The sequence below is a fragment of the Bradyrhizobium sp. 930_D9_N1_4 genome, assembly GCF_052076015.1.
Taxonomy (GTDB): domain Bacteria; phylum Pseudomonadota; class Alphaproteobacteria; order Rhizobiales; family Xanthobacteraceae; genus Bradyrhizobium.
Window position 1 is genome coordinate 3,593,132 of the sequence record NZ_CP197236.1, and the last position, 108,434, is coordinate 3,701,565.

Genomic DNA, 108,434 nt, shown 5'->3' on the forward strand with positions numbered 1-108,434 from the left:
CGAAGCTGGCGCGGAAGCTCGAGGCGCGCTCGCGCGAGCTTGCGATGGACGCGCTGAAGACCGCCAACCGCGAGGCCAACCGCGCGCTCGCCAAGGACAGGGGCGGCGACGCCCGCTGGAATTTCGGCATCTACATCTACAGTGAAGCTGCCGACGAGGAGGGCGCGAAGGAGACCGGTAAGGACGGCGGCAAAGAGGGCGGTTCTTCATGAGCCGGCCGCCGTTGATCTCCCGCCGTCTGCTGCTGACAGGATTTTGGCTCGCCGGCACCGCGATGGCGCACGCGCAGGTCAAGCGCGGCACCGATCAGGGCATCGGCGGCACGGGAATCAGACGCGGCGACGACCACGGCATCGGCGGCACCGGCATCGTCGGCGTGATCCAGCGGTTCGGCAGCATCTACGTTAACGGTGAGCGCATCACTTACGCGAGCGACGTGCCCGTCCGGATCGACGGCGAGGCCGCGAGCCCCAAGGCAATGCGCATCGGCCAGCTCGCGCGCGTGGTCGCGACCCGGCAGGCCGACGGCACGCTGGTCACGCGCAACATCGCGATCGCGAGCGAGGTCGCGGGTCCGATCGAAGCCGTGAAGGGCAACGAGCTGACGGTGCTCGGCCAGAAGATCGTCGCAAGCGACAAGGAGAGCAAGCTTCGCGCGGGCACGCAGGTGGCCGTCTACGGCCTGCGCCGGACTGATGGCGTGATCGTCGCGAGCCTGGTCGAGCCGCGGCGCGAGGCGACCGCGCGCGTCACCGGTCTGGTCGAGCGCGGGCCCGATGGCCTGCGTATCGGCGGGCTGAAGCTGAGCGGTGTCGATCCGCTGCTGGTCGGCCAGCGCGTCCAGGTCGAGGGCAGCGCGGCCCTTGGCGCGATGCAGGCCGCACGCACGCGCATCGACGATTTCTCGGATCTGGTCGGCGCCAGCAGGCTGTCGATCGAAGCCTATGTGCAGCGCTCGGGCGCGAACCTTCAGCTCGGCTCCGGCTTCGTTGCCCATGACAGCTCGCGATTTGGCCCGGCGGCCGGCGAAGCGCGCATGGTGGTCAACGGCGTGTTCGATCGCTCGCGCGGCTTCCAGGTGGAGTCGGCCCAGGCCATCGGCCAGCGGCCCGGAACGCCTCCGGCCGGCGGCGGCAATAATCCCAACCGGTCGCCCGGCGGTTCGATCCTGCATCCAAATCGCGGCGCGACCACTCCCGGCAGTGGCCAGTCCGGTGCACCGGGTGGGCCCGCACCGGGATCGAGCCCGAGTGCCAACCCCGGCTCCGCGCCATCGGGATCCGGCGGCCCGTCAGGCCCCGGCGGACTTGGTTCGCCCGGCGGGCCGATGGGCCCCGGCGGCGGTGTGGGTGGTGGCGCCTTCGGAGGACCCGGAGGCGGGATGGGCGGCGGCCGGCGCTAAGGGATCCGAGACCCGGGTTGCGCCTGCCTGCCTTACTTGCCCTAGGGCATCTTGACGTTGGGCTCGCGATCCCAGACCCGCAACGTGGCGAGGCTGTCGACGAACGATTTTGCCTCCTTCGTGCTCCCCATGCGGATGCAGCCTTCATCGAGATCGTTGGCCGCAACGCCGGCCTTCTCGAACAACGGCAGCGCCGCATCGACATAGCCGATGAACTTGCAGTGTGCGAAGGCGTCGGCGACGAAGTCGCGCGCCGAAGATTCCCGCAGCAGATCCTCCATCGCATCAGCGGCCGGCAGAAGCGCGACCGCGTCGTACAGAACGGACGGCCCTCCGTCGATCATCTGATCGGCAGGGATCCAGCTGCCGTCGCTGGCCTCGACGCCCGTCACTTTCGGCGCGACGATCTCGTAGGTCGCTCCGGCCTTGTCGAGAGCGCTCTTGAGGGCCTTGAGGACGTTTGCATCCGAACCGTCGGTGACGAGGATACCAAGCTTTCGGCCCTCGAAGCGCTCAGGCCCGTTTTCGACGATGCTCAGGGCGGGGGACGGTTCGAGATCCTGACGGGTCGGCACGGCCGCATCCGCAGGTCTGGGCATCCTTTGCAGACCGAGCTTGTCAGCGACCTTGGTGGCCAGGGTCTCGTCGATATTGAGGAGATGCGAAACCATGCGCTCGCGGATCGCAGGTGTTTTCACCTTGCTGAGTTCGAAGGTCAGCGCGGCGGCGATGTGGGACTGCTCGCCTGCGGTCTGGCTGATGAAGAACTGGCGCGCCTGGCTGTAATGGTCCGCGAAGCTTTCGGCGCGCAGACGCCGCTTGGCGCCTTGCTCGACCTCGGGGAACGGTGTGAAGCCGCGCTGGGGCGATTCCCTCGGACCCTCGCCGAAGGAATTCGGCTGGTAGTTGACGCGTCCGACCGGATTGCGCATGGCCATGTGTCCGTCCTGCTGAAAGTGCGCGAACGGGCATTTGGGCGCATTGATCGGGATGTGGGCGAAGTTGGGGCTGCCCAGCCGCTTGAGCTGGGTGTCAAGGTAGGAGAAATTGCGTCCTTGCAGCAGGGGATCGTTGGAGAAGTCGATTCCCGGCGGAACGTTCTGGGTCATGAAGGCGACCTGTTCCGTTTCAGCAAAGAAGTTGTCGGGCATGCGATCGAGTACCAGCCGTCCGACTGGAACGGGTGGAAGAATTTCCTCGGGAATGATCTTGGTCGGATCGAGCACGTCGAAATCGAAGGCGTCTGCAAAATCCTGATCGAACAGCTGCAGCTGCAGCTCCCATTCCGGGAAGTTGCCGGTCTTGATTGCGGTCCAGAGATCGCGCCGGTGGAAGTCGGGGTCGGCGCCGTTGATCTTGACGGCTTCGTTCCACACCACCGATTGCAGCCCGAGTTTCGGCTTCCAGTGAAATTTGACGAAGGTGGGTTCCTGCTTCGCGTTCACGAGGCGGAAGGTGTGGACGCCGAACCCTTCCATGAAGCGAAACGAACGCGGAATGGCGCGGTCGGACATCACCCACATGATCATGTGCATGCTTTCCGGGGTGAGGCTGATGAAGTCCCAGAAATTGTCGTGCGCCGACTGCGCCTGCGGAAATGCACAGTCCGGCTCTTCCTTGACCGCGTGGACCAGGTCGGGAAACTTGATCGCGTCCTGAATGAAGAAGACCGGGATGTTGTTGCCGACGATGTCCCAATTGCCTTCCTGCGTATAGAGCTTCACGGCAAAACCACGAACATCCCGGGCGAGGTCGACCGAGCCCTTGCTGCCGGCCACGGTGGAAAAGCGCACGAAGGCTGGTGTCTTCTCGCCGGCGCGCTGAAACAAGTCGGCCCTGGTGTATTTCGCGAGCGATTTGTAGGTCTCGAAGAACCCGTGCGCCGCATAGCCGCGCGCATGCACGACACGCTCGGGGATGCGTTCATGGTCAAAGTGGAAGATCTTTTCCCGGAAATGAAAATCCTCGAGCAACGTCGGCCCGCGGGGGCCGACCTTCAGCGAGTTCTGGTCGTCGGACACCGGCCCGCCCTGCGCCGTGGTCAGGACGGCCGCTTTGCCGGTCGCAGTCTGATGGAGTTCGCCGCCTTCGCCCCGGACGAGCTTTTGATCATGGATAGTTGCCGTCCCGGCTGCTGCGGGGGTCGATTTCGTGGTCTTGGCCATAATGTGGAAACTCCCGGAGGCGTTGTGGCATCCGTCAATCCACCCGTGCCGGTTACGTTCCTACGATGCTTCGCGCGGGCTCAGGCCGAAGCTTCGTCCTTTTGAGATTTCAGATCGCGCGCGATGCTCTCCACCTGTGTATCGCGCCCCGCCTCGTCGGTCTCGGCCTCCTGCGGCAGCTCGATGTCGAATTTCGCCGCGATCGCTTCCAGCGCCCTCAGGATGCTGTCCGCCTCGCGTTCGGCGAGCAGATTGATCTGGAGGTCGAGGTGATTTCGCCTTTCGGACTGCAGGTCCATCGCGTTCTGGCGGATTAGCACGAACGAGGTCAGCAGCACAGCTTCGAGAGCGAGGAAGGCCGACAGGAGTGGAAATGGATACGGATCAAATGGAGACGGGCGGTACACGTTCCACACAGCCCAGAGCACGACGAGGATCAGTTGCGAGATCACGAAATACACCGTTCCGACGAACCATCCGACCTTGTGAGAGGCCTGGTGGACCGACGATAGTTGGCGCTCGTCCTCTTCCTCGAGCTTGACGATCGTCTCGATATTCCTGGAGACCGCTTGCCGCCTGTCGTGGTGGCTATGGTCCCCCTGGACGCTCATTCGGTGACGAGGTCGGCGGCGCGTTTGGCCTTCTTGCCGGTGTTTTTGACGGTCTCTTCTCCGACCTTTTCGGCTTCGGCGCGACGCTCGCACTTGGTGCGGATCTCGTCGAGCTCATCGTCTGTCAGATGCTCGATCCCGACGAATGAATTCTGCGCCGCGCTCACCCGGATCAGCTCGTCGAGTTTGACCTGGATGGCGGCGCTGTCGCGGTTTTGGGAATTCTGAATCAGGAAGACCATCAGGAACGTCACGATCGTGGTGCCGGTGTTGATCACCAGCTGCCATGTGTCGGAGTAGTGAAAGAGGGGCCCGGTGACCGCCCAAAGCAGGACGATGCCTGCTGCGATCATGAACGTCAGCGCGCGCCCAGCGGCTTGAGACGTCTTGTTGGCAATGTCGCTGAAGAGTTGGGCCGCACCGTTGCGATGATGGTCGGCAGTCGCCTTTTCGGGGCGAGCTTTCGTGTCGGTCTGTCGCATCGAAACACCGCGCCGGTTTCAGGGGCCCGATGTCCGAACGCAAGTGGAACTTGGAAGTTCCATCGTGGAAACGCCGGGGGCGCGGCCAGCGCGTGTGAACGACGTCAGCCGGCGCTGAGCCGCACGCCGGCGCGCAGGAATTTCTGCGGATCGACCGCTTCGCCATCGATGCGCGTTTCGTAGTGCAGGTGCGGACCGGTGGAGCGGCCGGTCGAGCCGACGAGACCGATGACCTGGCCGATCTTCACGATCTCTCCGACCTTGACGTTGATCTCGGAGAGATGGCCGTAGCGGGTCGACAGGCCGTTGCCGTGATCGACTTCGACCATGCGGCCGTAACCGCCGGACCAGCCGGCCGAGACCACCTTGCCGTAGGCCGTGACGCGCGCGGGATCGCCGGTCGCGGCACGGAAGTCGAGGCCGGTATGCATCGCGGGCCGGCCGAGGAAGGGGTCGCTGCGCACGCCGAAGCCGGAGGTGAACTCGACCTCGCCCACGACAGGCTTGCGATAGGGAACGAGCGCCAGCGTGCGATTGAGGCGATCCATCTCGGCACGCGTGGTGTTGATGCGGTTGAGCTGCTTTTCGAATGGCCCGGCATTGGCCGTCAGCTTGACGGGCACGAAGGGCCCGCCCATGGCCGAGCGCGGCACGGCGGCTTCGAGGTTGGCGAGATTGAGTCCGAGATCGCTGACGACGCCGCGCATCCGGCGCATGCGCGAATCCATGCCTTCTTCGACGGCGCTCAGCGCCGCGATCTGGCGGCGCTCGACCTGGTCGAGCGAGGTGGTGAGCCGGACCAGGACATTGTCGAAGCCCTGGTTCTTGGCGAACTGGTTGGCCGGTGGCGCCACCACGGCCGGCGCGCGCGACTCCAGTCGCGCCTCGCGATCCGGCGGCGCCACGAAGATCACGGTGTCGCTGATGGGCGAGGGTTTCGGCGTGCCCTGCGTCTGGTTCGAATCGCTTCGCTGCGGGGCAGAGCGCGGGATCGATCCGGTCACATCAGGCATGGCGCCGAGCGCGGTGGCCCGGGACTCCAGCGCGGTCTGGCGCTTCATGATCTGGTCGAGCTTCTGGTCGAACTGTTCCTGGTCGAGCAACTGCCGGCTCGTGGTGCGGTCGACCTTGGCGCGCAGCTCGGTGATGCGGTCTTCATAGGCGTATTGCATCTCGGCCTGGCGCGCGATCAGCCGGGTCAGGACGTCGTCGCGGAATGCGAAATAGGTGGCGGTCGCCGCCGACCAGAGCCCGAGCAGCACCACGGTGCCGACCACGATCCAGAACACGACGGGGCCCAGGCGAACCTGCTTGCCGTGATGGACGATGGTGTAGGCGTCATCGGCATCGGTCGCGGCGAGGGGAATCGCGGCTGCCACCGCGGCGGGACGGCGCTGAAAGGCCCGTCCGTGGTCGTGCGGGTGATGTTGGGGGTACTGCGAGTATTGGGCAGAACTTTTCGACATCGGCACTCCGGCGCCGGTCGGAACGGTTCCTTGCGGCTCAATTGCCGCAGCAATCTGGGCCGGTCATGGTTAATTTTCCGGAAACGGGAGCACTCGAATTTAACAGTCTGGTTAAAGACCTCTTGCCGCGTCCAGCACCTGATCGGCGTGACCGTCGACCCGGACATTGCGCCAGACCTTGGCCACCTTGCCATCTGCGCCGACCAGCACCGTCGTCCGAAGAATCCCGAGGAAGCTCTTGCCGTACATGGATTTTTCGCCCCAGGCTCCATACGCCTCCAGCATTCCGTGCGTCTCGTCCGAGATGAGGGGAATAGAGAGCTTGTGCTTGTCGCGGAACTTCTCCTGGGCCTTTAACGGATCGGCGGAAACGCCGAGGACGGCCGTACCGGCGTCAGCAAAGTCGCCGGCCAGCCGGGTGAAGTCGATCGCCTCCCGGGTGCAGCCCGGCGTGTCGGCGCGAGGGTAGAAGAACAGGACGAGCTTGCGGCCGGCATAGTCCGCCAGCGTGACCACGTCACCGCCATCGCGAGGCAGGCGGAAGGCGGGGGCTTTCTGACCCTCGGCGAGGGCGGATTTTGTCGCTGCGGGCTTGGTTGTGGCGGGCTTGGCCGTTGCGGGCTTGCCCTTCGCGGGCGCGGCGGCCGATTTGGAGGAATTTAACTGTTTCGATGCGGCCTTATGTGATCCTGCTTTTGCTATGGTCCCGGTTGATTTGCCAGCCTGTGTCCGCTGCGCTTTCGCGGACTTTGTTTGAGTCGTTGCCCGCTTGGTCGGGATCTGCTTTTTAGCCTTTGCAATGCCGGAGGGCGTTTTGGGCGATTTCTTTCGGGATTTCTTGGACATACGCCTTCCTTTCGACGCTTTCGGCGGGTCAACCGAAGCGGTATTGCAGCTCTCGCCCGGTGTCCCGGAATCGTGCCCTTGGCTGGGCAAGTCTGACGACGCCGGAGTATGGTTACAAGGAATTCCACGCACCACCCCACTGCTCGTTGAACGCGCTCCCGGGGCGAAATGACGAACAGCAGGAATATTCGAGGTATGGCGGCAGTGCCGGCGCAGGGAGCTTCGCCTCCCGCGGACGGCTGCGGTCCCGGCGGCGCTCAATCCTACGACGGGCGCCTGTATCGAGAGGCAATGGCAAGGAATACGTCGCCCCAGGATTACAATCGGGATTTCAATCGGCGCGGCGGCCAACCAGAGCCCCAGGAATGGGACGACGCCGACTGGGATCCGGATCAGGAAGCGGCGGCGGGCCATCGGGCACGCCGGCTGCTGGCGCGTTCCAATTCGGGCTTCAATCGCTTCGGTGACGGGTTCGGATCGCTGCGCCGCTGGCTCGGTGGCGGTCGCTGGCTGAAGCGGGTGGCCATCGTGGTCGCGGCGCTCGTCGTCATCTTCGTTGGCTGTTTCGGCGCGCTGTGGTGGCGCCTCGGCGCCGGGCCCATCAATCTCGACATCGCGACGCCGTGGCTCGCCGCCGCCATCGAGGACAATATCGGTCACGGCAATACGGTCGAGGTCGGCGGCACCCAGATCGAGCGGGCCGGGCGGATCCGTATCGCCGTGCGCATCCGCGACATCGTCGTGCGCGACCACGATCACGTCATTGTCGCCACCGCACCGAAGGCCGAGGTCAAGCTGTCGGGTGCGGGTCTCCTGATGGGGCGCTTGCGCGCGGAAAGCCTCAACCTCGTCGATGCCGAGCTTGCGATCCGGATCGCGCCCGACGGCACCGTCACCGTGTCGGCCGGCGACACCGCAAAGCCGCTTGCAACCGGCGTCGCGTCCAAGAAGGACGCGGGCCTGCCGCCGACATTCCCGCGCAACGGCGTTCCGCCGCCGCCGTTCGCGACAACGCCCGCAAGTCCGGACGCATCGCAAGTCAGCCCGCAGCCGACTGCGCAGAGCGGCATCCTTCAGGGCCTCGACTGGCTCGACAGTCTGAGCATGACCGGCCTCGACGGCCAGAACCTCAACGAGATCGGCCTGAAGAACGGCAATCTGATCGTCGACGATCAGCAGCGCGGCAGCAAATGGTCGTTCGAGAACATCACGCTCAGCCTGCGCCGGCCGAGCCGCGGCGGCGTCACGCTGAGCCTCGGCGAAGAAGGCGCGCGCCCGTGGATGCTGCGCGCCACGATCGGCCCTGCCGAAAACGGCGTGCGCTCGGTCGACATCAAGGCTGACAAGGTCTCAACCTCCAACATCCTGCTGGCGCTGCGGGTGAAGGATCTGACCTATACCGCCGACCTGCCGCTGACCGGCGAGCTCAAGGGCGAACTCGGACGCGACGGCGTGCCGACCTTCTTCCGCGGCAAGATCGCGGTCGGCGCAGGCAACATCATCGACACCGACACGCCCGATTATCCGATGGCGATCGATTCCGCCGAGATCAACGTCGAGTGGGACGCCAACCGGCGAGTGCTGGTCGCGCCGTTCAAGGTCCTGTCGGGCGCGAACCGTCTGACGCTGCTGGCCCATGTCGAGCCGCCCAACGGCACCATCAACGACTGGCAGCTCGGTTTCAGTGGCGGCTCGATCCTGCTCGGCGGCATCGACAACGAGCCGCCGCTGGTCTTCAACCGCATCGCGATCGGCTTCCGCTTCGACACCGATCACAAACGCATGCTGCTGACGCAGGCCGATATCAGCAATGGCGAGATCGGCGTCGCCGGCACCGGCGCCATCGACTATTCGGGCGAGCCGCGGCTGACGCTGGGCTTTGCGGGAACGCCGATGTCGGCTTCCGCGCTCAAGCGGATGTGGCCCACGCTCGTCGTTCCCGAGTTGCGCGAATGGGTGATCGAGCGGATCGAGCGCGGCACGCTTCAGCGCATCGAGATCGGCGTCAATTCGCCGACCAAGAACCTTCCGCGCAAGGGCCCGCCGATTCCCGATGACGGCCTCTCGGTCAACATCGTGGCGAGCGGTGTCGCGGTCCGCCCCGTGGACGGCATGCCGGTGGTGCACGATGCCGATCTGAAGGCGCGCGTGACCGGGCGTACCGCGACCGTGAATATTGCCCAGGGCATTGCCGATACGCCGGCGGGCCGCAAGGTCACGATCTCCGACTTCGTCTTCGAGGTGCCTGACATGGCGCCCAAGCCGTCGCCGTCGCGGACCAGATTCCGCGTCGAGGGTCCGGTGCCTGCGGCCGCCGAAATGTTGTCCAACGACCGGCTGAGCGATCTGTCGTCGACCGTCATCGACCCCAACACCAGCAAGGGCACGTTCACGGCCAACATCCAGCTCGGCCTGCCGGTCAAGGGCGAGCTGACCAAGGCCGACACCACTTACACCGTCACGGCCGACCTCACCGGCTTCGCCGCCGACAAGCTGGTGATGAACCAGAAGCTCGAGGCCAACAACCTCAAGATCGCCGCCAACAACCAGGGCTTTCAGGTCAAGGGCGACGTCAAGATCAACGGGCAGGCCGCTTCGCTCGACTATCGCAAGCCGGCTGAAGGCGACGCGGACGTGAGATTGCAGGCGACGCTGGATGATGCCAGCCGCGCGCGCCTCGGCTTCGACCTCGGTCCGGCCGTCAGCGGCTCGCTGCCGATCAAGCTGTCGGGCAAGATCGCCGGCGGTCCCGACCAGACGACAAAGCTCGGCGTCGAGGCCGACCTGACCTCGCTCAAGCTCGACAACATCCTGCCCGGCTGGGTCAAGCTGCCGGGCAAATCGGGCAAGGCCAGCTTCAAGGTGGTGCCGACCGCGCAATCGACGCGCCTCGAGGACATCGTCATCGAAGGCGGCGGCGCCTCGATCAAGGGCATGGTGGAGGTCGATCCGAACGGCGACCTCATGAACGCGAACTTCCCGACCTATTCGCCGTCCGACGGCGACAAGGCTTCGCTCCGGGTCGAGCGCGGCCAGGACGGCGTGGTCAAGGGCACGATGCGCGGCGACGTGTTTGACGGTCGCGGTTTCCTGAAGTCGGCGATCTCGGGCAATTCCAAGGACGACGCCAAGAACAAGATGAAGAACGTCGATTTCGACATCGATGTGAAGCTCGGCGCCGTCATGGGCTTCAACGGCGAGGCCATGCGCAGCATCGACGCCAAGATGTCGCGGCGCAGTGGTGCGGTCAAAGCGTTCACCCTGAACGGCAGGGTCGGCAAGGACACGCCTGTGGCTGCCGATTTGCGCGGCGGTCGCGCCCAGGGCAACCGCGAGGTGATCTACCTCCAGACCAACGATGCCGGCGCGCTGCTGCGCTTCACCGACACCTACACCAAGGCGGTCGGCGGCCAGTTGGTGGTGGCGATGGAGCCGCCGACGTCCGAGCCGAACACCTCGCGCGAGGGCCTCATCAACGTGCGCGATTTCACCGTGAAGGGCGAGGCGCAGCTCGAGCGCGTGGCCGCCGGTGCACCCAACGGGACCGGCAACGGTGTCTCCTTCAGTGCGCTGCGCGCCGAGTTCACGCGCCAGAACGGCGCGCTCACGATCCGCGACGGCGTCGTGAAGGGTCCGATGATCGGCGCCACCATCGAGGGCTCGATCGACTATCCCGGTAACCAGGTCTGCATGAGCGGCACCTTCGTGCCGATGTACGGGCTGAACAACATGTTCGGACAGATTCCGGTTCTCGGGCTGTTCCTGGGTGGCGGCGATAAAGAGGGACTGATCGGCGTGACCTACGAGGTCGTCGGCACGCCGGCAGCACCCGTGATGCGCGTCAATCCGGTCTCGGCCATGGTGCCGGGTGTGTTCCGCAAGATCTTCGAGTTCAACACCGGCAAGCAGAACACGCCGTTCGATGAATTCCCCTCACAGTCGAACGACGGCTCGACCGGATCGACGCGTCAGCTCTCGAGCGGTTGCAGCATCGCGCGGCGGTAGACTCTGGAAGCCCAGAACTCCGTCATGTCCGGGCATAGCCGTCCGAAGGACGGCGTCGCTTTCGCTCGCCTATGTCCCGGCCATCCACGCCTCATCACGCGGCACCAACGTGAATGCCCGGGACAGGCCCGGGCATGACGACGTTCGCGTGAAATGGGTTGTGCCGTTTACGCCGCGCGAACACCTGCCAGGAACGTCCCGACCTCGCCGGAGAGCTGCTCTGCCTGCTTGGAGAGGCTCGAGGCGGCCGCGAGCACCATGCCGGCGGCGTTGCCGGTCTCGTTCGCCGCGGTGCTGACACCGCTGATATTGGTGGTGACTTCCCTGGTGGCTTCCGCCGTCTGCGAGACGCTGCGGGCGATCTCGGCGGTGGCGGCGCCTTGTTCCTCGATGGCAGCGCCGATCGAGGTGGCGATGCGGCTGACCTCCTCGATGGTGGCGGTGATGCCGCCGATGGCGTCCACGGCTTCCTTGGTCGCGCCCTGGATCTGGGCGATCTTGTCGCCGATCTCGCGGGTGGCTTCCGCAGTCTGGCTCGCCAGCGACTTCACCTCGGAGGCGACGACGGCAAAGCCGCGGCCGGCTTCACCGGCGCGCGCGGCTTCGATGGTGGCATTGAGCGCGAGCAGATTGGTCTGTGCCGCAATGCTGGAGATCAGCTCGGCGACATGCTCGATCTGCTGGGCGCCGTCCGAGAGCGCGCGCACGATGGTGTCGGTGCGGCGGGCGCTGTCAACCGCACGTCCCGTGACCTCGGCGGACTGTGCGACCTGACGGCTGATCTCGGTGATGGAGGAGGAGAGTTCTTCGGCTGCGGCGGCGACGGTCTGAACGCGCTGGCTCGCCTCGGTCGCGGCCGAGCCGACCACGGTGGCGCGGCGGTTGGTGCCCTCGGCGGTAGAGGACATCGACTTGGCGGTGGTCTCCAGCTCGCCGGAACCCGAGGCCATCAACCCGACGAGCTGGCCGACGGACGCATCGAAGCGGTCGGCGAGCGAGATCAGGGCCTCGCGCTTTTCCTGCTCGTTGCGGGTCTTGGCGGCGACCTGCTCCGCCTCCAAATTGCGGGCCGTCAGAGCGGTTTGTCTCAGCACTTCGAGTGTCTCGGCCATGCGGCCGATCTCGTCGCCACGATCGGTTTCCTCGACCGGCTTGTCGATGGCGCCTTCGGAAATCTCCTGCATGCGGCTCTTCTGGCGGTCGAGCGCGCTCAGCACGTCGCGGGCGATCAGCCAGGACAGCGTCGCCATCAACAGCATCAGGCCGAGGCCGACCGCGGCGAGCTCGAGCGTCAGCGCACGCACGTCGGCGTCGATGTCGTCGACATAGAGGCCATAGCTGATGGTCGCGTTCCAGGGCGCGAATTGGCGCGTGAACACGGTCTTGCGAACCGGCTCGGTCTGGCCGGGGCGGGGATAGAGATAGGAGGTCACGCCGCCCTGGGCGTTCTGGGCGGCGGTGTTGATGATCGCGTCGGCGATCAAGACGCCGTTGGAGTCCTTCGCGCCGGTGATCTTGCCTTCGAGCTGCTGATTGGCGCCGTTCACGAGCAGCGAGGTGTCGGAATTGTAGACGACGGGATAGCCTTGGCCGCCGTTGAAGCTCAAGCGCCGGCCGCGCACGTGGAACTGGGCCTTGGCCTCGGCCTGTGTCAGCTTGCCGGCAGCGACGTCGTCCTGAACCGATTGGGCGAGGCTGTGGAGCATGTCGACCGCGGTCTTCATCTGCTGGACCCGGTCTTCCATCATCCGGCTCTTGCTGAGGAAGGCCGATACCGCGATGATGGCTGTGACTGTGAGAGCCGCGAGACAGACCATGCTGGCAAGCTTGGTGCGGATCTTCAGATGGCTCAGCAGCTTCATCGCAGCCTCTACGAAATGGTTGTTATTATCATCGTCCGTAACATGAACTTCTTACCAATCATGAACGCAGCCATGCGGCGGCCGGTCGCGCGCAGGACCGTTCGCAGCCTTGTGCGCAAGCGTGCAGGCAAAACGCCATGCATCGCCGCCCACCCGTATGTTTACGGAAGGCGATCGTTCTCAGACTTTGGTGGTGATCGATCCTGGCAGGACGGCCGATGAACCGATTCGTTCACCGCCTCATCATGTCCGTGCTGCTCGTCGCGGCCCTCGTTCTGATCTGGAACGTGCTGGGCTCGCGGTAGGCGGCACCGGCAAACTCGCCGGTGCCGTCGGTTATCTGTGCATCAATCGCGCGCAAGTGCCCCGCGAATGCGCCGCCGGTCGAACCGCTACTTTCTGCCCGTCGCCGCGTCGACGCTGATCGGTCCGCCGCCGGCGGCCGAGAGATAGAGGCAGGCGAAGCAGAACGCGATCGCAAGAGTGCCGCCATTGAGCAGCGGCAGGAGCACCGGCGTCTCGCCCTTGAGCATGTGGCCCATGAAGTAGGCGAAGGCCATTTCACCCGCGAGGATGAAAGCGGCAAGGCGGGTGAACAGGCCGATGATCAGGAGCCCGCCCAGCACCAGCTCGAGCGAGCCGGCCGCGCCGTAAAGCGACATCAGTTCGACTTTTGCGAACATCGGCACCGGCGGGAACTTGAACAGCTTGGCAACGCCGAACTGAAACAGCAGCAGCCCCGTGATGAAACGAAACAGGCTCAAGAGAACCGGTTGAAAGCGAGTGAGATAAGGAAAGTCCATTGGTTTTTGCCCTCCATCCAATGCGCGACTTGGACCGTATTCAGTTCCGCCTCGCAAGCCACCCCGGACCAATTTCGCGCTGACATTTTCGTCATGTAGGACAAAACACCGCAGATCGTCCCTCGCTCCGGTTGCGCCGGATTTTTTCGCGCGCGTCAGCTCATATGCCGTCCGTAATTTCCCGGTGACATCGAGGGGCGCAGGTTACGTTGAGGAGACCTACTCCCGCAAGGCGGGGACGATCAGGAATGGAATCATTCCGAGGATCACGCTCGCAAGTGCGAAGACGAGCAGGAGATTGTAGCCGTGCGTGACGTCGTGAATGACGCCGCCGCTCCATGAGCCGAACGCCGAGCCCAAGCCACTGCCAATCGAAATGGTGCCGAAGATCGTGCCGACGCGCTTGCCGCGAAAGATCTTCATCGCCGTCGCGGTGATCAGGGGCCCGCGCGAGCCCATCATGCTGCCGAAGCAGACGACGAAACCGGTGAGCAGGATGATGTTCGGATAGTACTGAAGCAGCCAGAGCAGGACGATGCCGATGATGGAAATCGCGTAGCTCAGGAGCACCGACGGACGGCGTCCGATCAGCCCGTCGAGCGCGGACACGCCCAGCATGCCGAACACCAGCACGACGCCTGAAAAACCCCAGGCGGTCGCGGCCTGCAGCGGCGGGAAGCCGGCGTCGATCAGATAGGCCACGATCTGGGCTGCGATCGCATACATGCCGACGGCGGTGAAGAAGAAGGTCGAGAACAGTGCCCAGAAGGCGTGGTGGCGCATCGCACTGACGAGCGTCCAGCCGTTGTCGATGAAGTCAGGGTCGGTTCTTTTAGTGATGTGGGGCGAGCCGGCGGAGAACATGCGCCACGGCAGCAGCATGAGGGGGACCAGCAGGCCGAGCGTGGCGAAGCCGTAGACCTGGTAGGTCTCGCGCCAGCCGAGATGATCGATCAGAAGCTGCGAGGCCGGCAGCAGCGCCAGCACGCCGCCGCCCATCGCCGAGTACACCACCGCCATTGCGGTCGGCAGTTTTGCGCCGAACCAGCGGCCGAGCAGGATCGAGTTCGGCACGTTGCCGATGAAGGCGACGCCGATGCCGACGCAGAGACCGATCGAGAGCTGGAATTGCCAGAGCGACTGCGCATGCGCGGCGATGAGGAAGGCCGAGCCGAGCAGGAACAGCCCGAGCGCATAGACGATGCGCGGTCCGGAATGGTCGAACAGGCGCCCCACTAAAGGCGCGGTCAGCCCGCTGATCAGCCAGGTCAGCGAATAGATCGAGACGACCTGCGCGCGGTCCCAGCCGAAGTTTTCCGAAATGGGCTTGAGGAAGACGGTGAAGCTTTCGCTCAGGCCGCGGCCAAGGACAGCAAGCGTGAAGCACAGAGCGAGCACGACGAGTGCGGTGCGCACCGCACCTTGCCGCGCGCCCGCTTGTTCCTTCGACGTTTCCGCTGTCGTTTCCTTGGGCGTGTTCTGATCCATTGCTCATCAGGGAGCGCGCTTCGGCACGCCCTGACAAGCATCAAAAGCTCATACGCCTATGCAGGCCGGATCAGGATGTGCTTCTTCTTGCCGAAGGACAGCTTGATCACGCCCTCCGGTGTCAGATTGGCCGCCGACAGTGCCATCTTCTCGTCGGTGACCGGCTCGTCGTTGACACGCAGGCCGCCGCCCTTGATCTGGCGCCGGGCCTCACCGTTGGAAGCAACGAGGCCCGCCTTGACGAAAGCGTTGAGCACGCCGAGGCCGGCATCCAGCTCGCCACGCGGAATTTCCACCGTCGGCAGGCTTTCGGCCAGCGCGCCTTCTTCAAAGGTGCGGCGCGCGGTCTCGGCCGCTTCGTTGGCGGCGTCGCGGCCGTGCAAGAGCGCGGTCGCCTCGGTGGCGAGCACCTTCTTGGCCTCGTTGATCTCGGAGCCGCCGAGCGCCTCGAGCTTCCGGATCTCGCTCATCGGCATCGTCGTGAACAGCTTCAGGAATTTGCCGACATCGGCGTCCTCGGTGTTGCGCCAGTACTGCCAAAAATCATAGGGCGAGAACTGGTCGGCGTTGAGCCACACCGCGCCCTGCGCGGTCTTGCCCATCTTGGCGCCCGACGCCGTGGTCAAGAGCGGCGTCGTCAGTGCGAACAGCTGGTGGGTGCCCATGCGGCGGCCGAGATCGACGCCCATGATGATGTTGCCCCACTGGTCCGAGCCGCCCATCTGCAATTTGCAGCCGGTGCGCTTGGCGAGCTCGACGAAATCGTAGGCCTGGCAGACCATGTAGTTGAACTCGATGAAGCTCATCTCCTGCTCGCGCTCGAGGCGCAGCCGCACGGAGTCCATGGTCAGCATGCGGTTGACCGAGAAATGCCGGCCGACGTCGCGCAGCATCTCGATCCAGTTCAGCTTGGTCAGCCACTCCGCATTGTCGAGCATGATGGCGTCGCTCTTGCCATCGCCGTAGTTCAGCACTTTCGCGAACACGCCGCGGATCGAGGCCTTGTTCGCCTCGATCTCGGCGACGGTGCGGATCGCGCGGGTCTCGTCCTTGCCGGAGGGATCGCCCACCATGGTGGTGCCGCCGCCCATCAGCGTGATCGGCTTGTTGCCGGACTGCTGGAGCCAATGCAGCATCATCATGGTCAGGTAGTTGCCGATGTGCAGCGAGCGGGCGGTGCAGTCGTAGCCGACATAGGCGGTCACTTCGCCCTTGGCGGCGAGGGCGTCCAGCCCCTCGAAATCGGAGCATTGGTGGATAAAACCACGTTCCTGCAGGGTGTTGAGGAAATCCGATTTAAATGCAGTCATCTGTCGGCGTGCCTGACAATTCTTGGTTTACCGTTTTGGGGGCAATTTAGCGGTCTTGTCTGGGAACTCGATTGCCGCCCGCCACTTTGGCCTGTGGCATTATAAGATGTGTCCCTCTGGCACAAGATCGGCATGCCGGAGCGGGTTTTTGAGGACGCTGATCCCATGATGTTGACGGCACTCGGTTTGATGAGCGGCACCTCGCTGGACGGGGTGGATATCGCGCTGATCGAAACCGACGGAAAGCAGGTGAGGGCGTTCGGGCCGTCCGGCTACCGGCCCTACAGCCCGGCCGAGCGCAATTTGCTGCGCCAGGCGCTGGGCGAGGCCGTGCATCTGCCGCAACGTGATGCCCGGCCGGGGATCCTGGCCGAGGCCGAGCGTGCGGTGACGCAGGCGCATGCCGAGGCGGTCGCCGCCTTCGTTGCCCAGAACCGGATGAAGCCGGAGGACATCGACATCGTCGGCTTCCACGGCCAGACCGTGCTGCACCGGCCCGAGCGGCGGCTGACGGTGCAGATCGGCGACGCGCCCGCGCTGGCCAAAGCGATCCATATCCCCGTGATGCATGATTTTCGCGCCGCCGACGTCGAGGCCGGCGGGCAGGGCGCGCCCTTCGTGCCGGTCTACCACCGGGCGCTCGCCAATTCGCTGGAGCGCGAAGGGCCGATCGTCGTGGTCAATATCGGCGGCGTCTCCAACATCACCTATATCGACGGCAACGACACGTTGATCGCCTGCGACACCGGGCCCGGCAACGCGCTGCTCGACGACTTCATGTACCGCACCATGAACCAGGCGTTCGATGCGGAAGGCAAGTTCGCAGCGCTCGGCAAGGCCGACGAGGGCTGGATCGCCCGAGGGCTGGACTTGCCGTTCTTCGCAAGTCCGCCGCCGAAATCGCTCGACCGCAACGACTTTGCCGCCTTGCGGCTCGGCGATGTCCCGCCGGCCGATGGCGCCGCGACGCTCACCGCCTTCACTGCGTCCGCGATCGCCCGCATCATTCCGCTGCTGCCGCGGCGGCCGCGGAGCTGGATCGTCTGCGGCGGCGGCGCCCGCAACCTCACCATGCTGCGGATGCTGCGTGAGCGGGTCGGGTCAGCCACCGTCGAAGCCGCGGAAACGCTCGGCTGGGCCTCCGACGCCATCGAGGCGCAGGCCTTCGGCTTCCTCGCCGCCCGCGGCCTCAAGGGGCTGCCGTTGTCCTATCCCGCCACCACGGGCGTGCCGATGCCGATGACGGGCGGAGTGATCGCAAGGCCGTGAGGGCGCCGCCAATTGATGCAGTTGCATTGATCTTGACGAGTGCATGCAAATGCATCTATCTTGGATGCAGTTGCATCGAACCGCCGGGATCATGGCCATGACCGCTTCACTGAAACTGATCAGCCACAAGCTTTGCCCCTACGTGCAGCGCGCGGTGATCGCGCTCAAGGAGAAGGGTGTACCGTTCGAGCGGGTCGATATCGATCTCGCCAACAAGCCCGACTGGTTTCTGAAGCTCTCGCCGCTCGGCAAGGTGCCGGTGCTGGTCGTGACGACCGACAAGGGCGAGGTCGCGTTGTTCGAGAGCAACGTGATCTGCGAGTACATCGAGGAAACGCAAGGCGGTGCAAGGCTGCATCCGGCGGATGCGCTGAAGCGTGCCGAGCACCGCGCCTGGATGGAGTTCGGCTCGGCTGTTCTCGGCGATCTCTGGGGCCTGGAAACCACGACGGATCCCACGACGTTCGAGAGCAAGCGTCAGGCGCTTGCGGCGAAGTTTGCGCGTGTCGAATCGGCGCTTGGCGCCGGGCCTTATTTCGCAGGCGAGGCGTTCAGCCTGGTCGATGCGGTGTTTGCACCGGTCTTCCGCTATTTCGACCTCTTCGATGAGCTGACCGATCACGGCATCTTCCGCGATGTGCCGAAGGTCCGCGCGTGGCGGGCAGGGCTTGCGCAGCGCCCGAGTGTGCGTACGGCGGTCGGCGAAGATTATCCGGAATTGCTGCGCGCCTTCCTGGTGCGGCACGACGCGCACCTGCTCAAGCTCGCGGCCTGAGCGCACGCCGATGTCGCAATCCATGGCTTGGCTGATGCTGGTGATCGCCGGCCTCCTCGATGTCGGCTGGGCGATCTCGATGAAATATGCGGAGGGCTACACACGCGCAGGCTGGAGCATCGTTTCGCTGGTGCTGCTGGCCGCGTTCGTCGTCCTGCTCGGGCGCGCCTTGAAGGTGCTGGAGGTCGGCGTCGCCTATTCGGTGTGGACCGGCATCGGCGCGGCCGGCACGTTCATCATGGGCGTGGTGCTGTTCGGCGAGACCTTGAGCGCGATGAAGCTTGCGGGCATCGCGCTCGTCTTGATGGGGATCGTGGCGCTCAAGCTGGCTTGAGCGCCGAACCCTTTAGCGCACGTTGGCGAGACGCATGTCGAGATACGCCGTGATGGTTTCCATCAGCGGCTCGAGCTTGGCGTCGAAGAAGTGGTTGGCGCCGGGGATGACCTGCTGGTCGATCACGATGCCCTTCTGGGTCTTCAGCTTCTCGACCAGCGTGTTGACGTCCTTGGGCGGCACCACCGCGTCCTTCTCGCCATGCACGATCAGGCCCGAAGACGGGCAGGGCGCCAGGAACGAGAAGTCGTAGAGATTGGCGGGCGGCGCGATCGAGATGAAGCCCTCGACCTCGGGACGGCGCATCAGCAGCTGCATGCCGATCCAGGCGCCGAAGGAGAAGCCGGCGACCCAGCAGGCGCGCGCTTCGGGATTGATGGTCTGCGCCCAGTCCAGCGCTGCCGCCGCATCCGACAATTCGCCGGTGCCGTGGTCGAACGAGCCCTGGCTGCGGCCGACGCCGCGGAAATTGAAGCGCAGCACCGAGAAGCCGCGATGGGCGAAGGCGTAGTAGCACTGGTAGATGATCTGATGATTCATCGTGCCGTGAAACTGCGGATGCGGATGCAGGACCATCGCGATCGGCGCGTTCTTCTGCTTGGCCGGGTGATAGCGGCCTTCGAGACGGCCGGCGGGGCCAGTGAAAATAACTTCAGGCATGGATGATCTCTTGGTTGATCCCTTGAAGACGGTCTTCAGCAATCAACCGATTGGGCGGACTTCATCGGCAGCGACGCCGATCAAGCCGCGAATGGAAGGGTGGAGCGGCGCCCTCGGATGATGCGCGAGCGGCGCGCGGTGACTTGACGGCCGCGTTCTAACATAGGCTGCGGGGCAAAAAGCAAGCATCTTCGACATCTGCCAATGCACTCAAGAGCTTAGCCGGTCATCCCGCCGTCACGCCAAGAGCGGCCGGGATCGAACGGAGCGAAGGCCACGCGCACCATTGTAGCGGCAACTGATTGGAATCACGATTGTTTATCGGCTGTCGGATGATCCGCGGAGGCGATTCACACGGGCGTAATGCGGCCTCCGAGCGAGGCGACCACGGACCGGTAGCGGCGGCTGCCTCCAAGTGTCTGCCCGTTGTCGAAGGTGAGCTCGAAATCCCCTGACGGCTTGAAGTCCACGCCGCTCACCCGGTCGAGATTGGCAAGCCTGGTCCGGTGCACGCGCACGATGGCGAAGCGGGCGAGCTCGCTTTCGGTCGCGGCAAGCGTGCCGCGGATCAGGTGTTGAGTGCCGTTGGCGAGGCTGTACTCGATGTAATTGCCGGCGGAGGCGACCCACAGGATGTCGCGCGGCGCGACGCGAATGCGGCTGGTGCCGTCGCGCAGCCAGATCAGATCGGGGGATGGTTGCTCTGGCGCAGCGGCCGGCGAGAACAGCGCTGCGCGTGCGGCGTTGCGCAATTCGCGACGGCTTTCGATCAGCCACAGCGTTGCCCCCAGCAGGATTGCCGTGATGGCATCCTTGCGAAACTCGTAGAGAACCGTTGCCAGCGAAAAATGGAAGTCGTAGGCGCTGCCGGCGAGCCAGAGCATGAACTTCCGCACCCCGACCATGCCGGCGATGTGGAGGGCCGAGAAGCCGAGCAGGGCGGCCGCGCCGATGCCGATCCGCAGCCCCAGGGCCGGCGTCCGGCGCATGCGCCGCACGGACCGCATCAGGATCGGCACCAACAGCAGGATGACGACGATGCTCGACAGTTCCCAGAACAGTCGCTTGCCGATGTCATAGCTGTCGCCGCGCCAGGCGGCGTCCTGTGCGCCGGAGAGCGCATTGACGATGCCGATGGCGAGCGCGATGGCTGCGATCGCAGCGAACATCGTCCAGTCGCCATTGATCCCGCCGGGCCAACCGCTCGTCCCGGACAATGACGCCTCGTCCCCTTGCGGCCGGTTCTGATCCCAAACCGTCTCGACGCGCTCCGTTTCGGGAGCATTCTGGCTGTTCGCCATGTTGATTTCAGCCATGGCCCGAAAACCGCTGATGTCGTGCCGTCAAGGAACAGAGAAGCATGTCAACACCGCAGCAAGCATCAAACCCGGACCGCCGCATCGATCTGGACTGGGTGCGGATTTTAGCCTTCGGGCTGCTGATCTTCTACCACGTCGGCATGCTCTACGTGTCCTGGGGATTTCACATCAAGAGCGAGCACCGGCTGACCTGGCTCGAGCCGGTGATGCTGGTGCTCAATCCCTGGCGGCTGTCGCTGCTGTTCCTGGTCTCGGGGGTCGCCAGCCGCTTCATGCTGGGCAAATACCGGCTTGCCGTCTTCGCCCGTGCGCGGTCGGCGCGGCTGCTGATCCCGCTGATCTTCGGCATGTTCGTGATCGTGCCGCCGCAGTCGTACCTCCAGATCGTCGAGAGCTTCGGCTATCCCCAGGGATTCGTCGACTACTACCTCCAGCACTACCTGACGTTCAGCGCGCAGTTCTGCCCGACCCCCTGCATCGTGCAGCCGACCTGGAACCATCTCTGGTTCGTGGTCTATCTCTGGGTCTACACCATGGCCCTGGCTGCCGTGCTGTCCCTGTGGCCGGCGGCGGACCGGATCGGCGGGAGGCTGGGGGCCGTGCTCGCCGGACCGTGGCTGCTGGTGCTGCCGTGCCTGCTGTTTGCGGCCTGGCGGTTGGCTCTCGCGCCGGTCTTCCCGTCCACACACGCGCTGTTCGGCGACTGGTACAACCATGCGGACTACGCGACCTCGTTCCTGATCGGCTTCCTGCTCGCGCGTGAAGGCGGCATCTGGCGCGATATCGAACGACAGCGGTGGCTGGCGCTGATGCTTGCAGCCGCTTGCTTCACAGCCTTCATCCTCATTTATGCCGGCGTGCTCCCGCGGTCGCCGATGCTGCGATGGCTCGCCGGTGCGGCCTATGGCGGCTACCAATGGACCGCGATGGTGGCGGTGCTGGGGTTTGCGCGACGCCATTTGAAGGCCGATGGCCCGGTGCGCCGCTATCTGACTGATGCGATCCTTCCCTATTACATCGTGCATCAGACCGCGATCATCGTGATCGCCCACGCGCTGCGGGGCAGCGGGCTGTCTGCCGGAAGCGAGGCGGGAATCGTGATCGCAGGCACCGCGTTGACCTGTGTGATCAGCTACGAGATCGCGCGGCGCATCCGCTGGCTGCGTCCGTTGTTCGGACTGCGGACCGAGCCCCGTTCACCGGCCGGGATTGCGCAACAACAGCCGGCCTGATGTGCAGCGGCGTCCGATTGGCGCGAGGGCAAAAGGTGCTAAGAGGGCGGCATGCCGCACCGCGTCTATCTCGACTGGAATGCGACCACACCGCTGCGCAATGAGGCGCGCACAGCGGTGCTCGCCGCTTACGATCTGATCGGCAATCCGTCCTCGGTCCATGCCGAGGGACGGGAGGCGCGACGGCTGGTCGAGGACGCCCGCGCCACGCTCGCCGCGGCCGTTGGCGCGCTGCCGCGGAACGTCGTCTTCACCTCGGCTGGAACCGAGGCCAATGCGCTGGCGCTGTCGCCTGGCCTGAAGGGCGCGTCCGGTGGCCCCGTCGAGCGGCTGCTGGTCTCGGCCATCGAGCATGCCTCGGTGCTGGCAGGTGGCAGGTTCCCGGCGGACAGGATCGATCGGATCCGGGTCACGCGTTCCGGCGTGGTCGATCTCGATCACCTCAAGGCGCTGCTCAGCGGCGGCCCGCCGGCCCTGGTCTCCATCATGGCCGCCAACAACGAGACGGGGGCGCTCCAGCCGGTCGCCGAGGCGGCGGGCATGGTTCATGAGGCCGGCGGCCTGCTGCACGTCGACGCGATCCAGGCGCTCGGCAAAATTGCGTTCAACATTAACGCGGTAGGCGCCGACCTTGCGACCTTTTCTGCCCACAAGATCGGTGGCCCCAAGGGCGTCGGCGCGCTGGTGGTGGCCGAGGGAATCGCGGGGCTGGAGCCGGTGCTGCGGGGCGGTGGGCAGGAGCTGAACCGTCGCGCCGGAACCGAGAATGTTGCGGGCATCGCCGGCTTCGGCGCGGCCGCGAAGGTCGCGCTTCAGACTCTGCGGGAGGATGCGGAGCGCATGGCAACCCTCAGGAATCACTTGGAAAATGGTATCCGAGCCATTGCGGGGGCGTCCGCCTTCGCCGCCGACGTCAAGCGGCTGCCAAACACCGTCCTGTTCACAGCGCCCGGCCTGAAGGCGGAGACCGCCGTGATCGGTTTCGACCTCGAAGGCATCGCCGTATCCTCCGGCTCGGCCTGTTCCTCCGGCAAGGTTCAGGCATCCCACGTGCTGTCGGCGATGGGGTATGATACCACCGTCGCTCAGGGAGCGGTGCGTCTCAGTCTGGGCTGGTCCACGGAACCGGATGACATCAACAGGGCGTTAGAGGCTTGGCGAAAGCTCGGTAATACCCTACTTAGAGCCTAAGCGACGAAACACGGCTTGAACGGTTCTAAGCCCGTGCTTTCCGCACAGAAACATCGTAATACTCGTCCGAGTTTGATCCACCGCGGTCCTTGAAACCGCGAGCGGAGGATAGAATGCCAGCCGTGCAAGAGACGGTCGAGCGCGTGAAGCGCATCGACGTCGATCAGTATCGTTATGGGTTTGAGACCCAGATCGAGTCCGACAAGGCCCCCAAGGGGCTGTCCGAAGACATCGTCAAGTTCATCTCCGAGAAGAAGAACGAACCCGCCTGGATGCTCCAGTGGCGGCTCGAGGCCTATCGGCGCTGGCTGACCATGACCGAGCCGACCTGGGCGCGCGTCGACTATCCCAAGATCGACTTCCAGGACCTCTACTATTACGCCGCGCCGAAGCCGAAGAAGACGGTTTCCTCGCTCGACGAGATCGATCCCGAGATCCTGAAGACCTACGAGAAGCTCGGCATTCCCTTGCGGGAAGTGGCGATGCTCGAAGGCGTGGAACCCAAGCCCGGCGAGACAGATCCAGCCCGGCGCAAGATCGCCGTCGATGCGGTTTTCGATTCGGTCTCGGTTGCGACCACGTTCAAAGAGGAGCTGAAGAAGGCCGGCGTGGTCTTCATGCCGATCTCGGAGGCCATCCGCGAGCATCCTGAGCTTGTGCAGAAATATCTCGGCACGGTGGTGCCGACCTCGGACAATTTCTACGCGACGCTGAACTCGGCCGTGTTCTCCGACGGTTCGTTCGTCTACGTGCCGCCGGGCGTGCGCTGCCCGATGGAGCTGTCGACCTATTTCCGCATCAACGAGCGCAACACCGGCCAGTTCGAGCGCACGCTTATCATCGCCGACAAGGGCTCCTACGTCTCCTATCTCGAAGGCTGCACCGCGCCGCAGCGCGACGAGAACCAGCTGCATGCCGCCGTGGTCGAGCTCGTCGCGCATGACGACGCCGAGATCAAATATTCGACGGTGCAGAACTGGTATCCGGGCAATTCGGAAGGCAAGGGCGGCATCTACAATTTCGTCACCAAGCGTGGCGACTGTCGCGGCGACCGTTCCAAGATCTCCTGGACCCAGGTCGAGACCGGTTCGGCGATCACCTGGAAGTACCCGAGCTGCATCCTGCGCGGCGACAATTCGAGCGGCGAGTTCTACTCGATCGCGATCTCGAACGGCTACCAGCAGGTCGATAGCGGCACCAAGATGATCCATCTCGGCAAGAACACGTCGAGCCGGATCATCTCCAAGGGCATCGCCGCCGGCAAATCGCAGAACACCTATCGCGGCCTCGTCACCGCGCATCGGAAAGCGACCGGCGCGCGCAACTTCACGGCCTGCGATTCCCTGTTGATCGGCGACAAATGCGGCGCGCACACCGTGCCGTACATCGAAGCCAAGAACTCGTCGGCGACGTTCGAGCACGAGGCCACGACCTCGAAGATCTCCGAGGACGTGCTGTTCTACTGCATCCAGCGCGGCCTTTCGCAGGAAGAAGCCGTCGGCCTCGTCGTCAACGGTTTTGTGAAAGACGTGTTGCAGCAGCTGCCGATGGAGTTCGCTGTGGAAGCACAGAAGCTGATCTCGATCTCGCTTGAAGGGTCGGTCGGCTAGCTCGGACCTCATCCTGAGGAGGCCGCGGAAGCGGCCTTCTCGAAGGATGGATCCGGAAAGATTGTTGGCCTCGATCCTTCGAGACGCGCCTGCGGCGCTCCCTGGGATGAGGGGATAGATGGAAAAAATACGATGACTGTTTTGCTTGAAGTGAAAGACCTGAAGGTTCGTGTCGAGGAGCGTGAGATCCTCCACGGGCTGACGCTGACCGTGAACGAGGGCGAGATCCACGCGATCATGGGGCCGAACGGCTCCGGCAAGTCGACGCTCTCGCACGTCATCGCCGGCAAGCCCGGCTACGAGGTGACCGACGGCCAGATCCTGTTCAAGGGCGAAGATTTGCTGGAGATGGCGCCCGAGGAGCGCGCCGCCAAGGGCGTGTTCCTGGCGTTCCAGTATCCGGTCGAGATCCCCGGCGTCACCACCATGAACTTCCTGCGCACCGCGCTGAACGCGCAGCGCAAGGCGCGCGGCGAGACCGAGCTGATGGTGCCGGACTTCCTGAAGAAGGTCCGCGAGGTCTCCAAGTCGCTGAACATCCCGCAGGACATGCTCAAGCGCGGCGTCAATGTCGGCTTCTCCGGCGGCGAGAAGAAGCGCAACGAGGTGCTGCAGATGGCGCTGTTCGAGCCGAGCCTGTGCATCCTCGACGAGATGGATTCCGGCCTCGACATCGACGCGCTGCGCATCGCGGCCGACGGCGTCAATGCGCTGCACTCGCCCAAGCGTGCGATGGTCGTCATCACCCACTATCAGCGGCTTCTGAACTACATCGTGCCCGACATCGTGCACGTGATGTCGAAGGGCCGTGTCGTGAAGAGCGGCGGCAAGGAACTGGCGCTGGAGCTGGAAGCGTCCGGCTACGCTCAGTTCGAGGACGCCGCGTAAGGAATTTTGCGATGAACGTTGCTGTGGCAAAGACCGGAAAGGGCCGCGCGGTGAGCGATCTCTTCACCAGCGCCGAAGGCCGCCTGCCGGGTTCGCCTTCCGTGATCGCGGTGCGCCGTGAGGCGTTCGAGACCTATGAGCGTCTCGGCCTGCCGCATCGCCGGATCGAGGAATGGAAATACACTGACCTCCGCGCGCTGGTCGGCGAAGTGCTGCCGCTGGCAGCCGCGCCCGACGCGGCCGCGTTGAAGCGCGCCGCCGACGCGGTGAAGGCGCATGCGATTGCAGGCGCCCGCAAGCTGGTGCTGGTCGACGGCGTGTTCGCGGCTGATCTGTCCGACGTCAAGGCGCTGGCTTCCGAAGCAAGCTTCAAAACGTCACGGGAGACGCTGGAGAAGGATGCCGGTCTGCTGAAGACCGCGACCACGGATGCCGTGATCGCGCTGAACGCGGCAATGGCGACTGACGGTGTCGTGCTTGATATCGCCGATGGCGCGCAGCTGTCCGCACCGATTCAGATCATTCACATCGCAACCGCGGCTTCCGCGTCGGCGTTCACCCGTTCGCAGGTCGCGATCGGGAAGGGCGCTCGTGCCACCATCATCGAAAGCTTCGTCGCAGCCGGCGCCAAGGCCTACCAAGTCAACGACGCCGTCATCATCTCGGTTGGCGACAACGCCGACGTCGCGCATATCCGCCTGATGGACGATGCACCTGACGCGGTGAACATCACGTCGCAGTTCGTCACCATCGGCGCCAATGTGAAGTTCAATGCCTTCAACATGACCACCGGCGGCGCGGTCAGCCGCCTGCAGGGCTTCATCACGCTGGCGGGCGAGGGCAGTGAGCTCTTGGCCAACGGCGTCAATTTGCTGCAGAAGACCGAGCATGGCGACACCACGCTGGTGGTCGACCACGCCGTGCCGAACTGCGTCAGTCGCGAAGTCTTCCGCGCCGTGATCGACGATCGCGCCCACTCGGTATTCCAAGGCCGCATCATCGTTCGTCCCGACGCGCAGAAGACCGACGGCAAGATGATGATCCGTGCGCTGCTGCTTTCGGATGAAGCCGAGGCTGACAGCAAGCCCGAGCTTGAGATCTTCGCCGACGACGTCTCCTGCGGCCACGGCGCCACCGCCGGCGCCCTCGACGAAAGCCTGCTGTTCTATCTGAAGGCGCGCGGCCTGCCGGAGAAGCAGGCCCAGGCGTTGCTGATCCAGGCCTTCGTGGGTGAAGCCATCGAGCAGATCACCGACGACGATCTGCGCGAACACGTGATCGGCATTGCCGAGCGCTGGCTGGAGCAGCGCCAATGAGCACGCATCCCGCAGTGAAGAACGGCGCCTATGACGTCGCGCGCGTGCGCCAGGACTTTCCGGCGCTTAGCCTTCAGGTCTACGGCAAGCCGCTGGTCTATCTCGACAACGCGGCGTCCGCGCAGAAGCCGAGCGCCGTGCTCGACCGGATGACGCAGGCCTATACGTCCGAATACGCCAACGTGCATCGCGGCCTGCATTACCTCGCCAATGCCGCGACCGAAGCCTATGAGGGCGGCCGCACCAAGGTGGCGCAGTTCATCAATGCTGCGCGGACCGAGGAAGTGATCTTCACCCGCAACGCGACGGAGGCGATCAACCTGGTTGCCTCGTCCTGGGGCGGGCCGAACGTCAAAGAGGGCGACGAGATCGTCATCTCGATCATGGAGCACCACTCCAACATCGTGCCATGGCATTTCCTCAGGGAGCGCCAGGGTGCCGTCATCAAGTGGGCGCCGGTCGACGACGAAGGCAATTTCCTGATCGACGAGTTCGAGAAGCTGCTGACACCCAAGACCAAGCTGGTCGCGATCACGCAGATGTCGAATGCGCTCGGCACCATCGTCCCGATCAAGGAGGTCGTGAAGATCGCGCACGCGCGCGGCATTCCGGTGCTGGTCGACGGCAGCCAGGGCGCGGTGCATATCCCGGTCGACGTTCAGGACCTCGGCTGCGACTTCTACGTCTTCACCGGCCATAAGGTGTATGGGCCGACCGGCATCGGCGTGCTCTGGGCCAAATACGACCACCTCGTCGCGATGCGCCCCTTCAACGGCGGTGGCGAGATGATCCGCGAGGTCTCGCGTGACGTCGTCACCTATGGCGATCCCCCGCACAAGTTCGAGGCGGGCACGCCCGCGATCGTCGAGGCTGTCGGCCTCGGTGCCGCCATCGACTACGTCAATTCGATCGGCAAAGAGCGCATCGCCGCCCACGAGGCCGATCTCGTCGCTTACGCCCAGGAGCGGCTGCGCGAGATCAACTCGCTGCGGCTGATCGGCACCGCCCGCGGCAAGGGTCCGGTGATCTCCTTCGAGCTCAAGGGCGCGCATGCCCATGACGTCGCCACCGTGATCGATCGGCAGGGCATCGCGGTGCGCGCCGGCACCCATTGCGTGATGCCGCTTTTAGAGCGGTTCAACGTGACGGCCACCTGCCGGGCCTCGTTCGGCATGTATAATACGCGGGAAGAAGTCGATCATCTGGTACAGGCGCTGCTCAAGGCGCGGGATATGTTCGCATGAGTGACACGGCCGAAATCAAAGCCAATCCGATGGAGACCCATTCGGCGTTGCCGCCGGAGGAGACCGAGCGTCTGACCACCGAGATCATCGCCGGCCTCAAGACCGTGTTCGATCCGGAAATCCCGGCCGACATCTATGAGCTCGGCTTGATCTACAAGGTCGAGATCAAAGACGACCGCTCGGTCGACGTCCAGATGACGTTGACGACGCCGAACTGCCCGGCCGCCGGCGAGCTGCCGACCATGGTCGAGAACGCGGTCGCCAGCGTCCCCGGCGTCGGCGTGGTCGACGTCAAGGTGATCTGGGAACCGGCCTGGACGCCTGAGCGCATGAGCGACGAGGCCCGCCTCGTCCTCAACATGTGGTGACGCGTAACGCTTGCTTTGAATCCCTGGCATTGAATTCGCCCCGCAACGGACCACATCACTGACATGACACAGATTTCGTCCGGTTCGACCCCAGCATCCACTTCGAAGCCCCGGCGGCCCCGCCCGCAGGTGATGCGGCTGACCGACGCCGCTGCCCAGCGCATCAGCGAGCTCACCCAGCGTGCAGACTCCGAGATCGTCGGCCTGCGCGTCGGCGTGAAGAACGGCGGCTGCGCCGGCCAGTCCTACACGGTCGAATACGCCCATGATATCCGCTCGACCGACGAGGTCGTCGAGGACAAGGGCGTCAAGATCCTGGTCGAACCCAAGGCCGTGCTGTTCCTGCTCGGCACCGAGATGGACTACAAGGCCGACAAGATGCAGGCCCAGTTCGTCTTCAACAACCCCAACCAGATCTCCGCCTGCGGCTGCGGTGAGTCGGTCGAGCTGCGCCCGGCCAAGATCGACGGGTAGCGCCCGGCTTTCACGAAGCCCACCGCTGTCGTCCTCGCGAACGCGGGGACCCATACCGCGTGATCGCTCTTTGGCATGCGGTGTCAGTACCACGCTGGCGCAACTACTAGTCTTCGCTAAACTTCTCCCTGTGGTTATGGGTCCCCGCGTTCGCGGGGACGACGCCGGGGAGAGAGTTGAGGCCATGGACCGCGAATTCCTGATCGACCTGTTCGCCGATTTCGGCCCCGTCGCCATCCGCAAGATGTTTTCCGGCCACGGCATCTCCGTCGATGGCGTCAACTTCGCGCTCGCCTTGCGGGCCGGCCTGTTTTTCCGCGCTGACGAGGTGACGATCCCGGATTTCGAGGCCGAGGGATCAAAGCCGTTTCAATATTCGACCCGCGCCAAGACCGTGCTGGTGAACTCCTACTGGGAGCTGCCGGCGCGCCTGTTCGACGATTCCGAGGAGCTTGCGCAATGGGCGAGGGCGGCGCTCGCGGCGGCTCAGCGTGCCAAGGTGAAGCGACCGAAGAAGAAGGTTGCGAAAAAGGCCGCGCCGAAGAAAGCCGCAGCGAAAAAGCGGTTGGCCAAGACAGCTACCAGGAGAAAGGCGCGGTAGGGTGGGCAAAGCGGAGCGTGCCCACGATCAGAGTGTTATCGCGAGCGATCGTGGGCACGGCGCTTGCGCGCCTTTGCCCACCCTACGGGATCTCAATCCGCGGCCTTGGTCAGGCCAACGCGCATATCCTTTGCCACAAAGACAGATGTGCCATCAGCGAGCACCCGACCATCGGCAATGCCGAGCACCAGCTGCCGCGGCGGACCATGCGCATGGCGACCTCGTAGCGCACGCGTCGCGTCTCAGGTGTAACGAAGCCCGTGGCCTCCACCTCGCCGACACCGATGGCGCGGCCTTTGCCCGGCGAGCCCGACCATCCCAGCCAATAGCCGACCATCTGCCACATCGCGTCCAGGCCCAGGCTTCCCGGCATCGTCGCGTCGCCTTGAAAATGGCAATCGAAGAACCAGTGGCCTGGTGTGATATCGAGTTCGCCCACGATGTGGCCCTTGCCGTACTCGCCGCCGTCGAGGCTGATCTCGCTGATCCGGTCCATCATCAGCATCGGCGGCGCCGGCAATTGCGCGTTGCCCGGGCCGAAATAGCCGCCTTCGCTCGATCTCAGCAACTCGTCCCTGGTGTAGGACGGTTGCGGCTTGTGAAAGTCATGAGGGTTGTTGGGCAGACGACAAATCCTCGATACGCGGGTGGCGAGGAAGATGTCGTTCGTCACGAGAGGAAGTCAAGCGCGCGGGGTTTGGCGCGCCGCCTTCGTCACGCGACCCGGCTGTGGCTCTCGATCGCGAATTCCGGATCAGCCTCGCAGATCACGCGGTTGCGGCCGTTGCGCTTGGCGGCGTAGAGGCAGGCGTCCGCACGCTCGATCAGCGCCTCGGTATCGTCGCCGGGCTTGAGCATGGAGACGCCGACGGAGATGGTGACGCGGCCGAGGATCTCGCCGGTGGACTTCTTCTTCAATTCCTTCGCCATCACCGCACGGCGAATGTGATCGGCCACCGTGAGGGCCTGGCGCAGCGCCGTGTTGGGCAGCAGGACGGCGAACTCCTCGCCGCCATAGCGCGCGGTGATGTCCTGGCCCTTGATGGTCTGCTTCATGGACAGGCCGACGAGCCGCAGCACCTGGTCGCCGGTGAGATGGCCGTAGGAATCGTTGAACGACTTGAAATGGTCGATGTCGAACAGCAGCAGCGACAGCGGCTCGCCCGAGGCGAGTGCGCTCTGCACCGCCATGCCGATCATGCGATCGAAATATTTGCGGTTGCCGAGGCCTGTGAGCGGGTCGGTCAGGCTCTCGGCGCGGATCGCCTCCAGGCTCTGCTGGAGATTGCTGATCTCGTTCTTCGACAATGTCAGCCGGTCTTCGAGCGCCTTGTTGGTGTCGCGCATCTCGCTGGTCGAACGCAACAGCGTCTCGACGATCGAGGTGATCTGGTCGCGGCTCTTGGCCGACGACAGTTTCTCGGTGGCGCCCGACAGGCTCGCATCGTAGGAGCCGGTCATGCCGAGCGCTTCGCTCAACACCTTCATCACGTCGTCGATCTCGCCGATCACGCGTGCGCCGACCTTGTCGATGCGATCGGTGGTCTTGATGTGGGAAAGATAGGTCTCGTAGATCTGCTCGAGATCGCCTTCGGTCAGCTTGCCGTGGCGCGCCAGTGTCTCGTTGATGATCTTGTTGAGCGGGGCGTTGTAGCCGGTCGCGTAGACGTACCAGATCTCGTAATTGCGGGGAATTGCGGTCTGACGAAGCGATCGGATCTGACCGAGCGCCACTTCGGCGAACGCCATCGTGCGTTCGTGTTCGTCGAGAACCTTGACCACGGAACATACCCCACGGCGGTCGATGCGCCGCCGACCACAGCAATTCTTAAATTATGTTCGTAGGCTAACGGACGTGTGTGAACGGCCAGTAAATATACGGTGGCCAATGCATCATAAAAAGTGTGGGGCGCCCCGGCTCAACCGGCCAGAGGCGCCTCGTCGCTTGACGTGCTTCAGGCGCCGGCGGGAGACGAACGCACGGGACGGAGCAGGAAGGCCGGCAGGTGCGAATGATCGCCCGGCTCGGTGTCGGCCTCGCGCTGGCGGCGCGGTTCGGGACGGCCGATCGACGGCACATGCGACGGATCGGCCTTCTGGCGCGCGCCGTGACGCGGCTCGGATGAGGACCTAACTTCACGCGGAGGCCTTGCTTCACGTGGAGGCCTTGCCTCGCGTGCGGGCTTCGCCTCGGGATCGGGCCGTGCTTCGGCTGAAGGCCTTGCCTCGGCCGAATGTCTTGTTTCAGAAGCGTGCCTTGCCTCGCCACGCGGTTCGCGCGGCTCGTGGCTGCGTTCACCACGGTCGCGGCCGCCGCGCTGCGGCTTGCCGCGTCCGCCACGGGAGCGCTCGCGTTCACGTCCACGCGGACGTTCGGATGAATCGCCGGATTCTGCGCTGACTTCGTAGTCGCCTTCGGCGCGCGGAATGCTCTGGCCGATCAGCTTCTCGATCGCCACCATCGACTTCTGGTCGAGCGGCGTGACGAGCGAGATCGCCATGCCGGACCGGCCGGCGCGGCCGGTGCGGCCGACGCGATGGACGTAATCGTCGGGATGATGGGGGACGTCGAAATTGAAGACGTGGCTCACTTCGGGAATGTCGAGGCCGCGGGCAGCGACGTCGGAGGCGACCAGCAGCGGCAGCTCACCCTTGCGGAACTGTTCGAGCGCGGCCATGCGGGCCGGCTGGTCCATGTCGCCATGAAGAGCGCCGACGCTGAAGCCGTGCTTCTGAAGCGACTTGTGAACGATCGCGACCTCGCGCTTGCGATTGCAGAAGATGATCGCGTTCTTGAGGTCCTTGGCCTCGCGCAGCAGGCGGCGAAGCAGCTCGCGCTTCTCATGCGCCTCGCGTCCCGCAGGCACTTGCGACTGCGTCACAGTCACGGCTGTGGTGGCGGGCTTGGAGACCTCGACCTTCTGCGGATTGTGCAGGAAGGCCTCGGTGATGCGCCGGATTTCCGGCGGCATGGTCGCGGTGAAGAACAGGGTCTGCCGCGTGAAGGGGACGAGCTTGCAGACACGCTCGATGTCGGGAATGAAGCCCATGTCCAGCATGCGGTCGGCTTCGTCGATGACGAGCAGTTCGACGCCGGTGAGCAGCAGGCCGCCGCGCTCGGTATGGTCGAGCAGACGGCCGGGGGTGGCGATCAGCACGTCGACGCCGCGCGTCAGCTTGGCGTCCTGGTCGCCGAACGAGACGCCGCCGATCAGCAGCGCGACGTTGAGCTTTTGCCCAGCGCCGTAGCGGTCGAAGTTTTCCTTCACCTGCGCCGCGAGTTCGCGGGTCGGCTCGAGGATCAGCGTGCGCGGCATGCGCGCGCGGGCGCGACCCTTTTCAAGGATCGTGAGCATCGGCAGCACGAAGGCCGCGGTCTTGCCGGTGCCGGTCTGGGCGATGCCGAGTACGTCCTTGCGTGCGAGGACGTGGGGGATCGCCTGTTCCTGGATGGGGGTCGGGGTGGTGTAACCGGTGGCCGCCACTGCGGCGAGGACTTTTTCGGACAGTCCGAGATCTGTAAAGGACATTGAGCCTCTGGTCGAAACCGCCGTTCGGAATCGAGGGTAATTAAGGCTGTCGCGTTCCACCCCGAAACGGCGCGCTTTCAAAGAAGCTGGGGGTGCTGACTCACGCGAACAAAGCGCAACGCTCAGGAATCGCTCTTCGATCTGAGCCGCGTCGCTCCGGAACATAGGGCGGAATCGGCCAAAGTCAATGGAGCGGGCGCGGGAAGACCCTAAAATACCTGAGGTTTTTGCCCAAATCACGGGCGGGGCTGGCTTTTCCGGCTCGGCCGTTGACCGACCCGCAACCGTCGGACGGGGCGCTAGCGTCCCTCGGGAGCCTGGGCCCGGAAATCGCCGGGGGCCATCCCATAGGCGGCGTTGAAGACCCGGTAGTAGGTCGCCAGGCTCTCGAAGCCGCACGAGGTCGCGATGTCGGCGATCAGCCGGTCCGGCGCCTCCCGCATCAGGCGGCGGCTCTGTTTCAGGCGCTCGTCCGTCACGGTCTGCGAAAAACTCTTCGCCGCGGTTTCGAACAGCATGTGCAGGTGACGCACGGAGACAGCCAGCAGGTCGGCCACCATGGTCGGCGCCAGATCAGGGTCTTGCAGGTGGCCTGCGATCAGCCGCCGCGCCCGCGAGAGGCGGGCGGTCCGCAGCGCGGCCTGCCCGAGGCGGCTGCCGGGCCGGACAATGCCGCGCTCGATCAGCGCCAGATGGGCGAGAGACTGGACCAGGGAGGTCGCATCGACGCTGCTGTCGTCAACCGCGGCCTCATTGAGGTCAGCGAAGCAGGCGCCGAGGAGCGGGACCAGGCTGGGATCGGCGAAGGTCCGGGGCGCTAGCTCGCGCACGCGCTTGTCCTGGGTGGAGAGGCCGTTCACGGGAATCTTCAGGATGCGCAGATGAAAGCCGCCGGCGCCGAGCGGCGCGGTGCGATAGGGCTGATCGGTGTGGCTGGTGGCGAAGCTGCCATTGGCGATCGCAAAATCATCTGCGCGCATGCCGCCGAACCAGCCGCCGGTGCCGAGCTGCTGGTAGACGCAAATGCTGTCGCCCGGCGCGTAGGCGATGTCGGACGTGCTGCGTTCGACCGTGTAGTGCGAGGCCTTCAGCTCGACCAGCCCGCCGCCGCCGAGCTGGCGCAGCGAGAACTCGCCGTAGAAGTCTGCGCGCCGTTCGCGCTCGAGCTCGGCGGTGACGCCGAACAGGCCCTTGGAGCGGACCTCGCGCCAAAAGTCGAAGCGGTCATGCGGTTCGACGTCGTCAGTACACCAATGATACACGGCAGCCCCCGCTTGCAGCGCAATTGCCCTAGAAAAAGCAGATTCCGAAGGAATCTGCCATAGGGCAGATGATGGAACCGGAAGCCGCTGGTGTTGAACCCTCGCTATGGCTGGACCGACTATCATCAACGGCGAAGGGTTCCCATGAACCCCTGTTCGAGGAAACCGGCGGAGCGCCGTTCGAAAGCGGGAATTTTGCGATGACGTGGCGGCTTTTCAGAGTTCTGGCAGCGCTTGGCCTTGCGGCCAGCCTGAGCGGATTGGCGCTTCCTGCCGAGGCCGCAAAGCGCGTCGCCCTCGTGGTCGGCAACAACGACTACCGAAATGTCCCGAAGCTGCTCAAGGCCGTCAATGACGCCCGCACCATGGGCGATACGCTGAAGCAACTCGGCTTCTCGGTCATGGTCGCCGAGAACCAGAGCCGGCAGCAATTCTCCGAGACGCTGCTTGCCTTCGACCGGGTGATCGAGCCCGGCGACACCGCGTTCTTCTTCTATGCCGGCCATGGTTTCGAGATCGCGGGCCAGAACTATTTGCTGCCCACGGACGTCCCCGCGGCGACGGAAGGGCAGGAAGAGCTGGTGCGCGATGCCTCCATTCTGGCCGACCGCATCGTCGAGCGCCTCCAGAACAAGAAGGCGCGGACCTCGATCCTGGTGTTCGACGCCTGCCGCAACAATCCGTTCGAACGTTCCGGCACGCGCGCGGTCGCCGGCGGCGGCGGGCTCGCACCGATGACGCAGCTGCCCGAAGGCGTGTTCTCGGTGTTCTCGGCAGGTCCGCGCCAGACCGCACTCGACCGTCTGTCCAACGACGATGCCAATCCGAATTCGGTGTTCACGCGCACCTTTGCCAAGGAGCTGCTCGAGCCCGGCGAGAACCTCGTGCAGGTGGCGCAGCGCACGCGCCGTCTCGTCAGCGAGATGGCCGGCACCATCAAGCACAGGCAGGTGCCGGTTTATTTCGACCAGATGGTCGACGACGTCTTCTTGAGCGGTGCCGCAAAAGGTGCCGCCGCCGTGGCTCGCCCGGCCGACCCCGCGCCGCAGCAGCTGGCGGCCCTGCCGCCAGTGTCGGTGCCGCGCGTGCCGAAGGAAGACACCACCAACGCGCCGATCGCGAGCTTCTCGCGTCACAATGGCGGCTGGAGCGTTGTGTTCTCCTTCGCCGATCCGACGCTCGGCATTTCCTGGCGCATGGCCGGCAATGCCGATTTCCGCGAGACAGGTTTCATCGACACGCTCGATCCGCGCACCCGCAAGCGGATGCCGAACCCGTCGATCGAATTGCCCGCGGACGCGCAGGCCGGCACCATCGAGGTCCGCTATGTCGACCAGTCCGGCGACATGCGGGGGCCGTTCCCGATCAGGTTCGATCCCGAGGCCGCGCTGATCCGCGACCAGCGCAAGATCCTCGACATGACCGCGACGAGCTGGCTGTCGTTCCGCGAGTTCAACGGGCTGCTGGTCTACTACACGCATCTCGTCTCGTATCGCTGCGCGATCCGCGAGGTGCGCATCGGCATCGATAGCGCCGTGCCAAATCAGGTGCTGAAGATGCCCGCTTGCGACCTGCGCGATCCCAGCGCCATCACCGCCGGCATGCCGCTCTACATGAAGCTCGCCCCGGCCACGCAATCCGTCTCGGTCGAGCTGACCTATCGCGACGGCAGCGTGTCGGAGATCAAGAGCTTTCGGACGGTGAACCGCAGCAACAATTGAGCGGTCTGCTGTTCGGCCGACGGAGAAGCGATAAGACCGGTTCCTGCGCGGAATCGCTAGCCGCGTCGCTTCCGAATGAAGCGCTTGAAGGAGTCGATGGCCTCGATCAAAGGTGCGGTCAGCGAGAAGAAAGTTGCCATGCCGATCGAGATGACGACGTGGCGCAGCACGAATTTCTCCTGCTGCTCGAGCGGATAGCCGTTCTGCTCGATCCGCACCGGCGCAAGCGTGCCGGAGTCTTGCTGGTCCGGCTTCCGCGGCTTGCGCGTCGGCAGCATGATCACGACGAAAAGCACGTTGATCAGCAGCCAGATGCCAAGCACTATGAGTACGGTGCGCAACGCCGATCATCCTGAATCAATCGAAATCGTCAGTAACGCTACTGGCCATTCGGCATTGCGGCAAACCAATTCAGGCTTGTTGCGTCGCACAGAGGACTAAAGTTGTAAGCGAGGAGTTGATGACGGATTCAGATACGCCGCAGTCCGCCGCGCGTCATTCCGTGAGAGCCCGGTGTTGCATCGTCGGCGGCGGACCGGCCGGCATGATGCTGGGCTATCTCCTGGGGCGCGCCGGCATCGACGTCGTCGTGCTGGAGAAGCATGCGGATTTCTTCCGCGACTTTCGCGGCGACACGGTGCATCCCTCGACGCTCCAGGTGATGGACGAGCTCGGCCTGATCGATGCCTTCCTGGAACTCCCGCATCAGCGCTTGCAGACGATGGACGGCCTGTTCGGCGGCACGCCGGTGCGGATTGCCGATCTCAGACGGCTGCACACCAAATACCCGTTCATCGCCTTCATGCCGCAATGGGATTTTCTGAATTTCCTGCGCGAGAAAGGCCGGCGCTTCCCGTCGCTCAAGGTGATGATGAATACCGAAGCCGTCGATCTGATCCACAGCGGCGAGACCGTCGCCGGCGTGCGAGCGAAGACGCCGGACGGAATCATCGACATTGAAGCCGATCTCACCATCGCCTGCGACGGCCGGCATTCGATCGTGCGCGAGCGCGCGGGGCTCAGCGTCGAGGAGATCGGTGCGCCGATGGACGTGCTGTGGTTTCGCGTCGGCCGCAAGGCGGACGAGACCGAGAATTTGTTCGCGCGCGTCGAGCCCGGCAAGATGATGATCACCTTCGACCGTGGTGACTATTGGCAGTGCGCCTATGTCATCGCCAAGGGACAATACGAGGCGGTGAAGGCGAGGGGATTGCAGGCGCTGCTCGACGACATCGTGCGCATGGCGCCGGTGCTTCGAAGCGGCATCGCCGATGTGAAGAGCATTGACGATTTCAAGCTGCTCACCGTCGCGATCAACCGCCTGACGCGCTGGACGCGGCCGGGTCTGCTTTGCATCGGTGATGCCGCGCATGCGATGTCGCCGATCGGCGGCGTCGGCGTCAATCTCGCCGTGCAGGACGCGGTCGCAACCGCGAACCTGCTCGCGGACAAGCTCCAGCGCGGCTGCCCCACCGAGGACGAGCTCGATGCCGTGCGCCGCTGGCGCGAATTCCCGGTGAAGATGACGCAACGCATGCAGGTGGTCGTCCAGAACAAGATTGTCAGCGGGGCCTTGCAGGGGGGCGACCGGCCGCTGAAAGTGCCGCTGGTCGTGCGCCTCATCACTGCGCTGCCATGGCTCCAGGGCATTCCGGCGCGCCTGCTGGCGCTCGGCGTGCGTCCCGAGCACGTCCAGTCGAAGGCCGCGCCGGGATCGTAGCGCAACGATCGGGTAGGGATAATGCCGCGTTAAATCGCGCGTCGCGCGTTGCGCGCGTGCAACAGCGCAAACGGATTCACGGGTCGTGTCCGGCCATTCGGGCGTCTTAACTTTGTTGATTCAAATTTGAGTAAGACCTGCGTGTGAGCGTGCACCCATCAAAGGACACGGGGTGTACCATGCGTAACAAATTGATTGCCGCCTTCGCCTGCACGACCGCTCTGGTTTCGACCGGCGCTGCTTCCGCCGCCGATCTCGGTGCGCGTTACACGAAGGCGCCGGCCTATGCCGAGCCGCTGTTCAACTGGACCGGCTTCTACGTCGGCGGCCACATCGGTGGCGCCTGGACCAACGAGCAGTTCGTCAACAGCGGCAACACGACGGCCTTCGGCGATCTCGGCATCGGTCAGGGCTATCGCCAGCGCGGCGCGGGCATCATGGGCGGCGCCCAGATCGGCTACAACTGGCAGGCCAACAACTACGTGTTCGGCATGGAAGGCACGATCTCCGGCCTCGACAACAAGGGCTCGTTCACGAACACCGCGTTCGGTGCGGGTGACGACGTGTTCTCCTGGCGCGCCAACGTGCTCGCGACCGTCGTCGGTCGCGCCGGCTTCGCCGTGCAGAACAATCTGTTCTACATCAAGGGCGGCTATGCCGGCGTGAACAACCGTCTCAGCGTCAGCGACACCGTCGCTCCGGCGACGGGCGCGGGCGGTCAGACCCACTGGGCCAACGGCTGGACCGTCGGCGCCGGCTGGGAATACGGCATCACCCGCAACTGGATCGTCGGCCTCGAATACAATTACGCGGCCTTCGGCAGCCAGACCTATCAGCTCGGCGGCACCTCCGGCAGCTACACCTTCGATGCCAAGCCGCGTGACATCCAGTGGGCCGTCGTCCGCGCGAGCTACAAGTTCGACGGACCGGTCATCGCCCGTTACTGAGTGCGTCAAAGAAACGACCAAGCAAGCGACAAGAAACGATCACGACCCAAACTCAAAAGCCCCGGCGCATGCCGGGGCTTTTTTCATGAGTGCAGAGGCGGCCTACGCCATCACCGAGAACCCGCCGTCGACGGGGATCGCGGTGCCCGTGACGAAGTTCGACGCGGGCGAGGCGAGGAACACGGCGATGCCGGCAAAATCGTCGATGTCGCCCCAGCGCCCGGCCGGCGTGCGCGCCAGCACGCGCTCGTGCAATCCCGAGACCTGCTTGCGCGCGCCGCGGGTGAGGTCGGTGTCGATCCAGCCCGGCAGGATGGCGTTGACCTGGATGTTGTCGGGCGCCCAGGCATTGGCGCAGGCGCGGGTGTACTGCACGATGCCGCCCTTGCTTGCCGCATAGGCCGTGGCGAAGCTGGCGCCGAAGATCGACATCATCGAGCCGATGTTGATGACCTTGCCGTTGCCGGACGCCTTCAGCGCCGGATAGGCGAGCTTCGAGCACAGGAAGGCGCTGGTGAGGTTGGTCTGGATCACCGTGTTCCACTCGTCGAGCTCGAGCTCGTGTGGCGGCTTGCGGATGCTCATCCCGGCATTGTTGATGAGGATGTCGATGCGGCCGAGATCCCCAACCACGCGCTCCACCATCGCGGCGATCGCCGCCTTGTCGGTGACGTCGGTGGTGACGGCAATCGCTTTGACGCCGCGCGCTTTGAGGTCGGCGACGGCCGCGGCCGACTTGGCTTCGTTGCGTCCGACCACGGCGATGTCGGCGCCGGCGTCCGCGAGGCCGTGGGCGAGGCCGAGCCCGATGCCGCCATTGCCTCCTGTGACGATCGCGACCTTGCCGCGGAGATCGAACCGGTTGGATGTCATGCTTTCACTTCCTGGTTTCTTCTATTGGTTGCTCTGCCAGATCAGCACCAGCCCGAAGCCGGCCATGGCTGCGCCATAGCCGGCCCATTGCAGCTCGTTGACCATGAAGCTCGATCGCGGCCAGGCGATGGTGCCCGTGCCCTGTCCGATCCAGAGCAGCCCGACCGCGAGGGCAAACAGGCCTGCTACAAGCAGAAATCTGCGCATGCATTCCTCCCCGTCGTTTTGCTTCTGTCACAACCCACGGCATGGCCGCGGGGCGCGAAAACTTGCCGCCAGACTAGCCGTAGCTTCGGTTCGGATACAACGGCTGCGGATGCAGGCCGGCGGGAGAACGCATGTCCTTGCGCAAGATCATCCTGGGGTGGGTGGGGATGATTCTGTCATCAGGCCGCCGCTCGCGAGGCGATCACGGCTGTCGATCGGGCGAGGATCGTAAACCCGCTTGAAACAGTTCTTCTGGCCAAAAAGCAGTACACAACGAAAAAGCCCCGGCGATGCCGGGGCTTTGACGTCTGAAGTTGAATTCAGATCAGATCAGTACTTCGCGACGACCGGGCCGGTCCAGTTGAAGCGGTAGACCAGCGAGGTCGAAACCGTCTGGTTCCAGCTGTTGGCGCGGATGCTGTTGCCGATCGGAAGATTGCCGGCGTCGGTCAGGATGTCCTGGGTCTTGGCGTTGTAGAAGGCCGAACGATACTCGGTCTTCATGAACCAGCCGGGCGACTGGATGCCGAAGATGTTCAGGTTGTTCTCGACGCCGCCGCCGACGAACCAGCCGTTGCGGTTGTAGCCACCGAGATGCACGCCAGCGGGAACGCCAGCCAGGGTCATGAAGTTCGTGCTGCCGAAGTGGGCGCCCGAGTAACCGCCGTTGACGTAGGAGAGAACGTTCGGAGCAACCAGCCAGCCGAGGCGCACACCAGCGGCCCAGGAGTCTTCCAGCTTCTGGTTGCCGGTGATGCCGAGGGTCGGATCCTGCACCGTGGAGCGGATGCTGCCGAACTGACCGTCAGCGAACACGCCGGCGACCCAGGTGCCGCTGAACTGCCAGTCGTAGCCGAGACCGACGGTGCCGAACCAACCCGAGCCACCCTGGCGCTGGTCGATCGTCAGCGGAACTGCGCCGACAGTGGTCTGCACGCGCTGGTCGGAGGCCGAGATGCCGCCGCCGGCGCCGCCGAAGAGGTAGAAGCCGGTCCAGCTGGCGACGGGAGCCGCCATCGGAGCCTTGACGTAGGGGCGGGCGCCCAGATCAGCCGCCGAGGCCGAACCGGTCATCGCGGCAACCGCGGTCAGTGCGAGCAAAATCTTCTTCATTTTAAAATCCCCAAGCTTTGGTCTGTCTGGCAGCGCGAGCGCACTGAAGTCCGAGTGATCTGATGCCCGGACTATAGACGCTTTCCGCTGAAATGCTGTTGCAGGGCAGGCACAGTCGCCGGGAAACGCCGGGCGATCGGGATTTTGGTCGCGAGAGCCGAAATCAGAAATAGTGTCTTATAATCAATGTGTTGCGTGAATTATCGAAGATCGAATTCAAGTAAGGTTTTGTTAGCAATCGGGCTTTGTCTGAAATGGAGGCAATCCTGCCTCGGCCTTGGCGCCGGTGAGTCGTTGGCCGAGTCGCCGTTCGATGCGCAGGGGCAAACAAAAAAAGCCCCGGACCTGAGCCGGGCTTTTGACGAAAGGCCGTTGGTCTCAGACGTCCAGCAGTTCCTCGTTGGCAAACTCGGCCTTGTCCGTGATGAAGGCGAAGCGTGCCTCGGCCTTGGTGCCCATCAGCCGCTCCACCGAATCCGCCGTGGTGTCGCGGTCGTCGGCGAGCAGCACGACTTTCAGCATGGTCCGCTTGGCCGGATCCATGGTGGTTTCCTTGAGCTGCGCCGGCATCATCTCGCCGAGGCCTTTGAAGCGGTTCACCTCGACCTTGGCGTTGGCGTTGAACTCGCTCTTGATCAGGGCCTCCTTATGCGCGTCGTCGCGGGCATAGATCGACTTCGTGCCGTGCGTCAGCTTGTAGAGTGGCGGCACCGCAAGGAAGAGGTGGCCTTGGTCGATCAATGGCCGCATCTGCCGATAGAAGAACGTGATCAGCAGCGAGGCGATGTGAGCGCCGTCGACGTCGGCGTCGGTCATGATGATGATGCGCTGGTAGCGCAGATCTTCTTCGCGATATTGCGCGAGCATGCCGCAGCCGATCGCCTGCACGAGATCAGCGAGCTGGGCGTTCGCCGTCAGCTTGTCCTTGCCGGCGGAGGCGACGTTGAGGATTTTTCCGCGCAACGGCAGCACCGCTTGGGTCTTGCGATCGCGTGCCTGCTTGGCGCTGCCGCCTGCCGAGTCGCCCTCGACGATGAACAGCTCGGAGCCTTCGGTGCCCGCATCGCTGCAGTCGGCGAGCTTGCCCGGCAGGCGCAGCTTCTTGCCGGCGGTTTTGCGCGAGGTTTCCTTTTCCTGGCGGCGGCGCAGCCGTTCCTCGGCGCGGTCGACCACGAAGTCGAGTAGCCGGTTGGCCATGTTCGGATTGCCCGACAGCCAATGGTCGAACGGATCCTTGATCGCCTGCTCGACGATGCGCTGCGCTTCGGCGGTGGCGAGACGGTCCTTGGTCTGACCCTGGAATTCAGGCTCGCGCACGAACACCGAGAGCATCACGGCCGCGCCCACCATCACGTCTTCCGAGGTAATGGACGAGGCGCGCTTGCCCTGGCCGACGCGCTCGGCGTGATCCTTCAGGCCACGCAGCAGCGCGCTGCGCAGGCCGGATTCATGCGTACCGCCGTCGGGCGTCGGCACGGTGTTGGTGTAGGAGGAGAGGAAGCCGTCGGCATCCGCGGTCCAGGCCACCGCCCATTCGCAGGCGCCGTGCGCGCCGTTGCGGCCCGACTTTCCGGAGAAGATGTCGGGATGAACCAGCGTGTCGGCGTGGATCGCGGCGGCGAGGTAATCCTTCAGGCCGCCCGGGAAGTGGAACGTCGCTTCCGCCGGCACGTCCTCGACGCCCTTGAGCAACTCGGGCGCGCAGTTCCAGCGAATCTCGACGCCGCCGAACAGATACGCCTTCGAGCGCGTCATCTTGAACAGGCGCTGCGGCTTGAACGCGGCCTTGGCGCCGAAGATGTCGGTGTCGGGCTTGAAGCGCACGCGGGTGCCGCGGCGGTTGTTGATCTTGCCGAGATCCTCGAGCTTGCCCTTGGGGTGCCCGCGCTCGAACGTCATGCGGTAGAGTTTCTGGCTGCGCGCGACCTCGACCTCGAGCAGCGAGGAGAGGGCGTTCACGACGGAGATGCCGACGCCGTGCAGGCCGCCGGAGGTCTCGTAGACCTTGCTGTCGAACTTGCCGCCCGAATGCAGCGTGCACATGATGACTTCGAGCGCCGATTTCTTCGGGAATTTCGGATGCGGATCGATCGGGATGCCGCGGCCGTTGTCGGTGACGGTCAGGAACCCGTCGGCGCTGAGTTCGACCCCAATGAAGGTTGCGTGGCCCGCCAGCGCCTCGTCCATCGAGTTGTCGATGACTTCGGCGAAGAGGTGATGCAGCGCCTTCTCGTCGGTGCCGCCGATATACATGCCGGGCCGGCGCCGGACCGGTTCCAGGCCTTCGAGCACCTCGATGTCGGCCGCGGTGTAATCGGCCTCGCCGCCGGTCCCGCGCGACGCCGTCTTGGCAGGCGCGCGCGACTTTTGCTCGTCGGCTGGGAACAGGTCTGTTTTGTTTTTCAACTGCTTGGACATATATCTTGATGTGCTTTGAGGGCCGCGGAAGCGGCGAATCGGTTGCGCCGACTATGCCACGGCTGACCTGTCGAGGTCACCGCGTGACGGCCGGGTGGGTGTGGGTGGGTGCTAATACCGGCGATTTTACGCCGCAGGCCCAGCAATTCCCGGCAATTTGACGCCGAAGCCCGGCTAGAGCCGGGTTTTGTGACTTGATGTCACACAAGTCCTTGGCTTACCAGTCATTTTATCTGACAGGACCGTGACGGGGCGGGAAGGCAATCTGGAATGGAGCAGTACGCGCACGCACTGGCCGACTTTGTGCGTGCTCACCAGGCCTGGGCGGCCCCGATCGTGTTCCTGCTCGCCTTCGGGGAGTCGCTGGCGTTCATCTCGCTGCTGATTCCGGCCTGGGGCGCGCTGGTTGCGATCGGCGCGCTGATTGGCGTCAGCGGCATCAGCTTCTATCCGGTCTGGATCGCCGGCGGCATTGGCGCAGCCCTCGGCGATTGGGTCTCCTACTGGTTCGGCTATCGCTACAAGGAGCGGGTCGCGCAGATGTGGCCGCTCTCGCGCTATCCGGAACTGCTGCCGAAGGGCGAAGCCTTCGTACGCAGCTGGGGCGTGCCCAGCATCTTCATCGGCCGCTTCTTCGGCCCCTTGCGGGCCTCGGTGCCGCTCGCCGCCGGCATCTTCGAGATGCCCTATTGGACCTTTCAGGCCGCCAATTTCGCCTCGGCACTGATCTGGTCGGCGGCGCTGCTGCTGTTCGGCGATGTCATCGCCAAGGTCATGGAATGGATCTGGCGGCTGATCTGACGCCAAAACCTTGACGAAAACCGCAACTGCCCTTATAGCCCCGCGCCATGATCAACGCCGCGACCATCCTGTTCGCCCGTCGCCGCCGCCGCAGCTCTGCGGTTTGGGCGGTTGATCGCGTTTGAGATCATCGTCTTTGCCGCTGGATCCGATCCGCGGCATTCTCTCTCCTGTCAGCGCGATCTGATCCGGCGGCCCCCAAGGAGGCCAGCAGGAGACCACGATGTACACGCCACCCTTTTTCAAGCAGGACCGCGCCGCGAGCCTGAAATTCGCCGACGAGCGCGGCTTCGGCACCATGTGCGCCTTTGACGGCCACAAGCCGGTTGCGTCGCCGCTGCCGTTTTACCTGACCTATGCGGCTGACGGCACGCCGCAGGCGGCCTTTCATGTCGCCCGTCACAATCCGCTGCTAAAGCTTGCGGGCGGAACGACGTCCTGGCTGCTCGCGGTCAACGGCCCCGATGCCTATGTATCGCCCGACTGGTACGTCTCGCCGGATCAGGTGCCGACCTGGCTCTACCAGTCGGTGCATCTGAGCGGACCGGTGCGGTTGCTGTCGGACGATGATCTGGCGGTGCAGATCGACACGCTCAGCGACAAGTTCGAGAGCTGGCTGATGCCCAAGCAGCCGTGGACCTCCGGCAAGATGACGGCGGGCCGGCTCGAGGCGTTGAAGAAGGGGATCGTGGGTCTGGTCATGACGGTTGAAGAGGTCGAAGGCAGCTTCAAGCTCAACCAGCACAAGTCCGACGCCGACTATACGGCGATCGCCAATGCGCTCGGCGCGCAACCCGCTGCCGACGCCAGGGAGATCGCGCAACTGATGCAGGACGTGAGGCCCGAAGCCTTCGCGGCCGAAACCAACGAGCTCGAAAGGAGCGTACCATGAGCCTCACGGAAACCACGAAAGCACCGGCCACCGGCGCCGCGAAGAAGCCCGCAACCGTCTTCGTCGATGGCGGCTCCGGTACCACCGGTCTCGGCATCCACGAGCGGCTGAAGCTCCAGAACGACGTCGTCGTGAAGACCATTGCCGACGACAAGCGCAAGGATCCCGCGGCCAAGAAGGCGCTGATGGAAGAGGTCGATCTCGTCATCCTCTGCCTGCCCGACGACGCTGCGAAGGAAACCGTCGCGCTGGTCGACAGCATGGGCGCTGCGGGGCCGAAGGTGCTGGACGCCTCGACCGCCTACCGGGTCGCGCCCGACTGGGCCTACGGCTTTGCGGAGATGGCACCGGACCAGACGGCCAAGATCAAGGCCGCGAAGAAGGTCTCGAACCCCGGCTGCTATCCGACCGGCGGCATCGCACTGCTGCGGCCGATCGTCGACGCCGGCCTTTTGCCCCCCGACTATCCGATCACCGTCAACGCGGTGAGCGGCTATTCCGGCGGCGGCAAGTCGATGATCGCGAGTTTCGAGGACGGCAGCGCGCCGTCGTTCGAACTCTACGGCCTCGGCTTCGAGCACAAGCATCTGCCGGAGCTGCAGCTCTATTCGAACCTGACGCGGCGGCCGATCTTCATTCCCTCGGTCGGCAATTACCGGCAGGGCATGCTGGTGTCGGTGCCGCTTCAGCTCGACACGCTGCCGGGCAAGCCCGGCGGTGCTGATCTGCAAGCCGCGCTCGCCAAGCGTTACGCCGGCTCGAAATACGTCTCGGTGATGCCGCTCCAGAACGAGACGACCAAGGGTGGCAAGCTCGAGCCGGAGGCGCTCAACGAGACCAACATGCTCGAGCTCTATGTCTTTGCCAGCGACAAGTATCATCAGGCAGTGCTGGTCGCGCGACTCGACAATCTCGGCAAGGGCGCCTCCGGCGCAGCGGTGCAGAACATGCGGCTGATGCTGGGCTTGGCCGATCAGTAGTCTCGTGTCCCGGACGCGGTGCAGCGCGTTGCGCTGCTCCGCAGAGCCGGGACACGAGACACCGCCTCCCGGAGAACAAGACCGCATGGACGAGACCACGCTGACATTCTACCGCCAGAACGCCGAGGCCTATGCCGGCTGGGCGAAGGCTCCCTCGACGCGGCTAAAGAGCTTTCTCGCCCTGCTGCCATCAGGTGGCTCGATCCTCGAACTCGGCTGCGGGGCCGGCAATCATTCGGCGGTGATGCTGGCCGAAGGTTTTTCGGTGCGTGCGACCGACGGCTCGCCTGAAATGGCGGCGATCGCCTCGCAGCGGCTTGGTCATCCCGTCGAGGCAATGCGGTTCGACCAGCTGGATGCGCAAGAGGCCTATGACGGCGTCTGGGCGAGCGCGTGTCTTCTGCACGTGCCGCGCGACGAACTCGCCGGCATCCTCGCAAGGATCTATCGCGCCCTCAGGCCGTCAGGCGTGTTCTATGCCAGCTTCAAGATGGGCGAGGAGGACGGCCGGGACAGCCTCGGACGGTACTACAGTTACATATCGCCCGAATGGCTCGAAGCGACCTACGCCAGCGCGGGGGCGTGGATCAAGCTGAGCTCGGACACCAACGTGATCCAGAGCTTCGACCAGACGCCAGCCAGCATGCTGAATCTGGTCGTTCGCAGGCCTGCCTGATCTCTAAAAGACCTTGAAGATCGCCAGCGCCAGCACCGCCTGCGCGATGAAGCCGACGGTGAAGGCCAGCGTGCGGAACACCGGAACGCCCAGTGCGTAGACGATCAGATGCGCGACGCGCGACCAGAAATAGACGGCGCAGGCGAGCACGGTCCATTTGGTGGAATAGTCGATCGCGTTCAGGATCAGCACCAGCGGCGCGAACAGCACGAGGTTTTCGACTGCGTTGTCATGCGCGAACATCAGCCGGTTTGCCCATTCCGATTGCGGTTTGTCGGCGCGCGACGGGTTGGCCATCGCGCCGCCGAGGCCCCGGATCTGGCAGCGGTTGATGGTGTAGGGAATCCAGAGGATGCCGGTCAGGATCACTGTCAGCGTCAGCCAGAACAATTCACGCGTCATAGTCCGGTCCCCTCTCAAATCGATGTCGTGAGCTTATACGGGAGCGCGCGCGATTGCGCTATGCGCGAACCCTGACATAGCTGCCGGGCGCATCCTCGATCGGGGGGAGGGCGTCGCTGCCGACATTGCGCGCCGGCACTTCCTCGGGATCGAGCGTGCCCAGCCATTGCCGCCAGTCCGGCCACCACGAGCCCTTGTGCTCGACCGCGCCCTTCATCCACTCGGCGACGTTGACGTCCTTGACGTTGTCGTTGGTCCAGTACTGGTACTTGTTCGAGGCGGGCGGGTTGACGACGCCGGCGATGTGGCCCGAGCCGGACAGAACATATTTCACCGGGCCGCCGAAGAACTGCGAGCCGTACAGCACCGATTCCGCCGGCGCGATGTGGTCCTCGCGGGTGGCGAGGTTGTAGACGGGCACCATGACCTTGGAGAGATCGAGCAGCGTGTTGTCGAGCACCATCGTGCCGGTGGAGAGCCGGTTCTCCAGATAGCAGTTGCGCAGATAATAGGAATGGTTCGACGCGGTCATGCGCGTTGCGTCCGAATTCCAGTGCAACAGGTCGAACGCGCTCGGCTGCTGGCCCTTCAGATAATTGCTGACGACATAGGACCAGATCAGATCGTTGGAGCGCAGCATGTTGAAGGCCATCGCCATCTTCGAGCCTTCGAGCACGCCGGCCGCCTTCATGTCCTGCTCGAGCGCTGCGATCTGCTCCTCGTCCACGAACACGAGGAGATCGCCGGCATGGGTGAAGTCGACCTGTGCGGCGAAGAACGTCGCGGACGACACGCGCTGGCGGCGCTTCTCGGCGAGCCAGGCCAGCGTGGTCGCGAGCATCGTGCCACCGACGCAATAGCCGGCGGTATGCACCTTCATCTCGCCGGTGACCTTCTCGATCACGTCCATCGCCGTCAGAACGCCTTCCTTCATGTAGTCTTCCCAGCTCTTGTTGCCGAGCCGCTTGTCGGGATTGACCCATGAGATCACGAACACCGTGACGCCCTGGTCGACGCACCACTTGATGTAGGATTTCTCCGGCTTGAGATCGAGGATGTAGAACTTGTTGATCCAGGGCGGCACGATCAGGAGCGGCGTGCGCAGCACGTTCTCCGTGGTCGGCGAGTACTGGATCAGCTGCATCATCTCGTTCTGGAAGATGACCTTGCCCGGCGTCGTCGCCATGTTGACGCCGACGACGAGATTGTCCGGGTTGGACTGGCGGATCTTCAGCGTACCCTTGCCGGCCGCGATGTCCTCGGCCAGCATCGTCAGGCCACGCGCGAGATTTTCGCCGTTGCTGGCGACCGTCGCGCGCAGCACCTCCGGATTGGTCAGCACGAAGTTCGACGGCGAGATCGCGTTGGTGAGCTGCTGGACGTAGAACTCCGCCTTGCGCCGGGTCTGCGGATCGAGTCCCTCGGCGTCGCGCACCAGCTCGTGCGCAAATTTCGTCGTGAGCAGATAGAGCTGCATCATGAAGTCGAAGAACTGGTTTGACTTCCACTCCGGATCGGCAAAGCGCTTGTCGCGCGGCGAGGGCGCGATCGCGGGTTGGGCGTCCTGGCCGGCCATGCGGCGCGCCGCCGAGCCCCAGAGGTCGAGATAGTCCTTGGCAAGCTTGGTCTGGAGATCGGACGAGCGGGTCGTATCCGACAGCCAGTATTCAGCGACCGAGGTGAAGGTCTTGACGACTTCGGTGAGCTCGGCCGGCGGACGGTCCTGCACCTCGCCGCTCTCGCGCGGCTTGAGATACGCGGCGAGCGCCTTGCCGCCACTCTCCATCGCCCGCGCGACATTCATCGCGAAGGCTTCTGCATCGAACTTCGTCTCGGATTTGGGTGTGTCGGTGGTGGCGGTACTCATGAGCAGAACAGTAACGATTCATTCCGTATTCGTCACCGCGAAGCTCGCATGTTTGGCGTTAAACAAGCTCCAACATGTGCTGCACTGCGAAAAGGCTTCTTGGTTTTGTCACAATCAGGGTGCAACTCTCGGGGCGTGGGCCTTGGACGTATTCTCGCTCGTACCATTTGTGGGCAGCAATGGTTTGAGCTTGGGCAGGTTGTCGGGTTAGTCTCCGGCAGCTTGCATTGGGACGAGTAGGGGATTTCCCAGGTGTTGGCGTTGAGGGACCTGCAAAAGTCGCTGCCGATTTTTGGCGCGCTGCTGATGGCGGCGCTGGCCTTGGGCGGCTGTTCGAGCCAGCTCGCGGACATGACGCCGGCCGATGCGCAGGCGCATCCCAGGGAGCCGGGCACCTATTTGCCGGTGCATGACCTGCCGCCGGATCGTGATCAGGCGATCATCCCGCCAGACCAGCGTGCCAAGATCGAGGCCGAGCTCGCCGCCGCGCGCGACCGCCAGGCCGTCGCCGGCAAGGACGCAAAATGAGGCGGAGCAAGGTAATCGCTGGCGCCCCCGTCACTCCGTGCTAAAAAGACCGCAGTTCAGCCGAGAGTCAGGGCGAAGGTGTTCAGCCCTTGTCGCCGAAAGCCACTCCAAGTATTTGATTTTGAGTGATTTTCGCGCAAGGGGCGGTCGTCTTTGAGGCGGGCGTCAGAGCCTGTCGATTCTGTCCTGACCGGTTGCCCGGAGCCCAGAGAGCCATGGACGATTTTTACCGCATCCGCCGCCTTCCGCCTTACGTGTTCGAGCAGGTCAACCGGGCCAAGGCGGCCGCGCGGAATGCAGGCGCCGACATCATCGACCTCGGCATGGGCAATCCGGACCTGCCGGCGCCGGCGCATGTGCTGGAGAAGCTGAAGGAGACGCTCGGCAAGCCGCGCACCGACCGCTACTCGGCGTCCCGCGGCATCAACGGCCTGCGCAAGGCCCAGGCCGCCTATTACGCTCGCCGCTTCGGCGTGAAGCTCAACCCCGACACCCAGGTGGTGGCGACGCTCGGCTCCAAGGAGGGCTTTGCCAACGTGGCGCAGGCGATCACCGCGCCCGGTGACGTCATCCTCTGCCCGAACCCGAGCTATCCCATTCATGCCTTCGGCTTCCTGATGGCGGGCGGCGTGATCCGCTCGGTGCCGTCGGAGCCGACGCCGCAATTCTTCGAGGCGGTCGAGCGGGCGATCGTGCATTCGATTCCGAAGCCGCTCGCGCTGGTCGTCTGCTATCCGTCGAACCCGACCGCCTATGTGGCGAGCCTCGACTTCTACAAGGACCTGGTCGCGTTCGCGAAGAAGCACGAGATCCTGATCCTGTCCGATCTCGCTTACGCCGAAGTCTATTTCGACGAGAACAATCCGCCGCCCTCGGTGCTCCAGGTGCCGGGCGCGATCGACGTCACGGTCGAGTTCACCTCGATGTCGAAGACCTATTCGATGGCCGGCTGGCGCATGGGCTTCGCGGTCGGCAATGACCGCGTGATCGCAGCACTCGCCCGCGTCAAATCCTATCTCGACTACGGCGCCTTCACGCCGGTGCAGGTCGCCGCGACCGCCGCGCTGAACGGTCCCGACGATTGCATCAAGGAGATGCGCGACACCTATCGCAAGCGCCGCGATGCGCTGGTGGAATCGTTCGGCCGCGCCGGCTGGGAGATCCCGCCGCCGGAAGCCTCGATGTTCGCCTGGGTGCCGCTGCCGGAGGCCTTCCGCAGCGTCGGCAGCATGCAGTTCGCCACCCTGATGGTGGAGAAATCCGGCGTCGCGGTCTCGCCCGGCGTCGGCTTCGGCGAGCATGGTGAAGGATATGTCCGCATCGCCATGGTGGAAAACGAGCAACGGATCAGGCAGGCCGCGCGCGGCGTGCGCCGCTTCCTTGAAAGCGGCATCGAAACGTTGCACAACGTGGTTCCGCTCGCCAATCGGCGCTAATTCTCTTCGACAGGTTCTCTGAAGCATCATGGTTGCACCCCTGAAAGTGGGCATAGCGGGGCTCGGCACCGTGGGTGCCGAAGTTGTCCGTTTGATCGAAACGCAGGCCCGCGTGCTGTCAGGCCGCAGTGGCCGCGGCATTCGCGTCGTCGCTGTCACCGCGCGCTCGAAGGCGAAGAAGCGCGGCGTCGATCTGCGCGGCGTCGAATGGGCGAAAGATCCGATGGCGCTTGCCACGCATCCCGGCATCGACTGCTTCGTCGAGCTGATGGGCGGCGCCGGCGATCCCGCTCTCTCTGCGGTTGAAGCTGCACTGAACGCCGGCAAATCGGTTGTTACGGCGAACAAGGCATTGCTCGCCAAGCACGGCTTGAAGCTGGCAAAAGCCGCTGAAAAGCACGGCGGCGCGCTGAATTATGAGGCAGCGGTCGGCGCTGCGATCCCCGTCATCAAAACGTTACGCGAAGGTCTTGCCGGAACCGGCATCAACCGCGTCTACGGCATTCTCAATGGCACCTGCAATTATATCCTGACGCGGATGGAGCAGGAGGGTCTGTCCTTCGCCGAATGCCTGAAGGATGCGCAGCGGCTCGGCTATGCCGAGGCCAATCCGTCCTTCGACGTCGATGGCCATGACACCGCGCAAAAACTCGCGATCCTTGCCAGCCTCGCTTTCGGCACGAAAGTTGCTCAAAGCGCGGTGTATGTCGAAGGTATCTCCTCCATCGCGCCGGAAGATCTGCGCGCCGCTGACGATCTCGGTTACCGCCTCAAGCTGCTTGGCGTCGCGGTTCGCACCGCCAAGGGCATCGAGCAGCGCGTGCACCCGACCATGGTTCCGAAATCCTCCTCGATCGCGCAGGTGATGGGTGTCACCAATGCGGTCACGATCGATGGCGAAGGCATTCCGCCGATCACGCTGGTCGGCCCCGGTGCGGGCGGTGCGGCCACCGCATCGGCCGTCGTCGCTGACATCGCCGATGTTGCGCGCGGCATCCGCGCCAATCCGTTCGGCCGGCCGATCTCGCATCTGCGCGACACCAGGAAGGCGCCGATGGAGCGTCACGAGGGCGGCTACTACATCCGCCTGCTGGCGCGTGATTTCCCGGGCACTGCGGCTGCGATCGCGACCCGGCTTGCAGAACAGAAGATTTCGATCGAGTCGATCGTGCAGCGTCATCCCAATGGCGGCGCCGCACCGGCCGACGGCAAGGCGGTCCCCGTGCCCGTCATCCTGATCACCTATGCCACGCATGAGGACGCGGTGCGCCGCGCGCTCGCGGCCGTGCAGAAGGACAAGGTGATCAGCGGACGGCCGCAGGTGATCCGGATCGAGAAGAACTGAGCATGCTACGGAAAGCCGCGAAGCAGCTTTCCGTATAGGTCATGCTTAAACACTGAGGCGGTTCGAACGAACCGTGGGCGTTGCGAGTTGATGCGGGCAGAGACCTCTGTCCAAAACTGTTTCGAAGGAGTTAGCCGATGTCGACCCATATTTCAGTGCCGCCGCAAGCATTGCTCGAGCGCATTCTCACGCTGGAGATCGTGCGCGTGACGGAGCGGGCGGCAGTATCGTCGGCGCGGCTGCGCGGGCACGGGCAGGAGAAGCCCGCCGACCAGGCCGCCGTCGACGCGATGCGCCGCGAGCTCAACAAGCTGCCGATCCAGGGCACCATCGTGATCGGCGAGGGCGAGCGCGACGAGGCGCCGATGCTCTTCATTGGCGAGAAGGTCGGCATGAACACCGGTCCGGAAGTCGATATCGCGGTCGACCCCCTCGAAGGCACCACGCTGTGCGCCAAGAACATGCCCGGCTCGATCGCCACCATGGCGATGGCCGACGGCGGTACGCTGCTGCACGCACCCGACGTCTACATGCAGAAGCTCGCGATCGGACCCGGCTACGACAAGGGTGTCGTCGATCTCGACGCGAGCCCGGCCGACAACGTCCGCCGTCTCGCCAAGGCCAAGGGCGTCAAGCCCGATGGCATCACCGTGCTCGTGCTCGACCGTCCGCGCCACGCCAGCATCATCGAGAGCGTACGCTCCACGGGCGCTGCCGTGCGCCTGATCACCGACGGCGACGTTGCCGGCGTGATCCACTGCGCGGACCCCGACAACACCGGCGTCGACATGTATCTCGGCACGGGCGGCGCGCCGGAAGGCGTGCTCGCGGCCGTGGCGCTGCGTTGCATCGGCGGCCAGATGCAGTGCCGCCTGATCCTCGATTCCGGCGAGAAGATCGAGCGCGCCGCCAAGATGGGCGTCAACGATCCCAAGATGATCTACGGCATCGAGGACATGGCGCGCGGCGACTGCCTGTTCGCCGCCACCGGCGTCACCACGGGCTCGCTGCTCTCGGGCGTCAAATTCCGCAAGGACGGCGTGATCGAGACCGAGACGGTGGTGATGCGCTCCGTCACGGGCACCGTGCGCTACATCAAGGCCGAACACCGCGAACTCGCGAAGTTCCATTTGGACTAAGACGCGGCTGGCCCTCGACGGATTGATCGTGGATATCCGTCGGGCGCCGGCTACGGACTGCGTGGTGGCGCGGGCATGAGCATGTAGGCGTCGCACAAGGTCAAAGCCAGTTTTGACGCCGACTGGAGCAGACCGACGTCTTCGGCCCACGGCAAGAGAAACGACTTGGCCGCCGGGATGTCCCCGTTCGCGAGCGCGCGGCGCGCGTTGGTGTCTGCCTCGACGTAACCGTCCCCTGCAATCATTTGCGACAGGGCATTCGCAAGGCTTTCATCGAAACTTTCCATGCGAACTTCCGAAACGTAGTGGTCAGGCCGCAACTGGATCAGGTTTTCAGGCTTCGCTGGGTCGAAAAGCCCGACCTTGCCCAACATGACCAGCAGCGGATGATTTCGGCTGATGGACGCGGGAATGATCGGGTAGGTCTTGAGCCGTCCAACCCGATCATGAAGAGAGATGAACGAAACAACCGGCCCTATGCCGAAGCGCGAGTTGCGGTGGAGAACCGCAACGCGGCCGACGTTCTTGTCGTCGTCATCATACATTGTGCCGCTCTCGACGTTTTTGTCGAGGCCATTTGCGATCAGGTAGGACGAAGCGTTGGCAACACGAACGGTGACGCCGCGCTGGTCGAGCCCGTCCACCTCGAATTCGATCTCGCGCCCGATGAATGCGGAAAGCCCGACCGTATAGGCGCCAATCGTCTTGCCGCTCACGTAGTGAACAATCTCCATCCAGAGTCCGAATGGATGATCCGGAAACGGTTCGAACGCACGGAGTGACTGCTCGATCCACATTTCGGGGGAGCGTCCGACTCGTCCGCTCCAGGCAACGCCGAGAATGCCGCGCTGGGCTTCGATCAGGCTGCCCACGACGGCAGTGGTGAGGCGAGCGCTCTCGATCACGCTCGCCGGTTCCGCACCCACGATAGCGGAGCCCAAGGTCGAGACGATCAGGTGAGCACGGTGCCGCCCCACTGAATCGAAAGCCTCCGGCCATACCGCGGAGGCCTGCTGCCACAGCCGTTGATCGTACGGCAACGGCACGGGCATCAAAGCGAGGGCGACGAGATGATTGTCCGCGCGAATGGACATCGCGCCATTTGCCACCGTGAGTGCCAGAGCGCCCGTTGACTCCCACCTGTGCCCGGGATGACGGCGTCGCAAGGTATCGATGAGAACCGTTTCGTCGGGAAGCAGGGCCTCCTCAAGCATCACGAACGCAGGGTTGGCCATCGCGCGCACTCCGGAGGGTTGAGGCAAGCCATCTTGCTCATCTCTGGCGTGTTTGGCCAGTCCGGCTAGCGCTATTGTTGTACGTGCTGGATCGTGCTTTAAAACCACGCCTCGATTGAAGCCGCCTGAGAGCGGAGAAGAACGCGCGGAGAAAAATGATGGCAACAACACCCGATCTCTCCGCCGTCAAAGCCCTCGTGTTCGACGTGTTCGGCACCGTCGTGGACTGGCGCACCAGCCTGATCACCGACTTCATGTGGTGGGGGAAGGGCCGCGGCATCAGCGCTGACTGGACTGCGCTCGTCGACGGCTGGCGTGGCATGTACATGGCCTCGATGGACGACGTGCGCAAAAACCCTGCGCGCGGTTACGTCATGCTCGACGACCTGCATCGCCGTTCGCTGGAGAAGCTGGTCGCGCAATTCGAGATCAAGGGCCTCACTGACGCCGATCTCGATCATCTCACCAAGGGCTGGCATCGCCTCAATCCCTGGCCCGACAGCGTTGCCGGCTTGACGCGCCTGAAGACGAAATTCGTGATCTCGCCGCTGTCGAACGGCAACGTTGCGCTGCTCACCAACATGGCGAAGTTCGCCGGGCTCCCGTGGGATCTCATCATGTCGGCCGAACTGTTCGAGCACTACAAGCCCGATCCCGAGACCTATCTCGGCGCGGCAAAGCTGCTGTGCTTGAAGCCGGAGCAGGTGATGATGGTCGCCGCCCACAACGGCGATCTGGCTGCCGCGCAGAAGAACGGCCTGAAGACGGCGTTCGTGGCACGGCCGACGGAATACGGGCCGCTTCAGAAGGTCGATTTCGAGGCGACGGGCAACTGGGACATCGTCGCCAAGGATTTTGGCGGCGTCGCCGCCAAGCTCGGCTGCTAGCACCGTAGCTCCCCCGCACAGATTGGCTGCCAGCACGACCACCAGGTCGAATAATCGCGCCTGCGCGCGGCGGTGGCTGTCACGTACGCGTCCAGCCGCAAGACCGTGTCCTCGCTCCGCCTCGCGGCGGGGGTGCGGTCGAGCGTGCCGGCTAGATTGTACCGAGTGCAATGTTCCTATTGTACCGAATAATGGATCGGATCATATTCCGGGCAAAGAGCAAATTGCACCGGTGCGCTCGGTGCCGACAGAGTGACGACATTGCCCCTCAGTTATCTCGATCTGTTTCTGGCATTCCTCGGACTGACCTTTGGACTGCCCTCGGTGCTGCCCGGTCTGTTTTTCCAGACCAAGGACGGAGGGAGTCCGAGGTCGTAGGCGGAGCGATGGCGCTATCCGGACGCCCAAGACGGATTTGAGGTGAGGGACTTGAGGTGAAGGACTCGGAGACGCCGGGATGGAAGTCACCGTCACCACTATCCTCATCGCCTTCGCCGGCGTGTTCCTGATCTGCTTCATGAAGGGCGCGTTCGGCGGCGGCTTCTCCATCGTCGGCATCCCGCTATTGTCGTTCGTGATGGACCCGGTGACGGCCGGCGGGCTGCTCGCGCCACTGTTCATTGCGATGGACCTGTTCGCGCTGCGCTACTGGAAGCCCTCGACCTGGTCGAAGCCGGACCTCGTGCTGCTGTTGCCCGGACTCGTGATCGGCATCGGCCTCGGCTATCTCCTGTTTCGCGTGCTGGACCATCGCGCCGTCGCGATCGTGATGGCGGTCGTCACCCTGATCTTCGTCGGCCTGTGGTTCTTCGGCGATCCGAAGCAGATCATTCGTCCGCGCTCGACGCCCAAGGCGGTCGCGGCCGGTCTCGCATCGGGCGTCACGACGATGGTTGCGCATTCCGGCGGGCCGCCGCTCGCGATGTATATGCTGCCGCTCGGTCTCAGCAAGGAAGTCTATGCCGGCACCACCAGCCTGTTCTTCACCGTCGGTAATGCGACCAAGGCGGTGCCGCGGCTGCTGCTGGTGCGGCCGGCCGGTAACGTCTGGATCGTGATGGCGGCTTGCCTCCTGGCTATCCCCAGCGGCGTCTGGCTCGGCTGGCGGCTGCACGGAAGACTGGACCAGCAGCAGATCTATCGGGCCTGTTACGGATTGCTGGTCGTCACGGCGCTCAAGCTGCTGTGGGACGGCGTATCCGGTTATCTCGCCTGATCCTCGGGCGCACAGAACATCGCGATCGCCAGATCGATCCGCTTGTCCAGCGCACGGCGGTTGAGCTTGAAGCCGTCGTCGGTCAACAGCCTGAAATGATCGTGGCTGAACACCATGCCGAGCAGCATCTCGGAGACGAGCCGCAGCGGCAGTCCTTCGAGGCGCGGCTCGAGGCGAACCGCCCTGAGCAGATCGGCGACGTCGTCCGTGCCGTTCTCCAGAATCACCTCGGCGAACATGCGGCCGAGGCCAGGCGAGGCCCGGCTTTCGCCGATGATCAGGCGATGCAGCGCGATCTCGCCGGGTGCCAGCGCGACGTCGGCAATCTTCCGCAATGCATGCCGCAGCCGGGTTGAAGGCGGTCCTTCGAAGGACACGTCCGCGAAATGGACCGCCGGGAGACTGCGCAACAGCATGGCGCGAAACAGATCTGTCTTGCTCTCGAACAGCTTGTAGAGCGTCTTCTTGGACATGCCTGCGGCGCCCGCGATGTCGTCCATCTTCGTCGCGGCAAAGCCCTTGCTGGTGAACGTGTCCTTCGCCGCCGTCAGCAAATGCGACATGCGCGCATCAGGAGCGGGAAGGTCAATGGTTTGCTGCGGGGAGGAATTGCCCGTGGGGCGCCCGCGACTGATCGACGCTTTTGCCATAACTGCCGCCAGATGTGAGCCGCTTCACGACTGCTTGAACGGAAATCTGAAGCAAGCCTAGCACTTGACTTGGGGAAAGGAAACTACCAAGTTTCCCGATGGAAACCGAAGAGTTTCCGAATGTTTCCGTTGCCGTGATCTCGCCTCGAGGCCGGTCCGCAACGCCATCACATGGATCGACATCATGCGTCCCCCGATCGTCCGCGCCGTCTCGTTACTTGCCTTGTTGTCGCTCGCAGCCTGCGGTGAGCAGGGCGGAGCTCCGGTCGCACAGCGAGCGGTACCGGAGGTCGGCATCGTCACGTTGAAGCCGCAGGAGGCCAAGGTTTCGACCGTTCTGCCGGGTCGCGTCGTCGCCTACCAGACCTCCGAGGTCCGGCCGCAGGTCACCGGCATCCTGCTCAAGCGCGACTTCGTCGAAGGCGCCGAGGTCAAGGCAGGAGACTTGCTCTATGAGATCGATCCGGTGCAGTACAACGCGGCTCTCGCCAGCGCCGAGGCGGCCGTGCAGCGGGCGGAGGCAACGCTGGTCAGCGTCAAGCTGAAGGCGGGCCGCAAGACCCAGCTGCTCCAGACCAATGCCGCCAGCCAGCAGGACGTCGACGATGCGGTCGCCGCCTACAAGCAGGGCGAGGCCGATGTGAAGGCCGCGCAGGCCAACCGAGACACTGCCGCGATCTCGCTGGACCGCACCAAGGTCACCGCGTCGATCTCGGGCCGGATCGGCAAGTCGACCATCACGCCCGGCGCGCTCGTGACCGCGAGCCAGGCGACCGCGATGACGACGGTCCAGCAGCTCGATCCCGTTTACGTCGATCTCGACCAGTCGACCTCCGAGATGGAGCGGCTGCGCGGCCAGATCGCGAGCGGAAAGCTCAAGCGTCCGGCCGAGGGCGTGCAGGTCGAGCTCCTGATGGAGAGCGGCAAGGCCTACGGCCACAAGGGCAAGTACGGCTTCACCGATGCGAGCGTCAACGAGAGCACCGGCTCGGTCTCATCGCGCGCGATCTTTGCCAACCCCGAGCGTGCGCTGCTGCCGGGCATGTATGTCCGTGCGCGCGTCGTCGCCGGCGTCGACCCGGCCGCGATCCTGGTGCCGCAGCGCGCGGTGTCGCGCAATCCGCTGGGGCAGGCGGTGGCGATGTTCGTCGGCAAGGACGACAAGATCGAGCAGCGCACGCTCGATCTCGGCGAGGAGATCGACGGCAACTGGCTGGTGCTGTCAGGCGCCAAATCCGGCGACCGCATGGTCGTCGAGGGAACGCAGAAGGCGCGGCCTGGCACGGCTGTGAAGACCGTCGAGGTCGCGGTCGATCCGGCGACCGGCCTTACGGTGAACCCGACGCGGCAGGCCGATGCACGGCCCGCAGCCACGACAACCGAGCAGTAATCGTCATGTCGCATTTCTTCATCAAACGGCCGATCTTCGCCTGGGTCATCGCCATCCTGATCATGCTGGGTGGCGTGCTCGCGATCATGCGGCTGCCGATCGCGCAATACCCGCAGATCGCGCCGACCGTGGTCACGATCACGGCGACCTATCCCGGCGCCAACGCCGAGACGGCGGAGAACTCGGTAACCAAGGTCATCGAGCAGAACATGACCGGCCTCGACTATCTCCAGTACATGTCGTCGTCGAGCACCTCGACCGGCGTCGTGCAGATCTCGCTGACCTTCACCAACGAGGCCGATGCCGACATCGCCCAGGTGCAGGTGCAGAACAAGCTCCAGCTCGCGACGCCGCTGCTGCCGCAGGTGGTGCAGCAGCAGGGCATCAAGGTGGTGAAGTCGTCGTCGAGCTTCCTGATGGTGCTCGGCTTCGTCTCCGAGGACGGCCGGCTCAGCGCCAGCGACATCGCCGATTATGTGGCATCCTCCATCAACGACCCGATCAGCCGCGTCGCCGGCGTCGGCCAGGTGCAGCTGTTCGGCTCCGAATACGCCATGCGGATCTGGCTCGATCCGGACAAGCTCGCCAAATATAATCTGATGCCGGGCGACGTCACGACAGCGATCCAGGCCCAGAACACGCAGGTCACGGCCGGACAGCTCGGCGGCCTGCCGTCCGTCGGCGGCCAGCAGCTCAACGCCACCATCACCTCGCAGAGCCGCCTCCGGACCGTCGAGCAGTTCAAGGACATCATCCTGCGCACGGCGTCATCCGGCCAGGCGGTGCGCATCGGCGACGTCGCGCGCGTCGAGCTCGGCTCGAAGTCGTATGATTCCACGGCGCGCTACAACGGCAAACCGGCTTCGGGAATGGGCATCAGCCTTGCCACCGGCGCCAATGCGGTTGCGACATCGGAAGCCGTGGAGACGCGCATCGCACAGCTCAGCGCCACCATGCCGGAGGGGCTGCGCGTCATCTATCCCTACGACACCACGCCGTTCGTCAAACTATCGATCGAGAAGGTGATCCACACGCTGTTCGAGGCGATCGCGCTCGTCTTCGTCGTGATGTACGTGTTCCTGCAGAGCTGGCGGGCCACCATCATTCCGACCATTGCGGTCCCCGTGGTGCTGCTCGGAACCTTCGGCGTGCTCTCGCTTGCGGGCTATTCGATCAACACGCTGACCATGTTCGCGATGGTGCTGGCGATCGGCCTGCTGGTCGACGACGCCATCGTCGTCGTCGAGAACGTCGAGCGCGTGATGACCGAAGAGCATCTCGGCCCGCGCGAGGCGACCGAGAAATCCATGCGCGAGATCACCGGCGCGCTGGTCGGGATCGGCGTCGTGTTGTCGGCCGTGTTCATCCCCATGGCGTTCTTCAACGGCTCGGTCGGCATCATCTACCGGCAGTTCGCGCTGACCATCGTCACGGCGATGCTGCTCTCCGTGCTGGTGGCGCTGGTGCTGACGCCGGCCTTGTGCGCCACGATCCTGAGGCCGCCGAAACATCACGGCACGCAGCGCGGTCTCTTCGGCCTGTTCAACCGTGGCTTCGACCGCATGGCCGACGGCTATCAGCGCGGCGCTGCCGCTGCGATCAAGCGGATTGCGGGTGTGATGATCGCCTTCGCGGCGATCGTCGCCTGCATGGTTATTCTGTTCCAGAAGCTGCCGAGCTCGTTCCTGCCCGAGGAGGACCAGGGTACGATCATGACCTTGATCCAGCTTCCGGTCGGCGCGACCTCGGCGCGGACGCTCGAGGTCATCAAGCAGGTCGAGCATCAATATCTCGACAACGAGAAGGACGCCGTGGAAGGCGTGTTCGCGGTCAGCGGCTTCAGCTTTGCCGGCCAGGGCCAGAACGTGGGCCTCGCCTTCGTCAGCCTGAAGCCGTTTGACGCGCGCAGGAATGCTGCGACCTCCGCGCAGGCCGTGGTCGGCCGCGCGATGGGCGCCTTCGCAAAGATCCGCGACGCCATGGTGTTCGCGGTGCTGCCGCCGTCGATCCCCGGCTTCGGCAATGCCGGCGGCTTCGACCTCTATCTCCAGGATACCGGCGGGCAAGGGCACGAGGCGCTGATCCAGGCACGCAACCAGTTGCTCGGCCAGCTCGCCGCGGACAAGCGCGTGGCGCAGGCGCGGCCGAACGGCCAGGACGATACGCCGCAATTCAACCTCGACGTCGACCAGGCCAAGGCCACCGCACTCGGCGTCAACCTGAGCGACCTCAACACCACGCTGTCGGCGGCGTGGGGCGGCGCCTATGTCAACGACTTCATCGACCGCGGCCGCGTCAAGCAGGTCTATGTCCAGAGCGACGCGCCGTTCCGGATGGATACCAGCGACATCGGCCGCTGGTACGTGCGCAACGCGTCTGGCTCGATGGTGCCGTTTTCGGCGCTCGCCACCAACCGCTGGAGCTATGGTTCGCCGCGCCTCGAGCGCTACAACGGCGTCGCGGCCGTCGAGATTCAGGGGCAGGCGGGGCAGGGCATCAGCTCGGGCGTTGCCATGCAGGCCGTCGAAGAGCAGATGGCCAAGCTGCCGAAGGGCTACGGCCACGAATGGACCGGATTGTCGTTCCAGGAGCGGCTGACCGGAAGCCAGACGCTGTATCTGTACTCGATCTCGCTGCTGATCGTCTTCCTCAGCCTTGCCGCGCTCTACGAGAGCTGGTCGGTGCCGTTCGCGGTGATGCTGACAGTGCCGATCGGCGTGCTCGGCGCGCTGCTCGGCGCCACGCTGTTCAGCCAGGCCAACGACGTCTATTTCCAGGTCGGCCTGCTCACCACGATCGGCCTCGCTTCCAAGAACGCGATCCTGATCGTCGAGTTCGCGCTGGAGCAGATCGCTTCCGGCCGCGGCCTCGTCGAGGCCACGCTGCACGCCGCGCGCCAGCGCCTGCGCCCGATCCTGATGACGTCGCTCGCCTTCATCCTTGGCGTGTTGCCGCTGGCGGTGGCGACCGGGGCGGGCTCCGCCAGCCAGAACGCGGTCGGCATCGGCGTGGCCGGCGGCATGATCGCGGCGACGATGCTGGGCATCTTCTTCGTGCCCGCGCTGTTCGTGCTGGTGAAGCGTATCTTCCCGGGACGGCGGACGGACGCCGTGCCGAAGACGGCGGCCTTTGCCGAGCCCGCGGAATAGGCCTATCGGCTGGTTTGACATGCTTCATGCGAGCGCCTTTCATATCGAACATTTCGATGTGAGGGGCGCCCGTGGACACCGAGCTCGCGCGTACATTCCTGACCGTGGTTGCCACCGGCAATTTCATCACCGCCGCCGACCGGCTTCACGTCAGCCAGTCCACCGTCAGCACGCGGATCCACTCCCTCGAAGAGCTGCTCGGCTGCACGCTGTTCGTGCGCAACAAGGCCGGGGCCGCGCTGACGCCGGCCGGTCGTCAGTTTCAACGGCACGCTGCAACCCTGGTGCGCACCGTCGAGCAGGCCCGGCACGATGTCGGTGTGCCCAAGGGATTTAGTGGCGCGCTCGTCGTCGGCGGCCGCATCGGCCTGTGGGAGGAGTTTCTGCTGCTCTGGGTGCCGCGCATGCAGGAGGCCAATCCGCAGATCTCGATCCGCGCCGAAAGCGCGCTGGAGCCGGAACTGATGCAGGGGCTGGTCGAGGGGCGCATCGACATCGGCGTGATGTACACGCCGCAAAGCCGCCCCGGCCTCAAGGTCGAATTGCTGTTCGAGGAGCAGCTCGTGCTGGTCTCGACCAGTCCCAAAAGCGAGCCGGAGCCGCAGGACGGCTACGTCTATGTCGATTGGGGGCCGGAATTCTACGCCCGCCACAGCGCCGTCTTTCCGAATTTTGCCGGGCCCGCACTCTCGGCCAATATCGGCTGGCTCGGATTGCAGCACGTTCTCGCCAATGGCGGCTCCGGCTATTTCGCGCAGCGGATCGTCGAGCCGCTGCTGAAGGCGCGGCGCCTGCATCTGGTGGCCGGCGCGCCAAAATTCTCGATGCCGGCCTATGTGGTCTATTCCACCGACCAGCCGGACGACCACATCCTGAACGCAATCGCGATCATGCGTGACCTCGCCGCCGAGCAGACCAGACGCGTGACGGAACCGCCGGCGCGCAGCGCGCGCAAGCGGCGCTGACGGCCGGCTTACGCTCCCGAGGGGTTGTTGCTCGCTGCCGCTGCGGCCGCGATCTCGCTGGCGCAATGCACCGGCGTGATCGCCGCCATCGCTCTTGAAAACCGATAGGTGACCCAACGGAGCAGCAGTTGGGAGAATGACTCTTCGCTTTGCGATGTCGTTGTCATGATCGCTCCTGGTGTGCGTCAGGCCCTGCGGGCAGCTGGCGATGCGCTGCGGATCAGGCTACGCATGGAAACGATTTTGACAAACGAATAATATTAGCGATTACTATCGATAATGACGATATAACGAAAAACAGAAATTGGCGAACGATGCGGCGCAAGCAAAAGGCCCGGGCAACGCGCGCTGCCCGGGCCTGATCTTGCGAACGGCTTCGACGGTCTACAATGTCATCTGCATCGGTTCGGGATAGTAGTGGAAGCCTTCGCCGGCCTTGGCGACGTGGCCGTAGCCCGGCCAGGCGAAGTGATAGGACATGACAGGCGTCTTGTTGGCCGCGAGCATCGTCAGCAGCTTCACGCGCGACTCGGCCGCCTGCTTCGGATCGCTGTCGTAGGAGAATTCCATCCGCGGCCGCTCCAGCAGCAGCACCGAATGGTGCGAGAGATCGCCGAGGAAGGCGAACGATTTGCCGGCCGACGAGACCAGGAAGATGGAGTGGCCGACGGTGTGACCCGGCGCCGAGATCGCCTGAACGCCGGGCAGGAATTCCTGGCCGTCCTTGAAGAACACGATGCGGTCGCGGACCGGCAGCAGGTTCTTGCGGGCGTGAACCACGAAATCCTTGAGCGGGCTGCCGAGCTTGCCCTCGTCGGTCCAGAAGTCGAAATCAACCTGCGAAATGTAGACCTGCGCATTCGGAAACAGCGGCTTGCCGCCGTCGTCCACAATGCCGCCGATATGGTCGATATGGGCGTGCGAGCAGACGATCGCATCGATATCGCCCGGCTTGATGCCGGCCTCGGTCATGCTCTTCTGTTGCCGTCCCGTGGTGGGGCCGAACAGCTTGGACGAGCCCATGCCGGTGTCGAACAGGATCAGCTTGTCGCCGGTGTTCACGATCGGCGAGTTCTGCTCGAGCACGACGTTGTCAGGCGACAGAAAATTGTCGGCGAGCATCTTCTTCACGTCTTCCTTGGGAACGCCGGTGAAGGTGCCGGAGGGATCGCCGAGCGGCAGCGGTCCGTCCGAGACGACGGTGACTTCGGCGTCGCCGAGAATAAAGCGATGCCAATAGGGCGTCTGCGTGCCGAGCTTGGGAGCGCGTGCGATCGCACTGCTGCCGAGCATCGTGCTGGCCCCGAGTCCTGCGCCAAGCGCGAGCAGGGATCGACGTGAGACATTGAGTGTCATTCGTTTCCTCCACTTTTTCTTTTGATCTGCGCGAATTTGTCGCGCGTTATGTCGGCCTGAAGCCAGCGCTGGAATGCTGCTCTGGTTCAGACAAGCTAGCAAGTGGAATTGGTTCGCGGACGATCGCGGCCTGTGGAATCCGGACGTGCAATTCCGGCGCGCGACAAAAGCGTCGTTGTCGACGTTCTTGTCGGCACGATCCCCCGAGCGTTGCAGCAATGCAATCAACGATTGTGTCGCGATTGTGTCTGCTTGCCGCGCGATGCGACGGGACCGCGGGAATCTTTTTGCGTCACGCTATCCGCAATGCCAAGTCGTTTGCTTCCGTTTCGGCGAATCCCGCCTGCAACACCTCTTCGCGCTTGTGGCGCAGATGTGCGCGCAGGATATGCGAGAGGCCGGCGCCATCGCGGCGCTGCAGCGCGTTCAGGATCGCCTCGTGCTCGCTGACGGCGAACGCCCAGCGCTCCGGCGTCATCGGCGTGACATAGCGCGCGCGGCGGATGCGCGCGGTCACGGACGCATAGAGCCCGGTCAGTGCGGGGTTGCCGGCGGCGGCGACGATGCCTTCGTGGATGGCGCGGTTGCCGCGATAGTACTGGATCAGATCGCCGTCGCGATAATGCCGCACCATGTCCGCATGCGCGGCGGCGATCGCGTCGATCTCGGCGTCGGTGATGCGCTCGCAGGCAAGTTCGCCCGCCAGCGCCTCCAGACCCTGGCAGACCTCGAACAGGTCGCGCATGTCCTTGTCGGTCAGCTTGGCCGCGCGCGAGCCGCGATGCGGCAGCAGCTGCACGAGGCCTTCGGCGGCCAGCACCTTGAGTGCCTCGCGCAGCGGCGTGCGCGAGATCTGGAGCCGGTCGCACAGCTCGCGCTCGGGAATCCGCGCGCCCGGCGTGATCTCGCCGTCGAGCAGGATGGCGCGGATGCGGCCGACGACCTCTTCGTGAAGCATAGGTCAATCTCTATTTTGCATTCAAAATTGAATTAATCGGCGAAGGAACCAAGATTGTATCTTGAATATCCAAATTTTTGCATTCAAAAATGCAAAAAACGAAAAGGACTGAGGAAATGAACCAAGCCGCCGGGGCAGAAGACCTCGTTTTTGAATGCAGGGACGGCATCGGGTGGATCACCTTCAACCGCCCGCAGGCCCGCAACGCCTTCACGTTCGCCATGTACGAGCGCCTGGCCGCGATTTGCGAACAGGCCAACGACGATCGTTCCGTCAAGGTGCTGGTGCTGCGCGGGGCCGGCGACAAGGCCTTTGCCTCAGGCACCGACATCAACCAGTTCCGCGAATTCAAGACACCGCAGGACGCCATCGACTACGAGAACCGGATCGACCGCGTGCTCACCACGCTGGAGCAGTGCCGGGTGCCGACCATCGCGGCGATCAACGGGTTCTGTACCGGCGGTGGGGCAGGCATCGCCGCGGCCTGCGACCTGCGCATCGGCACGACGAGCGCGAAGATCGGCTTCCCGATCGCCCGCACCCTCGGCAATTGCCTGTCAATGTCCAATGTCAGCCGTCTCACCGCGCTGATCGGCGCCGCCCGCGTCAAGGATCTGATCTTCACCGCGCGGCTCATTGACGCCACGGAAGCCGCCAGCGTCGGGCTGCTCGGCGAGGTCGTCGAGGATCTGGCCGCGCTCGACAAGCGCGCCGACGAGGTCGCCCGTCTGCTGGCCAGTCACGCGCCCCTGACCTTGACCGCGACCAAGCAGGCGGTGGCCCGCCTGCAACGGCGTCTGACGAGCGACGAGGGCGAAGACCTCATCCTGATGTGCTACACGAGCCAGGATTTTCGCGAAGGGCTCGATGCTTTCCTCAACAAGCGCGCCCCGCAGTGGCGCGGCCAATAGGATGCCCCCGATGCAAAGCGATCGATCGCAATCCGGCCCCCGCCGCTCGGGACCGCTCGCCGGCCTCAAGGTCGTCGATCTCACCCATGTCATGGCGGGGCCGACCTGCACGCTGATGCTGGCCGACATGGGCGCTGACGTCATCAAGATCGAGAAATCGCCGAACGGCGATGATACCCGCCATTCGGTACCGCCGAAGATCGGCGACGAGGCCGCCTCGTTCCTGATGATGAACCGCAACAAGCGCGGCATCGTGCTTGATCTGAAGACCGAAGGCGGCAAGCAAGTGCTGCGGCGCCTGATCGCGGACGCCGACGTGCTGGTCGAGAATTTTGCGCCGGGCGCCATGGAGCGCCTGGGCTTCGGCTACGAAGCGCTGCACAAGCAGCATCCAACGCTGATCTACTGCTCGCTGTCGGGCTTCGGCCGCACCGGTCCCTACAAGCACCGCAGGGGATTCGACCTCGTCGCACAGGCCATGAGCGGCATCATGAGCTTCACCGGCGAGCGCCCCGACGGTCCGCCCGTGAAATGCGGCCCGCCGCTGTCGGACATCACCGCCGGCCTGCTCGCCAGCATGGGCATCCTCGCCGCATACACACACCGCCTCAAGACCGGCGAGGGGCAATGGGTCGAGACGTCGCTCTACGAGGCCGCGCTGGTGCAGACCTACTGGCAGTCCACCATCGCGCTGGCCGCGGGCACCGCGCCGCGCGCGATGGGCTCGGCCCATCCGCTCAACGCGCCCTATCAGGCCTTCGAAGCCTCCGATGGCTGGCTCGTGGTCGGCGGTGCCAACAAGAAGCACTGGCTCTTGATGCTGGAAGCGCTTGGCGCGAGCGAGCTCGCCGCCGATCCACGGTTCGTCAGCGGGGCCGACCGCATGGCGAACCTGAAGCAGCTCGAAGCCGTCCTGAGCGAGCGTTTTCGCACGCAATCGCGGGCGCATTGGCTGGCGGCGCTGGACGAGAAGGGCGTGCCGTGCGGACCCGTGCATGACATGCTGGAGGCGCTCAGCGATCCACAGACGCTGGCGCGCGAGATGGTCGTCGAGGTCGAGCATTCCACGCTCGGTCCCGTGAAGACGATCGGGCTTCCCGTCAAGTTTTCGGAGACCCCAGGCAAAGTGCTGACAGGCGCGCCGGTCTACGGTGAGCATACGAGCGAAGTGCTGGCCGAATACGGGTTCGACCAGAAGCAGATCGAAGCGCTCGAAAAAGAAGGCGCAATCGTCCGGGCTTCAGGAAGACGCGAGGAACGCGTCGCCTGATCCGACTGTCGATACAACACAAGAACAAAACATAAAAAGCTGGAGGAAATCATGGGTGGAACATCAAAGCTTCTGCTGTCCGCGGCTGCGGCCGTGCTCGTCGGCACAATGCCGGCGCTGGCGGCCTGGCAGCCGCAAAAGCCGATCGAGTTCATCGCGACCGCCGGCCCGGGCGGCGGCACCGACAACATCGCGCGCGCGGTGCAGAACATCGTCACCAAGTACAAGCTGACGGACCAGCCGATCGTCGTCGTCAACAAGGGCGGCGGCAGCGGCGCCGAAGGCTATGTCTACGGCAAGGCGTCATCAGGCGATCCCCACAAGGTGATCTTCGGCACCTCGAATGCATGGCAGCAGCCGCTCGTCTCCAAGGTCGCCTTCAACTACACCGATCTCACCCCGATCGCGGCGATGGCGCAGGACGAGTTCCTGCTCTGGGTCAAGCAGGACTCTCCGATCAAGACGGCGGGAGACTATCTGAAGGCGGCCGCAACGGGCGACTTCAAGATGGGCGGCGCGCAGTCCAAGGACACGGATGAAGTTCTCACCCGCATGATCGAGAAGGCCGGCAAGGTCAAGCTGACCTACATCCCCTTCAAGAGCGGCGCCGAGACCGCCGTGCAGCTCGCCGGCGGCCACCTCGACTCCCACGTCAACAATCCCAGCGAGAGCCTCGGGCAATGGCGCGGCGGAACGCAGCGGCCGCTCTGCGTCTTCAGCCCGAAGCGCCTGCCGCAAGGCGCCAAGGTCACAGCGACCGAAGGCTGGGGCGATGTCCCGACCTGCGTCGAGCAGGGTCTCGACATCAAGCAATATGAGCAGCCGCGCACAGTGTGGCTGCCCGGCAAGGTCACGCCGGACCAGGCCGCGTTCTACATCGACCTGATGAAGAAGGTGCAGGCCACGCCCGAGTGGAAGGACTACATCGAGAAGACCTCCCAGGTCGACACGTTCCTGACCGGCGCCGAGTTCGACAAGTTCATCAAGGAGGACCTCGAGCACGTCAGGCAGGTCGCGGGCGAGCAGGGCTGGTTGGTGAAGTGAGGCGGTGCGCGCCACAAAGTCCGCTGTCGTCCCTGCGAACGCAGGGACCCATACCGCGTGATCTATCGAGGTGCGCTCGTCGTCGTACCGAAACGGATTTGACGTCGAGACTTCGTCAAATTCCTCCCTGGGGATATGGGTCCCTGCGTTCGCAGGGACGACGCCGAACGCTGCTGAAGCACGCGAGCGCCATAGCCTGCCATTGTCCGACGCCGGAGCGGAGCTGCCCATGATCTCGCGCCGCGCGCTTGAACTTGCGACTGCCGTTCTCACCGGCAGTTTTGGTGTGGCGGTGGTGGTGCAGAGCCTCGACAACGGCATCGGCTGGTCCAGCGCAGGCGTGGAGTCCGGTACGTTCCCGTTCCTGACCGGCATCATCGTCATCCTCGGGAGCATCTACAATCTGGTGCGGGGCGTGCTTCCGGTGGCGTCATTGGCGAACGTCCCCATCGCGATCACGCCGATCGAGCTGCGCCGGATTGCCGGCCTGTTCGTACCGGCCGCGATCTTCGTGGCCGCGATCCCGCTGGCCGGGATCTATCTCGCCTCGGCCGGCTACATCTTCGCGGTGCTGGCAATCCCCCGGCATCAATCCGTGCCACGCGCGCTCGCCATGGCGCTTGTGACCGCAATCGGGCTCTACGTCGTGTTCGAGCGCATGTTCCAGGTGAGCCTGCCGCACGGCGCGCTCGCCGCGGCACTCGGCTTCTGACGGAGGGGCCGATGGATAATCTTCAGGATCTCTTCCACGGCTTCACCATCGCGGTCACGGTGCCGCATCTGGCCCTGATGGTGGTCGGCGTGCTGCTCGGCATCCTCGTCGGCGTGCTGCCGGGGCTGGGCGCGCCGAACGGGGTATCACTGCTGCTGCCGCTGACCTTCGGCATGCAGCCGGTCTCGGCGATCATCCTGCTGTCCAGCATGTATTGGGGCGCGCTGTTTGGGGGATCGGTGACATCGATCCTGTTCAACATTCCGGGCGAGCCGTCGTCGGTCGCCACCACTTTCGACGGCTATCCCATGGCGCGCGACGGCCGGCCGACGACGGCGCTCGCCACCGCGTTCGGCTCGGCGGCGTTCGGCGCGCTGATCGGCGTCATCCTGATCACCTTCCTCGCCTCCTGGGTGGCGCAGGTCGCGCTCGCCTTCGGGCCGGCTGAATATTTTGCGGTCTATTTCCTGGCCTTCGCCAGCTTCGTCGGCATGGGTGGCGCGGCGCCGGTCAAGACCATCGTGGCGCTGGCGATCGGCTTTGCGGTCGCCGCGATCGGCATCGACACGGTGTCCGGCAGCGTTCGCCTCACCATGGGCGTGGACGAGCTGGTCAAGGGCGTGAACTTCGTCGTCGCGGTGATGGGCCTGTTCGGCATCGGTGAACTCCTGGTCGCGGTCGAGGAGGAGTTTCACGCCCGCGCGGTGTCCTCGAAGATCGAGTGGCGCGAGGTGTTCCGCGCGATCGGCCGCTTGCCGCGTCACAGTGTTGCCCTGCTGCGCAGCGCCGCGATCGGCTGCTGGATGGGGATCACGCCGGGTGGCCCGACCGCAGCGTCCTTCATGAGCTACGGCATCGCCCGCCGCTTCTCGCGCCGCGGCCGTTACTTCGGCACCGGCGAGGTCGAAGGCATCATCTCGCCGGAGACGGCCGACCATGCCGCCGGCACCAGCGCGCTGCTGCCGATGCTCTCGCTCGGCATTCCCGGCTCTGCGACCGCGGCCGTGATGATGGGCGGGCTGATGATCTGGGGCCTCAATCCCGGGCCGATGCTGTTCGTCGACCAGAAGGACTTTGTCTGGGGCCTGATCGCCTCGATGTATGTCGGCAACATCGTCGCCGTCGTGCTGGTGCTGCTGACCGTTCCGGTCTTCGCCGCCTTGATGCGAATTCCCTTCGTGATCATCGCGCCCCTGATCGTGATCATCTGCGTCGTCGGCGCCTATTCGGTGTCGAATTCCTATCTCGACGTCGTCATCATGCTCGGCTTCGGGGTCGTCGGCTATCTCTTCAAGAAGCTGTTCTATCCGCTGGCACCGCTCGTGCTCGCGATCGTCATCGGCGACAAGGCCGAGGATGCGTTCCGGCAGTCGATGCTGATCTCCAAGGGATCCCTGGGAATCTTCTTCGCGAACAAGCTGGTGACATGCCTGGTGCTGGGCGGGCTCGCGCTGCTCTTGCTGCCGCTCGTGCTGCAACTGGCGCGGTTGTTTCGCAAACCGCCCCCGTCCACCGATGAGACGACTGCTCAGGAGAAGGTGATCATATGACCGCAAAGCCGCTGATCGCGCTGGCGATGGGAGATCCGGCCGGCATCAGCCCCGAGCTGACCGCGAAGCTCGTGGTACAGGACGATATTCGCGCCTGCAGCCGGATCGTCGTGATCGGTGACCGCCGCATCTTCGACGAGGGCGCGCGCGTCGCCGGCATACAGCCGGACCTGAAGATGGTGGAGCGGGGCGCCGACCTTCGCGCGACGCCAGGCGATGTGCTGTTTGCCGATCTCCGCCACCTCGATCCCGGGGAGGTCGAACCGAAGACTGCGACCCTCGCGGGCGGAAAATTTGCGCTGGCAAACTACAAGCACGCGCTCGAACTCGGCCGCGACGGCCGTGTCGATGCCGTCTGCTTCACGCCGTTCAACAAGCAGGCGATGCGGCTGGCTCGCGCCGAATATGACGACGAGATCGCATTTTCTGCCGAAGTGGTTGGTCTCAAGACCCCGGCGAGCGAATTCAACGTGCTCGACCGGCTCTGGAATGCGCGCGTCACCTCGCACATTCCGCTCAGGGATGTCGCAGCGAAGCTATCCAGTGAGCGCATCCATCGCGCGCTCACGCTGACCGATGCCTGCATGCGCAACGCAGGTTTCGCCAGGCCGCGCATCGCGGTCGCAGGGCTCAATCCGCACGCCGGTGACGGCGGCAATTTCGGTCGCGAGGAGATCGATGTGATCGCCCCCGTGGTCGAGGCCGGCCGGCGGGAAGGAATCGCCGCCGAGGGGCCGTTTCCCGCCGACACCGTGTTCCTGCGCGCCAAGGGCGGCGCCTTCGATGCGGTGCTGACGATGTATCACGACCAGGGCCAGATCGCGATGAAGCTGATGGGCTTCGATCGCGGCGTGACCCTGCTCGGGGGTTTCCCGTTCCCGATCTGCACGCCCGCCCACGGCACCGCCTATGACATCGCAGGCCAAGGCATTGCGTCCATCGGTGCCAGCCGTGCTGCGCTGCTGCTCGCGGCGGAGATGGCGGCGCGGCGCGCTGCGTGAGGCGCCGACGCTACTTCGTGATCGGCGTCACCAGCTCCTTGTCGGCCGTATCGACGACGAACACGGCCAGCAGCTTCGCGGGCTCGGTGTCGCTGGCGTTGGCGCTGACGGCGTGGCGGTCGCCGGGCCGTTCGAAGAAGTTCTCTCCCTTGCGATAGACCTTGGCCGGTTCGTCATTGACCTGACTGCGGATCGCGCCCTCCAGGATGGTGGCATAGATGAATGCCGAGCGCGGGTGCATGTGGGCCGGCGAGGAGCCACCGGGATCGTACTCGACCAGCACGCCCTTCATGCTCTTGCCGGGGACATTGGGCAGCGCCTGGTCGAACACGACCGACACTTTGGCCAGTGGCGCCGGCTCGGCTGCATGGGCGATCAGGATTGACGCGGCATAAAACGTCGCTGTGATCAGCAATCTGCGCATGGGGATTTCCTCAGAGGTTCGCGAGCCATGTTGCGAGCGGGATTTTCCCGAGCCTGGCTTCGCCGAGCGGGTTCAGCGAGGCGTCGTCGATGGGGGCGCCGTAATAGGGCGCCTTGTTGTCTCCGACCACCGGCCGGGCGTCGCCGGATGCCTTCTGGCGGCGCGCGATGAATTCGTTGAAGGGGGCTTTCTCGGGCCCCGCAATATCGATCGTGCCGTTGAGCGGCTTGCCTGTCACGACTTCCGCGAGGCGATCAGCGACGTCCTCGGCCGCGATCGGCTGAAACTGTGCCGATGGGACGACGATCTTGCCTTCGCTCACGGCCGTCTCGGCAATGGCACCGAGGAATTCGAAGAACTGGGTGGCGCGCACGATCGAGTAGGGCACCGAGCCGGATTTGATGATGGTCTCCTGGGCGAGCTTGGCACGGAAATACGCATTGTCCGGCGACCGCTCGGTCCCCACGATCGACAGCGCCACGTGATGCTTCACACCCTCAGCTGCTTCCGTCGCGACGAGGTTCTTGCTCGAGCGCTGGAAGAAGTCGAGCACCGCGGCAGGCTCCCAGGACGGCGCGTTGGCGACGTCGACGACGACATCCGCGCCCGCGAGCGCCGCAGCGAGGCCTTCTCCGGTCACGGCATTCACGCCTGATTTCGGCGAAGCCGCCACGGCGTCGTGGCCCTGCTGCTTCAGCTTCGCCACGAGCTTGGATCCGATCAATCCGGTCCCGCCGATCACGACGATCTTCATGGCCTGTCTCCCTGGAATTCTCCGAGCGCGGGATGATTGAAGTCGGGTGGCGTCCCCGCGCTCTCGATGCGAGCTGGGTTTTACAGGAGCAATGAGGCAGGCTCTTGCCTGGAAGCGGCCTGCGTTGCCGGAAAATGCTCAAGACGTTGCGGCCACAATCGGTCAGGAGTACTTTCCTGTGTTCGATGGCACAGGGGACGACGGCAAGAGGCTTGGTCTTGCGCGCAGTCGCGGACTTCGACAACGTCCTGATCGTCATGAGCGAGCCAGTCCCCGAACACTATCGACATCTCCGAACGTTTGCCTTCGGCGATGGTCCCGCGCTCGCGGATGAGTTGCTCGAACTCGTCATCAAGGGCATCAAGACCGCAACGTGCAGCACGGAAGACGAGCCGAACACCTCGGCGCCGGGCGAACGCTGGGTGGTGCTCGACGGGCGCGGAGAACCACGCTGCGTCATCGAAAGCACCGAGGTGACCTATCGACGTTTTGGCGATGTCGAGGCCGACTTTGCGTTCGATGAAGGCGAGGGCGATCGGAGCCTGGCCTATTGGCGCAGCGCCCATCGCAGCTATTTCGGCCGGTTGGGACGATTCAGCGAGGATATGATGCTGATGTGCGAGCGCTTCCGCTTGGTCGAGGTCTTCAGCGATCGCCCGCAGAGCTGAGATTTGCGTCCGCGGCGAAGGTCTTGCCGGCAGAAAATCCCAATGTTATCAACCCCGTTGCTACTGTGCATGGGGTTGTTTTCGCAGTTTTTGTTTGGAGCCTCAGGCCCCGCAGACGATCACCCCGTACCAGCCAAGCCCGCGATAGGTCTCGTAGCCCGGCGTCGCATGGAACGCGACCATCGTGCCGGCGCGATCCTGATAGAAGCCGGAGCGCTGGCCGTTGAGCGAGAGCGAGATGCGTTCGCTCAGGATGCCCTGGCCGTCGGAGGACGCAATCACGCGAAAATTCGAGTCGACGAGCAGCACGCGGGCCTTGTCGCTGGCGCCGACGCGCACGCCTTGCACGATCGCGCGGGCTTGCGGCTCCCAGTCGAAATGGATGGCGAGCACGCCGATCGGCGCGCCGTTGGCCTGGCCGCCGGCGCGAACGCTGGCGCAATAGGTCGCGACCTGCGCATTGCCGAGCAGTTGCTGGTTCTCGACGTCGCCGGCGACATAGTCGTCGCCGGAGCGCAGGGTCTTCGCTTCGCGAAACCACTTTGTGTGGGCGACGTTCTGCCCGACCACGCGAAAACGATCCGCGCGGCCGTTGGCGATGACGTTGCCGTCGAGGTCGCACAGCCAGAGGTCGAGATAGACGGTGTAGGCACCGAGGATGACGGCGAGCCGCTCCGAGGCGTAGGTGACGGCAGCCGGAGCAGGCGAGGCGGCGCAATCGACGACGGCGGAATCGGTCGCCCACCAGCGCACGTCGCAGGTGCGCTCATAGAGGTTGCGGTCGATCAGTTCGACGGCGTTCAGCGACAAATCGACCATGCGCTCGCCGCGGGAACGCTGGCTCATGCGGTCGATCGAGGCGACGAGATCGCCGGTGCGCTTGGTCAGCTGGGATTCGAGCTCGCGCGCGATGGTCTCGACCTGTTGGCCGACGCCGCGCACCTCCTGCGCCACCACCGCGAAGCCCGCACCTTGCGCGCCCGCGCGCGAGCTCTCGATCAGCGCGTTCAGCGCCAGCATCTTCATCTGGTTGGTGATCTGCTGGATCGACTTGGTCTTGTCGACCGCGATCTGGTTGACCTCCGCGGTGAGGCGGTTGATCAGTGCGGAGATGTCGGAATCATCGTCGGCGGGTTCGGCGGCAATCGGCTTGGCTTTCAGACCCAGCGCAGCAGACATCGGGGACTTCCCTTGGCAATGTGGCCTGATCTGCAATGAACCCGGAACAATGCTTACAGATCGAATACGAGTCTTTTTCGAAGATTCCGCCTAACGCCTGCTTAATTTGCTGTTCCGCGGAATGCCCAAATGATAGTCAGTCCGCGCAGCAAAGCGGCAATCCACCGCTTTGTGCGGCGTGGACGTTGCAAATCCCCGGGCTTTCCCGGCCAATCCCCTGACGCCGTAATCGGGCGCCCGCGACATCGCCCTGATCCCGAGTCCCTGTAGCCAGATTCGATATGACACCGCCCGCCACCGCCTTGCCTGTCGAAGCACCCCAGGCGTTCCTGGGCGTCGCGCGCTCGCTCACCGACAAACTCTGGCGCGACCGGCTGGACGCGCGTGGGGCCGCCAGGGCGCTCGCCATCGTGCAGCGGCACCAATTGCCGGAGCTGCTGGCGCGGGTGCTGGCGGGCCGCGGCGTCGAGATCGACGCGGTCGCCGACTTCCTTGATCCGACCATCCGCAAGCTCATGCCGGATCCGTTCACGGTGACGGAAATGGAAGCGGCCGCGAAGCGGATCGCAGATGCGGCAGCGAGGGGCGAGACCGTTGCGATCTTCGGCGACTACGATGTCGACGGCGCGACCTCGTCGGCGCTGCTTGCCTGGCATCTGCGCCATTGCGGGCTCGATCCGCTGATCCATATTCCCGACCGCATTTTCGAAGGCTACGGCCCCAACGTCGAAGCCGTTCGCGGGCTGGCGGCCAAGGGCGCGACGCTGCTCGTCACCGTCGATTGCGGCACCACCAGCCTCGAGCCGCTGGCTGAAGCAAAGCGGCTCGGCATGTCCGTCGTCGTGATCGACCATCACCAGGCCGGCACGGAGCTGCCGGAGGTCGATGCGCTGGTCAATCCAAACCGGCTCGACGATCTCTCCGGCCTTGGCCATCTCGCCGCCGTCGGCCTCGTGCTGGTGACGCTGGTGGCGGTCAATCGCGAGCTGCGCCAGCGGGGCTTCTGGAGCAACGAAATGCCGGAGCCCGATCTGCTCGGCATGCTGCATCACGTCGCGCTCGGCACCGTCGCCGATGTCGCGCCGCTGATCGGGCTCAACCGCGCCTTCGTCGCCAAGGGGTTGATCGCGATGCGGCGGCGCGACCATGTCGGCCACACCGCGCTGATGGACGTGGCGCGGCTCAACGGCCCGCCGGAGGCCTGGCATCTCGGCTTCATGCTTGGGCCGCGCATCAATGCCGGGGGCCGCATCGGCCGCGCCGATCTCGGCGTGCGGCTACTGCTCGAAGGCGACAGTGTCGAGGCGGCGCGGATCGCCGCCGAACTCGACCGGCTCAACAGCGAGCGGCGGGTCATCGAGCAGGCGGCGGAAGCGCAGGCCGAAGCGGAGGCGCTGGCCTCGATCGGACTGGAAGACAAGATTGGCGTCATCGTCACGGCCTCCGAAGGCTGGCATCCCGGCGTGGTCGGCCTCGTCGCGTCCCGGCTGAAAGAGAAGTTCTCGCGGCCTGCCTTTGCCATTGCGCTGGAGCCCGGCGGCATCGGCACGGGCTCCGGCCGCTCGATCGCCGGCGTCGATCTTGGCAAGGCGGTGCGGCAGGCGGTGACTGACGGAATCTTGCTGAAGGGTGGCGGCCACGCCATGGCCGCGGGCGTGACGCTGAAAAAGGAAAAACTCGCCGAATTCCGCGCCTATCTCGAAAGCGCGCTGGCGCAGGACGTCGCCGAGGCACGCCATGTCAACGAGCTCTATATCGACGGCGCGGTCTCCGCGCGCGCGGTGACGACGGAGCTTGCGGCCACGCTCAATCGCGCAGGTCCGTTCGGCAGCGGCAATCCGGAAGCCGTGCTGGCATTGCCGGCCCATCAGCTCGTCTACGCCGACGAAGTCGGGCAGGCGCATCTGCGTCTGCGCTTCAAATCCGGCGACGGCGCGATCGTCAACGGCATCGCGTTCCGGTCGGTCGGCCAGAAGCTCGGCAATGCGCTGCTCGCCAACCGCGGCCAGCAATTGCATGTCGCGGGCTCATTGTCGGTCGACCGCTATCAGGGTGTCGAGCGGGTGCAGTTTCGCGTGATCGACGTGGCGGTACCGGATCAGGGGCCGTCCGTGATCAGATAACGCAAGATCTGACGAGATCATCGACAGACAATACGTCGCTCAAACAACAAAAAAGGGAGTGAACATGGCAGGGCAGGTTGAGGGCAAGGTCGCGCTGGTGACAGGCGGCGCATCAGGCATCGGCGAAGCCATCGTCGAGTTGTTCGCGCGCGAGGGCGCGACCGTCGTCATCACCGACATCGACGAGCTGCGTGGCCCCGAACTCGCCAAGCGCGTGACAAAGGCCGGCGGCAAGGCGATTTTTCTGGAGCAGGACGTCACCAGCGAGGAGCGCTGGATCGAGATCGTCGCTGATGTGGCAAAGCGCTGCGGCCGGCTCGATATCATGGTTTCCAACGCTGGCATCGGCATTGCCGTGCCCTCGATCGTCGACATGACGCTCTCTGACTGGCGCAAGCAAAACGCGATCAATCTCGACGGCGTGTTTCTCTCGGTGAAGCATTGTCTGCCGCTGATGCGCAAGACCGGCGGCGGCTCGATCGTCATGATGTCCTCGCTCGCGGGCTTGCGCGGCGCGCCGGGCCTGTCGGCCTATTCGCTGACCAAAGGCGGCGTGCGGCTGTTCGCCAAGTCGATCGCGATGGAGTGCGCGGCGGCCGGCGACGGCATCCGCGTCAACTCCGTGCACCCCGGCATCATCGACACGCCGATCTGGGGCAAGATCCCGACCGGCGCAACCGGCGCAGGCCAGAACGCGCCGATCGATCCCGAAGAGCGCGCCAGGGTCGCAACGCCGCTCGCCCGCGCCGGCCAAGCCGCAGAGATCGCCTCCGGCGTGCTGTATCTGGCCTCCGATGCCTCGCGCTACGTCACCGGCAGCGAACTCGTCATTGACGGCGGCATGAACGCCGGCGGGGTGCCGCGGCGGGCGTAGTCGACGCAGGGCAGGGTGGCGGGACGAGGGGCTGACGCTTGCGCGTCGCCCCTGTACAACGGCCGAAAGCCGATCAAACGAGGTTTCCCTGCCATGGCGCACAGCCTGTCCCACGCCGCTTCATCCGCGTCCGCAACCGCCTCGGTGGGCTCGAACCGGCCGGATCTCGCCACCGATGCCATCCGCACGGCGCGCGAGGACCTCGCCGCCTGCTTCCGGATGGCGGCGCGCAACGGCTTTGAGGAAGGCATCTGCAATCATTTCTCCGCCGTGGTGCCGGGCCATGACGATCTCTTCCTCGTCAACCCCTACGGCTTAGCCTTCCGCGAGATCACCGCCTCAAAGCTCTTGATTTGCGACTTCCACGGCAACGTGCTCGACGGCGAGGGCGTGCCCGAGGCGACCGCGTTCTACATCCACGCCGAAATGCACAGGCGCCTGCCGCGCGCCAAGGTCGCCTTCCACACCCACATGCCCTATGCCACGGCGCTGTCGATGACCGAGGGCGATCCGCTGATCTGGGCCGGCCAGACCGCGCTGAAGTTCTATGGCCGCACCGCTGTCGATCGCGACTATAACGGCCTCGCGCTCGACAACCGCGAAGGTGCGCGCATTGCCTCGGCCGTGGGCAACGCGGACATCGTCTTCATGAAGCATCACGGCGTGATGGTGCTGGCGCCGACCATCGCGGAAGCCTGGGACGATCTCTATTATCTCGAACGCGCTGCCGAAGTGCAGGTGCTGGCGATGTCGACGGGCCGCAAGGTGCTGCCGGTCGATCCCGCCATCGCCGTCGAAACCTACAGGCAGATGCGCGAGGGCGATTCCGAATCCGCGCGGCTGCATCTCGCCGCGGTCCGCCGTCAGCTCGATGCGGAAGAGCCGCAGTACCGGCACTGAGGTCGCCTATGATCCCTGCCGCAGCTTCGCCAGCACCTTCAGCCCGCCATAACCATCTGCCGGCGCGATCCCCGCACGCTGCTGGAAATCCTTCACCGCCTTCATGGTGTCGTTGCCGACGCGGCCGTCGGTACCGCCGGTGTCGAAACCGGCCTTGGTCAGCCGCGTCTGCATCTCCTGCACCTCGGCGAGCGTCAACGCGCGCTCGGAGCCGGGGAAGGGCTGGATGAAGGGTGGCCCGCCCAGGCAGCGGTCGCCGAGATGGCAGATTGCCAGCGCATAGTTCATCGAGGGATTGTAGCTCTTCACCGCGTTGAAATTCGGTCCGAGCAGAAACGTCGGCCCGCCCGCAACCGGCGACCAGAGCTGTGCGGAGGCGTTGGGCTGCGGGAACGGCTGGCCGTCGGCGCGGGTGACGCCCGCTGAAGTCCACGCCGCATAGGTCCGGCTGCCGCTCGCCCCTCCGGGCGCGCGGACCTCGTAGCCCCAGTGCTCGCCGCGGTGCCATTTGCCGCGATTGACGAGATATTTTGCCGTCGAGCCCAGCGCGTCATCGGGCTTGCCGAACGGCGAGACCTTGCCGTCGCCGTCATAGTCGATGCCCACATTGAGCCAGACCTCCGGCATCCATTGCGAATGGCCCATCGCGCCGGCCCAGGATCCCTGCATCTGCTCCGGCGTGCTCCAGCCCTTGTCGACGATCCGCAGCGCGTTGATCAACTCAGTCTCCCAATAGGCTTTCCGCCGTGGCTCGTTCCAGGCGAGCGCAGCGAGCGAGGGAAACACCGGCGTCATGTGGTTCTGCTGCACCAGCGGATCGCCATAGGCGGATTCGACTCCCCACAGCGCCAGCAGCGTGCCGCGCTCGACGCCGAAATCGCGCTCGACGCGCGCGAGCAGCGCCTCGTTGTTCTTCAGCGCGATCTTGCCGTTGATGATGCGCCAGTCCGAAACACGGCGGTTGATGTACTGCCAGACCTGCTCATGAAACTCGGGCTGGCTGCGCATCTGCTTGAACACGCTCATGTCGGGCTCGACCCGTCCCATCGCGCGCTGCCAGGTCGCGGCCGAGATTCCCTTCGCCATCGCGCGCGCGCGAAAGCTCTCGCGCCATTCGTCGAAGCCTGGAGGTGCGGCGAGCAGGCGTGTCGGTGATGCGATCAGTGCTGCTGCGCCAAGCGCGGATGTCAGCACGGTGCGGCGGGTGTGATGGGCCGAGGAATCAGCGTGTTTCATGACGCCATTCTAGCGGGAAACTTGGCCGCTGCGAGCAGGTTCCTGGAACGCGGGAACAAGGTCGTTTGCGCGGAACAAAGTGTCGCACTGAGGCATTCCTTCTGCACGACAATGAGGAGGACAAAATGAGGAAATATCTGTTTGCGGCCGCCATGGTCACCGCTATCGCGGCCCCTGCATTCGCCGATGAAGTCGGCGTTCATGTCGGCCCGGTCGGCGCCGGCGTGACGGTTGGCCAGTCCCACGAGTATCGTGAGCGGGACCGCGATCGCGACCGTACCACCGTGATCAGGGAGCGTGAGCCCACCAACCGCACCACGGTCATCAAGAAGGAAGATGAATACGGCAATCGCAGCAAGACCGTGATTCATCACGACAACGACTGACGGAGCAGGGTCCCGGCTGGTCCGGGGCCCGCCTTCCTTGAGCATTCGAGGTGGAATGAAGATACGCGCGCATGCGGAGAGCCATGTCGTTGAGCTCGATGACGGATCGCAATGGCAGATCTTTCCGGGGGATCTCGCGACGACGCTGAGCTGGAAGCCTGAAACCGATCTGAGCCTGGAGCCGAGTGGCGACCGGGTGAGTTCGCATGTGCTGGTGAACGCCGCAGACCAGAGCCGCGTGCGGGTCATCGCGGCCGGCGCGAGCTGGCCCGACGGCGAGGTTAAGAAAGCGTTGAAGGGCGGCTAGCTCGCGGCTACGACACGCCGGATATCCCCAATTTTAAGCCTGCCGCTTTACGGTCAGTTTGCTTCCGTCTGCGCAGGATGCGCGCATGCGAGAGATGTTCGACATCATTCGTGCCAACCCCTGGCCGTTCGGCGCAGGACTGTTCGTCGTGATCCTGATGATCCTTGCCGAGAACTTTGGCCGCGGCATTCAAGGTAGTGGCGACTCCGGCGGCGATTTCTCGGATGCCGGCGGGTGCGACGGTGGTGACGGAGGCGGCGGCGACTAAGCCTGATCGTCCTGCAATTCGGTTGCGACGTTGGCGAGCCAGCGGCGAATGCTCGCCTCGGCCTTGGCATCGAGGCCACCGGCAAGACGCTTCTCCAGCGCGATCACGCGCTCCCTGCACGCTTTCAGCAACTTCGTCCCCCGTGGCGTCAGCGCCCATTGCTGGATGCGGCCGTGGACAGGATGAGGCGTCATCTCAATCGCGCCATCGCGTTCGAGGTTGCGGATGATGACGCCGACTGTCTGCGGCGTGAGGAAGGTGAGACGGGCGACGTCGGCGCCCGACAGGCCCGGATAGGCATTCAGCATCGTCAGCACCGCGAATTGCGGTGAGGTCACGCCGAGATCGGCGAGCGTCCGTTCCATCGTCAGCCGGACCGCGGCATGGGCCTGGCGCAGGAGATAGCCGAGATAGCCTTGCTCGCCGCGCTTGCCTTCGCCGGGCGCGGGCACGCGAACGGCGCCGCTGTCGGCAGACGCCTTGCGCGAGGTTTTCGATGTTGTGATGCCAGCGGCCTTGCGTGTCATATGAGAGCTCTTATACAGTATAAGTGCTCTTACAATACAACGAGGTCGACGGCAAATGTCACACGCCCGCAGCGAATACGAGGATTTCAGGAAGCTCGCACCCGATGCGTACGAGCTGGTGCTGGCGCTGGGGCAGCTGGCGGCCAAGGCGGGTCTCGACAAGCAACTGCTCGAGCTGGTCAAGCTGCGGGCGTCGCAGATCAACGGCTGCGCCTTCTGCGTCCAGCACCATATCCTGTTGTCCGAACGTATCGGCGTGCCCGTGGACAAGCTCAACCTGGTCGTAGTCTGGCGCGAGGCGCCGATCTTTTCTGCGCGCGAGCGCGCCGCGCTGGCCTGGGCCGAGGCGCTGACCTTTCTGCCCGACGGCGTCAGCGAGGAGGTCTATGCGGAGGCGTCCGGCGAATTCTCCGAGACCGAGCTGATGTATCTGACGTCTGCGGTGGCCTCGATCAACGTCTGGAACCGGTTTGGCGCGGCCTATCGATGGACGCCGCCGAAGCGGCCGGTCGGCGAGACGGCCGCGGCGTCCTGATCGCAACGAAGGAAAGGAAGGGGAGGTTGTCATGACTGCAATGAGTTTGACCGCTGCGCAGCGCCCGATGCCATCGCGTTCAATGACGCTGGCAATTGTCGGCGGGCTCGCCTGCGCGCTTGCGATCGGCAAGGTGCTGCCGGTGACGATGGATACCGTATCGAATGTGCTGGCGCCGTTGTGCGCGACTGCGGCGGAAAGCTCGCCGCTCGACAAGGTCGAGCCGATCGGCTCTTACGCGCTGCCCAACGTGCCGGGCAAGCGCGTCACCATCGTGCGGGTGTTCTACGGTCCCGGCGGATTTTCGCGACCGCATCGGCATGCGGGCTCGGTGACGGCCTATATCACCAAGGGCGAGATCCGCTCCCAACTCGGCGGCGGTCCGGTCGAGACGTTCGGCGTCGGCCAGTCTTTCTTCGAACCGCCGGGTTCGACGCATCTGGTCTCCGCCAATGCCAGCATGACGGAGCCGGCGGAATTGATCGCGGTGTTCGTGGCGGATGAGGGCGCGCAATTGACGACGTTGCTGGAGTAGCTCGCACGCGTCGTCCGGATGCAGCGAACAACCGTCTAGGATCGCCTCAACCGCTTCCATGCGGGCGAGAAACCGTATTCGACTGCCGGAATCGCAATTGCGCCGACAAGCAGTCCAAGTATGCCGGAGATAGCCGCCTCGACCGACCATTCGACGATGCTAGCGACGGATGGCAGGAAGTGCGCGGCAGCCTCGGTTGCCACATGGACCGTGCGGGCGATGACGGGCGGGCCATATTTTTCGATGCCGTGCAGGATGATGCCGCCGCCGACCCAGATCATGGCCGCGGTGCCGACGGTGCTCAGCACCGTCAGGAAGGGGGGCATGCCGCGGACGAGCGCGCGTCCCAGCACGCGGATCGCGCCGGCAATGATCGAGGCGCCCTGATTGCGCGCGAGAGCCATGCCGACATCGTCCGCCTTCACGATCAGGGCCACCACGCCGTAGACCCCGACAGTGATGCCGAAGCCGACCAGCGCCAGCACCATCGCCTGGGTCCAGATGCTGCCCGGGGGGAGGGCTGCCAGCGTGATCGCCATGATCTCCGCCGACAGGATGAAATCTGTCTTGATGGCGCTCGCGATCTTTTCGTCCTCGACCGACCGGGCATTCAGCGCAATCGGCTGGACCTGAGCTTCGTGGTGGCCCGCATGATGCGGCATCACGGCTTCGAGCACCTTCTCGGCACCCTCGTAGCAGAGAAAGGCTCCGCCCAGCATGAGCAGCGGCGTGACCGCGGCGGGAAGGAAATAGCCAAGCAGCAGGGCCACTGGAAGCAGGATCAGCAATTTATTGCGCAGCGATCCGACCGCAATCTTGCCGACGATCGGCAATTCGCGCTTTGCGGCAAAACCGATCACGTAGTTCGGCGTGACAGCCGCGTCATCGATAACCACGCCAGCGGCCTTTGTTCCCGCTTTGGCAGCCTGGCCCGCCACATCGTCGAGCGAGGCTGCTGCCACCTTTGCAATCGCCGCGATATCGTCGAGGAGACCGATCAGCCCGACACTCATCAAGTTGATCCCTTCATCGCGCGAGCCGGCGGGGTGCGCCACGATGCGCGCTTGCGCCGTACAGACCCTGGAGCGAGCAAATCGTCAATTCTCCTCGCCGCCGGATCCCTCGCGGAGGTCCGGCTTGATCACGTCCTCCGGCAGCGCATGCGCGACCGGCTGCGGCGTGCTGGCGATCTCCGGGCCGACCTCACGGCCGCGGGCGCGGATCAGGCGTTCATAGGCCGAGACCAGCGTGACGTAGGGGCTGACCCAGATCCAGCCGTCGCGGGTGAACACCTGGACGTCGAAATGCAGGTGCATCGAGGTGCCGGCGGGATGGTCGAGATAGTTCGAGACCACGCCGATCTTCTCACCCTCGGTGACGATGCGGCCGTTGAGCACGCCGTCGGCGTTCATCGCCTGCGGGTTCATGTGCATGTAGCGGAAGCGGATGTGCTCGCTGCGGCTGTTCACCTCGAGGGTCGCGGCCTGGTCCTTGGTGGCGCGGATCACGATGGCGTCGCGCACGGCGACGACGGCGCGCTGCTTGGGATCGCAGGGCTCGCGGCCTTCGCCCGGCGGCGGGCATTCGGCGGCGCGGATGTCCTCGCCCTGGTGGCCGTAGCCGCCGGCGCATTGCCAGACCTCGAAGCTGCGGGACTCGCAGAAATTGTCGCGCCAGGGATACGAGGTCGGGCCGTCGTTCTTGTCACGCTTGCCGTAGGATTGCGAGCGGATGAACGCCGGCGCCTTGTCGAGTGGAAAGCGGATCTGCGCATACGCCATCACGTCGGGATGGCCGGCCTTGTTGCGGTAGCCCGTGTTCGGGATAATGTCACCGCTCGGCCGGTAAGTGAAATCGGGCGAACGGGCCGAAGGACGATCGATGATGTTCGAGGCCATGTCCGCGAGCGGCCGCATGCGCTGGCCGCCGGCGATGCGAAGCGCTTTCAGGAAACGCTCGGCAACCGGATAGGCTTCCTTGCAAGCGAGCCGCCGCGGTTTCGCGGCGCTGTCGAGGCACTGGACCGACACCACATAGACGACACCGAAGCGCGTGAAGGCGTAGCGGACATAGCCTTCGCGGATGAATTTGCGCAGGTCCGGATAAATTGCTGCGGTCGGCTTGACCGGCTCGCCCTTGCCGCCCGAGGGATCGGCGATGTCGTAGATCAGCGCCGAGCCCGTGATCTGTACCTCGACCGGCCGCGTGTAGACGCGGCTCGGCATGCCGTCACCGGCGCCGGGCTCGAACGAGAATGTCGCGCTGTAGCCGGCGGGGCCGGCATCGAACATGTCGACCGGGTTGAAATCGGCCTGATAGCGCGACAAGGCGAGGGTCGCAGGCGCGCCGCTGCGCTGCGCCTCGAGATAGGCGGCGGCGTCGAACGGCAGCAGCACGGGCACGGAACTGCGGACGATGCCGGTGAAGAATTGCGAGGAGACCGCGTTGAGCTGTACCAGCGCCGGCATCGCGCGCGGATCGTAGCGCGGCACTGAACGGCGGGGTGCAAAGATGAAATCGCCCGCGATCAGGGGGCGGCTATTGATCTCGGTACGGAGCTGGTCGAGCGCTGCGCGCCAATCGACGCGCAGGGCCGTCAGCGAAGGGCTGCGGATTTCATCCGCAGCGAGCGGAGTGGCAACGAGGAGCGAAAGCGACGCCAGAAGCAGCGAGACGAAGCGGAAACTCTTCCCAACCACTGTCTCGCCCCCCGGCGGCACCTGCTCTGATCCCTCGCTTGGTCCTTGACCTTAGTCCTTGGCGCGCTCGGAGTAGGAGCCGTCCTCGGTCATCACCACGATGCGCGTGCCGACGGCGATGTGCGGCGGCACGGTGGTGCGGATGCCGTTGGAGAGCACCGCCGGCTTGTAGGACGACGAGGCGGTCTGGCCCTTGGTCACCGGCTCGGTCTCGACCACTTCCAGCGTCACGCGCTGCGGAAGCGCGAGCGAGACCACGTTGACGTCGTGGGTCGACAGCTTGACGCTCATTTCCGGTTGAAGATAGGCGGCGGCGTCGCCGACGACGTCCTTGGAGACCTGAACCTGATCGTAGGTCTCCGGGTTCATGAAGTGGTAGCCGTCGCCATCGTCATACAGGAAGGTGAAGTTGCGCTCTTCGATCGTGGCCTTTTCGACCTGATCGGTGGTCTTGTAGCGCTCGGAGATCTTTACCCCGTCCGAGATTCGGCGCATTTCGATCTGGCTGACCGGGGTGCCCTTGCCGGGATGGATGTTCTCGGCGCTGACGACGACATAAAGCTTGCCGTCTTGCTCGATCACGTTGCCCTTGCGAATAGAACTGGCGATGACTCTCAAAGCTATATTTCCTGCTTGCTTGGCCCGGCTCCGGCCAGGACGTGGTCAAATCTCGGGGGGATTCGGGGTCTCAAATCGGACCTCGGCGCCCGTTTCGGGCCGCAACATACTGATTTTGCCGGGGGAAGCCAGCATTTTGCTGAGCCGATGGGTGGTGCGTTAATGGTTGGGGACAAGCCGCTGTCGCCGTTCTGGTCCCCCGGGCGCCACCTCGACCGGCGGCCGTTCCTTCAGGCCAGGGGGGCCATTACCGCGTCTCTCAGGGGCTTTTTCGCCGAGCAGGGGTTTGTCGAGGTCGAAACCTCCGTTCTCCAGGTCTCCCCTGGCAACGAGACCCATCTGCACGCCCCCCGGACCGAGATCGTGCGGCCTGACGGCAGTCGCGCCAGCCGCTACCTGCGGACTTCGCCCGAATTCGCCTGCAAGAAGCTGCTGGCGGCGGGCGAGGAGCGGATTTTCGAGTTCGCCCGGGTGTTCCGCGACCGCGAGCGCGGCGACCTGCATCTGCCCGAATTCACCATGCTGGAATGGTACCGGGCCGGCGCGCCCTATGACGCCATCATGGCCGACACCGTGGTCGTCATCGCCCGGGCGGCGCAGGCGACCGGGATCGGGACCTTCGCGTTCCGGGGCCGGACCGCCGACCCCTTTGCCGAGCCGGAGCTTCTGACGGTTGCGGGTGCCTTCGAGCGCTTGGCCGGGATCGACCTGCTGTCGACAATCACGGGGAACAGGGGTAACCGTGCCGCGCTCGCCGAGGCGGCCGCCGGCAAGGTTCGTGTGGCCGGGGACGACACCTGGTCGGACATCTTCAGCAAGGTCCTGGTCGAGCATGTCGAGCCGCATCTGGGGCAGGGGCGTTTGACCATCCTGTTCGAATACCCATCTCCGGAGGCGGCGCTGGCGCGGGTGAAGGCTGACGATCCACGGGTCGCCGAAAGGTTCGAGGTCTATGCCTGCGGCGTCGAGCTCGCCAACGGCTTTGGCGAGCTGACCGACGCCGGGGAGCAGCGCATGCGCTTCACGGAATCGATGGCGGAGAAGCAGCGCCGCTATGGCGAAGCCTATCCGCTGGACGAGGATTTTCTGGCCGCGGTCGCCGCCATGCCGGAGGCGAGCGGCGTGGCGCTCGGCTTCGACCGGCTGGTGATGCTGGCGAGCGGCGCAGCACGAATTGATCAGGTGGTGTGGACACCGCCTGCAAACGAAACGTTAAGTGAGACATGACGAAGACCAATCTTGCACGCACCCTGCGTGAGCCGGCTGAGCTCGTCGCTGCGGACCTTGCGCCCGTCACGGAGCTGCCCGCGCTCGAACGTGTCGCCGCGCGTTACGCGGTCGCGATTACCCCGGCGCTGGTCGAGCTGATCGACAACTCCGATCCCGACGATCCCATCGCGCGGCAATTCGTTCCGACCGCCGCGGAGCTGGAAATGCAGCCGGGCGAGAACGCCGACCCGATCGGCGATCATCCGCATTCGCCGGTTCCAGGAATCGTGCACCGCTATCCCGATCGCGTGCTGTTCAAGCTCGTTCACGTCTGCGCAGTCTATTGTCGCTTCTGCTTCCGCCGCGAGATGGTCGGTCCTGGCAAGGAGAACGCGCTGTCGGAGACCGCCTATCGTGCGGCGATCGATTACATCCGCGCGCATCACGAGATCTGGGAGGTGATCCTGACCGGCGGCGATCCCTTGATGCTGTCGCCGCGGCGGATGAGCGAGATCATGGCCGATCTCGCGGGAATCGATCACGTCAAGATCGTCCGTCTTCACACCCGCGTGCCCGTGGCGGATCCTGCGCGGATCAGCGACGAGATGGTCGCCGCGCTGAAAGTCGAGGGCGCGACCACCTGGGTCGCGGTGCATGCCAACCATGCCCGCGAGCTGACGGGGCCTGCGCGTGCCGCCTGCGCCAGGCTTGTCGATGCCGGGATTCCCCTGGTGAGCCAGTCCGTGCTTTTGCGCGGCGTCAATGACACCGTCGTGACCTTGTCGGATTTGATGAGAGCTTTCGTCGAATGCCGGATCAAGCCCTATTATCTGCATCACGGCGATCTCGCGCCCGGCACAGCGCATCTGCGTACGACGCTGGCTGAAGGGCAGGCACTGATGCGGCAGTTGCGCGGACGGGTGTCAGGGCTGTGTCAGCCGGACTATGTCATCGACATTCCCGGCGGCGCCGGCAAATCGCCGGTCGGCCCGAATTATGTGTTGGCGGCACAAAATACCGCACCCGACGCGCGTGAAGCGGACGCCGAAACGCGCTATCGTATCGTGGACTATTGCGGCGACGTTCATCTCTATCCGCCCGAGACATGAGCGGTGAGGCAGCGCCGGGTTTGAGGAACGGAGAAAAGACATGAAAAGGATCATGCTGGCAGCATCGCTCGTGGTCTTGCTTGGCGGCGCGGCGATGGCGCAGACAGGCAACAAGGGATCGACGTCAGGCGGCGCCACGTCGGGATCGGTGCCGCAGGCCCCCGTCGGTCATCGCCAGCCGCGCGCCAGCGACGTCCCGAGCGAGAAAAATCTGAGCGATCCGAACACGCCCGTGAACAAGGAAGACGCTCTGCTCGACAAGAAGATCAAGAGCATCTGCCGCGGCTGCTAGAGCATGATCCGGACCTGAAGGGCCGCGCCAGCGCAAAGTGTGAAGCGGTTTTCCCTCGCGACAAACGCGGGACGCGTTTGCGCGGAGATCATGCTCAATCAATAAGCCGCCAATGGCGGGCAGGGCGCGACAGCTCGCCCCGCCCGCGTTTGATTTCGCCTTATGCCGAGCGCTCGTGCAGCCCCGCGCGCTGGGTGTTGCGCCGGATCTCGACCGCGTCAGCGAGCTGTTCCAGCACGGTTGCCGTGGTCGCCCAGTCGATGCATCCGTCCGTGATGCTCTGGCCGTAGGTGAGCGGCTTGCCCGCCACGACGTCCTGGCGGCCCGCGACGAGGTTGCTCTCGATCATCACGCCCATGATGCGGCTCTCGCCACCGGCGATCTGGCCGGCGATGTCGGCCACCACCAGCGGCTGGTTCTCCGGCTTCTTGCTCGAATTGGCATGGCTCGCATCCACCATCACCAGCGGTGCGACGCTCGCTTTCGCCAGATCGTTGCAGGCCGCCGCGACGCTTTCCGCATCGTAGTTCGGCTTGCTGCCGCCGCGCAGGATGACGTGACAGTCCTCGTTGCCCGCGGTCGAGGCGATGGCAGAGCGGCCAAGCTTGGTCACCGCCATGAAGTGATGCGGATGCGAAGCCGACTTCACCGCGTCCGCAGCGATGCGGACATTGCCGTCGGTGCCGTTCTTGAAGCCGACCGGGCAGGACAGCCCCGAGGCCAGCTCGCGATGGATCTGGCTTTCGGTCGTGCGCGCGCCGATCGCGGCCCAGGACACGAGATCCGCGATGTATTGCGGCGTCGTCATGTCCAGAAACTCTGCGCCGGCGGGCAGGCCGAGATTGTTCACCGCCGACAGCACGTTGCGCGCCAACCGCAGGCCCTTGTTGATGTCGAAGCTATTGTCCAGATCGGGATCGTTGATCAGGCCCTTCCAGCCGACGGTGGTGCGCGGCTTCTCGAAATAGACCCGCATCACGATTTCAAGCTGGTCGGCGAGGTCTTCGCGCAAGCTCGCAAGCCGCTCGGCATAGTCGAGCGCGGCCTTGGGATCGTGGACCGAGCAGGGGCCGACCACGACCAGCAGGCGGTCGTCCTGGCCGTTGAGGATCGCATGGATGGCGTTGCGCGCCGCCATCACCACGCGCGTCGCGGTGAGCGTGCGCGGGACTTCCCGCATCACCTCTTCCGGCGTGCTCAGCTCTTTCAGTTCGCGGATACGAAGATCGTCGGTCGTGCTCAGCACGGCAGGCTCCTGTTTGTTTCAGAACCTGCCGGCAATAAAAAAGCCGCCAGGTCTGGCGGCTTGGTCGGACGTTTGCTTCAATATTCAGATTGAGCGCGATCCTCCTGCCGCCAGCGAGCTGTCGTAGCTAAAGTACCAATAAAAGCTGGTGGCGACGGTGATCATGGAAGGCCATATAGCGCGCCGTTGGCGGGTTGTCACCCCCCAAACGGCGCAGGACGTGACGAGGCGTCTCAACTGTTGCTATTGCGTGCCGCCAGCGCCATGCCGATCAGGGTGGCGCCGCCGAACAGCAGGTTGATGCCGACGAGGATGCCGATCGCCCATTCCGCCGAGCTCGGCAGTCCCGTGATCACCATGAAGGAGATCGCGATGTCGACGAGGCCCGAGATCAGTAGCCACGTCCAGCGGCCGGTCGGCTCGCGGCGGTGCTCCAGCGCATACATGATGGTCGCGACGCCCTCGGCGAGGAAATAGGCGCCGAGCACGATCGTCAGCGTCAGCACGGCCTGCATCGGCCGGGCCAGCAGCAGCATGCCGGCGAGCACGGCCAGCGCAGCCGAGATCAGCGACCACCAGAAGCCCGGCGTGCTCCGCGCCCAGTAGGTCACGATCAGCCCGCCGATGCCGCTGATCAGGAACATCCAGCCGAGAAAGATCGCGATCGCAAGGCTCGCGAGCGGCGGCAGGATCAGCGCGGCCAGGCCGAGAGCGGCGAGCAAAATGCCTTCGAACAGAAAGGCCTTCCAATGCGCCTTCACCGTCCGGCTCATCGCGGATTGCAGCCGTGAAAAATCCTCGGGCGATGGCATCGGGCAGGCTCCGGATCGAAAATGGTGTGCTCAATCTAGTGCGTGCACACCGCGCTTGCCATCCCGCGGGTCAGCTGCCGCCGTGCGCCGACGAAAAACCCTCGCCGCTGGTGCGAACGCGGTTGCGGCCGAGAACGTAGATCGCGATCGTGACGATCAGAAGCGCAAGGCCGAGCAGGATCGAGACGAAGCCGATCGGGATCAGGGCCAGCGTCAGATTGCGCTCGGGATTGATCAGCCAATGGTGGATCGAGGTCAGCACGAAGGCGAGGCCGAGGAAGCCGACGCCGCCGCCGGCGAGTAGCAGAGCCCACATCCGGCGAAGCTGGCTGAGCCGCTCGCGCGCGATATCGGTTCGCGGCGCGTGATGGCGCGCGACGCGGCGGACGAGGCGAATGGCGAAGGCGATCGAGGAGAAGCCGATCAGCAGGCTCGCGCCACCCAGCCACATCCGGATTGTGGGATCGAGGTCGGGCATGCGCTGAAGCGTCAGCAGCGGGAAGTCGAATGCCGCATGCAGCGCCAGCGGGCCTCCGAAGATCAGAAGGCGGCTGGAGAAGCGGGCCCAGTCGCGATTGTGACGGTTGGCGCCGAGCGCCGTGCCGGCGCGCGCGATGGTCAGGTAGGCGCCGGCGATGATGCCGAGCGCGCCGTGGAACGGCACCGTCAGCACGCTGCGCAAGGCGGCCAGCGAGCGCCACATCTCGGCGTGCTGCACGAGATAGGCGAGGTTCTCGTAGGCGGCGAAGCCGAGGCCGACGGCGGCGCCGTAGACCACGGTGTCCATCGGGTTGGAAAAGGTGCGCCGCTTGGTCGAGGAGATCAGCACGATGGCGATCACCTTGACCGCTTCCTCGGGCACGGCGACGCCGAAGATCGAATGCATGGCCAAGGCCGCCCAGGGATCGTCTGGGGCGGCGACCATCTTGGCGAAGGGCGCGCGGGCGAGGCCCAGAAGCGAAATGCTGGCGGCACCGAGCAGGAACGCGGTCCAGACCTGGGCCGGCGGTCCCGGGCGTTCCTCGGCGGCAATGACGAGCCACAGCATCAGCAGCGCTGGAGCGATGGCCGCAGTTCCGATGACGGTGGGTAACGCTTCAATCAGGTACATCGGCGCCGAAAATAGGTTCCCTTGATCCGCTTATCTACGTCCAGCGATGCGACCATGTGTCATGCGCCGGCTGTCCCTTCGCTTAACAAGCGCGACAGCCAGCATTCATCCGGGCCGTCACGCCTCAAACACGAGTGCAATCAACCGCATGACCGGGCCGCCTCGTCATCCATGGCAACGGTCGCGTGGCTGGCGCTGGAATCGCGATTGGCAAGTCAGATCAAGGCAATGTGCAGGTTTCTTCGATTCACGATGCACGTGCGCACGCAGCGAGTCCAGAGGCGGGATCAGCCTCGTCGGGACAACGCGTGGCCGGCGGAATCGGCCTAGTCACGCTTCGTTGTGCGCCCATGGGGCGGCGAGGCGATCCGGCGGGCCCGCAACTGCTCCAGCTCCCAGACGGCGCGTACGAGGCACGCGCCGAGGCAGAAGACGATGAGCAGCAGCAGGAAGGCCTGGTCGACGGCTGGGATGTGCATCATGACGTCGGTCAAGCAACGCGTGTGCCATGCGTTCCCGACTGGATCTGTGCTGGGCGCAGCCGCGGCTCACCGGAAGTGCTGGTTGCACGGGCTCGAATCGCCGGCCCGACGGCTCGCCCTCAATGGGTGGTGAACGGCGGCGGCGCGTTGGGCGCGATGTCGAAGGCGCCGAGATGGAATTCCTCGCCGACGGCCTCGGCCGGCTCGGCGTGGTGCGCAAGCAGCGTGAAGGCGGCCTGCGGGTATTGCTTCCAGATATCGAGATCGCCGGCCGTGATGGTCAGCCAGCCGAACGTGTACATGTAGCGACCAGGCTCGGTGACCCGGCCCACCCTGTCCCAGGTGATCTTGTCGACGGTGATCTTATCGACGGTGTTGACTGCCATCCGGTCCCCCGATCGCAAGTCCGCAAATGAGGTCCGGGACGAGGCCCAGACCCTCAAAAGCTGATCCCGCAATGGGGCCGCGATAGGGCAGCCGCGCGGAGGCAAGGCGGCCGCGGTACGGCCGCCGCCCCGCCGGCTTAGCGCGCCGTCGTGGCTGCCTGCGCCTCCGCTTCGGACGCCAGCTCGAGCTGGCGGTGCGAGGCGTGGAAGACGTCGTGGACGAGGCCGATCTTCTCCAGGCCCAGAATGATCAGGCCATTGAGATCGATCTCCCACCAGGCGTGCGAGATATAGGCGTCCCGCGGGAAGCGGTGATGGTTGTTGTGCAGACCCTCGCCGAAGGTGAGGATCGTGGTCACGAACTCATTGGTGGAGGCGTCGTCGACCTTGAAGCGGCGATAGCCATAGGCGTGGCAGATCGAGCCGGTGAACTGGCTGACGAAGATCAGCAGATAGGCGCGCAGCAGGCCGGAGAACAGCACGCAGCCGATCATGCTGTGCACGCCGCCGAAGGTGTAGCCGATCACGCCGGGAATGAAGACGGCCGACATCCCGTACCAGACCCAGCGCGTGCGCACGAAGAACATCGCGATGGGATCGGCGAGGATATCCTTGGCGTAGTATTCATTCTCGGTGGTCGCCTGATCGAAGACCCAGCTGCCCTGCGCGTGCAGGAAGCCTTTCAACGCGCTGACGTAGCGATTGCCGAAGCCGTCGAATTGCGGGCTGTGGGGATCGCCGACGTCATCGGCATAGAGGTGATGGCGGCGGTGGTTGGCGACCCACTTCGCGATCGAGCCCTGCACCGCCATCTGCGCGATGGCGGTGAAGAAGACGCGCATGATCGGGCCGGTCTTGAAGCTGCGATGGACGAACAGGCGGTGCATGCCGGCGCCGATGCCGAACGTGGTCAGCGCGAACATCCAGGCGAAGGTGAACAGCTCGACCTTGCCGAGGCCCTGGGTGATGGCCCAGATGATGCCGGCGGCAGCGCCGACATAGAGGATGCCGAGGAGGAGATAGCTCTCGCGCAGCTTGGCCTGAACGAGCGGGCCTTCAGTGACGACGCCGGGCGGAAGCTGCGGTTTGGCGGCGGCATTCCGGGTGGTCTCTGCCGGAGCGAACCCGGCATCAGCGATGGACATTCCAGGACTTCCAATACTTCGGGAGCCCGCAATGATTGCGGACGTGCTGGCGCACACCCTATCGCGCAGGGGTTTCAACCTCCAGTCTTTAGTTAAGAAAGAGTTAAGATCGATCCGGCCGGATCAGGCCGATTGCAGCAACGGCGCGGCGCGGACGATCAGCCGGACGAGATCGTCGCGCTGTTGCTTCTCGGCGAACCTGACCGCAAAGCCGTTGTCGAATTTGCGGATGACGCGCCCGACGCAGGCGCCGACTGCCAGAGCGGTTCCGATCGGCGGGTCGTATTCGCAGGAGATCGCGACGCCGGCCGTGGAGACGTCGATGATGAAGCAGGGATGGATGCTGCCGTCGGACAGGGTCAGGAAGGTGTGGGAGACCTGCGGAACGAAGCGTGCGTCGTTGCGCAGTTCCTGGACGGTGTCGTCCTTCTGCTTTTTCTCCAGCCAGGTCAGCTTTTCCGACATCCAGGCGCGCCGCGCCCGCGTCATGTCGAGTTCCATCAGGAAGCCCGCCTTCAGCGTCGCGCTGATGGTGCACTGGAATTCGCCAAAGTCCTGGAAATAGGAGGTCACGCGCTCGCCGATCTTGCCGACGACAGGCACGTCCACCATCATGCGGAAGGGCGAGACCCGGCTGGTGCGGCAGGCGAATGTCCGCAGCTTGCCCTCGCAATCATACCAGCGCGGCAGGGAGTAGCTCCCGCTCACGGTGACCTGCACTGCACGCTGCCTGAGGAACTCTGCGACGGACATGGGCGCCAATCGTGTTTCGGAGTGTTTCCGTAAATTCACGGTAGCGATCAAATTCTAAGCAAATGATACGCGCGCCAAATAGCAGGGGTAAATATTTGGTAAATGAGCGCATGATCTCACGACATCGTCATTGCCGTAATCCTCAGAGAGATCCGAGCAGCAACAGCACGGCCAGCAGGCCAATGGCCATGACGAGCTTGATCGCCGTCCACGCCAGGCTGTCCGCAGCGATCTGAAATCCGAACCACGGCAAAGCGCGCCGCATCGACAGCGTTGCGACCGTGTCGAATATGGCGATCACAACCGCGATGCCGGCGATGAAAGACCATGATGCGTCCGGCGGCATCCAGGCCGCGAGCCAGGCCGGCACGGAGTCCTTCAGCGATGCGAGCAGTGCGAACCATCCGAACAGGGATGCGAAGCTCTTGACGATGCCGGCGCCGATCGTATCGGGCTCGAGCCGGATGCCGATCGCGCCGAGGCCGCGCTCGATGCGCGCGTCATCGCTCAGGAAAAGGAACGCGCCGAGATAGAGCGGAACGCGCGACTGAAAGAGTAGCGCGATGACACCGAACAGCACCGCGTAGCCGAAGGCATCGCCGAGGATGTCCGCCAGCCCGCCGATGCGCGGCGATGCGGTCGCAGCCGCGGCCTGGGGCTGCGGCGCCGATCTGGCGCGGGCCATGTGCTCGAGCATTCCCGCGCGCCGGCCCGGTGCGGAGGGCGCCGTACGGTGCATCCAGGGCGGCGGCGCCGGGGCGACGCCGGTCTGGCCGTCAAAAGGGGATGTGCGCTGCGCCATGGGCCTGTCCCGGTTCCAATGGGCATTGGTCGGCGGTCGGGGGCGGGGAGGTTCATGCGGGGGCGGCGGATTTCGCCGTCTCATCCGGAAACCCCGGAGGATGGCGCTCCCTAGCGGAATCGAACCGCTCTCTCCACCGTGAAAGGGTGGCGTCCTAACCGATAGACGAAGGGAGCAAACGCAAGGCCAAACCGCACGAGGCGGCAAGCCCGCTGGCCGCCCGAACAGTGCCCGGCGGCTTGCAGCGGCGAACGTATAGTGGCCTTTCGGCCGCCGGGCAAGCCGTTCGGGGCCGTCTTTTGGAACCGGTGGATAGCCCGGGCCCCGGTATCATTCGGAGGTGATTTCAACGGTTTCTTAGGGGCACTCGGCTAGCGCTGGAACCGGAGACATTGAAGCCGATGCCACAGCCCAAGAAGCGCGCAGCCCGCAAATCGCTGTCGCGGCACGCCTGGATCACGCTCGACGGCGGATTCGCGGCGCGGCATTGCCTTGTCCAGGACATCTCCGACACCGGCGCCAAGATCACCATGGACGAGGACGCCACCCAGCTGCCGGGCCTGATCCGGATGGCGTTTGCCCGCGATGCCCGGACCGGGCGGAGCTGCCAGGTGGTCTGGCGCCGCGGCAAGTCGGCCGGCGTCAAGTTCGTCTGAGCGACCCCGATGGCGCGGGGCGCGGGTCCGGGCTAGAACGGCTTCATGCGTGCGCCGCTCCTGATCCTGCTCATTCGCCGCCACCTCCGCGACCGCGACGGAGAGCCTGCGCCTGCCGCCGGCCGAACGGCCCCAGACGGGCAAGGAGCCCGGCAAGACGTTGCCGCTGAAAGGCACAAGCGGGGCGGCCAAGGCCGGCTCCTGCGCCTCCTACGGCCCGCGCTTCGTCATGGTTGAGGGCACCGGCACCTGCGTGAAGATCGGCGGCTCGATCAGCGTCGACACGACCATCAGGCGCTGACGCCGATGCCGCCGGACCTGATGCGGCCCGACATCATCGTCCCCTTCGTGATGTACTGCGCGCTGCTGTGGTGGGTCGGCCGCGGCCTGAGCTGGACGGCCAGGCTCGCCACCGCAGTCGTGACGCTGGTGCTGATCGTCTGCGTGCTGCTCTACGAGCGCGGCTGGCACTGGGGCTCAACACAAAACTGCGAAAACAACCCCGTGCACAGTAGCCGTCAAGCGCCGGCGCGACGCCCGACGCTTGCGCCGTCATGCGGATTCATCACGCGCTCAGCGCAGCTTGCGCCGCGCCGCCGCGTCACGACATCGGCGGTGCGACGAATTGTGCAAATCCGGCGCGCTTGCCGAGCTCGGCGAGCCAGCGCGTCAAATGCGGTTGCGACGGGCGCGTGATGCCTTCGACGCCGAGCCAGCGCCGTGCATAGGCGCCGATCGCGATGTCGGCGAGGGTGAACGCATCGCCATCGATGAACGGACGCGTCGCCAGCAGGCGGTCGGCGATGGCCCAGACCTCGGCGGCGGCATCGGCATCCTTCTGCACCTGGATCATGTCGCGCTCGGCGGGCGGCGTGCGCACGATGCCCCAGAACACGGGGCGATCGACCGGCTGCACCATCGACAGCGTCCAGTCGAGCCAGCGGTCGACGCTGGTGCGGCTCTTCACGGCCTCGGGATAGATCGGCGTGCCGCGTCCATGCGCGAGGCAGAGATAGCGCATGATGGAATTGGATTCCCACAGCACGAAATCGCCCTCGACCAGCGTCGGGATCCGCGCATTGGGGTTCATCGCGAGATAATCGGCCTCGCGGGTCTTGCCGAACGCCATGCCGGCGTCGATGCGCTCATGGGGCAGCGACAGCTCGGCAAGGCACCACAGCACCTTCTGCACGTTGACCGAATTGGCGCGGCCCCAGATCGTCAGCTTGGTGTCCGGCATGAAATCCTCCCGCGGCGTTCTTGTTGGCGCGGGTGATAGCGGAATTTGCGTCGACGAGCGATGCGCATTGCGGCGCGCCCCTCATGCAAAAAGCTCCGCCATGGACGGAGCTTTCCTTGCACAGGTGCCAGTCGATCAGCGGCCGAAGAACAGCCACAGCAGAAGAATCACCGGGATCGGCACGCCCAGCATCCACAACAATAATCCTCGTCCCATTGCGTCCTCCTCCAATCGCATTGTCGAAGAGAGAACGCACGGGATAAGGGCTGGTTCCTGCGAATATGCCTTACCAATGGCCCGTATTCGGCATCGACAGCCACGGCTCCGCCGGCGCCTTCGGCTCGCCCTTCTGGAGCAGCTCGATCGAGTGCAGATCCGGCGAGCGGACGAAAGCCATGTTGCCGTCGCGCGGGGGACGGTTGATGGTGACGCCGGCCTTCTGGAGCTGCGCGCAGGTCGCGTAGATGTCGTCGACCTCATAGGCGAGATGGCCGAAGAAGCGGTCCTCGCCGTACTTCTCCTCGTCCCAATTCCAGGTGAGCTCGACCAGCGGCGCGCCGCGCGACTGCGGCTGCTTTTTCAGCGCCTCGAGATCGTCGGCCGAGCACAGGAAGACCAGCGTGAAGCGCGCCTTGTCGTTCTCGATCCGCCGCACCTCCTTCAGCCCCAGCGCATCCTGGTAAAACTTCAGCGCGACATCGAGATTGCGCACGCGCAGCATGGTGTGGAGATAACGCATGGGTGGAGCTCCCTTGAACGGGTGGGGTTTTGCTTTGGGCCGGAACGGCGGGGAAGGAGATAGCAGGAAAGTGCGATGAGGGGCAGGGGGCGGGGGCAAATGTGCGTGAGGAGGAGACGGTGGGTGCGGTGAGCCAGCCAAGCGTGGACGGACGAGCCGCAGCGTCGGCGGGGACTCGCGGATGAGTTCAACGCGCTGTCAGCGGAATTCAGCGCTTTTCGTCCATGAGCAAGCCCGGTCCTGCCGATGAACCATCCTCAATGTCACGCTCACTAATGCCCATATCCGGAAGGTATTTCGCCGTGAAATGGTTCAAGCGATATGCAATTGGCTGCCTGATCTGGTTGATCCTCGGCGGCATCAACGATGGCTACAGGCGGCCCGGCGAAGACACGCGCTGGGGCGCTATCGTCATCGTGGCGGGGTTTTGGCCGATCGTGACCGCCGTCATCGTTGGCAGCTCTGTTGGTGAGGTCGCGCACAAGATCAATGAAGGGAAGCTGGGGTGACGGACGGAGTTATTGGTCGAAAGACGCTCTTGTTGCTGCTTCTGCTTTTCGCGATTCCCGCAACCGACTGCTCCGCGCAGACACCGCCGCCGCCCGTCGACCAACATGCGTTCGAGCGCGTGCAGCCGACAATCGTGAAGAGATTGGCGACCCGCTTTTCGCTTGGCGCATTCGCCGGCCGCTTCGAGGAGACGCGGCTCGGCGCGGTGCGCGAAGCCATGGGCGAAGGGACCATCCAACACCAGGGTGACGCCGGCAATAGCATCTATTGGCTGTGTTATCGGCGCGCGCAGCATCGACTATGGGTCGTGTCCAGCGGAGAGATGGGCGGCCCGGACCATCGCGTCACGGAGATCGTTGAAGAGCTCACCGGGAAAGACGCCGGTGCCTCGGCCGATTGCGCCGTCATCCCGGAAAAGTTCTCGCCCGTCGTCCTCGACAGCAAGCTGCATTTGGGCATGTCGCGTCAGCAGGTGATCGCGGCGTTGGGACGGCCGTCGAAGTCGGAAGCTGCCCGGATCGTGTATTCTCACGAGGGAAAGCTCGCAGACGGTTTCGATGAGACCGCCTGGCTCATTCTCGGATTTGGTGAGGACAAGCTCGTGTCCATGCGCGGCGGCAAGACCACGACGAATTGAAGTGGCCGCGAGCAGCGTTCGCGCTTCGCGAGGGATGCGAACGTTTGGCCAGCACCTTGGCATGTGAACCGCGCGCGGTTTGGGGCGACTAACGGAATTGCCCTGAATTCGAGGCGTGTTGTGAAAATTGTCACCGCTCTTGCGGTCGTTGCGATGCTGCTGCTTAACGCCTTCGGCCCCGACTCCAGCGTAGGTGGACCTCTCGCAAGCTTCTTTGGGTCGGTTCTCATCGCGTGGGCGGTCGGTCTCCACTTCGCCTGGTCGAAGAGGTTTGGCCTGCTTGGATGGCTCCTCAGCATGGTCACCGCGTTAGCGGGTGGTGTCGTCGGGATCATTCTCCTGGGGACAGTCATGGATGCGATGTTCGAGCTTGCCCACTTCCAGGGACGACTTATCGATTCCAACTGGAGCTGCCTCGCTTTCGCGGCAATGGCTCTTGCTGCCGTTCTTGGCGCGTGGGCACCTCTGGAGCTGGGCAATCGATCGCTCGCGCTGCGGCGAAGCAAACTGCCTGCCCTGTCTTGAACGTCCTCCCGATAAGCGCGACTAAGATGGCATGGCCGAGATTATCGGAGAAATGCTGTTCGCCATCGTAAGGGGCTTTATTTCTCAAGCCCTTTTCTCGCTGTTCGTTAAGGCGGGCACCTGGCTTGACGGCAAAATCTCCAGGCGAAGCGCGAAGGTCGCCATCGGGATGGTTTGCGGGCTCGGCCTCTATTTCCTCATTCCAGTTGTGCTCGGGCTGCGCGGTCTTTGAACAAGGCGCTTGCTGTATTACGACTTTCCGGTTGCCTCCGATGCCATGGCTTGGATGACTTCGATGATGCGGATGCGCATTTGCTTTGCGCTGCTGGCCGCTCCAACGCGCGCAAGGCGTTCCGAAAAAAATTAGGTCCATCTGCTGGCGGTCCACCAGCCGCTCGAGTTCGGCAATGCGGACATTCGCGCGCGCGAGCGCAGACCGCTTGTCGTCATATGTCGGAAGCGGTTTGAGCTTGCGGGGGCTTGGCTTGGGCCGGGCCCGCGGTTCAACCCGTCCGGACCCTGGGCCTTCCACGCCTTGATCCAGTCGTGGAGAATCTTGCGGGAGATCCTGAGCTCGCGGGCCACAGGCAGAACGCCTTCGCCCTGCTCAAGACGCTTGATCGCCTTCAATTTGTAGGCCGTCGGAACCTGACGGTTCTTTCCTCGTGCTGCCACAGGTCATCCTGGAAGTGCCTGTCACTGCAATTACCGTGTCTCACAAGGGGGGCAGTCAAGCACTGTCACCGTAATTGACGGTTGTTTGTGGTGATCATTTCGATGATCAGCGTGGTGACGATCCTCGGCTGTTTATGTCGGTGTGCGATGATGATTTGCGGCGTATGTTTGCGGTGTCAGTTTCTCTGATTACATTGTTTGTCAACGATATTGGTTTGCGGTGATCGTTTCGTGGTCCACAGCTTACGACATTGTGTCGTATGGTATTTCCCAAGGCTTCCGGAAGCTATCCACAGAAATCGGGGCGACATTCCAGCTATAATCTGTGGCTCCAGCGAATCGCCGCTGTTCCAGAGTGCGACTCACTAGTAAAAAAGGCGCCGGTCGATGTTCGAAGCACCGGCCGACGCCTGGGTGGGGAATCCCGAAGGACTCTCCGCCTGACAACGTAGGTTCTCGCTCTACCCAGGCAATCTGTCAATCATGCGCGCGATGTCGGTTCGCGCCACGGTGGAGTTTTGTCCGATGCTGGAGCGAGCCTAGCCATGTCGATTCCCGATAAAGTGTTCGAATTTCTCCTGAGCCGCTGGGATGTGATCTCGGCGAACATTTATGTGTTCGCCGGCGTCCTCGTGGTCGGTGCCATTGTTGGCTATTTCTTAGCGCGTTGGCACTACGAAGGAGTGCGCAAGCAGAATGAGTTCTATAAGAAGCGGATTGCGCACCTTGAAAAGATGCCGCCTACGGCTGCACTTCCGGCGATCACGGCAACGGCAAACATTCCCGAACCCGAAACAATCGACCTGCTAGACGCTGCCCGCAAAGCCTTTGATGCAACTCGCGATACACCGGTTGCTGAGATGGCGCTGAATAGCGATGATCGCAGTACGGAGTCCATCCTCCATTGGTACTCGATGGCGCTGGCGCAACGATTATCGATCTATGGGACTTGGGATTATGCTTCCGAGCCAACGGAAATCGATCTCAAATCGGGGTCGGAAAATTTTATGGTCATCGTGAGCGGCGACGCCACTGTCTACGGAGGTAGTGGACGCAATATCGCGTCGGACATCCATGTAATTCGATCCGAACTTCCGGCAGCGATAAGGGACCTGAAGAAACTAGGGAGAAAGGTTGCCTAGCTCCTCGCGAGCATGGGCCGGTAGCAACGGCATCGAGGGCCTGCTGAATATGTTTTGCAGTGATAATTTTCGTCATGCCAACATCTCTCGGAATTGCGGTGACAGTGCTGTCACCACAATTGAATTGTAGTTCCAGTATTGAGCCTAACTCCAATATTGAGCCGCTGCCAACCTGAGGATAATGGGTCGGGGGGAAGCATCATGAGCTGTGGCTAATCGTGCTGTTCATCGCTGGTGGGTGGTACCTGTGGCACCGTTCAAAGAACGAGAAGGCAACGGTCGCCAATGAGCGGCTCGAAAAGGACAGGCGCCTTTTCGAGCACATCAAGACAGGGATGCGGGAATACCATTGGCGGGAGCGTGATCAGCCGAGATGGAAAGTCAAGCATGGGAAAGGGTGTTTGAAACCGCTCACCTTATCGCCCTCCACCTCGATCACTTCGCCGAGAATCGCGTGGGACTCTATTTCAAGGATCTAGACGAATACGGTATGTACAGCTTCTTCGCCGGCAACGGTGGCGGCAGGATTGAGCTCGGCGGCGGAGGCGACGCTCGGCATACCGGCGAAGGTGAGGGGCAACAGCAGCAGGCGCCAGGCGCGGCTCGTCGTCATGATGACCTCCCTTTTTATCGGCGCCGCTCGCACGGCACCCTGTGGTTGCGGAGGATGTTAGCCCGGACTGCGGCAATCGTGCACGCGCTGATTTTGCGTTCGGCCGCCGGCTGCGGCCTGTTCACTGAACACCCGCTTCTGCGACGCAAATCGTTCTGCGCGGCACGAATTCTTTGGTCGCCCCCAAGAAGGTGTATCATTGTCATAATTCTATATTAGGTTGCGTGCTCGATCGAAAGGGTTTATTCGGGACGAGGCTCTTTCCGGAGGACAGCATTATGCCGAACAGCGAAAGCGAACAGAATCTGCTGGCGATGAAAGCGGCGGAGGCACAGGCCACCGCGGCAAGATTGGCCAAGGTTGTCCAGACTCACGCCGAGCTGTTGGAGGCCGCCAAAAAGGACGGCTCTCTCGAGGATTCCTCACAATGGCCTGCTGTCTGGGCAGGCGCCATTGCGTCGGGCTTCGGCCATTATGCGTTCACCACGGACTGGACAGGCGGCGCCCCTCATCCTTTCTGGACGGCAGGAGCCCATCCGACCGGTGGCGACTGGACGGCATGGGCCACGGGGACGTGGGCGGGCGCGGGCCAGTTCTATGAAGATCCCAGGAATTATTTCGGGAGGCCGGTCTGGGCCAATTTGAAATGCGGGGGCTTCGGCGCGGGCGGCGTTAGCTTGTACCTGTACAAGAGCGAAGGCGGACCGATGATCGGCAAATTCGGGGGCTATATGTCGGGGCTCGGCGGCTGCGATATTTCGCTTCCAATGACCTACACCGCGGGACCGTAGGGCGCTGGGCCAATCGGCATTCATTGCATCCAGATTACGATCGCTGCGAGATGGATGAAGAATTGCAGGACAGCGCTCTCAACTGAGAGTGCCCTCGACTGACAGTGCCCTCAACTGACGTCGGCGGTCATGACGGGGTGTGGCCCGTCTTGCCCGTGTCGCCATCCTTGGTCATCCCCATCCGTGACCCATCGCGGCAGCGACAGGGCGTGCACGTTTTCTGACGATGGCGACGATGCGTTCTATCGCGACCTGCTCGCCGCGAGCTGTGCGGCGGAGGTCGAGATTGGGGACTGCTGTCAGGTTACTTGGCGTAGCCCTGGGAGCGCAGCCATGCGATCTTGCGGTCACCGTTGATCCACGCGTCGGCATCCGCCTTGCTGGCAAAGCCGGTAATTTCACGCTGCTCGGTGCCGGGATAGTCGGCGAGAATTTTCCAGTCGCCCTCGGCGACACGGACGGTTCTGAAGGTCACTTTAATTTTAGCCATGCCGCATTATGCAACCTTTGGCTGGAAATGTGAACCCGCCTTGCGGTTGGGCTGTTGATGACGATGGAGCGTCGAAAAACTCCCCCGGCCGCGCCCGGCAACGAAGGATAACAGCCTTGGGCCAACAGCCTTGGGCCCAGGGCGGGGCAAGGGCAGGTGGCGCCGTTGGAGCAAGCAAGGTCGTTGGGGGAAATTGATCGGTCCCGGTCTGGCGACGCGCGGCCAGTCGCCGCAATGGCCGCGTCTCGCAGCTTGCCGACCGAAATGGCCAAACCCTGAGAAGTTGAACCCCGCCGGGGGTGAGGCGACTAAACGCCATGGTCGCATTCTTTGCAGAACTGTCGATGGATCTCGTCGGAAGCCTCGTTGGCACCGGGCTGCCGGGTTTCTGATGCTCTCCGTGAAGACGAACCTCATCATCGCATTGGCCATCGGGGCGCTGGCGTCGTCGGTCCTGCTCGCCATCGAGCCGCTCACCGACTTTGCTTATCTTTCGCTGGAGTGGCCCGGCATCAGCGCAGCGTATCTATTCTGGGGAGCGGTCGGCGGCTCCACCTTCGCAGGGGTCGCACTTTCCTGGATCGTGAATACGCTCGTCTACGCTCTGGCTGCCTTCGCCATTCTCATCGCTGTCAGCGCTCTCAAGCTGCTGATGCAGCCGAAGACCTGACGCGCGACGACGGAAGACCTTGGATCGAGGCCATGACGAGGGCGGCATGAAACGCTGGCTTCAACGGCTCGGGACCACGGCGCGGGTCGCGGCGCTTTGCGGGACCGTGGCGTGGCTCGTGCTTGTGACAAGCTCACCTCAAGCGCCTGACGCCGCACATCCTCAACGTTACGCGCACCGGCACGACGTCAGGTATGTCAGCGAAGGGACGGGGCTGGCTCTGCGACTGCTGCTGGGCTCGGCATTGAGCCTGGTCCTGGTGGCGGTTGGATGCCACTTCGCGACCAAAGACATGCAGGACGGGACGTAGCAGCAATGCGAAAGCCGCCCCTGACATCGGTCAGGGGCGGCTTTCGGCTCACTTGATTTTCGAACGCTTAGTGACTGGTGGTGCCGGGCTTCGTGGTCTTCGGCGCCTTGCCGTCTTCCACACGGCCTTCGTTCCGGAGGTCGCGGCCTTCCTGGGCCTTCTTCTGGCTCTCGGGGGACTTGCCGTGCTCGTACAACTCTTCCTTGACGTAGCCGGCTGCTTCCTTGGCCTTACCTTCAACGCTCATGTCGATCTCCTTGGTCTGATGCTGAGTTAACGCGCGTCAGAGGTGACCGTTCCTGTTGGGGTTCATTACAAAATCGGTGCAACTGCCGGGAACAGGTTAGTTGTCAGCGCGTACCGATGCGTTGATGTCGCGGGCAGAAACCGGAAAAATGCGCCGCGTCCAACATCCCTGTTGCGTCCGGTTGTCACCCGGCAGTGCGTGGGGATAACGCGGCTCTGCGCGAGGGGTTGCTAAGGTTGCTGATATCGCGTGCGAGGAATGATGTGGCGGATAGCTTGCTTGCGGCCATCCTTCGAGACGCCCGCCTGCGGCCGGTCCTCGGGATGAGGTCTCGTTTTGCAGCGAGATGTTTGCGGCGAGAGGGTGGAGCGTTCGTTGCCGGCGCAGTCGACATGAGCTGAGGCCGCCGACATGAAATGGCCGCGCCGCCTTGTGGGAAGCGACGCGGCCGGGACGCAAGCCGTGCAGGAATACGGCTTACTTCATGTTGCTGCGGGTCTTGGTGCCGCCCTGGTCGCTGCCGGGACCGGAGCCGCCCTGGCCGGACGCGTCGGGCTTCACCATGCCGCCCTTGTTCATGCCGTCATTACTCATGCCGGTGGTGCCGTTCTGCATCGAGCCCTTGTTGGTGTTGCTCATGCCGGGCTTCTGCATGTTGTCGGATTGCGGCGCGGGGCCGGTCTGGTTCTGCGCAAGGGCGGTGCCGCACATGAGACCGAGCGCGGCCGTCGCGATGATGAACTTCTTCATGTTGAACTCCTGGTTGGTTGTGCGGGCCAACGGGAGCGCAGATGCCACGTTCCTAAACGAGGCATTGAAAAGAAAAGGAATTCTCCGGGAATTCCTGAAACCGAACCTGGTCAGGTCCGTAGCGGACGCGGGCTGAGCGAGATTCCCGCGGTCGCCACGTTGGTCCCGTGCAGCTAGGCCGCGATCCGCTGTTCGATGGGCGCGGTCAGGATCTTGAGCATCTGGGCATGCTCGAGATCGGGAACCGCGATCGCGGTGTGGCTGTACATCGCATTGCTGCGCGCGCTCGCGAGCCGGTCGAGGATGTCCTTGCCCTTGATGACGTGGAGGCCCATGCCGTCCGGCGAGGGGAAGATCGCCAGCACCACGTCATAGGCGGCGATGACGGCCTTGAGCGCTTCGGCCTTGTCCTCGGCGATGTCGACAAACACACGAACGTCAGCCGCGAGTTCACGCAGCTCGTCAAAATCCAGCACGGTGGGGTACTCCAACGCAACGATACTGAACAGAGAGTGGATGCGTTGGGTTACCGAAGTGTTGACGATGCGGGCCGGGCCGCAAGTTTCACGACGAGGTGAGGCTGAGGCTGGGGATAAGCGGGGCGGGCAGTTTGCTTGCGGTCCATCCTTCGAGACGCCCGCCTGCGGTGGGCCCTCAGGATGAGGACCGAGTGCGCGGCAATCGCTTCAACGAAGACCGATGCCGCTTAGCCTCATCCTGAGGAGCCCGCGAATGCGGGCGTTTCGAAGGACGAGGCGCGCGCTCAGGTCGCGCATGCCATATGCGATGGGCCTGGCTTCAGCGCTTCGCTTGCCCGGCCTCGTCCGCCAGCGTCAGGGCGCTGCCGTCATAGCTCAGCTTCAGCCCGCGGCCGACGGTCCATGTCCATCCCTCGCGGGCATCCTTGACGGCTTGCGCGTTGAACTGCTCGGAGATCGACTTGACCGCCGCGTCCTGCGATCCCGGATTGATCAGCTCCGCATGGACGCGCCGGATCGGATGCAGGGCGTCGGTCTCGTCGCTCGTGATCGTCACCTTGGCGCCGTTGACCTCGCAATCGAGGACATAGGCGCTTCGCCCCTGGCAGCGATAGCGGCGCTGCGTGACGAGCTTGCTGGTTTCGTCGAATGTCATGCCGGGCGAGAAGCCGAAGATGTCGGACTTCTTCACCAGCGCCAGGGACGCAGGCTTCAAAAAGTCCGGCCGGATGGCGACCAGCGCGGCCGCGGCAAGGACGATCACGCCGGCGATAACAATGGCAATCTTCATCTGCCCCTCACGAGAAACGCCCGACCCTATAGCAGGCCGGCGCGCGAGCGGGCATCCAAAAGCGAAAACCCCGCCTGGGGGAAGCGGGGCTTTCTGATGGGGGTGAAGCTTGGGGACTTCAAGGAGTTAGACGCGCCAGCCGGCGAAAGGTTCAAAACAAGCAGGGCGCTGGCTGCGACATCTGTCAACAGCGCCACGGAACCCCGCAGAACCCCTGCTTGTGTTTTGGGCCTCGATGGGGTCTAAGCCCCGTGACTTCACGACATCAGGCCTGAATCAGCATCACACTTGCGTGGTTCAGCTGTGTCCTGAGCAGGATTTGCTCGCCCCCCACACAAGGAATTCCAGACATGGCGAAGATGACGAAAACCCAATTGATCGATGCGATTGCCGAGGGCACGCAGCTGTCGAAGAACGACGTGAAGCAGGTCATCGAGTATATGGCGACCGTCGGCTACAAGGAGCTCAACGAGTCCGGCGAGTTCGTCATTCCCGGCTTCGTGAAAATGTCGGTCGTGAACAAGCCTGCGACCGAAGCCCGCATGGGCGTCAATCCCTTCACCAAGGAGCCGATGCAGTTCGCGGCCAAGCCCGCCAGCAAGTCGGTGAAGGCCTCGCCGCTGAAGGTGGCCAAGGACTCCGTCTAGGACGCCGGAGACAAGACACCTGCGGCGCGTTGCGGCGGCTTCGTTTCGCGAAGCGCCGCAGCGACCGCGATGGTGGACGCTGGAAGGGAACTCCCGGGCGTTGTAGGCTTTGCTTCCCACAGGGAGAAGCACATGGCCGGCATGAGTGAGGAAGACATCCGAAATCGCGCCTATCACCTCTGGCGTGAGGCCGGCGAGCCCGCAGGGCGGATGGACATCTTCTGGTACGAGGCCGAGAAGGAGCTGCTCGCCGAGCGGACCGAGCAGGGCGACGTGCCGCCGGGGATGACGGACAATCTGCCGGTATGAGGTCTGGTGACGTCGCCGGCAGCTAGACGGACACGTCCACGATCGCGGGCGTGTCGATCTCGCGCTCGCGCCAGACGACAAAATCGCATTTGGCATTGAGCCATTGGTATTCGCCGCCGCGCGACTTCAGATGCGCAAGCGCGGCGTCGTGCGCAGTCGTTTCGTCGGGCGCCTCCACCATGATCTCGACGGTCTCCTCGATCTGGCGCACCACTTCGACGGCATAATATTTTTTGGTCACGGTCCCTCTCTCCGAACAGATTAACGGGGAGGGCGCAACCGCGTTCCCGCGAGGTCGCGCGCAGATCAGGCCGACAGCGAAAAAGAAAAACCCCGCGCTTTCGCACGGGGCTCTCTTGACTGACGGCGTTGGGATTTCAGCGCCTGGCCGTCAGCCGTGCCTCCGAACTTAAGGTTGAAAATCCAAAAAGCAACAGCGCCGCGGTGACGGAGTATGTTCGTCAGGCGGCGCTGCGATGTTGACCGGGCGCTGAAATCCCCAGCCTCCATGGGTCCGCGCGGACCTGAAAAGGTTCAACGCAGCGCGCGCAGAAATCTCGCGCGAGGGGCTGGACTTTTTGTTCTCATTTTGTTCTAGTCGATCATCAGCTTGGGAGGTTGCTCATGACCGTCGAGAAACAGCGCGAAGTGATCCGGCTCTGGAATCAGCTCCGGAAAGTCGAGGGACCAGCGGCCGAAGAGCTCCGCATCCAGATCCTCGAAAGTTTTTCCGAGAAGGACAAGGCGAAGCGGGCGGCGTGAGGCTGATGGCACGCGCCTTCACGTATCGTTAGGACTCGCTGCGCGCCGGTTTGTCCGACTCCGATTCGTTCTTTGCGAACGAAATGGAGTCGGATGCAGAACAAGCCATGGCTTCTGTATCGATGCGGGACACGGGCGTCGCGGCGCCAGGTGCGCGTGATTCTTCGCACAGTCCCGTCCTCGTCTCCTCGCTACGCAAT

The 108,434-nt window shown here is 64.3% G+C and carries 113 protein-coding genes, 1 tRNA gene and 2 pseudogenes (1 of these 116 cut by a window edge); 62 read left to right on the forward strand and 54 right to left on the reverse strand.

Annotation, left to right across the window (positions count from 1 at the left end; genetic code table 11):
* Both AB7532_RS16850 and AB7532_RS16855 read left to right on the forward strand, forming a co-directional pair.
* Positions 1 to 212, forward strand: the end of a protein-coding gene (locus AB7532_RS16850; RefSeq protein WP_441235892.1) for a DUF6502 family protein. 676 nt of this gene lie to the left of the window's left edge; only the last 212 of its 888 coding nucleotides appear in the window; its start codon lies off the left edge, out of view; its stop codon occupies positions 210 to 212.
* Positions 209 to 1,402 (forward strand): DUF5666 domain-containing protein, encoded by a 1,194-nt coding sequence (locus tag AB7532_RS16855; protein WP_441235893.1) that lies wholly within the window; start codon positions 209 to 211, stop codon positions 1,400 to 1,402. Before AB7532_RS16850 ends, AB7532_RS16855 begins: the two co-directional genes overlap by 4 nt.
* A 41-nt stretch (positions 1,403 to 1,443) precedes the next feature.
* On the opposite strand, the gene AB7532_RS16860 is transcribed toward AB7532_RS16855, so the two are convergent.
* The 5 genes from AB7532_RS16860 to AB7532_RS16880 form a co-directional block, all read right to left on the reverse strand.
* A complete protein-coding gene (locus AB7532_RS16860) occupies positions 1,444 to 3,567 on the reverse strand; it encodes a catalase (protein ID WP_441235894.1) in 2,124 nt (707 codons plus the stop codon).
* A gap of 80 nt (positions 3,568 to 3,647) precedes the next feature.
* Entirely contained in the window at positions 3,648 to 4,178 is a 531-nt protein-coding gene (locus AB7532_RS16865) for a DUF1003 domain-containing protein (RefSeq protein WP_441235895.1), read from the reverse strand.
* The gene (locus AB7532_RS16870) at positions 4,175 to 4,660 is read right to left on the reverse strand and encodes a low affinity iron permease family protein (RefSeq protein ID WP_441235896.1); all 486 of its coding nucleotides are present in this window, start codon (positions 4,658 to 4,660) and stop codon (positions 4,175 to 4,177) included. The genes AB7532_RS16865 and AB7532_RS16870 overlap by 4 nt, the downstream gene beginning before the upstream one ends.
* Before the next feature lie 104 nt (positions 4,661 to 4,764).
* Entirely contained in the window at positions 4,765 to 6,126 is a 1,362-nt protein-coding gene (locus AB7532_RS16875) for a M23 family metallopeptidase (protein ID WP_441235897.1), read from the reverse strand.
* Positions 6,127 to 6,237: 111 nt separating this feature from the next.
* Positions 6,238 to 6,972, reverse strand: a complete 735-nt coding sequence (locus AB7532_RS16880; protein WP_441235898.1) for a redoxin domain-containing protein — start codon at positions 6,970 to 6,972, stop codon at positions 6,238 to 6,240.
* A 195-nt stretch (positions 6,973 to 7,167) separates the two neighbouring features.
* On the opposite strand from AB7532_RS16880, the gene AB7532_RS16885 reads away from it, so the two are divergent.
* Positions 7,168 to 10,977 (forward strand): YhdP family protein, encoded by a 3,810-nt coding sequence (locus AB7532_RS16885; RefSeq protein ID WP_441235899.1) that lies wholly within the window; start codon positions 7,168 to 7,170, stop codon positions 10,975 to 10,977.
* Positions 10,978 to 11,144: 167 nt separating this feature from the next.
* Here the strand turns inward: AB7532_RS16885 and AB7532_RS16890 are convergent, their stop codons facing one another.
* On the reverse strand, positions 11,145 to 12,839 hold the full coding sequence (locus AB7532_RS16890; RefSeq protein WP_441235900.1) for a methyl-accepting chemotaxis protein: 1,695 nt from the start codon (positions 12,837 to 12,839) through the stop codon (positions 11,145 to 11,147).
* Between AB7532_RS16890 and AB7532_RS16895 the strand changes: the two genes are divergently transcribed.
* A complete protein-coding gene (locus AB7532_RS16895; RefSeq protein WP_441235901.1) occupies positions 12,822 to 13,061 on the forward strand; it encodes a hypothetical protein in 240 nt (79 codons plus the stop codon). The genes AB7532_RS16890 and AB7532_RS16895 overlap by 18 nt on opposite strands.
* A gap of 170 nt (positions 13,062 to 13,231) precedes the next feature.
* On the opposite strand, the gene AB7532_RS16900 is transcribed toward AB7532_RS16895, so the two are convergent.
* From AB7532_RS16900 to tyrS, 3 genes are all read right to left on the reverse strand, one after another.
* Positions 13,232 to 13,642: a DoxX family protein gene (locus tag AB7532_RS16900; RefSeq protein WP_441235902.1), complete on the reverse strand. Its 411-nt coding sequence runs from the start codon at positions 13,640 to 13,642 to the stop codon at positions 13,232 to 13,234.
* A 219-nt stretch (positions 13,643 to 13,861) separates the two neighbouring features.
* Positions 13,862 to 15,130: an MFS transporter gene (locus AB7532_RS16905; protein ID WP_441235903.1), complete on the reverse strand. Its 1,269-nt coding sequence runs from the start codon at positions 15,128 to 15,130 to the stop codon at positions 13,862 to 13,864.
* Between the two features lie 56 nt (positions 15,131 to 15,186).
* On the reverse strand, positions 15,187 to 16,440 hold the full coding sequence (gene tyrS / locus AB7532_RS16910) for a tyrosine--tRNA ligase (protein WP_441235904.1): 1,254 nt from the start codon (positions 16,438 to 16,440) through the stop codon (positions 15,187 to 15,189).
* A 165-nt stretch (positions 16,441 to 16,605) separates the two neighbouring features.
* Here tyrS and AB7532_RS16915 point away from each other — a divergent pair, with 165 nt between their 5' ends.
* The 3 genes from AB7532_RS16915 to AB7532_RS16925 all read left to right on the forward strand — a co-directional run bounded on the left by AB7532_RS16915 (position 16,606) and on the right by AB7532_RS16925 (position 18,818).
* Entirely contained in the window at positions 16,606 to 17,709 is a 1,104-nt protein-coding gene (locus AB7532_RS16915; RefSeq protein ID WP_441235905.1) for an anhydro-N-acetylmuramic acid kinase, read from the forward strand.
* 97 nt (positions 17,710 to 17,806) lie between these two features.
* Positions 17,807 to 18,484: a glutathione S-transferase family protein gene (locus AB7532_RS16920; RefSeq protein ID WP_441235906.1), complete on the forward strand. Its 678-nt coding sequence runs from the start codon at positions 17,807 to 17,809 to the stop codon at positions 18,482 to 18,484.
* Positions 18,485 to 18,494: 10 nt separating this feature from the next.
* A complete protein-coding gene (locus AB7532_RS16925) occupies positions 18,495 to 18,818 on the forward strand; it encodes a DMT family transporter (protein WP_441235907.1) in 324 nt (107 codons plus the stop codon).
* A gap of 12 nt (positions 18,819 to 18,830) precedes the next feature.
* On the opposite strand, the gene AB7532_RS16930 is transcribed toward AB7532_RS16925, so the two are convergent.
* Together AB7532_RS16930 and AB7532_RS16935 are read right to left on the reverse strand one after the other, a co-directional pair.
* Entirely contained in the window at positions 18,831 to 19,478 is a 648-nt protein-coding gene (locus AB7532_RS16930; RefSeq protein ID WP_007591562.1) for an alpha/beta hydrolase, read from the reverse strand.
* Positions 19,479 to 19,828: 350 nt separating this feature from the next.
* Positions 19,829 to 20,794, reverse strand: coding sequence for a LytTR family DNA-binding domain-containing protein (locus AB7532_RS16935; RefSeq protein WP_441235908.1), 966 nt, complete (start codon positions 20,792 to 20,794; stop codon positions 19,829 to 19,831).
* Positions 20,795 to 20,838: 44 nt separating this feature from the next.
* Between AB7532_RS16935 and AB7532_RS16940 the strand changes: the two genes are divergently transcribed.
* The 9 genes from AB7532_RS16940 to AB7532_RS16980 all read left to right on the forward strand — a co-directional run bounded on the left by AB7532_RS16940 (position 20,839) and on the right by AB7532_RS16980 (position 29,721).
* Positions 20,839 to 22,029 carry an acyltransferase family protein gene (locus tag AB7532_RS16940; RefSeq protein WP_441235909.1) on the forward strand — a complete coding sequence of 397 codons (1,191 nt, stop codon included), beginning with the start codon at positions 20,839 to 20,841 and terminating at the stop codon, positions 22,027 to 22,029.
* 51 nt (positions 22,030 to 22,080) lie between these two features.
* The gene (locus AB7532_RS16945; RefSeq protein WP_441235910.1) at positions 22,081 to 23,220 is read left to right on the forward strand and encodes a cysteine desulfurase family protein; all 1,140 of its coding nucleotides are present in this window, start codon (positions 22,081 to 22,083) and stop codon (positions 23,218 to 23,220) included.
* 113 nt (positions 23,221 to 23,333) lie between these two features.
* A complete protein-coding gene (gene sufB, locus AB7532_RS16950) occupies positions 23,334 to 24,830 on the forward strand; it encodes a Fe-S cluster assembly protein SufB (RefSeq protein ID WP_441235911.1) in 1,497 nt (498 codons plus the stop codon).
* 132 nt (positions 24,831 to 24,962) lie between these two features.
* A complete protein-coding gene (sufC, locus tag AB7532_RS16955; RefSeq protein ID WP_441235912.1) occupies positions 24,963 to 25,718 on the forward strand; it encodes a Fe-S cluster assembly ATPase SufC in 756 nt (251 codons plus the stop codon).
* A gap of 11 nt (positions 25,719 to 25,729) precedes the next feature.
* Positions 25,730 to 27,034 (forward strand): Fe-S cluster assembly protein SufD, encoded by a 1,305-nt coding sequence (gene sufD / locus AB7532_RS16960; protein WP_441235913.1) that lies wholly within the window; start codon positions 25,730 to 25,732, stop codon positions 27,032 to 27,034.
* Positions 27,031 to 28,278 carry a cysteine desulfurase gene (locus AB7532_RS16965; RefSeq protein ID WP_441235914.1) on the forward strand — a complete coding sequence of 416 codons (1,248 nt, stop codon included), beginning with the start codon at positions 27,031 to 27,033 and terminating at the stop codon, positions 28,276 to 28,278. The genes sufD and AB7532_RS16965 overlap by 4 nt, the downstream gene beginning before the upstream one ends.
* Entirely contained in the window at positions 28,275 to 28,646 is a 372-nt protein-coding gene (locus tag AB7532_RS16970) for an SUF system Fe-S cluster assembly protein (protein WP_071914314.1), read from the forward strand. Before AB7532_RS16965 ends, AB7532_RS16970 begins: the two co-directional genes overlap by 4 nt.
* 132 nt (positions 28,647 to 28,778) lie before the next feature.
* Positions 28,779 to 29,120 (forward strand): HesB/IscA family protein, encoded by a 342-nt coding sequence (locus AB7532_RS16975; RefSeq protein WP_441235915.1) that lies wholly within the window; start codon positions 28,779 to 28,781, stop codon positions 29,118 to 29,120.
* 184 nt (positions 29,121 to 29,304) lie between these two features.
* Positions 29,305 to 29,721, forward strand: a complete 417-nt coding sequence (locus AB7532_RS16980; RefSeq protein ID WP_441235916.1) for a TfoX/Sxy family protein — start codon at positions 29,305 to 29,307, stop codon at positions 29,719 to 29,721.
* A 92-nt stretch (positions 29,722 to 29,813) separates the two neighbouring features.
* Here the strand turns inward: AB7532_RS16980 and fabA are convergent.
* The 4 genes and pseudogenes from fabA to AB7532_RS17000 all read right to left on the reverse strand — a co-directional run bounded on the left by fabA (position 29,814) and on the right by AB7532_RS17000 (position 34,513).
* Positions 29,814 to 30,346, reverse strand: a pseudogene (fabA, locus tag AB7532_RS16985) (bifunctional 3-hydroxydecanoyl-ACP dehydratase/trans-2-decenoyl-ACP isomerase).
* 89 nt (positions 30,347 to 30,435) lie between these two features.
* A complete protein-coding gene (locus tag AB7532_RS16990; protein ID WP_441235917.1) occupies positions 30,436 to 31,503 on the reverse strand; it encodes a GGDEF domain-containing protein in 1,068 nt (355 codons plus the stop codon).
* Positions 31,504 to 31,676: 173 nt separating this feature from the next.
* On the reverse strand, positions 31,677 to 33,251 hold the full coding sequence (locus tag AB7532_RS16995; RefSeq protein ID WP_441235918.1) for a DEAD/DEAH box helicase: 1,575 nt from the start codon (positions 33,249 to 33,251) through the stop codon (positions 31,677 to 31,679).
* A 299-nt stretch (positions 33,252 to 33,550) separates the two neighbouring features.
* Positions 33,551 to 34,513 (reverse strand): helix-turn-helix domain-containing protein, encoded by a 963-nt coding sequence (locus AB7532_RS17000; protein WP_441235919.1) that lies wholly within the window; start codon positions 34,511 to 34,513, stop codon positions 33,551 to 33,553.
* 200 nt (positions 34,514 to 34,713) lie between these two features.
* On the opposite strand from AB7532_RS17000, the gene AB7532_RS17005 reads away from it, so the two are divergent.
* Positions 34,714 to 36,234 carry a caspase family protein gene (locus AB7532_RS17005; protein ID WP_441235920.1) on the forward strand — a complete coding sequence of 507 codons (1,521 nt, stop codon included), beginning with the start codon at positions 34,714 to 34,716 and terminating at the stop codon, positions 36,232 to 36,234.
* A 56-nt stretch (positions 36,235 to 36,290) separates the two neighbouring features.
* On the opposite strand, the gene AB7532_RS17010 is transcribed toward AB7532_RS17005, so the two are convergent.
* Positions 36,291 to 36,575: a hypothetical protein gene (locus AB7532_RS17010; protein ID WP_441235921.1), complete on the reverse strand. Its 285-nt coding sequence runs from the start codon at positions 36,573 to 36,575 to the stop codon at positions 36,291 to 36,293.
* 119 nt (positions 36,576 to 36,694) lie between these two features.
* On the opposite strand from AB7532_RS17010, the gene AB7532_RS17015 reads away from it, so the two are divergent.
* Complete coding sequence (locus tag AB7532_RS17015; protein ID WP_441235922.1) at positions 36,695 to 37,954, forward strand: FAD-dependent oxidoreductase; 1,260 nt, start codon at positions 36,695 to 36,697, stop codon at positions 37,952 to 37,954.
* 179 nt (positions 37,955 to 38,133) lie between these two features.
* Positions 38,134 to 38,901 carry an outer membrane protein gene (locus AB7532_RS17020; protein ID WP_441235923.1) on the forward strand — a complete coding sequence of 256 codons (768 nt, stop codon included), beginning with the start codon at positions 38,134 to 38,136 and terminating at the stop codon, positions 38,899 to 38,901.
* Positions 38,902 to 39,003: 102 nt separating this feature from the next.
* Here the strand turns inward: AB7532_RS17020 and AB7532_RS17025 are convergent, their stop codons facing one another.
* The 4 genes from AB7532_RS17025 to parE all read right to left on the reverse strand — a co-directional run bounded on the left by AB7532_RS17025 (position 39,004) and on the right by parE (position 43,512).
* Positions 39,004 to 39,774, reverse strand: coding sequence for an SDR family NAD(P)-dependent oxidoreductase (locus tag AB7532_RS17025; RefSeq protein WP_441235924.1), 771 nt, complete (start codon positions 39,772 to 39,774; stop codon positions 39,004 to 39,006).
* A gap of 21 nt (positions 39,775 to 39,795) precedes the next feature.
* Entirely contained in the window at positions 39,796 to 39,981 is a 186-nt protein-coding gene (locus AB7532_RS17030) for a hypothetical protein (protein ID WP_015686413.1), read from the reverse strand.
* Between the two features lie 330 nt (positions 39,982 to 40,311).
* Positions 40,312 to 41,094 carry an outer membrane protein gene (locus AB7532_RS17035; protein WP_441235925.1) on the reverse strand — a complete coding sequence of 261 codons (783 nt, stop codon included), beginning with the start codon at positions 41,092 to 41,094 and terminating at the stop codon, positions 40,312 to 40,314.
* Positions 41,095 to 41,472: 378 nt separating this feature from the next.
* Positions 41,473 to 43,512 carry a DNA topoisomerase IV subunit B gene (gene parE / locus AB7532_RS17040; protein WP_441235926.1) on the reverse strand — a complete coding sequence of 680 codons (2,040 nt, stop codon included), beginning with the start codon at positions 43,510 to 43,512 and terminating at the stop codon, positions 41,473 to 41,475.
* Between the two features lie 270 nt (positions 43,513 to 43,782).
* Between parE and AB7532_RS17045 the strand changes: the two genes are divergently transcribed.
* The 4 genes from AB7532_RS17045 (at position 43,783) to AB7532_RS17060 (ending at position 46,861) form a co-directional block, all read left to right on the forward strand.
* Entirely contained in the window at positions 43,783 to 44,313 is a 531-nt protein-coding gene (locus tag AB7532_RS17045) for a DedA family protein (protein WP_441235927.1), read from the forward strand.
* Between the two features lie 223 nt (positions 44,314 to 44,536).
* Complete coding sequence (locus AB7532_RS17050; RefSeq protein WP_441235928.1) at positions 44,537 to 45,205, forward strand: FMN-binding negative transcriptional regulator; 669 nt, start codon at positions 44,537 to 44,539, stop codon at positions 45,203 to 45,205.
* On the forward strand, positions 45,202 to 46,185 hold the full coding sequence (argC, locus tag AB7532_RS17055) for an N-acetyl-gamma-glutamyl-phosphate reductase (protein WP_441235929.1): 984 nt from the start codon (positions 45,202 to 45,204) through the stop codon (positions 46,183 to 46,185). Before AB7532_RS17050 ends, argC begins: the two co-directional genes overlap by 4 nt.
* Positions 46,186 to 46,270: 85 nt before the next feature.
* Positions 46,271 to 46,861 carry a class I SAM-dependent methyltransferase gene (locus tag AB7532_RS17060; RefSeq protein WP_441235930.1) on the forward strand — a complete coding sequence of 197 codons (591 nt, stop codon included), beginning with the start codon at positions 46,271 to 46,273 and terminating at the stop codon, positions 46,859 to 46,861.
* A 3-nt stretch (positions 46,862 to 46,864) separates the two neighbouring features.
* Here the strand turns inward: AB7532_RS17060 and AB7532_RS17065 are convergent, their stop codons facing one another.
* Complete coding sequence (locus AB7532_RS17065; protein ID WP_441235931.1) at positions 46,865 to 47,263, reverse strand: MAPEG family protein; 399 nt, start codon at positions 47,261 to 47,263, stop codon at positions 46,865 to 46,867.
* A gap of 58 nt (positions 47,264 to 47,321) precedes the next feature.
* Positions 47,322 to 49,130 (reverse strand): PHA/PHB synthase family protein, encoded by a 1,809-nt coding sequence (locus AB7532_RS17070; RefSeq protein WP_441235932.1) that lies wholly within the window; start codon positions 49,128 to 49,130, stop codon positions 47,322 to 47,324.
* A gap of 252 nt (positions 49,131 to 49,382) precedes the next feature.
* On the opposite strand from AB7532_RS17070, the gene AB7532_RS17075 reads away from it, so the two are divergent.
* The 4 genes from AB7532_RS17075 (at position 49,383) to glpX (ending at position 53,578) form a co-directional block, all read left to right on the forward strand.
* The gene (locus tag AB7532_RS17075; RefSeq protein WP_441235933.1) at positions 49,383 to 49,658 is read left to right on the forward strand and encodes a hypothetical protein; all 276 of its coding nucleotides are present in this window, start codon (positions 49,383 to 49,385) and stop codon (positions 49,656 to 49,658) included.
* A gap of 215 nt (positions 49,659 to 49,873) precedes the next feature.
* On the forward strand, positions 49,874 to 51,094 hold the full coding sequence (locus AB7532_RS17080) for an LL-diaminopimelate aminotransferase (protein ID WP_441235934.1): 1,221 nt from the start codon (positions 49,874 to 49,876) through the stop codon (positions 51,092 to 51,094).
* A gap of 28 nt (positions 51,095 to 51,122) precedes the next feature.
* Positions 51,123 to 52,439 carry a homoserine dehydrogenase gene (locus tag AB7532_RS17085; protein ID WP_441235935.1) on the forward strand — a complete coding sequence of 439 codons (1,317 nt, stop codon included), beginning with the start codon at positions 51,123 to 51,125 and terminating at the stop codon, positions 52,437 to 52,439.
* Between the two features lie 137 nt (positions 52,440 to 52,576).
* Positions 52,577 to 53,578 carry a class II fructose-bisphosphatase gene (gene glpX, locus AB7532_RS17090; protein ID WP_441235936.1) on the forward strand — a complete coding sequence of 334 codons (1,002 nt, stop codon included), beginning with the start codon at positions 52,577 to 52,579 and terminating at the stop codon, positions 53,576 to 53,578.
* Between the two features lie 50 nt (positions 53,579 to 53,628).
* Here glpX and AB7532_RS17095 read toward each other — a convergent pair whose 3' ends face one another.
* Complete coding sequence (locus tag AB7532_RS17095; protein WP_441235937.1) at positions 53,629 to 54,813, reverse strand: hypothetical protein; 1,185 nt, start codon at positions 54,811 to 54,813, stop codon at positions 53,629 to 53,631.
* Positions 54,814 to 54,971: 158 nt separating this feature from the next.
* Here AB7532_RS17095 and AB7532_RS17100 point away from each other — a divergent pair, with 158 nt between their 5' ends.
* On the forward strand, positions 54,972 to 55,700 hold the full coding sequence (locus AB7532_RS17100; protein ID WP_441239298.1) for a haloacid dehalogenase type II: 729 nt from the start codon (positions 54,972 to 54,974) through the stop codon (positions 55,698 to 55,700).
* 457 nt (positions 55,701 to 56,157) lie between these two features.
* Positions 56,158 to 56,916 carry a sulfite exporter TauE/SafE family protein gene (locus AB7532_RS17105; protein ID WP_441235938.1) on the forward strand — a complete coding sequence of 253 codons (759 nt, stop codon included), beginning with the start codon at positions 56,158 to 56,160 and terminating at the stop codon, positions 56,914 to 56,916.
* Here AB7532_RS17105 and AB7532_RS17110 read toward each other — a convergent pair.
* Entirely contained in the window at positions 56,904 to 57,479 is a 576-nt protein-coding gene (locus tag AB7532_RS17110) for a TetR/AcrR family transcriptional regulator (RefSeq protein ID WP_441235939.1), read from the reverse strand. The two genes, AB7532_RS17105 and AB7532_RS17110, sit on opposite strands and share 13 nt — an antisense overlap.
* Positions 57,480 to 57,750: 271 nt before the next feature.
* Between AB7532_RS17110 and AB7532_RS17115 the strand changes: the two genes are divergently transcribed.
* From AB7532_RS17115 to AB7532_RS17125, 3 genes are all read left to right on the forward strand, one after another.
* Complete coding sequence (locus tag AB7532_RS17115; protein WP_441235940.1) at positions 57,751 to 58,956, forward strand: efflux RND transporter periplasmic adaptor subunit; 1,206 nt, start codon at positions 57,751 to 57,753, stop codon at positions 58,954 to 58,956.
* 5 nt (positions 58,957 to 58,961) lie between these two features.
* Positions 58,962 to 62,105: an efflux RND transporter permease subunit gene (locus AB7532_RS17120; RefSeq protein ID WP_441235941.1), complete on the forward strand. Its 3,144-nt coding sequence runs from the start codon at positions 58,962 to 58,964 to the stop codon at positions 62,103 to 62,105.
* Between the two features lie 71 nt (positions 62,106 to 62,176).
* Positions 62,177 to 63,070 (forward strand): LysR family transcriptional regulator, encoded by an 894-nt coding sequence (locus AB7532_RS17125; RefSeq protein ID WP_441235942.1) that lies wholly within the window; start codon positions 62,177 to 62,179, stop codon positions 63,068 to 63,070.
* 8 nt (positions 63,071 to 63,078) lie between these two features.
* Here the strand turns inward: AB7532_RS17125 and AB7532_RS17130 are convergent, their stop codons facing one another.
* The 3 genes from AB7532_RS17130 to AB7532_RS17140 all read right to left on the reverse strand — a co-directional run bounded on the left by AB7532_RS17130 (position 63,079) and on the right by AB7532_RS17140 (position 65,384).
* A complete protein-coding gene (locus AB7532_RS17130) occupies positions 63,079 to 63,237 on the reverse strand; it encodes a hypothetical protein (RefSeq protein WP_441235943.1) in 159 nt (52 codons plus the stop codon).
* Positions 63,238 to 63,454: 217 nt separating this feature from the next.
* Positions 63,455 to 64,426: an MBL fold metallo-hydrolase gene (locus AB7532_RS17135; protein WP_441235944.1), complete on the reverse strand. Its 972-nt coding sequence runs from the start codon at positions 64,424 to 64,426 to the stop codon at positions 63,455 to 63,457.
* A gap of 292 nt (positions 64,427 to 64,718) precedes the next feature.
* Entirely contained in the window at positions 64,719 to 65,384 is a 666-nt protein-coding gene (locus tag AB7532_RS17140; RefSeq protein WP_441235945.1) for a GntR family transcriptional regulator, read from the reverse strand.
* A 116-nt stretch (positions 65,385 to 65,500) separates the two neighbouring features.
* On the opposite strand from AB7532_RS17140, the gene AB7532_RS17145 reads away from it, so the two are divergent.
* From AB7532_RS17145 to AB7532_RS17170, 6 genes are all read left to right on the forward strand, one after another.
* The gene (locus tag AB7532_RS17145; RefSeq protein ID WP_441235946.1) at positions 65,501 to 66,295 is read left to right on the forward strand and encodes an enoyl-CoA hydratase/isomerase family protein; all 795 of its coding nucleotides are present in this window, start codon (positions 65,501 to 65,503) and stop codon (positions 66,293 to 66,295) included.
* 10 nt (positions 66,296 to 66,305) lie between these two features.
* Positions 66,306 to 67,565 (forward strand): CaiB/BaiF CoA transferase family protein, encoded by a 1,260-nt coding sequence (locus tag AB7532_RS17150; protein WP_441235947.1) that lies wholly within the window; start codon positions 66,306 to 66,308, stop codon positions 67,563 to 67,565.
* A gap of 51 nt (positions 67,566 to 67,616) precedes the next feature.
* Positions 67,617 to 68,609 (forward strand): Bug family tripartite tricarboxylate transporter substrate binding protein, encoded by a 993-nt coding sequence (locus AB7532_RS17155; RefSeq protein WP_441235948.1) that lies wholly within the window; start codon positions 67,617 to 67,619, stop codon positions 68,607 to 68,609.
* Between the two features lie 229 nt (positions 68,610 to 68,838).
* A complete protein-coding gene (locus tag AB7532_RS17160) occupies positions 68,839 to 69,321 on the forward strand; it encodes a tripartite tricarboxylate transporter TctB family protein (RefSeq protein WP_441235949.1) in 483 nt (160 codons plus the stop codon).
* Positions 69,322 to 69,332: 11 nt separating this feature from the next.
* Positions 69,333 to 70,871, forward strand: coding sequence for a tripartite tricarboxylate transporter permease (locus tag AB7532_RS17165; protein WP_441235950.1), 1,539 nt, complete (start codon positions 69,333 to 69,335; stop codon positions 70,869 to 70,871).
* Positions 70,868 to 71,872, forward strand: a complete 1,005-nt coding sequence (locus AB7532_RS17170; RefSeq protein ID WP_441235951.1) for a 4-hydroxythreonine-4-phosphate dehydrogenase PdxA — start codon at positions 70,868 to 70,870, stop codon at positions 71,870 to 71,872. The genes AB7532_RS17165 and AB7532_RS17170 overlap by 4 nt, the downstream gene beginning before the upstream one ends.
* A gap of 10 nt (positions 71,873 to 71,882) precedes the next feature.
* Here AB7532_RS17170 and AB7532_RS17175 read toward each other — a convergent pair whose 3' ends face one another.
* Positions 71,883 to 72,296, reverse strand: a complete 414-nt coding sequence (locus tag AB7532_RS17175) for a cupin domain-containing protein (RefSeq protein WP_441235952.1) — start codon at positions 72,294 to 72,296, stop codon at positions 71,883 to 71,885.
* Between the two features lie 10 nt (positions 72,297 to 72,306).
* The gene (locus AB7532_RS17180) at positions 72,307 to 73,050 is read right to left on the reverse strand and encodes an SDR family oxidoreductase (RefSeq protein WP_441235953.1); all 744 of its coding nucleotides are present in this window, start codon (positions 73,048 to 73,050) and stop codon (positions 72,307 to 72,309) included.
* 218 nt (positions 73,051 to 73,268) lie between these two features.
* On the opposite strand from AB7532_RS17180, the gene AB7532_RS17185 reads away from it, so the two are divergent.
* The gene (locus AB7532_RS17185; RefSeq protein ID WP_441235954.1) at positions 73,269 to 73,718 is read left to right on the forward strand and encodes an ASCH domain-containing protein; all 450 of its coding nucleotides are present in this window, start codon (positions 73,269 to 73,271) and stop codon (positions 73,716 to 73,718) included.
* Positions 73,719 to 73,820: 102 nt separating this feature from the next.
* Here AB7532_RS17185 and AB7532_RS17190 read toward each other — a convergent pair whose 3' ends face one another.
* Positions 73,821 to 74,897: a methyl-accepting chemotaxis protein gene (locus AB7532_RS17190; RefSeq protein ID WP_441235955.1), complete on the reverse strand. Its 1,077-nt coding sequence runs from the start codon at positions 74,895 to 74,897 to the stop codon at positions 73,821 to 73,823.
* A gap of 281 nt (positions 74,898 to 75,178) precedes the next feature.
* On the opposite strand from AB7532_RS17190, the gene recJ reads away from it, so the two are divergent.
* From recJ to AB7532_RS17205, 3 genes are all read left to right on the forward strand, one after another.
* Positions 75,179 to 77,020 (forward strand): single-stranded-DNA-specific exonuclease RecJ, encoded by a 1,842-nt coding sequence (gene recJ, locus AB7532_RS17195; protein ID WP_441235956.1) that lies wholly within the window; start codon positions 75,179 to 75,181, stop codon positions 77,018 to 77,020.
* A gap of 64 nt (positions 77,021 to 77,084) precedes the next feature.
* Positions 77,085 to 77,894, forward strand: a complete 810-nt coding sequence (locus tag AB7532_RS17200; RefSeq protein WP_441235957.1) for an SDR family NAD(P)-dependent oxidoreductase — start codon at positions 77,085 to 77,087, stop codon at positions 77,892 to 77,894.
* A gap of 93 nt (positions 77,895 to 77,987) precedes the next feature.
* The gene (locus AB7532_RS17205; protein ID WP_441235958.1) at positions 77,988 to 78,794 is read left to right on the forward strand and encodes an aldolase; all 807 of its coding nucleotides are present in this window, start codon (positions 77,988 to 77,990) and stop codon (positions 78,792 to 78,794) included.
* Positions 78,795 to 78,800: 6 nt separating this feature from the next.
* Here the strand turns inward: AB7532_RS17205 and AB7532_RS17210 are convergent, their stop codons facing one another.
* A complete protein-coding gene (locus AB7532_RS17210; protein ID WP_441235959.1) occupies positions 78,801 to 80,030 on the reverse strand; it encodes a lytic murein transglycosylase in 1,230 nt (409 codons plus the stop codon).
* 125 nt (positions 80,031 to 80,155) lie between these two features.
* On the opposite strand from AB7532_RS17210, the gene AB7532_RS17215 reads away from it, so the two are divergent.
* The 3 genes from AB7532_RS17215 (at position 80,156) to AB7532_RS17225 (ending at position 80,991) form a co-directional block, all read left to right on the forward strand.
* Positions 80,156 to 80,416: a hypothetical protein gene (locus AB7532_RS17215; RefSeq protein WP_441235960.1), complete on the forward strand. Its 261-nt coding sequence runs from the start codon at positions 80,156 to 80,158 to the stop codon at positions 80,414 to 80,416.
* 55 nt (positions 80,417 to 80,471) lie between these two features.
* Positions 80,472 to 80,723 carry a hypothetical protein gene (locus AB7532_RS17220; RefSeq protein WP_441235961.1) on the forward strand — a complete coding sequence of 84 codons (252 nt, stop codon included), beginning with the start codon at positions 80,472 to 80,474 and terminating at the stop codon, positions 80,721 to 80,723.
* Between the two features lie 85 nt (positions 80,724 to 80,808).
* The gene (locus AB7532_RS17225) at positions 80,809 to 80,991 is read left to right on the forward strand and encodes a hypothetical protein (protein WP_441235962.1); all 183 of its coding nucleotides are present in this window, start codon (positions 80,809 to 80,811) and stop codon (positions 80,989 to 80,991) included.
* Here the strand turns inward: AB7532_RS17225 and AB7532_RS17230 are convergent.
* Positions 80,988 to 81,518, reverse strand: coding sequence for a MarR family winged helix-turn-helix transcriptional regulator (locus tag AB7532_RS17230; protein WP_441235963.1), 531 nt, complete (start codon positions 81,516 to 81,518; stop codon positions 80,988 to 80,990). The genes AB7532_RS17225 and AB7532_RS17230 overlap by 4 nt on opposite strands.
* A gap of 55 nt (positions 81,519 to 81,573) precedes the next feature.
* Here AB7532_RS17230 and AB7532_RS17235 point away from each other — a divergent pair, with 55 nt between their 5' ends.
* The gene (locus AB7532_RS17235; RefSeq protein WP_441235964.1) at positions 81,574 to 82,053 is read left to right on the forward strand and encodes a carboxymuconolactone decarboxylase family protein; all 480 of its coding nucleotides are present in this window, start codon (positions 81,574 to 81,576) and stop codon (positions 82,051 to 82,053) included.
* Between the two features lie 31 nt (positions 82,054 to 82,084).
* Positions 82,085 to 82,588: a cupin domain-containing protein gene (locus AB7532_RS17240; RefSeq protein ID WP_441235965.1), complete on the forward strand. Its 504-nt coding sequence runs from the start codon at positions 82,085 to 82,087 to the stop codon at positions 82,586 to 82,588.
* A gap of 35 nt (positions 82,589 to 82,623) precedes the next feature.
* Here the strand turns inward: AB7532_RS17240 and AB7532_RS17245 are convergent, their stop codons facing one another.
* The 3 genes from AB7532_RS17245 to efp form a co-directional block, all read right to left on the reverse strand.
* Positions 82,624 to 83,601 (reverse strand): DUF808 domain-containing protein, encoded by a 978-nt coding sequence (locus tag AB7532_RS17245; protein ID WP_441235966.1) that lies wholly within the window; start codon positions 83,599 to 83,601, stop codon positions 82,624 to 82,626.
* Between the two features lie 84 nt (positions 83,602 to 83,685).
* The gene (locus tag AB7532_RS17250) at positions 83,686 to 85,308 is read right to left on the reverse strand and encodes a M23 family peptidase (protein WP_441235967.1); all 1,623 of its coding nucleotides are present in this window, start codon (positions 85,306 to 85,308) and stop codon (positions 83,686 to 83,688) included.
* A 30-nt stretch (positions 85,309 to 85,338) separates the two neighbouring features.
* On the reverse strand, positions 85,339 to 85,905 hold the full coding sequence (gene efp / locus AB7532_RS17255; RefSeq protein WP_441235968.1) for an elongation factor P: 567 nt from the start codon (positions 85,903 to 85,905) through the stop codon (positions 85,339 to 85,341).
* Between the two features lie 162 nt (positions 85,906 to 86,067).
* On the opposite strand from efp, the gene epmA reads away from it, so the two are divergent.
* From epmA to AB7532_RS17270, 3 genes are read left to right on the forward strand one after another with little or no spacing between them, the layout of a single operon-like run.
* The gene (gene epmA, locus AB7532_RS17260; protein WP_441235969.1) at positions 86,068 to 87,132 is read left to right on the forward strand and encodes an EF-P lysine aminoacylase EpmA; all 1,065 of its coding nucleotides are present in this window, start codon (positions 86,068 to 86,070) and stop codon (positions 87,130 to 87,132) included.
* Positions 87,129 to 88,223 carry a lysine-2,3-aminomutase-like protein gene (locus tag AB7532_RS17265; RefSeq protein WP_441235970.1) on the forward strand — a complete coding sequence of 365 codons (1,095 nt, stop codon included), beginning with the start codon at positions 87,129 to 87,131 and terminating at the stop codon, positions 88,221 to 88,223. Before epmA ends, AB7532_RS17265 begins: the two co-directional genes overlap by 4 nt.
* A 40-nt stretch (positions 88,224 to 88,263) precedes the next feature.
* Positions 88,264 to 88,515 (forward strand): hypothetical protein, encoded by a 252-nt coding sequence (locus tag AB7532_RS17270; protein ID WP_441235971.1) that lies wholly within the window; start codon positions 88,264 to 88,266, stop codon positions 88,513 to 88,515.
* A 160-nt stretch (positions 88,516 to 88,675) separates the two neighbouring features.
* Here AB7532_RS17270 and AB7532_RS17275 read toward each other — a convergent pair whose 3' ends face one another.
* From AB7532_RS17275 to AB7532_RS17315, 9 genes are all read right to left on the reverse strand, one after another.
* Positions 88,676 to 89,761 carry a 3-deoxy-7-phosphoheptulonate synthase gene (locus AB7532_RS17275; protein ID WP_441235972.1) on the reverse strand — a complete coding sequence of 362 codons (1,086 nt, stop codon included), beginning with the start codon at positions 89,759 to 89,761 and terminating at the stop codon, positions 88,676 to 88,678.
* A gap of 233 nt (positions 89,762 to 89,994) precedes the next feature.
* Positions 89,995 to 90,573, reverse strand: a complete 579-nt coding sequence (locus AB7532_RS17280; protein WP_441235973.1) for an HdeD family acid-resistance protein — start codon at positions 90,571 to 90,573, stop codon at positions 89,995 to 89,997.
* Between the two features lie 70 nt (positions 90,574 to 90,643).
* A complete protein-coding gene (locus tag AB7532_RS17285) occupies positions 90,644 to 91,684 on the reverse strand; it encodes a PrsW family glutamic-type intramembrane protease (protein ID WP_441235974.1) in 1,041 nt (346 codons plus the stop codon).
* 326 nt (positions 91,685 to 92,010) lie between these two features.
* Positions 92,011 to 92,166, reverse strand: a complete 156-nt coding sequence (locus tag AB7532_RS17290) for a hypothetical protein (protein ID WP_441235975.1) — start codon at positions 92,164 to 92,166, stop codon at positions 92,011 to 92,013.
* Positions 92,167 to 92,285: 119 nt separating this feature from the next.
* Complete coding sequence (locus AB7532_RS17295; RefSeq protein ID WP_441235976.1) at positions 92,286 to 92,552, reverse strand: hypothetical protein; 267 nt, start codon at positions 92,550 to 92,552, stop codon at positions 92,286 to 92,288.
* A gap of 137 nt (positions 92,553 to 92,689) precedes the next feature.
* A complete protein-coding gene (locus tag AB7532_RS17300; protein WP_441235977.1) occupies positions 92,690 to 93,697 on the reverse strand; it encodes an acyl-CoA desaturase in 1,008 nt (335 codons plus the stop codon).
* Positions 93,698 to 93,820: 123 nt separating this feature from the next.
* A complete protein-coding gene (locus AB7532_RS17305; protein WP_441235978.1) occupies positions 93,821 to 94,450 on the reverse strand; it encodes a PilZ domain-containing protein in 630 nt (209 codons plus the stop codon).
* A gap of 142 nt (positions 94,451 to 94,592) precedes the next feature.
* Positions 94,593 to 95,252 carry a hypothetical protein gene (locus AB7532_RS17310; RefSeq protein WP_441235979.1) on the reverse strand — a complete coding sequence of 220 codons (660 nt, stop codon included), beginning with the start codon at positions 95,250 to 95,252 and terminating at the stop codon, positions 94,593 to 94,595.
* A gap of 101 nt (positions 95,253 to 95,353) precedes the next feature.
* Positions 95,354 to 95,428, reverse strand: a tRNA-Glu gene (locus AB7532_RS17315).
* 225 nt (positions 95,429 to 95,653) lie between these two features.
* On the opposite strand from AB7532_RS17315, the gene AB7532_RS17320 reads away from it, so the two are divergent.
* A complete protein-coding gene (locus tag AB7532_RS17320) occupies positions 95,654 to 95,908 on the forward strand; it encodes a PilZ domain-containing protein (RefSeq protein WP_441235980.1) in 255 nt (84 codons plus the stop codon).
* A gap of 45 nt (positions 95,909 to 95,953) precedes the next feature.
* Positions 95,954 to 96,209 (forward strand): annotated as a pseudogene (locus AB7532_RS17325) (hypothetical protein).
* A 300-nt stretch (positions 96,210 to 96,509) separates the two neighbouring features.
* On the opposite strand, the gene AB7532_RS17330 reads toward AB7532_RS17325, so the two are convergent.
* A complete protein-coding gene (locus tag AB7532_RS17330; RefSeq protein ID WP_441235981.1) occupies positions 96,510 to 97,148 on the reverse strand; it encodes a glutathione S-transferase family protein in 639 nt (212 codons plus the stop codon).
* A gap of 286 nt (positions 97,149 to 97,434) precedes the next feature.
* Positions 97,435 to 97,887, reverse strand: coding sequence for a VOC family protein (locus AB7532_RS17335; protein ID WP_441235982.1), 453 nt, complete (start codon positions 97,885 to 97,887; stop codon positions 97,435 to 97,437).
* Between the two features lie 302 nt (positions 97,888 to 98,189).
* Between AB7532_RS17335 and AB7532_RS17340 the strand changes: the two genes are divergently transcribed.
* The 4 genes from AB7532_RS17340 (at position 98,190) to AB7532_RS17355 (ending at position 99,791) form a co-directional block, all read left to right on the forward strand.
* On the forward strand, positions 98,190 to 98,396 hold the full coding sequence (locus AB7532_RS17340) for a hypothetical protein (RefSeq protein WP_441235983.1): 207 nt from the start codon (positions 98,190 to 98,192) through the stop codon (positions 98,394 to 98,396).
* Positions 98,397 to 98,425: 29 nt separating this feature from the next.
* Positions 98,426 to 99,034, forward strand: a complete 609-nt coding sequence (locus tag AB7532_RS17345) for a hypothetical protein (RefSeq protein ID WP_441235984.1) — start codon at positions 98,426 to 98,428, stop codon at positions 99,032 to 99,034.
* 120 nt (positions 99,035 to 99,154) lie between these two features.
* Positions 99,155 to 99,559 (forward strand): hypothetical protein, encoded by a 405-nt coding sequence (locus tag AB7532_RS17350; RefSeq protein ID WP_441235985.1) that lies wholly within the window; start codon positions 99,155 to 99,157, stop codon positions 99,557 to 99,559.
* Between the two features lie 31 nt (positions 99,560 to 99,590).
* The gene (locus tag AB7532_RS17355) at positions 99,591 to 99,791 is read left to right on the forward strand and encodes a hypothetical protein (protein WP_441235986.1); all 201 of its coding nucleotides are present in this window, start codon (positions 99,591 to 99,593) and stop codon (positions 99,789 to 99,791) included.
* 131 nt (positions 99,792 to 99,922) lie between these two features.
* Here AB7532_RS17355 and AB7532_RS17360 read toward each other — a convergent pair whose 3' ends face one another.
* Positions 99,923 to 100,234, reverse strand: a complete 312-nt coding sequence (locus AB7532_RS17360; RefSeq protein WP_441235987.1) for a helix-turn-helix domain-containing protein — start codon at positions 100,232 to 100,234, stop codon at positions 99,923 to 99,925.
* 545 nt (positions 100,235 to 100,779) lie between these two features.
* Here AB7532_RS17360 and AB7532_RS17365 point away from each other — a divergent pair.
* Positions 100,780 to 101,376: a hypothetical protein gene (locus AB7532_RS17365; RefSeq protein ID WP_441235988.1), complete on the forward strand. Its 597-nt coding sequence runs from the start codon at positions 100,780 to 100,782 to the stop codon at positions 101,374 to 101,376.
* Positions 101,377 to 101,851: 475 nt separating this feature from the next.
* On the opposite strand, the gene AB7532_RS17370 is transcribed toward AB7532_RS17365, so the two are convergent.
* Entirely contained in the window at positions 101,852 to 101,989 is a 138-nt protein-coding gene (locus AB7532_RS17370; protein WP_441235989.1) for a hypothetical protein, read from the reverse strand.
* Between the two features lie 278 nt (positions 101,990 to 102,267).
* Here AB7532_RS17370 and AB7532_RS17375 point away from each other — a divergent pair, with 278 nt between their 5' ends.
* Complete coding sequence (locus tag AB7532_RS17375; RefSeq protein WP_441235990.1) at positions 102,268 to 102,780, forward strand: hypothetical protein; 513 nt, start codon at positions 102,268 to 102,270, stop codon at positions 102,778 to 102,780.
* Positions 102,781 to 103,084: 304 nt separating this feature from the next.
* On the opposite strand, the gene AB7532_RS17380 is transcribed toward AB7532_RS17375, so the two are convergent.
* On the reverse strand, positions 103,085 to 103,270 hold the full coding sequence (locus AB7532_RS17380) for a hypothetical protein (RefSeq protein ID WP_441235991.1): 186 nt from the start codon (positions 103,268 to 103,270) through the stop codon (positions 103,085 to 103,087).
* Between the two features lie 391 nt (positions 103,271 to 103,661).
* Here AB7532_RS17380 and AB7532_RS17385 point away from each other — a divergent pair, with 391 nt between their 5' ends.
* Positions 103,662 to 103,940: a hypothetical protein gene (locus AB7532_RS17385; RefSeq protein WP_441235992.1), complete on the forward strand. Its 279-nt coding sequence runs from the start codon at positions 103,662 to 103,664 to the stop codon at positions 103,938 to 103,940.
* Positions 103,941 to 104,317: 377 nt separating this feature from the next.
* Here AB7532_RS17385 and AB7532_RS17390 read toward each other — a convergent pair whose 3' ends face one another.
* From AB7532_RS17390 to AB7532_RS17405, 4 genes are all read right to left on the reverse strand, one after another.
* On the reverse strand, positions 104,318 to 104,497 hold the full coding sequence (locus tag AB7532_RS17390) for a hypothetical protein (protein WP_441235993.1): 180 nt from the start codon (positions 104,495 to 104,497) through the stop codon (positions 104,318 to 104,320).
* Between the two features lie 477 nt (positions 104,498 to 104,974).
* Entirely contained in the window at positions 104,975 to 105,247 is a 273-nt protein-coding gene (locus AB7532_RS17395) for a hypothetical protein (RefSeq protein ID WP_441235994.1), read from the reverse strand.
* A gap of 173 nt (positions 105,248 to 105,420) precedes the next feature.
* Entirely contained in the window at positions 105,421 to 105,723 is a 303-nt protein-coding gene (locus tag AB7532_RS17400) for a hypothetical protein (protein WP_441235995.1), read from the reverse strand.
* Between the two features lie 322 nt (positions 105,724 to 106,045).
* Positions 106,046 to 106,516 carry a hypothetical protein gene (locus AB7532_RS17405; RefSeq protein ID WP_441235996.1) on the reverse strand — a complete coding sequence of 157 codons (471 nt, stop codon included), beginning with the start codon at positions 106,514 to 106,516 and terminating at the stop codon, positions 106,046 to 106,048.
* Between the two features lie 350 nt (positions 106,517 to 106,866).
* On the opposite strand from AB7532_RS17405, the gene AB7532_RS17410 reads away from it, so the two are divergent.
* Both AB7532_RS17410 and AB7532_RS17415 read left to right on the forward strand, forming a co-directional pair.
* Entirely contained in the window at positions 106,867 to 107,163 is a 297-nt protein-coding gene (locus AB7532_RS17410; protein WP_270172031.1) for an HU family DNA-binding protein, read from the forward strand.
* A 132-nt stretch (positions 107,164 to 107,295) separates the two neighbouring features.
* Positions 107,296 to 107,472 carry a DUF2934 domain-containing protein gene (locus AB7532_RS17415; RefSeq protein ID WP_441235997.1) on the forward strand — a complete coding sequence of 59 codons (177 nt, stop codon included), beginning with the start codon at positions 107,296 to 107,298 and terminating at the stop codon, positions 107,470 to 107,472.
* A 22-nt stretch (positions 107,473 to 107,494) separates the two neighbouring features.
* Here the strand turns inward: AB7532_RS17415 and AB7532_RS17420 are convergent, their stop codons facing one another.
* Positions 107,495 to 107,713: a hypothetical protein gene (locus AB7532_RS17420; RefSeq protein WP_441235998.1), complete on the reverse strand. Its 219-nt coding sequence runs from the start codon at positions 107,711 to 107,713 to the stop codon at positions 107,495 to 107,497.
* A 383-nt stretch (positions 107,714 to 108,096) separates the two neighbouring features.
* On the opposite strand from AB7532_RS17420, the gene AB7532_RS17425 reads away from it, so the two are divergent.
* Positions 108,097 to 108,234 carry a hypothetical protein gene (locus tag AB7532_RS17425; RefSeq protein WP_441235999.1) on the forward strand — a complete coding sequence of 46 codons (138 nt, stop codon included), beginning with the start codon at positions 108,097 to 108,099 and terminating at the stop codon, positions 108,232 to 108,234.
* The last annotated feature ends 200 nt before the right edge of the window (positions 108,235 to 108,434 follow it).

Excerpts from the sequence above, each read along its gene's own strand:
- AB7532_RS16855 (WP_441235893.1), top strand. The coding sequence starts at position 209 with ATGAGCCGGCCGCCGTTGATCTCCCGCCGTCTGCTGCTGACAGGATTT.
- AB7532_RS16860 (WP_441235894.1), bottom strand. The coding sequence starts at position 3,567 with ATGGCCAAGACCACGAAATCGACCCCCGCAGCAGCCGGGACGGCAACT.
- AB7532_RS16865 (WP_441235895.1), bottom strand. The coding sequence starts at position 4,178 with ATGAGCGTCCAGGGGGACCATAGCCACCACGACAGGCGGCAAGCGGTC.
- AB7532_RS16870 (WP_441235896.1), bottom strand. The coding sequence starts at position 4,660 with ATGCGACAGACCGACACGAAAGCTCGCCCCGAAAAGGCGACTGCCGAC.
- AB7532_RS16875 (WP_441235897.1), bottom strand. The coding sequence starts at position 6,126 with ATGTCGAAAAGTTCTGCCCAATACTCGCAGTACCCCCAACATCACCCG.
- AB7532_RS16880 (WP_441235898.1), bottom strand. The coding sequence starts at position 6,972 with ATGTCCAAGAAATCCCGAAAGAAATCGCCCAAAACGCCCTCCGGCATT.
- AB7532_RS16885 (WP_441235899.1), top strand. The coding sequence starts at position 7,168 with ATGGCGGCAGTGCCGGCGCAGGGAGCTTCGCCTCCCGCGGACGGCTGC.
- AB7532_RS16895 (WP_441235901.1), top strand. The coding sequence starts at position 12,822 with ATGGCTCAGCAGCTTCATCGCAGCCTCTACGAAATGGTTGTTATTATC.
- AB7532_RS16890 (WP_441235900.1), bottom strand. The coding sequence starts at position 12,839 with ATGAAGCTGCTGAGCCATCTGAAGATCCGCACCAAGCTTGCCAGCATG.
- AB7532_RS16900 (WP_441235902.1), bottom strand. The coding sequence starts at position 13,642 with ATGGACTTTCCTTATCTCACTCGCTTTCAACCGGTTCTCTTGAGCCTG.
- AB7532_RS16905 (WP_441235903.1), bottom strand. The coding sequence starts at position 15,130 with ATGGATCAGAACACGCCCAAGGAAACGACAGCGGAAACGTCGAAGGAA.
- tyrS (WP_441235904.1), bottom strand. The coding sequence starts at position 16,440 with ATGACTGCATTTAAATCGGATTTCCTCAACACCCTGCAGGAACGTGGT.
- AB7532_RS16915 (WP_441235905.1), top strand. The coding sequence starts at position 16,606 with ATGATGTTGACGGCACTCGGTTTGATGAGCGGCACCTCGCTGGACGGG.
- AB7532_RS16920 (WP_441235906.1), top strand. The coding sequence starts at position 17,807 with ATGACCGCTTCACTGAAACTGATCAGCCACAAGCTTTGCCCCTACGTG.
- AB7532_RS16925 (WP_441235907.1), top strand. The coding sequence starts at position 18,495 with ATGTCGCAATCCATGGCTTGGCTGATGCTGGTGATCGCCGGCCTCCTC.
- AB7532_RS16930 (WP_007591562.1), bottom strand. The coding sequence starts at position 19,478 with ATGCCTGAAGTTATTTTCACTGGCCCCGCCGGCCGTCTCGAAGGCCGC.
- AB7532_RS16935 (WP_441235908.1), bottom strand. The coding sequence starts at position 20,794 with ATGGCTGAAATCAACATGGCGAACAGCCAGAATGCTCCCGAAACGGAG.
- AB7532_RS16940 (WP_441235909.1), top strand. The coding sequence starts at position 20,839 with ATGTCAACACCGCAGCAAGCATCAAACCCGGACCGCCGCATCGATCTG.
- AB7532_RS16945 (WP_441235910.1), top strand. The coding sequence starts at position 22,081 with ATGCCGCACCGCGTCTATCTCGACTGGAATGCGACCACACCGCTGCGC.
- sufB (WP_441235911.1), top strand. The coding sequence starts at position 23,334 with ATGCCAGCCGTGCAAGAGACGGTCGAGCGCGTGAAGCGCATCGACGTC.
- sufC (WP_441235912.1), top strand. The coding sequence starts at position 24,963 with ATGACTGTTTTGCTTGAAGTGAAAGACCTGAAGGTTCGTGTCGAGGAG.
- sufD (WP_441235913.1), top strand. The coding sequence starts at position 25,730 with ATGAACGTTGCTGTGGCAAAGACCGGAAAGGGCCGCGCGGTGAGCGAT.
- AB7532_RS16965 (WP_441235914.1), top strand. The coding sequence starts at position 27,031 with ATGAGCACGCATCCCGCAGTGAAGAACGGCGCCTATGACGTCGCGCGC.
- AB7532_RS16970 (WP_071914314.1), top strand. The coding sequence starts at position 28,275 with ATGAGTGACACGGCCGAAATCAAAGCCAATCCGATGGAGACCCATTCG.
- AB7532_RS16975 (WP_441235915.1), top strand. The coding sequence starts at position 28,779 with ATGCGGCTGACCGACGCCGCTGCCCAGCGCATCAGCGAGCTCACCCAG.
- AB7532_RS16980 (WP_441235916.1), top strand. The coding sequence starts at position 29,305 with ATGGACCGCGAATTCCTGATCGACCTGTTCGCCGATTTCGGCCCCGTC.
- AB7532_RS16995 (WP_441235918.1), bottom strand. The coding sequence starts at position 33,251 with ATGTCCTTTACAGATCTCGGACTGTCCGAAAAAGTCCTCGCCGCAGTG.
- AB7532_RS17005 (WP_441235920.1), top strand. The coding sequence starts at position 34,714 with ATGACGTGGCGGCTTTTCAGAGTTCTGGCAGCGCTTGGCCTTGCGGCC.
- AB7532_RS17015 (WP_441235922.1), top strand. The coding sequence starts at position 36,695 with ATGACGGATTCAGATACGCCGCAGTCCGCCGCGCGTCATTCCGTGAGA.
- AB7532_RS17020 (WP_441235923.1), top strand. The coding sequence starts at position 38,134 with ATGCGTAACAAATTGATTGCCGCCTTCGCCTGCACGACCGCTCTGGTT.
- AB7532_RS17025 (WP_441235924.1), bottom strand. The coding sequence starts at position 39,774 with ATGACATCCAACCGGTTCGATCTCCGCGGCAAGGTCGCGATCGTCACA.
- AB7532_RS17030 (WP_015686413.1), bottom strand. The coding sequence starts at position 39,981 with ATGCGCAGATTTCTGCTTGTAGCAGGCCTGTTTGCCCTCGCGGTCGGG.
- AB7532_RS17035 (WP_441235925.1), bottom strand. The coding sequence starts at position 41,094 with ATGAAGAAGATTTTGCTCGCACTGACCGCGGTTGCCGCGATGACCGGT.
- parE (WP_441235926.1), bottom strand. The coding sequence starts at position 43,512 with ATGTCCAAGCAGTTGAAAAACAAAACAGACCTGTTCCCAGCCGACGAG.
- AB7532_RS17045 (WP_441235927.1), top strand. The coding sequence starts at position 43,783 with ATGGAGCAGTACGCGCACGCACTGGCCGACTTTGTGCGTGCTCACCAG.
- AB7532_RS17050 (WP_441235928.1), top strand. The coding sequence starts at position 44,537 with ATGTACACGCCACCCTTTTTCAAGCAGGACCGCGCCGCGAGCCTGAAA.
- argC (WP_441235929.1), top strand. The coding sequence starts at position 45,202 with ATGAGCCTCACGGAAACCACGAAAGCACCGGCCACCGGCGCCGCGAAG.
- AB7532_RS17060 (WP_441235930.1), top strand. The coding sequence starts at position 46,271 with ATGGACGAGACCACGCTGACATTCTACCGCCAGAACGCCGAGGCCTAT.
- AB7532_RS17065 (WP_441235931.1), bottom strand. The coding sequence starts at position 47,263 with ATGACGCGTGAATTGTTCTGGCTGACGCTGACAGTGATCCTGACCGGC.
- AB7532_RS17070 (WP_441235932.1), bottom strand. The coding sequence starts at position 49,130 with ATGAGTACCGCCACCACCGACACACCCAAATCCGAGACGAAGTTCGAT.
- AB7532_RS17080 (WP_441235934.1), top strand. The coding sequence starts at position 49,874 with ATGGACGATTTTTACCGCATCCGCCGCCTTCCGCCTTACGTGTTCGAG.
- AB7532_RS17085 (WP_441235935.1), top strand. The coding sequence starts at position 51,123 with ATGGTTGCACCCCTGAAAGTGGGCATAGCGGGGCTCGGCACCGTGGGT.
- glpX (WP_441235936.1), top strand. The coding sequence starts at position 52,577 with ATGTCGACCCATATTTCAGTGCCGCCGCAAGCATTGCTCGAGCGCATT.
- AB7532_RS17095 (WP_441235937.1), bottom strand. The coding sequence starts at position 54,813 with ATGGCCAACCCTGCGTTCGTGATGCTTGAGGAGGCCCTGCTTCCCGAC.
- AB7532_RS17100 (WP_441239298.1), top strand. The coding sequence starts at position 54,972 with ATGGCAACAACACCCGATCTCTCCGCCGTCAAAGCCCTCGTGTTCGAC.
- AB7532_RS17105 (WP_441235938.1), top strand. The coding sequence starts at position 56,158 with ATGGAAGTCACCGTCACCACTATCCTCATCGCCTTCGCCGGCGTGTTC.
- AB7532_RS17110 (WP_441235939.1), bottom strand. The coding sequence starts at position 57,479 with ATGTCGCATTTGCTGACGGCGGCGAAGGACACGTTCACCAGCAAGGGC.
- AB7532_RS17115 (WP_441235940.1), top strand. The coding sequence starts at position 57,751 with ATGCGTCCCCCGATCGTCCGCGCCGTCTCGTTACTTGCCTTGTTGTCG.
- AB7532_RS17120 (WP_441235941.1), top strand. The coding sequence starts at position 58,962 with ATGTCGCATTTCTTCATCAAACGGCCGATCTTCGCCTGGGTCATCGCC.
- AB7532_RS17130 (WP_441235943.1), bottom strand. The coding sequence starts at position 63,237 with ATGACAACGACATCGCAAAGCGAAGAGTCATTCTCCCAACTGCTGCTC.
- AB7532_RS17135 (WP_441235944.1), bottom strand. The coding sequence starts at position 64,426 with ATGACACTCAATGTCTCACGTCGATCCCTGCTCGCGCTTGGCGCAGGA.
- AB7532_RS17140 (WP_441235945.1), bottom strand. The coding sequence starts at position 65,384 with ATGCTTCACGAAGAGGTCGTCGGCCGCATCCGCGCCATCCTGCTCGAC.
- AB7532_RS17145 (WP_441235946.1), top strand. The coding sequence starts at position 65,501 with ATGAACCAAGCCGCCGGGGCAGAAGACCTCGTTTTTGAATGCAGGGAC.
- AB7532_RS17150 (WP_441235947.1), top strand. The coding sequence starts at position 66,306 with ATGCAAAGCGATCGATCGCAATCCGGCCCCCGCCGCTCGGGACCGCTC.
- AB7532_RS17155 (WP_441235948.1), top strand. The coding sequence starts at position 67,617 with ATGGGTGGAACATCAAAGCTTCTGCTGTCCGCGGCTGCGGCCGTGCTC.
- AB7532_RS17160 (WP_441235949.1), top strand. The coding sequence starts at position 68,839 with ATGATCTCGCGCCGCGCGCTTGAACTTGCGACTGCCGTTCTCACCGGC.
- AB7532_RS17165 (WP_441235950.1), top strand. The coding sequence starts at position 69,333 with ATGGATAATCTTCAGGATCTCTTCCACGGCTTCACCATCGCGGTCACG.
- AB7532_RS17170 (WP_441235951.1), top strand. The coding sequence starts at position 70,868 with ATGACCGCAAAGCCGCTGATCGCGCTGGCGATGGGAGATCCGGCCGGC.
- AB7532_RS17175 (WP_441235952.1), bottom strand. The coding sequence starts at position 72,296 with ATGCGCAGATTGCTGATCACAGCGACGTTTTATGCCGCGTCAATCCTG.
- AB7532_RS17180 (WP_441235953.1), bottom strand. The coding sequence starts at position 73,050 with ATGAAGATCGTCGTGATCGGCGGGACCGGATTGATCGGATCCAAGCTC.
- AB7532_RS17190 (WP_441235955.1), bottom strand. The coding sequence starts at position 74,897 with ATGTCTGCTGCGCTGGGTCTGAAAGCCAAGCCGATTGCCGCCGAACCC.
- recJ (WP_441235956.1), top strand. The coding sequence starts at position 75,179 with ATGACACCGCCCGCCACCGCCTTGCCTGTCGAAGCACCCCAGGCGTTC.
- AB7532_RS17200 (WP_441235957.1), top strand. The coding sequence starts at position 77,085 with ATGGCAGGGCAGGTTGAGGGCAAGGTCGCGCTGGTGACAGGCGGCGCA.
- AB7532_RS17205 (WP_441235958.1), top strand. The coding sequence starts at position 77,988 with ATGGCGCACAGCCTGTCCCACGCCGCTTCATCCGCGTCCGCAACCGCC.
- AB7532_RS17210 (WP_441235959.1), bottom strand. The coding sequence starts at position 80,030 with ATGAAACACGCTGATTCCTCGGCCCATCACACCCGCCGCACCGTGCTG.
- AB7532_RS17215 (WP_441235960.1), top strand. The coding sequence starts at position 80,156 with ATGAGGAAATATCTGTTTGCGGCCGCCATGGTCACCGCTATCGCGGCC.
- AB7532_RS17220 (WP_441235961.1), top strand. The coding sequence starts at position 80,472 with ATGAAGATACGCGCGCATGCGGAGAGCCATGTCGTTGAGCTCGATGAC.
- AB7532_RS17225 (WP_441235962.1), top strand. The coding sequence starts at position 80,809 with ATGCGAGAGATGTTCGACATCATTCGTGCCAACCCCTGGCCGTTCGGC.
- AB7532_RS17230 (WP_441235963.1), bottom strand. The coding sequence starts at position 81,518 with ATGACACGCAAGGCCGCTGGCATCACAACATCGAAAACCTCGCGCAAG.
- AB7532_RS17235 (WP_441235964.1), top strand. The coding sequence starts at position 81,574 with ATGTCACACGCCCGCAGCGAATACGAGGATTTCAGGAAGCTCGCACCC.
- AB7532_RS17240 (WP_441235965.1), top strand. The coding sequence starts at position 82,085 with ATGACTGCAATGAGTTTGACCGCTGCGCAGCGCCCGATGCCATCGCGT.
- AB7532_RS17245 (WP_441235966.1), bottom strand. The coding sequence starts at position 83,601 with ATGAGTGTCGGGCTGATCGGTCTCCTCGACGATATCGCGGCGATTGCA.
- epmA (WP_441235969.1), top strand. The coding sequence starts at position 86,068 with ATGGTTGGGGACAAGCCGCTGTCGCCGTTCTGGTCCCCCGGGCGCCAC.
- AB7532_RS17265 (WP_441235970.1), top strand. The coding sequence starts at position 87,129 with ATGACGAAGACCAATCTTGCACGCACCCTGCGTGAGCCGGCTGAGCTC.
- AB7532_RS17270 (WP_441235971.1), top strand. The coding sequence starts at position 88,264 with ATGAAAAGGATCATGCTGGCAGCATCGCTCGTGGTCTTGCTTGGCGGC.
- AB7532_RS17280 (WP_441235973.1), bottom strand. The coding sequence starts at position 90,573 with ATGCCATCGCCCGAGGATTTTTCACGGCTGCAATCCGCGATGAGCCGG.
- AB7532_RS17285 (WP_441235974.1), bottom strand. The coding sequence starts at position 91,684 with ATGTACCTGATTGAAGCGTTACCCACCGTCATCGGAACTGCGGCCATC.
- AB7532_RS17290 (WP_441235975.1), bottom strand. The coding sequence starts at position 92,166 with ATGATGCACATCCCAGCCGTCGACCAGGCCTTCCTGCTGCTGCTCATC.
- AB7532_RS17295 (WP_441235976.1), bottom strand. The coding sequence starts at position 92,552 with ATGGCAGTCAACACCGTCGATAAGATCACCGTCGACAAGATCACCTGG.
- AB7532_RS17300 (WP_441235977.1), bottom strand. The coding sequence starts at position 93,697 with ATGTCCATCGCTGATGCCGGGTTCGCTCCGGCAGAGACCACCCGGAAT.
- AB7532_RS17305 (WP_441235978.1), bottom strand. The coding sequence starts at position 94,450 with ATGTCCGTCGCAGAGTTCCTCAGGCAGCGTGCAGTGCAGGTCACCGTG.
- AB7532_RS17310 (WP_441235979.1), bottom strand. The coding sequence starts at position 95,252 with ATGGCGCAGCGCACATCCCCTTTTGACGGCCAGACCGGCGTCGCCCCG.
- AB7532_RS17320 (WP_441235980.1), top strand. The coding sequence starts at position 95,654 with ATGCCACAGCCCAAGAAGCGCGCAGCCCGCAAATCGCTGTCGCGGCAC.
- AB7532_RS17330 (WP_441235981.1), bottom strand. The coding sequence starts at position 97,148 with ATGCCGGACACCAAGCTGACGATCTGGGGCCGCGCCAATTCGGTCAAC.
- AB7532_RS17335 (WP_441235982.1), bottom strand. The coding sequence starts at position 97,887 with ATGCGTTATCTCCACACCATGCTGCGCGTGCGCAATCTCGATGTCGCG.
- AB7532_RS17355 (WP_441235986.1), top strand. The coding sequence starts at position 99,591 with ATGGCCGAGATTATCGGAGAAATGCTGTTCGCCATCGTAAGGGGCTTT.
- AB7532_RS17365 (WP_441235988.1), top strand. The coding sequence starts at position 100,780 with ATGTCGATTCCCGATAAAGTGTTCGAATTTCTCCTGAGCCGCTGGGAT.
- AB7532_RS17370 (WP_441235989.1), bottom strand. The coding sequence starts at position 101,989 with ATGACGACGAGCCGCGCCTGGCGCCTGCTGCTGTTGCCCCTCACCTTC.
- AB7532_RS17375 (WP_441235990.1), top strand. The coding sequence starts at position 102,268 with ATGCCGAACAGCGAAAGCGAACAGAATCTGCTGGCGATGAAAGCGGCG.
- AB7532_RS17380 (WP_441235991.1), bottom strand. The coding sequence starts at position 103,270 with ATGGCTAAAATTAAAGTGACCTTCAGAACCGTCCGTGTCGCCGAGGGC.
- AB7532_RS17385 (WP_441235992.1), top strand. The coding sequence starts at position 103,662 with ATGCTCTCCGTGAAGACGAACCTCATCATCGCATTGGCCATCGGGGCG.
- AB7532_RS17390 (WP_441235993.1), bottom strand. The coding sequence starts at position 104,497 with ATGAGCGTTGAAGGTAAGGCCAAGGAAGCAGCCGGCTACGTCAAGGAA.
- AB7532_RS17395 (WP_441235994.1), bottom strand. The coding sequence starts at position 105,247 with ATGAAGAAGTTCATCATCGCGACGGCCGCGCTCGGTCTCATGTGCGGC.
- AB7532_RS17405 (WP_441235996.1), bottom strand. The coding sequence starts at position 106,516 with ATGAAGATTGCCATTGTTATCGCCGGCGTGATCGTCCTTGCCGCGGCC.
- AB7532_RS17410 (WP_270172031.1), top strand. The coding sequence starts at position 106,867 with ATGGCGAAGATGACGAAAACCCAATTGATCGATGCGATTGCCGAGGGC.
- AB7532_RS17415 (WP_441235997.1), top strand. The coding sequence starts at position 107,296 with ATGGCCGGCATGAGTGAGGAAGACATCCGAAATCGCGCCTATCACCTC.
- AB7532_RS17425 (WP_441235999.1), top strand. The coding sequence starts at position 108,097 with ATGACCGTCGAGAAACAGCGCGAAGTGATCCGGCTCTGGAATCAGCTC.